Below are 114787 nucleotides of genomic sequence, written 5' to 3'. Positions count from 1 at the left end.
GCAACACCACGTGCATCGAAGTGCGCACCGACGACGACAGCTTGATCATTCTCGATGCGGGCAGCGGCATTTTCGCGCTGGCGCAGCAATTGCCGCCCGGCCAGCCCGTCGACGCGCATGTCTTCATCACGCACAGCCACTGGGACCACATCCACGGCCTGCCCATGTTCTCGCCCCTGTTCGTGGCCGGCAACCGCATGCGCCTGCATGGCGCCCTGGACGGCGTCAGCGGATGCGGCATCGAACACGTGATGGCGGTGCAGTTGCAAAACAGCTATTTCCCCGTAAGCGAAGCGGCCATGGCGGCCAGCATCGAATACCGCACGCTGGCGCCCGGCGACACCGTCGACGTGGGCGGCGCGCGCGTGCGCGGCGCTGAAATGAACCACCCGGTCGTCAACCTGGGCTACCGCATCGACTGCGGCGGCGCCTCGCTGTTTTTCAGCGGCGACCATGAACCGTTCTACAACCTGCATCCGCCCGGCCACGCCGACCACGCGGCCTGCGCGGCGCGCAATGCGCAGCGCCAGGCCTGCATCGATGCGCTGGTCGCCGGCGTCGACGCGCTGATCATGGATTGCTCGTACACGCGCGAGGAATACCCGGGCAAGCAGGGCTGGGGCCACGGCACCTTCGACGCCGCCTTCGACCTGGCCCTGCGCTGCGGCGCGCGGCGCCTGTACTGCACCCACCACGAACCGACCCGCAGTGACGAGCAGCTCGAAGCCGTGTTTGCCGACGTGATGGGCCGCTATGCGAGCCGCCTGGCCGGCCTGCAGGTGTTCCTCGCCAGCGAGGGGCTGACGGTGGAACTGGCCGGCGCATAAAAAAAGGGAGCCGCAAGGCTCCCTTTTTACTGGCGTTGGCTATCCATCACATGATGTGGTGGCCAATCCACCAGGCGACTGCGGCAACAAACGCGGAAGCGGGAATCGTGAAGATCCAGGCCCAGACGATATTGCCTGCCACGCCCCAGCGCACGGCTGACATTTTTTGCGACGAGCCGACACCGACGATGGCGCCCGTGATCGTATGCGTGGTCGACACGGGAATGCCCAGCGCCGTCGAGACGAACAGGGTGATGGCGCCGCCCGTTTCGGCGCAGAAGCCGCCCACCGGTTTGAGCTTGGTGATCTTCTGGCCCATGGTCTTGACGATGCGCCAGCCGCCGAACAGCGTGCCGAAGCTGATGGCCGTATAGCACGAGATGATGACCCACATCGGCGGCATGGCATCGGCCGCGCTGGAATAGCCGGCGGCGATCAGCAGCATCCAGATGATGCCGATGGTTTTTTGCGCGTCGTTGCCGCCGTGGCCCAGGCTGTAGGCCGCGGCCGATGCCAGTTGCAAGCGGCGGAACCACTTGTCGACCTTGCGCGGCGTCGAGCGCACAAAGATCCACGACACCAGCAGCATCATGATCGAGCCGAACACGAAGCCCAGCACGGGTGCGATGACGATAAAGGCCACGGTTTTCCACAGGCCGGCCGCAACCAGCGCGCCCGTGCCGGACTTGGCGACGGCTGCGCCCACCAGGCCGCCGATCAGCGCGTGCGAGGACGACGAGGGAATGCCGTAGTACCAGGTAAACAGATTCCAGAAGATGGCGCCCATCAGCGCGCCGAAGATCACGTACTGGTCGATCACGGCCGGGTCGATGGTGCCTTTTCCCACCGTGGCGGCCACGGTCAGCTGGTGGAACACGAAGATGGCGACGAAGTTGAACGTGGCGGCCATGGCAACCGCGGTCTGCGGTTTCAATACGCCCGTCGAGACCACCGTGGCAATCGCGTTGGCGGCATCGTGGAAGCCGTTCATGAAGTCAAACAGCAGCGCGAGGACGATCAACAGGCCTAGCACGTAGATGCTGATTTGTATGGTCATTATAGTTTCTTTTCTGATTCTGGTTCAGGACAGGCCCAACGCTTACGCGTTTTCGACGATGATGCCTTCGATAATATTGGACACGTCTTCGCAACGGTCGGTCACGGTTTCCAGAATTTCGTAGATCGCTTTCAGCTTGATCAGGTTGCGCACGTCCGGCTCGTCGCGGAACAGCTTGGACATGGCGGCGCGCATCACGTGGTCGGCATCCGATTCCAGGCGGTCGATCTCTTCGCAGATGGCGACGATCTTGCGCGAGTTGTCCATGTTGTGCAGCATGGCGACGGCGTCGCGCACTTTTTCGGTACAGGCCAGCACCAGTTCGGCCAGGCGCTTGGCTTCCGGCGTGACGGCCTTCAGGTCGTACAGCGAGACGGTTTGCGCCGCATCTTCCAGCAGGTCGAGGATGTCGTCCTGGCGCGTGATCAGCTGATGGATGTCATCGCGGTCGATCGGCGTGATGAAGGTCTTGTGCAGCATTTCCACGGTGGCGTAGGTGACTTTGTCCGCCTGTTTCTCGATGCTTTCGATCGCATGCACGCGGTTTTCCAGGTCGTCGAAATTGGTCATCAGGCCGAGCATCTCTTTGGCGCCCTTGACGCACAATTCCGCGTGCTGGTTAAACAATTCAAAAAACTTGCCCTCAGTGGGCATCAAGCGTCCAAACATGTCATTCTCCGTTAAGCATTGAGTCGTGTTATTTACTACAGAAAGCCGCCCCGTTGTCGGGGGCGGCCGATGGAATTGCCAGTGCTGCTGAGTCTTAGTCGCCTTGGTAAAGCGCCAGGCCACCACTGTAATTGCCAAATTTGGTGTACTGCCCCATGAAGGTGAGGCGGATGCTGCCGATTGGACCGTTACGCTGTTTGCCGATGATGATTTCGGCCGTCCCCTTGTCCGGCGAGTCGGGGTTATACACCTCGTCGCGGTAAATGAACAGGATCACGTCGGCATCCTGCTCGATAGCGCCCGATTCGCGCAAGTCGGACATGACGGGACGTTTGTTCGGGCGTTGTTCCAGCGAGCGGTTCAGCTGGGACAGCGCGATCACGGGGCAACCGAGTTCCTTCGCCAGGCCTTTCAAGCCCCGCGAAATCTCGGAAATCTCCGTGGCGCGGTTGTCGCCCGGGGTATTGGCCGACATCAGTTGCAAGTAATCGACGATGATCAGGCCCAGCTTGCCGCACTGGCGCGACAAACGGCGCGAACGGGCGCGCAATTCGATGGAATTGAGCGCCGGCGTTTCATCGATGTACAACTGCGCGTCGTTCATCTTCTGGATCGCATTCGTCAGGCGCGGCCAGTCTTCGTCGTTCAGGCGGCCCGTGCGCAGGCGGTGCTGGTCGAGCTGTCCGACGGAGCCGAGCATACGCATGGCCAGCTGGGCGCCGCCCATCTCCATCGAGAACACGGCCACGGGCAAGCCGCTGTCGATGGCCACGTTTTCGCCGATGTTGACGGAAAACGCCGTCTTGCCCATCGACGGACGGCCCGCCACGATGACCAGGTCGCCCGGCTGCAGACCGGAGGTCATGCGGTCGAGATCGATGAAACCGGTGGGCACGCCCGTGATTTCACTCTGGTTGTCGCGGCTGTACAGCTCGTCGATGCGCTCGACCACCTGCGTCAGCAGGGGCTGGATGGCGGTCCAGCCCTGGGCGCCGCGCGCGCCTTCTTCGGCGATGGCGAAAATCTTCGACTCGGCCTCGTCAAGCATCTGCTTGACTTCCTTGCCTTGCGGGCTGAAGGCCGTGCCGGAAATATCGTCGGCGACGGTGATGAGTTTGCGCAGCACGCCGCGGTCGCGCACGATCTCGGCATAGCGCCGGATGTTCGCGGCCGATGGCGTGTTTTGCGCCATGGCGTTCAGGTAAGCGAGTCCGCCCACATCATCGGCCTTGCCGAGCTGGGTCAGGGTTTCAAAAACAGTAATGACATCGGCTGGCTTGGAAGCGTTAACCATCTTGACGATTTGCTCGAAGATGATGCGATGGTCATAGCGATAGAAATCCTCCGCATGCATGAAGTCGGCGATGCGGTCATATGCAGCATTGTCGCGCAGCAGACCACCGATGACGGATTGTTCTGCTTCGATCGAATGCGGCGGAATACGGAGGGAATCCAGTTGCGGATCAGAGGGGGCGTTCATGGCGCGAATTATACCCGCTTCGGCGTGCTGGCAAAAATAAAGGGCTGAAAATGAGCGAAAAAAAGGCCACAAAAAAGCCGGGCGAACCCGGCTTTTCATAGTGCGGCAGCGCTTGCGGGCCAGGCCCGCAGACGATTACGCGTTCGCGTCTGGAACGACAGCGATTACCACTTCAACGACCACGTCGGTGTGCAGAGCAACCGAAACGTTGTGCTCGCCAACGATCTTCAGCGGGCCGGTAGGCATGCGGATTTGTGCTTTTTCAACAGCAAAACCTTGCTTGGTCAGCGCTTCAGCGATGTCGAAGTTGGTGACGGAACCGAACAGACGGCCATCGACGCCAGCTTTTTGAGCAACTTGAACGGTCAGGCCGCTCAGTTTTTCGCCTTGGGCTTGCGATGCAGCCAGTTTGGCGGCAGCAGCTTTTTCCAGTTCGGCGCGCTTGACTTCGAATTCAGCCACAGCGGTTGCCGTAGCACGACGTGCCAGGCGTTGTGGAATCAGGAAGTTACGTGCGTAACCGTCCTTGACTTTGACGACTTCGCCGAGGTTACCGACGTTTACAACTTTTTCTAACAGAATGATTTGCATAGTTCTTCTCCAGGAATATCTGACCGATTAAGCGTGGTGCAGATCGGTGTATGGCAGCAGCGCGAGGAAGCGAGCGCGCTTGATTGCGGTGTCGACTTGGCGCTGGTAGTGCGCTTTGGTACCGGTCAGGCGTGCTGGCATGATCTTGCCGTTTTCCTGGACGAAGTCTTTCAGCGTGTCGACGTCTTTGTAGTCGACTTGCTCAACGTGAGCTGCGGTGAAGCGGCAGAACTTCTTACGTTTGAACAAAGGGTTTTGCTGTTTGCGTTTTTCTTTAAGCTTGAGCTTATTTTTGTCGAACTTTTTACCGAATGCCATGTCAGGCTCCTGTATCTAAAATGCGCTAGTCAGAATTGACTGCACTAAAATCAATGATGTGAAACACCAAACTCTTGCTGTTGCGGCTTTTTCTGGCCAGGAAACCCGTGAACTGATACACCCCGCCCAAGCTTGCCTGACTGAACCGGCCTGAGATTTCGCCAGCGGCTAGCGCGGCAACATCAAACTCGGTCAAACGGGCAATCCCTGCTTCCATCTGCTGCGAACTGTGTTGCAATACTGCATTCACAATCGGCAGCCCTGCCGGGGTATAGCGCAATATTTCGCGCTCGGCAATGATGGCGGTTACTTGTAGCTGGTTCAGCGCACGATCCTGGTCAAGAATTAAGCGGCTGCGGCTGGAGCGGCTGCTGGTGCTTCGGTGCGGTGGCTTTTGGCCGCGTCTTCGCGTTGTACCGATTTCATCATCGGCGAAGGAGCTGTTTCAGCTTTCTTCATTTTAACGGTCAGGTGACGCAACACGGCATCATTGAATTTGAATGCTGTTTCCAACTCGACCAGGGTCTCGTTGTCGCACTCGATGTTCAGGCAGATGTAGTGTGCTTTAGGCAGCTTTTGGATCGAGTAAGCCATTTGACGGCGACCCCAATCTTCCACGCGGTGAACCGAACCGCCGCGGGTGGTTACGCTGGCTTTGTAGCGTTCGATCATCGCGGGCACTTGCTCGCTTTGGTCCGGATGGACGATAAAGACTATTTCATAATGACGCATGCAAACTCCTTCAGGTCGGATTGATAATCGCCCACCCCGGCGTCAAGACGGGTGTGGGAAGGTCAGCCGAAGATTATAACCGCCTTTTGCAAACGTTTCAATCATTCCTTGCGCCAGCGCCGGAAAAGCCCGCGCGCCGCCGCGCTTTCCACGCCTGGACAAGTATTTCTTGTGAAATTCGCCGAAAACACGCAAATCCCCTTGCATAGTGGGCGATACTGTACAAAAATACAGACTGTTCATATAGACAGCATTTTAGTATGCACCCACCGCTCATGATCAAGCTGACAGCACGACAAGAACAAATCCTGAACCTGATCAAGGACGCGATTGAAAACACGGGTTTTCCGCCCACCCGTGCCGAAATCGCCAATGAACTGGGTTTCAAATCGGCCAACGCGGCCGAAGAGCATTTGCAGGCCCTGGCCCGCAAGGGCGCGATCGAGATTTCGCCCGGCACCTCGCGCGGCATCCGCCTGATCGGTGCGGCGGCAAGTGCGGCAGCCGAAGCCCTTGCATCGAAAGTGCCGGCAGCCCTGCTGATGTCGCTGCCTCTGATCGGCCGCGTGGCGGCCGGTTCGCCCATCCTGGCGCAGGAAAACCTCGAAGCGAGCTACAACGTCGATCCTGCCCTGTTCTCGGCCAAGCCCGACTTCCTGCTGAAGGTACGCGGCTGGTCCATGCGCGACGCCGGCATCATGGATGGCGATTTATTGGCCGTCAAAAAGGTCGACAGCGCCAAGAACGGCCAGATCGTCGTCGCCCGCATCGGCGACGAAGTCACCGTCAAGCGCTACAAGAAGACGGGTTCCGTCATCGAACTGTTCCCGGAAAATCCCGACTTCAAGGTCATCACCGTGTCGCCGGAAGACGAGTTTGCCCTGGAAGGCCTGGCGGTCGGACTGATGCGCAGCTGGCATTGATTGAGCGCGCCCTCATAAACCTACTGCGCAGCCCACTCTCGGGCATCCGTTGCTCGCTGTACCAATGTACAGCTCCGCTACTCAACCCGATATTGGGCTTGCTCGCTACGGTTTCTGAAGGCACGAAGACATTACCATTGAACGGCGAAAAACAAAGGGCCGCAACAGCATGACTGTTGCGGCCCTTTTCATTTATCCGGCTACCTATACATCGAGTGCCTGGCGGAAATCCTCAAGCAAATCCACCTCATCCTCGATACCGACGGAAACGCGGATCAGCGACTCGGCGATGCCCATGCTGGCGCGCCGCTCGGCGCCCATCTCGTAAAAGATCGTGTGGGCGACGGGAATGACCAGGGTGCGCGTGTCGCCGAGGTTACTCGCTGGAATAGCCAGATTCAAACGATTGAGGAAATCGAAGCAATCGATGCCATCCTTCAATTCAAAGCTGAACAGCGAACCATAGCTGCGGAACAGGTCGCTCGCCAGCGCGTGCTGCGGGTGCGAGGCCAAGCCCGGGTAGTGCACGGCGGCAACGCGCGGGTCGGCGGCCAGCATGGTGGCCAGCGCCAGGGCGTTCGAGCAGGTGCGATCCATGCGCAAGGCCATGGTTTCCGCGCCGACGGCGATATGGTGCGCCGCTTCCGGGCCCAGCGAGGCGCCGAAGTCGCGCAAGGCCTTGGCGCGGATTTGCGCGATGCCCCACTGCGCGGGCGCCGCCTTTTTATAATTTTCAAAGATGTTCGGATAGCGCGTCCAGTCGAACACGCCCGTGTCCGTCAAGCTGCCGCCCAGCGCATTGCCGTGGCCGCCGATGGATTTCGTCAGGGCATTGACCACGAGGCCCGCGCCCACGGCCTTCGGGCGGAACAGGTAGGGCGTCGTCATGGTGTTGTCGACGATGTACAAAATGCCCTTCTCGCGGCACAAGTCACCGATTTTTTTCAGGTCGGCGATCTGCGTGCGTGGATTGGCAATAGTTTCCACAAAAACAATCCGCGTGGCCGGCGTAATGGCAGCCGCCACGTTGGCCACATCTGTCGCATCGACGAACGACACGGCGATGCCCTGCCCCGTCACCGTTTGCCACAGGCTGTTGGTGTTGCCAAACAGAAAGGCCGACGACACCACATGGTCGCCCGCGCGCAGCAAGGATTGCACCACGGCGCCGATGGCGCCCATACCGGTGGCGAAGCATAAGGTCGCCACACCGTCTTCCATCTTGTTGACCTTGTCTTCCAGCGCGGACACGGTGGGATTGCCCTGGCGGCCATAGCGGAAGCCTGGCTCCTTGCCCTGGAATACGGAAGCGAGCTGGCGCGCGTCGCCGTAGCCGAACGCGACGGAGGTGTGCACGGGCTTGTGCAGCGAGCCGTGCTCGATGCCCTTGCGGCGGTCGTTATGCAGGATGGTGGTGGTAAAGCCGTAGTTTTTTTTATCGTTCATGATCGCGGAGCAAAAAAAGCCCGGCGCTAGCCGGGCAAGATAATTACGCTTCTGTCGTTGCCAGGTTCAGGTTCAGCTGGGAACGTGGCGTATCTTCGGGCGCTGCCGCCTTCGGATGGTGGCGCGCATATTCCAGGCGGTCCAGGTATTCCTGCGACACGTCGCCCGTCACGTAGACGCCGTCGAAACACGACGCCTCGAAGTTGACCAGGGCCGGGTTGACGTCGGCGATCGCCTGCTTCAGCGCGCCGATATCCTGGTACACCAGGTAATCGGCCGTGATTTCGCGGCACACTTCTTCCGTCGTGCGGCCGTAGGCGATCAGTTCGTCGCGCGTCGGCATGTCGATGCCGTACACGTTCGGGTAGATCACCGGTGGCGCGGCCGAGGCGAAGATGACCTTCGTCGCGCCCGCTTCGCGCGCCATCTGCACGATTTCACGGCTGGTGGTGCCGCGCACGATGGAATCGTCGACCAGCAACACGACTTTATCCTTGAATTCGGATGGAATCGCGTTGAGCTTCTGGCGCACGGATTTCTTGCGCGCCGCCTGGCCCGGCATAATAAAAGTGCGGCCGATGTAGCGGTTCTTGATGAAGCCTTCGCGGTACTCGATATTCAGCGCCATGGCCAGCTGGATGGCGGCCGGACGCGACGAGTCGGGAATCGGCATAACCACGTCGATATGTACGCCAGGCAACTCGGCGCGGATCTTTTCGGCCAGGTATTCGCCCATTTTCAGGCGCGTGGCATACACGGAGGCGCCGTCGATGACGGAGTCGGGACGGGCCAGGTAGACGAATTCGAAGACGCACGGGTTCAGGCTAGCGTTGTCCGCGCACTGGCGGCTGTGTAATTGCTTGTCGGCATCGATGAAGACGGCTTCACCGGGACCGATGTCGCGCACGAAGCGGAAGCCCATGCCTTCCAGGGCCACGGATTCGGAGGCGATCAGGTATTCGGCGCCCTGCTCCGTTTCGTTGATGCCCAGGCACAGCGGACGGATGCCGTGCGGGTCGCGGAAGGCCAGCAAGCCCACGCCGGCGATTTGCGCCACGGCAGCGTAACCGCCCTTGACGCGGCGGTTCAGCACGGTGACAGCCTTGAAGATGGCGTCCGGGTCCAGGTTCAGGCCCGTCGTCGCTTCCTGGATTTCATGCGCCAGCACGTTGAGCAGCACTTCCGAGTCGGAATCGGTATTGATGTGGCGGCGGTCGTTCTTGAACATTTCCTGCTTCAACTGTTCCCAGTTGGTCAGGTTGCCATTGTGCGCCAGGGTGATGCCGAACGGCGCATTCACATAAAACGGCTGTGCTTCCTCTTCGCTCGAGGAACCGGCCGTCGGATAGCGGCAGTGACCGATGCCCGAGTTGCCCTGCAGCGAACGCATATTGCGCGTACGGAAGACGTCACGCACAAGGCCGTTGGCCTTGTGCATGGAAAACATACTGCTGTGATTGGTCGCAATCCCTGCCGCGTCCTGACCGCGATGTTGCAAGAGCAACAATGCATCATAGAGCAATTGATTGACGGGTTGATGGGAAACGACGCCGACGATGCCACACATGGTGTGCTCCTAAACTGTGCTACTGATTTTAAAAAAAATTCAAAATTTCACATGCTGCGCGTAAGCGGCAGGCAGATAAGGCTTGATGGCGCGCGCGCCCTGCTCCGCGTAAGGGCTGAGCAGCGCGTTTTTCCAGAATGGCTGCTGCGGTATGGAAGTCATGCCGCACAAGATGACGGCGGTCAGCACGATCACAAGACCCCGCGCCAGGCCGAACAGGCTGCCCAGGGTGCGGTCGGCCAGGCTCAGGCCCGTCACCTTGACGAGCGCGTCGACCGTCATGGACAGCAATCCCATCAAAATGCGCACGCCGATGAACAGCACGACGAAAGCCAGCAACAAACGGATGGCTTCGCCCGGCACGGCTTCCGGCAAGAATTTTGCCAGGGTCGCGCCATAGGCGTTGGCAATGACGAAAGCCACGATCCAGCTGACCAGGGACAGTATTTCCTTGACCAGGCCACGCATCATGCTGATCAGTACGGAGGTCACCAGCACGAACAGCACCAGGTAATCGAAAATCGTCACGCGCGTTCAGCCTTGCAACATCACGCCGGCACCAGCGAGCCGCCCAGGCCCAGCTTTTGCAGCTTGGCGCGCGTCTTTTCCGCGTCTTCGCGGCTGCCGAACGGGCCCACGCGCACGCGGATGCGTTCGCCTGCCGGGCTGGAGACTTTCTGCGTGTACGACTTGATGCCCGCTTCGCGCAGCTTGTCCTGCAATTCGTCGACCTTGTCCTGCGTCGCCAGCGCCGCCACCTGCACCACGAACTTGCCGCTGCCGGCATCGTGGGGCTTGTCTTGCGCTTTCTCTGGCGGCTTGCCTTCCAGAATCGCCAGCGCGCGCGCGGCATCGTCGGCCGATTGCGCCGGCTTGGCAGGCTTGGTCTCGGGCTTGGCTTCCGGTTTTACCTCATGCTTGGGTTCCGGCTTCGCTTCAGGCTTGGGTTCGTGCTTCGGTTCCGGCTTGGGTTCGTGTTTCGGTTCCGGCTTCGGCTCCACCTTGACCGGTTTCGGTTCGGGCTTTGGTTCCACGTAGGCCGGCTTGACGGTAGCTGGCTGGACGGCGGCAAGCACGGGGGCCGGGGCTGGCGCGGGTTTGGCCGCAGGCGGCAGCGGTGCGTCGACGATTTCCTCGGACTGGTCCAGGCCATTCGCGGCAGCCTGGGCTGGCACGGGCGCAGGCGCCGGTGCCGGCGCAGCCTTTTCCTTCGAAGGAATGTCGATGGCGATATCGTTGAACGGCGCTTTCGGCTCGGAATCGAGCAGCATCGGCAAGCCGACGGCCACGCCCAGGGCCAGGGCAATGGCCCCGACCAGGCGGCGGCGTGCGCGCTTTTTTTCAGGCAAGACCGGATCCGGCGCTTCCTTGCCGCCACGGCGCGATCCGCCGCCACCGGAGGTGTTGGCGGCGCGCTTGCGGGTCGGCGACTGCGCTTCGCCAGGGACATAAAAGCCGCTGTCTTCGCCAGAGGATTCTTGCTTGTTTTTAAACAGTTTCGAGAACAAGCCCATGCGTGATTTTCAGTCGAGTGCGTTTCAGTGAAGTGAGGATTTTCGGGCCTTCATCACGCCGGCAACGGTGAGGAAAGAACCAAAGACCACAATTCTATCATTCTCACCGGCCCGGCTCATTGCATTTGCAAAAGCTTGTGCCGGATCATCGAAAATAGACACAGTATGCTCGCTGCTGTCGGGTTTATCTTCCAACATGATCTGCACCTTGGCGGCCAGTTCGGAAGCCGTGGCCGCGCGCGGCGAAGGCAGGCCCGTCAGGCACCAGTGGTCGACGTGCTCGCTCATCGCGGCCAGCACGCCATCGATATCCTTGTCCTGCATGGAACCGAACACGGCGTAGGTGTACGGGTGGAAACCCATATTGCCCAGGTTCTGGTTCAGGGCCGAGGCCGCGTGGGGATTATGCGCTACATCAAGGATCACGCTGGGGCGGCCAGGCAAGACCTGGAAACGGCCCGGCAATTCCACCGTCACCAGGCCCGTGCGCACTTCCTGCGCGCCCACGGGCAGTTTCAGCTTCAGCACTTCCAGCGCAGCCAGCACGGCCGTCGCATTGAGGATCTGGTTGGCGCCGCGCAAGCTCGGGTAGGCCAGCGAATTGCGGCGCTGCTCGCGCCCGCCGTAGTTCCACTGCTGCTTGTCGCCCGAATAATTGAAATCGCGGCCCATCAGCCACAGGTCGGCGCCGATGGCCTCGGCATGGTCGATCAAGGATTGCGGCGGCACGGGGTCGCTGCAGATGGCCGCCTTGCCCGGACGGAAGATGCCGGCCTTTTCAAAGCCGATCGCTTCGCGCGTATCGCCCAGGTAATCCGTGTGGTCGATGTCGACGCTGGTGACGATGGCCACGTCCGCGTCGATCACGTTGACGGCATCGAGGCGTCCGCCCAGGCCCACTTCGAGAATGGCCACATCGAGCTTGGCTTGCGACAACAGGTGCAGGATGGCCAGGGTGGTGAATTCGAAATACGTGAGCGGCGTATCGCCGCGCACGGCCTCGACGGCCTGGAAGCTGGCGACGAGCTGCTCGTCGCTGGCCATCTCGCCCAGCACGCGCGCGCGCTCGTTAAAATCGAGGAAATGCGGCTTGATGTACAAACCCACTTTGTAGCCGGCACGCAACAGCACGGATTCCAGCATGGCGCAGGTGGAACCCTTGCCATTCGTGCCCGCCACCATGATCACGGGGCAAGTAAAAGCGAGCTGCATGCGCGCCTTGACGGCTTGCACGCGATCCAGGCCCATGTTGATCTGGGTTTCCGAATGGCGGGTTTCCAGCAGGGCGAGCCAGTCCGGCAAGGTGGTGGGGAGGTTTTGCATGGGAGACTTCTTGATGAGGAGACAGTGCGCAAGGCGCGCAAACGGTGTGGCGTGGCAACCGGGCGGGTCCGCAGGACACCGCCCGGCCTGTTACTTTGACATTAAGCCAAGACTTCGACAGCCTGGTTTTGCAACAAGGCCAGCAGACGGGCGATTTCTTCGCGCATCTTGCGGCGGTCGACGATCATGTCGACGGCGCCCTTGGTGACGAGGAACTCGGCGCGCTGGAAGCCTTCCGGCAGTTTTTCGCGCACGGTGTTTTCAATCACGCGCGGGCCGGCAAAGCCGATCAGCGCTTTCGGCTCGGCGATGACGACGTCGCCCATGAAGGCGAACGAAGCGGACACGCCGCCCATGGTCGGGTCGGTCAGCACGCTGATGAATGGCAATTTCTTTTCCGACAACTTGGTCAGCATGGCCGTGGTCTTGGCCATCTGCATCAGCGACAGCAAGCCTTCCTGCATGCGCGCGCCACCGGTGGCGGTGATGCAAATGAACGGCACTTTCTGTTCCAGCGCGATCTGCGCGCCGCGCACGAAGCGCTCGCCGACCACGGAACCCATGGAGCCGCCCATGAATTCGAATTCGAAACACGCCACGACCACCGGCAAGCTCATGATGGCGCCGCCCATGACGACCATCGCATCCGTCTCGCCCGTCGCTTCCATGGCCGATTTCAGGCGGTCCGGGTATTTCTTGCTGTCCTTGAATTTCAAGGTATCGACGGGCAGGATTTCCTGGCCGATTTCATAGCGGCCGCCTGCGTCGAGCAGGCTGTCGAGGCGTTCACGGGCGCGGATGCGCATGTGGTGGTCGCATTTCGGGCACACGTGCAAATTCGATTCCAGGTCCGTACGGTACAGCACGGCTTCGCACGACGGGCACTTGACCCACAGGCCTTCCGGCATGGTCTTGCGCGCGGCGGCGTCCGAACGCTGTATGCGCGGTGGCAGCAGTTTTTCCAACCAACTCATATTTTCTCCTTGGGCCCTTGTTGGGGTAGCGTCGGTGGACGCCCCCGGCAGACGGTCAACGGCGGCGCCCCGCAGGACGCCGCCAAAAATTTTATCTATTGCACAATAACAGGCAAATCAGTGGCCGAAGTGTAGCCGTTTATCGCCGGGCTGTCGAACTTTGCCGCCAACGCATCTTGCGTAAACGGCAAGCTTGCTCAGGCGTCCAGTGCGGCGCGGATGCCTGCCGTAAAGCTGCGCACGGCGTCCACGGCGCCCCCTGCCGGGGCATTTTCAATTTCCTGGATGATGCGGCTGCCGATGACGACGGCATCGGCCACATTGGCAACGGCCTTGGCCGTAGCGCCATCGCGGATGCCGAAACCCACGCCGATGGGTAATTTTACATGCTGGCGGATGGCCGCGAGGCGCTCTGCCACCTGTTCCGTATCAATGTTACCGGCGCCCGTGACGCCTTTCAGCGACACATAATAGCTGAAGCCGCCGCCAACCTTGGCCACTTGCGCGATGCGCTCTTCCGTCGAGGTGGGCGCCAGCAGGAAAATCAGGTCGAGGCCCGCCGCCCGCATGGCGCTGGCGAATTCCTCGCACTCTTCGGGCGGATAGTCGACGACGATGGCGCCATCGGCGCCGGCAGCTTGTGCTGCATCAATAAACGCGGCGCTGCCGATGCGCTCGATGGGGTTCGCATAGCCCATCAGCACGACGGGCGTCGTCTGGTTCGTTTCACGGAACTGGCGCACATAGCCGAATACGTCGTGGATGCCGACGTTGAATGCCAGGGCCCGCTCGCAGGCGCGCTGGATCACGGGGCCTTCGGCCATGGGGTCGGAAAACGGCACGCCCAGCTCCAGGATGTCGGCGCCGCCCTCGACAAGCGCGTGCATCAGCGGCACGGTGGCGTCGGGGCCGGGGTCGCCGGCGGTGATGAAGGTGACCAGGGCGGTCTTGTTGTTGGATTTTAAGTTGGCAAAGGTGGTGGCGATACGGGACATGGGGAGCTTTCTTTATCGGTGGAGGATGTCGGATTACGCGCTTGCGCGCTAATCCGACCTACGCGTTATTGAGAATTGACAGTTGTTTAACTGAAATTCAATCCCATGCGCTCCGCCACCGTATGCATGTCCTTGTCGCCACGGCCCGACAGGTTGGCCAGCACGATCTGGTCTTTCGGCAAGGTAGCCGCCAGCTTGGCCGCGTAGGCCAGCGCGTGCGACGACTCCAGGGCCGGAATGATGCCTTCGATATGGCAGCAGTCGTGGAAAGCCTGCAGCGCCTCGTCATCCGTGATCGACACGTATTGCGCGCGGCCCGAATCTTTCAGCCAGGCATGTTCCGGACCGACGCCCGGGTAGTCGAGGCCGGCCGAGACAGAATGCGTCTCGATGATCTGGCCGTTTTCATCCTGCAGCAGATAGGTGCGGTTGCCGTGCAGCACGCCCGGAAAACCGGCCGTCAGCGACGCCGAATGCTTGCCCGTATCGAGTCCTTCGCCGGCCGCTTCCACGCCGATCAGTTTGACGTCTTTCTGGTCGATGTACGGGTAAAAGATGCCCATGGCGTTCGAGCCGCCGCCGATGCAGGCCAGCACGTAGTCGGGCTGGCGGCCCGTCATTTCCGGCATCTGCACCAGGCATTCCTCGCCGATCACGGACTGGAAGTCGCGCACCATCATCGGGTAAGGATGGGGGCCGGCCACGGTGCCGATGATATAAAAGGTGTTTTCGATGTTGGTGACCCAGTCGCGCATGGCTTCGTTCAGCGCGTCCTTGAGGGTCTTCGAGCCCGATTCGACGGGCACGACGGTCGCGCCCAGCAATTTCATGCGGTACACGTTCTGCGCCTGGCGCTTGACGTCTTCGCTGCCCATGTAGACCACGCATTCGAGGCCGAAGCGGGCACAGATGGTGGCCGTGGCCACGCCGTGCTGGCCGGCGCCCGTCTCGGCGATGATGCGCGGCTTGCCCATGCGCTTGGCCAGCAGGGCCTGGCCGATCACGTTGTTGATCTTGTGCGCGCCCGTGTGGTTCAGGTCTTCGCGCTTGAAGTAGATTTGCGCGCCGCCGGCCATCTGGGACCAGCGCTTGGCGTGGTAAATGGGCGACGGGCGGCCGACGAAGTGTTTCAGCTCGTAGCGGAATTCTTCGAGGAATTCCGGATCGACGCTGTAGCGCGCGTAGGCGTCCTTCAGCTCGGCCAGCGCGTGCGTGAGCGTTTCGGCAACGAAAGAGCCGCCGTAGGGGCCAAAGTGGCCGCGCAGGTCGGGAAACGGGTAATCGGTGGCGTGGAACAATGCGGCGGCTGCGCCGGGCGAGTTGGTGTGGTCATTCATGGTGGTTTCCTCTGGCAATGATGGCATCGGCATCCCCCACCGCGGCGATGAACGCGCGGACTCGGGATGCGTCCTTGATGCCCTTGGACGCTTCGACACCACTGCTGATGTCGACGGCGTAAGGGCGCACGCGCACCACTGCGTCAGTCGCGTTTTGTACGCTCAAGCCACCACTTAAAACGACCCGAGGCGCGAGTTCTTCTGGAATGAGGGACCAATCGAATACCTTTCCTGCACCGCCATACGCATCCACATAGGTATCGAGCAAGAGGCTCGAGAACAAGGGACTGGCGGCGCGATAGCGCTGTTCGTATTCTAGCAAATCTTCAAAGCTGGTGTCGGGTTTGACGCGGAACACTTGCGTAAACGGCGTCTGCACGGCGCCAGCCAGCGCGGCGCTGTGTTCGGGCGTCTCGTCGCCGTGAAATTGCAGCAGAGATAAAGGCGCCACGGCCCTGGTGGCCCGCACCTCGTCCACCGTGGCGTTGACGAACAGGCCGACCGCCGTCACGTACGGGGGCATGGCGGCGATCAGGCTGGCGGCCTGCCCAGGCGTGACGTAACGGGGGCTTTTCGGATAAAACACGAAGCCGATGGCGTCGGCGCCCGCCGCCACGACAGCCTGGATGTCTTCGGCGCGGGTCAGACCGCAGATCTTGATGCGTGTGCGTGGCATGCGATTCCTTTATTGATGCAGATCAAAACCAGGGCAAGGCGCTGCTACTGTCTTGCGGCAACTCCCATTTCGGATCGTAATCGATCTGCGCCAGGTACAAGCCGTCCGGCATGAAGGTGGGCGCCGCCGCGTGGCGATCCTTACTTTCCAGCAAATGCCCGAGCCAGTCCGGCTTTTCGCGCCCCGTGCCGATATACACGAGCGAGCCAACCAGGTTGCGCACCATATGATGCAGGAAGGCATTGGCCGTAATCGTAAAAATGACGCAATCGCCGCGCCGCTCGATGCGGATGTCGTGCATCAGCTTGACGGGCGACTTGGCCTGGCATTGCGCGGCGCGGAAGGCCGTGAAATCGTGCCAGCCCAGCAGCGGCTGCACGGCCTGGCGCATCAGTTCCACGTCCAGCGGGCGGAAAAAGAAGCCGGCGCGCCCTTCCACCAGCGGCGAACGGGTAGCGTTGTTATACAACACATAATGATAAGTGCGCGCGCGGGCGCTGAAACGGGCGTGGAAGAAGTCATTGACCGTCGGATCGCCTTCGAGTTCCTTGGCCCAGCGCACGGCGATCGATTTCGGCAGGAAGGCGTTGACGCCGCGCACCCACGCGTGCACATCGCGGTTCAAATCCGTATCGAAATGCACGACTTGCTCGAGCGCATGCACGCCCGTATCCGTGCGGCCGGCGCAGGTGGTGGCCAGGCGCACGCGGGCAAACTGCTCCAGCGCGTTTTCCAGCTGGTCCTGCACCGTTTGCCCGTCTTCCTGCTTCTGGTATCCATGCCAGGCCGTGCCGTCGTACTGCAGGCCCAGGACGATACGCTTGAATGGCGTTACTGTCGTAATATTTTGCATCGAAGCATTATACCGGCGCGCAGGCGGCCCTGCCCTCCGACCTCACAAGCGCCTGAGACGGCGTTCAGGGCAAGGCGCGCGGTCGAAGACAGTACGAATAGTACGGCGAGACCGTGCAACGCTGCCATGGACGTCGTATCAGGTGCTTAGCTCAGCAAAGCTCGCATCGTATTCGCCTTGGCGACCTGCTCTTCGCTGCCACCCTTGATGACCTCATCGATCAGCTCGCGCGCGCCTTCCTTGTCGCCGATTTCCTGGTAAGCGATCGCCAAGTCCAGCTTGGTATCCATTTCCATGTGGATGGCCGACAGCGGGTCGTCCACGCCCACGCTGGCCGCCTTGCCATCGTTGAGGTCCAAGTCGATGCCGGACAGGTCGAATTCCTGTGCTGGCGGTATGGCTTCCGGCAAGGTGGCTGGTGTTTGCGCATCGTCAAACAGGCTGTCGATCGACGGCTCGGCCACCGCGACGGGCGCGGCAGCGGGCGCCACGGGCTCGTCGAGGTCGAAATGGGCCAGGTCCACGTCTTTCAACGGATCAGGCAAAGGCGTCAAACCGGCGCCCACGCCATTGACGGGACCGGCTGGCGGCTCCAGGTCCAGGCCGAAATCCATGCTGGCGTCATACTGCGCATCGTGCGCGGCAGCAACCGGCTTGCTGTCCGGTCCGGGCATGACGATCGGGTCGCTGGTGGAAACGGGCTCGAAATCGAGGCTATCGAGGTCAAAATCGAGGGGATCGCGCACATCGCGGGCCGTCACGGAAGATACCGGCTCGGCCGGCGCCAGGTCTGCCAGCGGCGCAGGCGTCGACAGATCGTCGGGCAAGTCCATGCTCTGGCCATGCACGTCGTCGCCCGCACCCTTGCTCAGGCTGACGACGGCGTCGTCTTCCGTATCGCCATACAGGGGGTTGGCAGGATCGAGCGCCAGGCCCAGGGCGGCCGCCTGCGGCCACTCTTCGCCCTGGCCGCGCGTCAGGCTGTACAGCTCGCTGGCCTGGTCTTCGAACGCGCGCACATCATTGCGGGCCGAATAGATTTCCAGCAGCTTCAAACGGGCCGCATGGCGTTCCGGGTGGATGCGCAAGGCTTCCTTGAGGATATCTTCCGCCTGGCCATCGCGGCCGTAGGCGATATACACGTCGGCTTCGGCAACGGGATCCGTTTCATTGCCTTCAAGCATGCTGGCGCCCGCTGCGGCGGCCACGCCGGCAGCGGCGGCGCCCGTGCCGAACAGGTGGTTGCTCGCCTCGGACTGCTGGTCTTCCGGCGCCAGGCCGGATGGCGGCGTTACCGGCGCTTCCGGCTCGAACACGGGGGCGATATCGTCCTGGGCCGGCGGCGTCTCCTTGCGGCGGCGCGCAATCACCAGCGCGGCCACGGCGGCCAGCAGCGCGGCCAGGCCGATGCCGATGGCGCCCAGGTGGTCGTTGATCTTGTCGGCAAAGGTCGGTTCCAGCGGCGACGGTTTTTTCACCAGCGGCACCGGTTTCGCTTTCGGAACAGGCGGCTGGGCTTCGGCGGGCGCGCTGGCGATGGCGCTGGCCGCTGCACTGGCCGCTGCACTGGCCGACGCGCTGGCAGCGGCCTCGGCCGGTTTGACGGGCGCGGGCGCGCTCTTGTCGGCCATGGCCTTGCTCTTGACCGCCATCAACTTTTCCAGGTCGCTGACGTTCTTTTCCAGCTCCTTGACGCGCGCGGCCGCTTCATCGACCTGTTTCGCCTTGGCGATCTTGTCTTCCTCGCTGGCGACGGCGCTCTTGCCGGCCGACTTGGCCGCCGGCTCCGCCTTCGACAGTTTCAATTTATCTTGCGACTCGCTCACGGCCGTCGGTTTTTCCTGGACCTTGGTCGCGCCGATCTTGCCGGCCGTGCTTTGCGCTGCCTGCGCGGCCTTGGCCGGCTTGCTTTGCGACACCTGGCCCGCCAGCTTGTTGCGGTAGGCTTCGAAATCGATGGCATGCGCCGTCACGATGCCCTTCGCTTCGGCCGCACTGGTGGCGCGCACGGCGTCCGCGCCCGGCACGGCCAGGATGCGCCCGGCCTGCATGCGGTTCATGTTCTCGCCCTTGAAGGCATCGGGATTGGCGCGGTACAGGGCGACGAGCATCATGTCGAGCGAGACGCCCGAAGGCTTCAGTTCGCTGGCGATGCGGCTCAGGGTGTCGCCCGTCTTGACCTTGTATTCGCCCGCCGCCTTTTTCGCCGGCGCGGTCTCCGCCGCAGCGGCGGCCGGCTTGGCCTTGCCTGGTTCGACTGGCGCCGTCACTTGCGCGCCGCGCGTCTGGCGCGCTTCGGGCGTGTCGAGCACGAATGCGTATTCGCGCACCTGGCGCCCGCTCTTGCTGCTCAGTTCCAGCAGCAGGTCGACCATGGGCTCGGCCACGGCTTGCGCCGAGCTGATGCGGATGAAGGACTTGCCGTTGCGGTTTTCCACGGCAAACGTCAGCGCGTTCAGCGCGGGATTGAATTCCACGTTGGCCTGGCGGTAGGCGTCCGGCGGCGCCAGCTTGGCCAGCAGGCTGGCTGCCTCGCCCGGCTTGACGGCCGATAATTCGACCTCGGCGCGCAGCGGCTGGCCGGCGGCGGACAGCACCGTGATCTTGCCCAGCTCGGCTGCGGATACCGCCGGTGACAATAACACCGCACAGGCGACAGCGCTGCTGAGTGTTTTAATGGCAAGGGAGGCGACCCGGGGACGAGTGTGTACAGGCATAGTTGGCGGCATCTTAGTTGACATGGGAAAACTGTTACTTTTCCAGAGGTATCAACATATCATCATGCCCAGAGCTATGCAAGCTCCGCATGGTTGAGCCTTGACGGGCTCGGGACGAAAAAAAAGCCGGGAAAACAGCCCCGGCTTGATCTGCATCAGCAAATTATTGCTGATTTATGGCTGTTACGCGTCGAGCAAAATGCGCAGCATGCGGCGCAGCGGCTCGGCCGCGCCCCACAGCAACTGGTCGCCCACGGTGAAGGCGGACAGGTATTCGCCGCCCATGCTCATCTTGCGCACGCGGCCGACTGGAATCGTCAGGCTGCCCGTGACGGCCGCCGGCGACAGGTCGCGCACGGACGCTTCGCGCGTGTTCGGCACGAATTTCACCCATTGATTGTTGCTGGCGATGATGTCGTTGATTTCATCGAGCGGCACGTCTTTCTTCAGCTTGATGGTCAGCGCCTGCGAATGGCAGCGCATGGCGCCGATGCGCACGCACAGGCCGTCCACAGGAATTTCCTTGGTACCGAAGTCGATGCCGCGGCCGAGGATCTTGTTCGTTTCCGCGCCCGCCTTCCACTCTTCCTTCGACTGGCCATTGCCCAGGTCCTTGTCGATCCACGGGATCAGGTTGCCGGCCAGCGGCGCGCCGAACTGCTTGATTTCATCCGGGGAATAGCCGTGCTGGGTGGCCAGCACCTGGCGGTCGATTTCCAGGATGGCGGACGCCGGGTTTTCCAGCAAGGCCTTGACGGAGCTGTTGATGGTGCCAAATTGCGTCAGCAGTTCGCGCATGTGCTGCGCGCCGCCGCCCGAGGCCGCCTGGTAGGTCATCGACGTCATCCAGTCGATCAGGTCGTGCTGGAACAGGCCGCCCAGGCCCATCATCATGCACGACACGGTGCAATTGCCGCCGATATAGTTCTTGACGCCCTTGCCCAGCGCATCCTTGATGACGTGCAGGTTGACGGGGTCGAGCACGATGACGGCATCCTTTTCCATGCGCAAGGTCGAGGCCGCATCGATCCAGTAACCGTTCCAGCCCGCTGCGCGCAGCTGCGGGAAGACGGCGCTCGTGTAGTCGCCGCCCTGGCAGGAAATGATGATGTCGCACTTGGACAGTTCGGCGATGTTGTTGGCATCCTTGAGGATGGTTTCATTCTTCGCCATGGCCGGCGCCGCGCCGCCCGTGTTCGACGTCGTGAAAAACACCGGTTCGATGTGGGCGAAATCGCCCTCTTCCTGCATGCGCTGCATCAGGACCGAACCGACCATACCGCGCCAACCTACCAAGCCAACTAATTTCATTACCATTCCTCAAGATGAGACGGCGACTGCCGTCATTGAAATATTTTATCCTAATGCCTTGACCACCGCATCGCCCATCGCCTCGGTACCGACCAAAGTGGTGCCCGCTTCGTGGATGTCGGCCGTGCGCAGACCCTGCGCCAGCACTTGCTTGACGGCGCCTTCGATACGGTTTGCCTGCTCTTCGCGGTTCAGCGAATAGCGCAGCATCATGGCGGCCGACAAGATCGTCGCCAGCGGATTGGCGATGCCCTTGCCCGCGATATCGGGCGCCGAACCGTGCGATGGCTCGTACAAGCCCTTGTTGTTGGCGTCCAGCGAAGCGGACGGCAGCATGCCGATCGAACCCGTCAGCATGGCGGCCGCGTCGGACAGAATGTCGCCGAACATGTTGCCGGTCACCATGACATCGAATTTCTTCGGCGCCCGCACCAGTTGCATGGCCGCGTTATCGACGTACATATGATCTAGCGCAACATCGGGGTATTCCTTGTGCACGTCGATGACGATGTCTTTCCAGAACTGGAAGGTTTCCAGCACGTTCGCCTTGTCCACGCTGGTCAGTCTCTTGTCGCGCTTTTGCGCGGCCTGGAACGCCACGTGAGCGATGCGGCGGATTTCGCCTTCCGCATAGCGCATGGTGTCAAAACCTTCGCGCTGGCCCTTGAACGGACCGTCCGGGCACTCGCGCACGCCGCGGGGCTGGCCGAAATAAATGTCGCCCGTCAATTCGCGGATGATCAGAATGTCCAGGCCGGACACCACTTCCGGCTTCAGGGTCGAGGCGCCCGCCAGTTCCGGATACAAGATGGCCGGACGCAGGTTGGCAAACAGGCCCAGGTTCTTGCGCAAGCCCAGAATCGCCTGCTCCGGGCGGAACTGGCGCTCCAGGTTGTCGTACTGGTAGTCGCCCACGGCGCCGAACAGCACGGCATCGGCCGCTTTCGCCAGCGCCAGCGTGCCTTCCGGCAGCGGGTGGCCATGGGCCGCATAGCCGGCGCCGCCCACGGGCGCCGTTTCCAGCTCGAACGATTCGCCCAGCACATTCAAGACCTTGACGGCTTGCGCGACGATTTCAGGACCGATGCCGTCGCCGGGTAAGATTGCAATTTTCATATTTTTATCGATTAGATGACGTTGGCGAGCCACGGTTGAGTGGCGAGGTGGCGCTCTTCGAAGGCGCGGATATCGTCGGCATGGCGCAGGGTCAGGCCGATATCGTCGAGGCCATTCATCAGGCAATATTTGCGGAAGGCGTCGATCTCGAATGGATACGAGACGGAACCATTGCTGGTGCGCACACACTGCTGTTCCAGGTCCACCACCAGCTTGTAGCCGGGGAAGGCCTTGACTTCATTGAACAGGTGCTCGACCTGGCTTTCCGACAGCACGATGGGCAGCAAGCCGTTCTTGTAGCAGTTATTGAAGAAGATATCGGCAAACGAGGGCGCGATGATGGCGCGGAAGCCATACTGGTCCAGCGCCCACGGCGCGTGTTCGCGCGAGGAGCCGCAGCCGAAATTCTTGCGCGTGAGCAAGATCGAGGCGCCCTGGTAGCGCGGCTCGTTGAGCACGAACTCCGGGTTCAGCGGACGGCGGCTGTTGTCCTGGCCCGGTTCGCCATGGTCGAGGTAGCGCCATTCGTCGAACAGGTTGGGGCCGAAGCCGCTGCGGTGGATCGATTTCAGGAATTGCTTCGGGATAATCGCGTCGGTGTCGACGTTGGCGCGGTCCAGCGGGGCCACCAGGCCTTCGTAAATCGTAAATTTATCCATGCTGTTTCTACTCGGTAAGACGCGCGGCGCGAGGCACCGGCACGTCGCGGTTTATTTTCCGCCGGCGCCAGTGACGACCTGGCCGACTTTCTGCACATCGCGGCCGATGCCGGAGACGGTGTTGCAGCCGGACAAGATGACGGTGGCGATGAGGAGGGCGAAGAGTTTTTTCATGATGAGTTCTCGATAAGAAATAAGGGACTGAGACCGCTAGTGTAAACCAGCGGCGCCAGTCCCTGCCGTCATCGCAAAGCCCGCACGTCGACAAAGTGGCCGGCGATGCCCGCCGCCGCCGCCATCGCGGGCGACACCAGGTGCGTGCGTCCGCCCTGCCCTTGCCGGCCCTCAAAGTTGCGGTTCGAGGTCGAGGCGCAGCGTTCGCCCGGTTCCAGGCGGTCCGCATTCATGGCCAGGCACATGGAACAGCCCGGCTCGCGCCACTCGAAGCCGGCATCCTTGAAGATGCGGTCCAGTCCCTCGCGCTCGGCCTGGTCTTTCACCAGGCCGGAACCGGGCACGACCAGCGCCAGGGTGACGTTCGAGGCGCGGTACTTGCCGCGCACCACGGCGGCTGCAGCCCGTAAATCCTCGATGCGCGAATTGGTGCAGGAACCGATGAAGACCTTGTCGATGCGGATGTCTTCGATGGCGGTATTCGGTTTCAGGGCCATGTAGACCAGCGCCTTTTCCATCGCATCGCGCTTGACGCTGTCTTTTTCCTGATCTGGATCAGGCACGCGGCCATCGACGCCTACTACCATTTCAGGCGACGTGCCCCAGGTCACTTGCGGCACGATGTCTTGCGCATTGAGCGTGACGACGAGGTCGAAGCGGGCGCCCGGGTCCGAATGCAGGGTGCGCCAATAGGCCACGGCGCGTTCCCAGTGCGGGCCGGCCGGCGAAAACGGGCGGCCCTTGACGTAATTGATGGTGGTGTCGTCCACGCCGATGATGCCGGCGCGCGCGCCCGCCTCGATGGCCATGTTGCACACCGTCATGCGGCCTTCCATCGACAGGGCGCGGATGGCCGAGCCGCCGAACTCGATACAGTAACCGGTGCCGCCGGCCGTGCCGATCTTGCCGATGATGGCCAGCACGATATCCTTGGCCGTCACGCCGGGCGGCAAGGCGCCGTCGACCTGCACCAGCATGGATTTCGATTTCTTTTGCAGCAAGGTTTGCGTGGCCAGCACGTGTTCCACTTCGGACGTGCCGATGCCGTGCGCCAGCGCGCCGAACGCGCCGTGCGTCGACGTGTGCGAATCGCCGCAGACGACCGTCATGCCGGGCAGGGTCGCGCCCTGCTCAGGCCCGATCACATGCACGATACCCTGACGCTTGTCGTTCATATTGAAGTAGGTCAAGCCATAGTGCCTGGCGTTCTTGTCCAGGGTTTCCACCTGCAGGCGCGAGACCGGATCGGCAATGCCGTCGACGCGGCTGGTGGTGGGCACGTTATGGTCGGCCACGGCCAGATTGGCGGAAATGCGCCACGGCTGGCGGCCCGCCACGCTGAGGCCATCGAAGGCTTGCGGGCTGGTGACTTCGTGCAGCAGGTGCCGGTCGATGTACAGAATTGTCGTGCCATCATCTTCGGCCCGAACAACGTGGGATTCCCAAAGTTTGTCGTAAAGCGTCTTCATCATGATTTATGCAGCGTTGCCACAGCCTGTAGTAAGTGATCAAGTGATACCAGGTCATACGGTGATCCACAAGGATTATGCCATATATTGGGCAACACAGAACCGAAATAGGCAAAAGCGTGGGATTGGCGATACAAAGTTCGGCGACTTTGTTGGATATGAGCTGGAAATTGCCGATATCGGCATATCGGCGACACGGCGGCCCCATCTGCGGACAGGCTGCCGAACGAGCCACGGCGCGACCAGAAAACGATACTTTTTCTTCAATCTTTCGTGTATTGTATTTCGACAATAATGACCGGCGCACCCGCGCCGCCACACCTGGGGACCTCGATGAAACTGCATTTATTGGCGCTGGCCGCGCTGCCCTTGGCCGGCGCCCATGCGGCGGCCGCCACGCCGGGAGAAACCTGCGCGCAGGACTTGCGCGCCATTGCGCCTTTCTTGTTGGAAAACGATACGGGCGCACGCGCCCACCTGGCGCAAAAGGGCCAGGCCTACTTCGACCTGGCGCTGGCCACAGCCGCAACGGCGGCGGCCGGCGCGGCCGACGGCAAGGCGTGCGACGCGATCCTGGAAAACTATGCGGGCATGTGGCGCAAGGGCCATTTGCACGTGAAGCCGGGCAGCGCGCTCGACATCGCCAAACCGGCGCCGGCCCAGCCCGCCGCGGCGGGACAGGCGGCGCCCTCGAAGGAACCGGCGCTGCAGATCTTGTCGGACTCGACCGTGCTCCTGGTCCTGCCCAGCTTCCACGGCCGCTACCGCGCCGCCGTGGCCAGCCTGCTCGAGACCCACCGCGACGCGCTGGCGACACGTCCCAACTGGATCCTCGACGTGCGCCGCAACGGCGGCGGCAGCGACAGCACGTATGCGCCGCTGTTGTCCTGGATCAGTTCCGGCGAAATCGTCAGCATGGGCGCCGAATGGCTGTCCACGCCGGCCAATATCGCGGGCCAGGAGAAAGTCTGCGCGCTGCTGGCGCCCGGCGACCAGGCATGCGCGGCCTTTGCGGCCCAGGCCGTGGCGCAGATGCGTACCGTCCAGGCGGGCCAATACGCGCCGCAGCAAAGCGGCGGCACCATCAGCTATGCGCGCGCGGAGACGCCCGAGCCGCGCCGGCCGGCGCGCGTGGCCGTGCTGGTCGACCGCGACTGCGCCAGTTCCTGCGAAGAATTCCTGCTGGCGGCGCGGCAAAGCTTTCACGTCAAATTGATCGGCCGCAACAGTTACGGCGCGCTCGACTATTCGAATCTGCGCCTGCACATTCTGCCTTCGGGCTTGCGCCACCTGCAATACGCCACCTCGCGCTCGGCCCGGCTGCCGCAGCTGCAGGTGGACCTGGGCGGCATCATGCCCGACATCTACCTGCCGCCGCCAAAGGACGAGGCGGGCCGCGACGATGAGATCGTGCGCGTGCGGCGCTGGCTCGAAGGCGGCACGCTGCGACCGGACGGCGCATAAAAAAAGCCCGCTGCGCAATCTGCGCAGCGGGCTTGATTTTTCAAAGAAAAGCTTATGCCGCCATGCGTACCGTGCCGCGGCAGCCGTCCATCAGGAAGGACAGCCCCACCACCAGCACCAGCTCGCCTTCTGCCGAACGGGCCGTGCCCGTGATGCCTTCCACGGTGATGGCCGTCATCGGCTTGATCACCAGGTCGGCCGTGCCATCGACGGCTGCGACGGCCAGGATATACGGCTGTGGCGCGGCGACAACAATGCCCACGCGCTCGCTGCACGATTCGTAACCCAGCGAGCCGGCCAGCGACCGCACGGGCAATGGACGGCCCTGGTCTTTCAGCACGGGCGCGCCGCCCACTTCCATGAAGGTTTCCGGCAATTCGACGACGCGCTGCACCACGGCCATCGGCAGCGCCAGCGCGGCACCCGAGGTCGATACCAGCATGGTCGGCACGATCGACAGTTCGATCGGCAGGCGGATGGCGAACTTGGTGCCCTTGCCCAGCGTCGACTCGATGTGGATGGCGCCGCGGTTTTTCTCCACGGCAGTTTTCACCACGTCCATGCCCACGCCGCGTCCCGAGACGCTGGATGCCACTTCCTTGGTCGAGAAGCCCGGCAGGAACACCAGCTGGAAACATTCGTCGTTGCTCAATTGCGCGTTTTCGCTGATCAAGCCCTTTTGCTGGGCCTTGCTGCGCAGGAAGACCGGGTCCATGCCCTTGCCGTCATCCTGCAGCACGATCATGACACTGTTGGCTTCCTGCCAGGCTTTCAGCGAAATATACGACTTGGCGGGCTTGCCGGCAGCCAGGCGCGCTTCCGGCGATTCGACGCCATGGTCGAGCGAGTTGCGCAGCATGTGCACGAGCGGATCGTACAGGCTGTCGACCACCACGCGGTCGACTTCCGTCTCCGCGCCTTCGATGGTCAGTTCGACATCCTTGCCCAGATCCTTGGCCAGTTCGCGCACCAGGCGCGGGAATTTCTGGAACAGACGGCCCACGGGCTGCATGCGCGTGGCCAAAGTCGCCCGCTGCAGTTCCGTCGAGTAGCGCGAAGCGCGTTCCAGGGTTTCCGCCAAGGTCGCCATCAGGGTGGCGGCCTGGCCTTCGAATTTGAATTGAAGCAAGCGTTCGAGCAGCACGGCAGCCTGGTTGGCAGCCTGCACGGATTCGCCGGCCACTTCCAGCAGCGCGTCGAGCTTGACGGCGTCGACGCGGATGCTGTCTTCCTTGACGGGCGCGGCATGGCGCACTTCCGGACGCTCTTCGCGCCGTTCCGCGCCATCCCAGGCCTTGGCGGCCGGCTTGGCGGCAGCGGCAGCAGCGGCGGGCGCAGCCGCGGCCACGACGGCAGGGGCAGCGGCGACGGCGGACACCGGCGCGGCAGCGACCCGGCTGCCCTCGGGCACGACGGCGTTATACATGCCTTCCCAGTCCAGGCCATCGGCGCCGGCGGTGGAAACGGCAGCGGCAGCGGCAGGCGCCGCCACCACGGCTTCGGCAACGGGCGCGGCCACTTCCGCCACCACGGCGGCGGCTGGCGCAGGCGCATCCATGCCCTTGCCTTCGATGGCATTCGTCAGGATGTGTTCCAGCTCTTCCGGCATGGCCGGCAAGCTTTCCGGCGCAGAACCATTGGCCAGTTCCGTCAGCTGGTCGGCGACGAAACCGGACGCCTGCAGCGCCGCCTCGATGGCGATCGGCGTCACGGGCGCGGCGCCCGTGCGCAAGGCGTCGAACAGGTTTTCCGTCAGGTGGCAGGCCGCCACCAGCGCGGGCAAGCCCATGAAACCGGCGCCACCCTTGATGGTGTGGAAGGAACGAAACACGGCATTCAGTGTTTCCTTGTTGTCAGGATCACGCTCGAGGCGCAATAAGTGCTCTTCTACATTAACCGCAAGATCCATCGCCTCAACGACGAAATCCTTGAGCATATCGTCCATTAGAATCCCAAATCCGCAAGAAGGTCGTCTACATTATCCTGGTCCAGCGCCACCGACGGCACGGACGGGCCCTGCATCAGCGGCACCGGCTTTTGCGCCAGTTTTTCGCGAACCTCGGCCGGCGCGTTGTCGCGCAACAGCTGGGCCAGCTCGTTTTCCACCGTCTTGGTGATGTTGACCACTTTTTTGATCAGCTGGCCCGTGATGTCCTGGAAGTCCTGCGCCATCATGATTTCCAGCAAGCGGGCTTTTTCCGCTTCCGTCGCCTCGGCAACGGCTTGCGCGAACTGGCGCGAATCGCCGGCCAGGGCCTTGAATTCTTCCAGGCTCAGCTTGCCGTCGAACAGCGCCGTCCAGCGGCCGTCCATGTCCTTGGCCTTCTTCGACAGCACGTCTTGCGCCGGCATGCCTTCGTCGAGCGTGTTCAGGACCTTGTTGGCGGCCTGCTCCGTCAGGGTGGCGACATATTCCAGGCGGTCCTGCGCGTCGACGATCTGCGACGACGCTTCCGTCAACGCCTTGTCGTAGCCCAGTTCGCGCAGCGAATCGTGCAGCAGGCGCACGATGCCGCCCAGGCGCTCGAACATCGGCTTGTCGGACTGGTCGACGGGATCGGCCGCTTCGCCAGGCGCGGCAACTGCCGCGGGCGCCGCTTCCGCGACGGCCGGCTCGGCCGCTGCGGCTGGCGCCGGCACGGCGGCACTGGCCGACACGGAGTCGAACAGGGCGTCAAAATCGTCCTCCGCAATCACGGCGGGAGCGGGCGCGGCGGCAGGTGCGGGCTGAGCCGCTGCCGCACTTTGCGCAGATACTTCATCGAATAATGCATCGAAATCATCAGCGGCGTTGGTCATATCCCTGCTTCTCCATAATTTGTCAAAATTCCGCCTGAACTGTGCGTTTTACAGACTGATACCCACAATGTCTCGATTAAGATGATTTGAGGCAATACCGCTGCGATGGTGCGAGTGTAGCAGGGCGCCGCCCTGTTGGTAAATCTCAAAACGCGCTTCCTGGTGCAAAGCTTGTCCACAAGAGCTTTTCCGTCAGGAAATAAGTGTTCCTGCTGTTGTATTTTGAAATACTACCATTGGCGTGCGTGCAAGACCACGCATGACACAAGAAATCCTGCTCCCGGGCGCCTGCGCAACAGCGCCATACGGACATCGTTGCAGGTAAAACACGATCTTTCTGCCAATGTTGTCTATACTGAAGGTGCAGTTGTATTGATAATTATCAAGTCTTTACATGAATACAATGCTGCCGCCCCGTCTACAATAAGAGGCGTTGCGCGCGCTGAGTCACCGCCAAAGGACCTGCCATGTATAAGAAAATTCTGATCGCCACGGACGGTTCCACCGTCTCCAACTTGACGGCCTGTGCCGGCGTTGCCTTTGCCGAACAGATGCACGCCGATATCCTTGCCGTGTACGTGGCGCCCGAATACCAGTACCCGGTGTACATCGAAATCATTCCACCAAGCTATCCCAGCGAAGAGGAATACCGCATCGCCATGCGCAAGGCGGGCGCCGACCACTGGCAGCCCATCCTCGACGCGGCGGCCAAGCGGGGCCTGCAAGCGACGGGCTTGACGGCCTTTTCCGACAGCCCGGCCCTGAAAATCGTGGAAGTGGCGCAATTGCAGCAATGCGACCTGATCTTCATGGGCTCGCACGGCCGCAGCGGCTGGGGTCAGTTGCTGCTGGGCAGCGTGACCAATAAAGTGCTGTCGCACTCGAAATTGCCGGTGCTCGTGCATCGGCTGATCAAGGAACCCCCGACGAAATAAGGGGTCACATGGCCATGGGGCCGCCGCGGCCTGCACATTAAGAAAAAGGCAAATCCGCGGCCATTTCAGTTAAAATGACAATGTTTCTCGCTTCTCAACAATTGGCCGCCACGAAACGGCCAGAGCAGACTACACGCTTCCAGATTGCCCGCCTATGATACGTATTGTGATTGCCGACGACCACACCATCATGCGTGAAGGATTGAAGCGCATCCTCGACGGCGCACCGGATATCGATATCGTGGGTGAAGCCATCGACGGCTTCGAAGTGCTCAACCACGTGCGCCAGGGCGGCTTCGATCTGTTGCTGCTCGACCTGTCGATGCCGGGCCGCAGCGGTGTCGACCTGATCCGGCAAATCCGCAGCGAAGCACCCAAGCTGGCCATCCTGATCCTCACCATGCACGAGGAAGAACAATATGCGGTGCGCGCCATCCGCGCCGGCGCGCAAGGCTATCTGACCAAGGAAAGCGCGGGCACCCAGCTGGTGGGCGCCATCCACAAGGTGGCGTCGGGCCGTCCCTACATCAGCGCCGAGGTGGCGGAGCAACTCGTGCTCAACATCATGATGCCGAATGAAAGCTTGCTGCATAAACAGTTGTCGGACCGCGAATTCGAAGTCTTTTCCCTGCTGGTGGCAGGCAAGTCAATCACGGAAATCGCCAACAATCTGCACCTGAGCGTCAAGACCGTGAGTACGCACAAGACGCGCATCATGCAAAAGATGGGCATGAGCTCGCTGTCTGAAATGGTCCAGTATGCCGTCGCGCACCGCCTGCTCTCCCCCTTCAAGACCTAAGTCCAACGGCGCGCGCCCGCGCGTCGACTGTAGGAACAATCCTACTTCATCTACCACAGCTCCTACTGCCATATTCAGCCACTGCTGATATTAATTGCATACGGTTGTTGGCATACTGAAACCAGTAATCAAGTTGCTGGGAAGTTATTTCATCACACAGCAAGTCTTCAGCGAATTGAGCATTACCTGCCTGGACGCGCGCCGCCGGCCCTTGCCCGCCCGCCGCCCTGTGCACCCCGTCATTCAACTCTGAACTACCTGTCACCAGGAGATGAACATGCTGTCCACGCAAACGCCTGACACCCGCGCTGCCGCTCCATCGCTGCCCCCTGCCACTCCGATGGAAGCGGGGCGCCAGCGCCAGGGCCGGCTATGGTCGAACCTGAAGGAGGTGTGCGACCTGCTGCATATCTCCAGCGCCTGTACCATCGCCGCCGACGAACTGCTGTTCCAGCACGTGCAATTCAAGACGGGCCAGCGCGTGCACACCATCGGGCAACCATTCGACACCCTGTACATCGTCAACTCAGGCTTCCTGAAAACCGTGCTCATCGACGAATTCGGCAATGAGCAGGTACTCAGCTTCCCCATGAAAGGCGACATGCTGGGCGTCGACGGCATCCACTCGCGCCATTACTCCTCGGAAGCGGTGGCCCTGTCCGACTGCGACCTGATCCTGCTGCCGTTCAAGAAACTCACGGCCCTGGGCAGAGTCCACCTGGAACTGGAAAACGTCATGTATGGCGTGATGAGCCGCGAACTGGTGCGCGAGCAAGCCATGATCGGCATGCTGGGCGCCCTCAGCGCCGAAGCCCGCGTGGCGCGCTTCCTCGTCTCGCTGGCCGACCGCTTCGCGCAGATGGGCTACTCGAGCAAGCTGTTCAACCTGCGCATGACGCGCCACGAAATCGGCAGCTACCTGGGGCTGACCCTGGAAACAGTGAGCCGCACCTTGTCCGCCTTCAATGAAATCGGCCTGATCTCGGTCGATCAGCGCACCATCGGCATCAAGGATCCGGAGGCCCTGAAAACCCTGCGCCGCCTGCCGCCCTCGCGCTCGCGCGCCAAGCAGCTGGCCGCCGCCAAGCTGAAAGCCGATACGGCAGCGGCCGCCGACGCTTCGGCGCAACTGCTGGCCACGATTTAGCGCCACCCGATTCACGCCAACCGATTCCTTCCAGCTTGGCACAGGCTTGACCCGGCCAAGGCGCACCGCCTTGCCGGGTCTTTTTTGCTGTCCGCCCCTTCTGCAGCCCGCTGGCGCCACCGCGCGCCCCGCACACGGCACGCCCCTCCCCGGCAGTCAAAAAAAAGCCAGCATCCGGCACAAATAAGCCTTGCTTTTCGGGCCACATTCAACAATAATGCAAATACGAATCATTCTCAACTGAGATAAAGAAAGCCCAACATGCAAAGCTCAAAACCAGCCTTGATCCAGGATGCCGCTACCGCCCACGTCCGTCCGCCCGTCAGCATGGCCCAGCCGGCACGCCGCATCACCAGCGAAGCGCTGCTGCAGCAGGGCCGCGAAGTGGAGATTGAGCACAGCGGCAAGATCTATCGCCTGCGCGTCACCCAATTGAACAAGCTGATCCTGACTGCCTGAAGCAGCACGGCAGCCAGTCACCACACTCGCCAGCCAGTCGCGCTCCTTGCGCGCAGCCAGCCAAACCACCGTACAGGAGTGTTTGATGGCGCACGACCGACCTTCCCCGATGTTTCCCTCCCCGCAAGGCCAGCAGCCTGAATTGCTGTTGTCGGCCGTGCTGCACCTGATGTCGCACTACCATGCGGGCAGTCCCTGCGAGAAACTGGCCGGTGTCATCGAACGCCATCTGCAAGTGCTGTCCAGCTCGCCCGGCCTGGGCCCCGTGCTGCAAGCAACCTGCCAGCAATTGTCGCAGCAATGGGCCGCCCTGGTGGCGCTGCACCGCCCCGCGCCACCGAAGGCCACCCTGCTCGAGCGGCTGGCACGCCTGCTGCGCGCCAGGCCCCCTGCCTCGCCCCTGCCGCAATAATTTCTCATCAACACTCCCACCGCCCAACAGGATATCGCCATGTGTGACAAAGACCAGTCCCTGCCCGTCATCAGCAATTGCGCCCACGCCGGCACGGAAACGGCCGCGCTCGCTTCGCGCCGCCGCCGGCTGTGGGAACTGTCGCACACCTGCCATTGCCCGCTGGTGGGCGTGGGCTTGCCATTGGGCTACCTGCGCAAGCTGGTGGGCAAGATGACGGGCGGGCGCGTGCTGGCCGACGACTACGAAGTGCACGTGGGCGCCGTGACGGAATGCGGCGCGCGCAACCGCCTGTCCGAAGCGCTGCAAAAGGAACTCGAACGCCGCTACGCCCCCGTGATCCTGCGCTTTCGCGGCGCCAAGAGCACGCAACAAGTGGCCGAACTGTGGCGCGCGGCCGTCGCCAACGGCGACGTGTCGGGCGCCTTCTGGGCCGGCCTGACGCACCCGCGCTGCGACGCCGAACTGGAAGAGCAGATGTGCCGCGACCTGCACATGATCCAGCACCAGGCCGGCGCCTGCGTGCGCGCCGACATGGGCAAATTTACGGCCTTGCAGGAAGAAAATGCGCGCCTGGCGCACGAACTGGCCAAGCTACAACAGCGCAGCCAGGCCATGCTGATGGAAAAGACGGGCGAACTGGAACGCCAGGAAGCCTTGCTGCTGCGCACGCGTGCCGAATCGATCGGCAAGGATAGCCTGATCGACGGCTTGCGCCTTGAGCTGGCGCAATTGCAGGCCGCCGTCCCCGCGCTGGAATCGCGCACGCGCCTGGTCGAACGCCTGGCGCAGATGGATGAGCGCGAAAAGGAATTGCGCCAGCAAATTGCGGACTTGAAACAAGCCCAGCCGCGCCAGGCCGCCGCCGTGCCGCCACCGGCTGCCAAGCTGGAAGTGCCGACGGGCGGCAAGCTGAAAATGCCGATCCGCCTCGTCGATCAAAGCGTCTTGTGCGTGGGCGGGCGCAGCGGCAATGTCGCCACCTACCGCGCCCTGATCGAGCGCGTGGGCGCGCAGTTCGCCCACCACGACGGCGGCCTGGAAGACAATGCCAACCTGCTCGATTCGAGCCTGGCGGCGGCCGACCTGGTGATTTGCCAGACGGGCTGCATCAGCCACAGCGCCTACTGGCGCGTGAAGGATTATTGCAAGCGCACGGGCAAGCGCTGCGTCTTCATCGACAACCCCAGCATCTCCAGCCTGGCGCGCGGCTTGCAGGAAGTGAGCGGGGAAATGGAGCCGGCCGCGCTGGACGCCATCGAGCCGTAAGCGGGCTTGCCCAATAAAAAAGGACTGGCCCGGCCAGTCCTTTTTTTATGTGCAGCCGGTCAATACACATCGCGCCGGTAGCGCCCTTCGGCCGCCAGCGCATCGAGCGCGGGCCGGCCCAGCATTTCCTGCAGCGCCTGGTCGACGCCGCCCGCCATGCCCGCCAGGCTGCCGCAGATGTAGATGGCGGCGCCCTGCTCCAGCCACAATTTGACTTCATCGGCATTGCCGCGCAGGCGGTCCTGCACGTAGGTGCGCTCTGCCTGGTCGCGCGAAAACGCCAGGTCCAGGCGCGGCAGGTCGCCACTGGCGTGCCAGCCTTCAATTTCTTCGCGGTAATGGAAGTCGTGGGCGGCATTGCGCTCGCCAAAGATCAGCCAGTTGCGCCGCTGCCCTGCCAGCACGCGGCTTTTCAGGTGGCCGCGCAAGCCGGCGATGCCGCTGCCGTTGCCGATCAAAATCAATGGCCGCTGGGCATTGTCTTCCAGGCGAAAGCGTTTGTGCTGGCGCAAGCGCAGCTGCACCACGTCGCCGACAGCCGCCTGCGCCGTCAGCCAGCCCGAGGCCAGGCCCAGGCTGCCATCGGGATGCGCATGCTGGCGCACCAGCAAGTGCACGCCGCCATCGCGCGGGACCGAGGCGATCGAGTATTCGCGCGGTTGCGCAGGGTCAAGCGGCGCCGCCACCTGCACCAGGTCGCCCGACTGCCAGTCCGGCAAAGCCCCCGCCACGGGCGCCAGTTCCACGTGATAGATGGCGCCGCCCGCGCTGCCCGGGTTGAGCAAGCGCCGCTGCATCAATTTCCAGTCGCCAAAGGCGGGCGCGCTCCAGTCGGGCGCATCGCTGGTGCCGGCCAGGTGGCTCAGGTGCTGAAACCATTGCTCGATGGCCGCACTGGCGCTGCGGTCGACTTCGATACGCTCGAACAGGCGCGAGGCGCCCTGTGCCGCCAGCCAGGCGTCGAGCGCGCGGCCGAAGCCGCAGAACTGGCCATAGCTGCGGTCGCCCAGGGCCAGCACGGCATAGTGCAATTGCGGCAGCGCCAGCTCGCCCGTCATCAGGCGGCCCATGAAGGCGGCCGCATTGTCGGGCGCGTCGCCTTCGCCATAGGTGCTGACCAAAAACAGGGCCCGTTCCGCTTGTTGCAGATCAAGGGCCGTGAGTTCGGCCAGCGCGCACAGGCGCACGGGGATGCCGGCCAGTTGCAGGCTCTGCGCCGTTTGCGTGGCCAGCTCTTCCGCATTGCCCGTCTGGCTCGCATACGCCACCAGCCAGGCGGGACTGTTCGCCAGCGCCGCCCTGGCGGCGTCCGACGCGCGACGTTTGGCGCGCGCGCGCAGCCAGGGCGCCAGGCACACGCCCGCATAACTGAGGGACAGGGCGGCCAGCAAGGCCAGCCGTGTCGTATCGTGCGTAAAAATCATGGAATTAATCGTTCATTCGTCAAGCATGGCCAGCATGTGGCTGCTCAGCGTTTCGTGAAAGCCAGCGCCGTCGCGTTGCAGGAAGCGCGCGGCCAGACCCTGCTCTTCGGCGAGCGCCATGCCGGCCTCGACACCGAGCACGGTCAAGGCCGTCGACCAGGCGTCGGCCGCCATGCATTGCTCGTGCACGACGGTGACGGAAGCGAGTTGATTGGCGATCGGCATGCCGCTGCGCGGATCGATGGTATGCGAGAAACGCGCCGTGCCATCCTGAAAGAAACGCCGGTAATCGCCCGACGTCGCCACGGACAAGCCGTGCAGCGCCAGCAGCATTTCCGCCGGATGCTGCGCATTCTCGGCACGATCGGCGGCGCCATCGACCTGTTCCAGCATGACCCACCACGGCTGGCCGTCGGGTTTGCTGCCGGCGCCGCGCAGCTCGCCGCCCACTTCGACCAGGTAATGATGGATGCCCTGGCCGTCCAGGTAGCGGGCCAGGCGATCCACGCCATAGCCCTTGGCGATGGCGGACAGATCGAGCTGCAAGCCGCCCGGCTGGCGGACGCGGCGGGCCGGCAAGTCCAGCTCCAGGCGGCGCCGCTGGCGCTGCGCCAGCAGCAAGGCCACCGTTTCGTTGGTCGGCGGCAGGAAACCCGGTTCATCGTAGCGCTGGCGGGGGCCGAAGCCCCACAGGTTGACGAGGGCGCCCGCGCACGGGTCGTACGCGCCGCCCGACGCCTGCGAGACGTGCATGGCAAAGCCCAGCACTTCGCAAAACGCGGCGGGCAGGCTGTGCCAGCTGCCGGGCTCGGCACGGTTGAAGCGGCCCAGGTCGGACTCGTCGCTCCAGTGACTCATTTGCGCTACAACAAGGTCCAGCTGCTGCTGCAAGCCCTGCTGCAGGTCGGCGCTGCCGGCGCGTCCCGGCATGGCGGATTCAACCAGGCGCACCGACCAGCTGGTGCCCATGGTCAAGCCGCGCAAGTCCCGGATCGCGGCGCCGGGCGGCGCGACCTGATCGGAAATATGCTGCGGCAGCAGGACCCGGCGCATCGGCGCTCTCGTGACGATGCCGCCGCTTACTGCGGCAGCACTTCCACGGTGGCCGCGTAGGTCATGCGGCGCTCGGGCATGGCTGGCGGCTGGCCGGCCACGGCAGGGGCTGCCGCAGGCCAGGTGCTGCTCAGGTAATACATGCCGGCGGCCGGCACGGTGAACGTGATTTCGCCCTTGGCATCCGTGCTCTGGCGGATTTCACCGAGCACGCCACGGTAGCGCACGCCGCCTGGCACCAGGCTGAAGGCCTGATTCGCTGCCGGCTTGCCATCGACCAGGAAACGCCACGTGGCTTTTTCGCCCGCGCGCAAGTCGTTCGGGTGCGTCACCGGCACGAATTCCAGGCCCACGCCCGTCGGCTTGAATACTTCCGTGCTGGTTTCGCCATTGCTGAAGAAGGTTTCCAGACGGCTTGCCGTGCGCGTGATTTTCACGTCTTGCGCATCGGCCGGCATATCCTTCTTGAAAGTTTCCTCGTTACCACGGAAACGCTTCTGCTCGCCATTTTGCTTGTAGCTGGCCATGACGTTCTGCGACACGATGGCAGCCTTATACGTGCCCGGTTTTTCCATCTTCACATCGAAGACGCTGCGCAAGCGGCCCGTCACCGTGTTCGCCGGCGTCACTTTCGCGCCATCGGGACCGATAACTTGCAATGCGTCCAGGCGCAGCGGCTGGTGGTCGATCTCGAACAGGCCGTCGGAGACGGCGGCGTCCACCGTGACCCAGGCGTCCTTGCTTTCCACCATCGTGCTCGACGGCACCATCCAGCCGCGGTGGGCGTGGGCGTTCATGGCCAGGCCGGCCAGGGCCAGGGCGATCAGCGGTTTATTCAGTTGCTTCAACATGGTAGAGGCGCCTTAAGGTTTGAGTTGGACGACGACATTGCCGAGTTCTTCCTTGCCCTTGGCCGGCACGGACTGGGCCGATTTCAGCGGCCACTGGAACGGCACGCGCACCAGTTCGCGTCCGCCCGCTTCGCGCGCCGCTTCCACCACCACCTGGTATTCGCCGGCCGGCAGCTTGTCGAGCAAGGCCTTGGCACCGGGGAAAGTCAAGGTATGTTCGCCGGGGGCGCGCGTGGCGCCGCTGACGCCGTCGACGGGCATGGCCAGGTCGCGGCCGCTCTTGCGCCACCATTGGCGCATGTCCTTCAGCCATTTCTCGCCCGCCTTGTCCTTCTTTTTCACGTCATACAGCACCGTCAGGTTGCCGACGACCTTTTGATCGGCCGTTTCCAGCCATGCCGCCACGTAAGGACGATGGTATTCCGCCACGTTCAGTTGCGGGATTTCAATCTTGAGGGCCAGGTCGGCCGCCATCGCCGACGTACCGATCAGGGGAAGGCCAAGCGCCAGGGAGTAGCGTAATTTCATGGTGTGCCTGTAAAAAGGAAAAATAAAAACGATCAGTGGATAAACAGCAAGGCGATCGCGCAGGGTATCAAGATACCGAGGCCAACCATCGGCCAGGTAAAAGGCCGGTTGGCCGCGTGAAACTTCAAAATCAATAGTCCCGTCAGGCAAAACACGATGCAGGCGCCGGCAAAGATGTCGATGAACCAGCTCCAGGCCACGCCCGTGTTGCGGCCCTTGTGGACGTCATTGAGCCAGGATACCCAGCCCCTGTCCGTCAATTCGTATTCGGCGGCCCCGTCTTCCAGGCCGATGCGCACCCAGGCGTCGCCACCCGCCCTGGGCAACGGCAGGTAGACTTCGTCGACGCTCCATTCGGCAGGACGGCCGCCCGCATTAAGCGACCATTGCTTTTTCAACCATGTTTCGGCAGCGGCCGGCATGGGCGCGTTGGCGCCATCGTGCTGCGCGGCATACGCGGCCAGTTGCGTGACCAACGGGGCCGGCAAGGTCGCCTGCTGGCGCGTGACCGACGGCTTGGCTTCGATCTGGCCAGCGTGGTTCAGGGTGATGCCGGTAATGGCGAACAGAAACATGCCCAGCAGGCAAAGCGCCGAACTGATCCAATGCCATTGATGCAAGTTCTTCAACCAGACGGCGCGGCTGGCGTTGTTCCTGGCCTTGTCGGCGGCGCCCGCATTACCCATCGAGGGCTCCCGGCAAGGAGCGGGCCAGGTGGCGCGACAAGTCAGTGTGCTTCATTCCCATCCTTCAATCAAAGTGCATGCCGATATTTTCAAACAAATGATAATGATTATCATTTATTAAGTCAATACATGGGGCACGCCGCCGGGCCAGCGTTTTGTAACAGCTTTGAAACAAAGCACCGCTGCTACGTAAGCTGCCGTACAGAGCCGCATGCAGCATCCGCCTATGCTGTTGTTCAGGACAACCAACAAGGGAGCACCCATGCAAGCGTATTCCAGCGAACAGCTGGCCAGCATCGCGGCCAGGATCAAGGACGTCAAATTCGGCATGCTGACCACCAGCGACGACATGCGCACCCTCACCAGCCGGCCGTTGACGCAGCAGCAGGTCGACAGCGACGGGCACATCTGGTTCTTTGTCTCGGACGAGGCAGCCTATACGCGCGACTTGCCGAACAATCCGCAAGTCAACGTCAGCTTCGTCGACACGGGCGACAGCCTGTACGTGTCCGTCTGCGGCCACGCGCAGCTGCTGAAGGACCGTGCCAAGGCGGAGGAATTGTGGAATCCGCTGGTAAAAGCCTGGTTCCCGGGCGGGCTCGACGATCCGAAGCTGTCGCTGATCAAGGTGACGATCCAGTCGGCAGAATACTGGGATAGCAGCGCCAGCAAGATGATGCAATTCTATGAGATGGCCAAGGCCGCCATCACGGGAGAGCCGCCGAAAGACCTGGGCGAACACGGCCGCATTGACCTGTAGCAAGGCCGAGCCAGGTAGACGCGCCAACAAGCCGCCGACGTGCGCGAACACGTCTGGCGGCTGACCCTGCGGGGATTATCAGATAATCAAGAATAAAAACTCAGACGCCCGTACTGCCCGTCGTGTCGGGGGCATCGTCGGCGCTCTGCCGGCTTTGCCCGGTGGAAGCGGACTGGTGATGGGGCAAGCGGTCGGCGCGCCGCACTTCGCCGATGGAGAACAGATCGTCGCCGATATCGAGGCCTTGCTCGCTATCGACCAGCACGAAGTTTTCGGCCGAGTCGGCCGTGCTTTGCTTGTTGCCCGCCGTGGACGGCGTGCCGCCCTGGCGATTGCCCGGTTGCGGCGTATTCGAATTGCCCATCATGTTCTCCCTGATCATCGATGCGAATTGACTGCGAGATCATTGCCAGCGCAGCTATTTCATCATAGTCCATGGCTGCTGCAATGCATCAAAATTTTGCCGCCGACAAGCGCGGCAACTGGCCGGCGGAAATACGGGGATTCCCGCCGGCCAGACCGGCCTTGCTGGCGCTTACTTGTTGCGCGAGCCGGACGAGCCCGAGCCCGAGCCTGACCCTGAACCTGCACCGCCGCTTTGCTTGTTACCACTGTCGCGGTTGCCTTCCTGGTTCACGCTGGCATTGTCGCGCGAGCCGCTGGAGCTGGCGGCGCTTTGCCGGTTGGCATCGTTCTTGTGGCTTTGGCTGCCCGCACGGCGTGCCTCTTCCGACGTAAATTCATGGGCCGTGCCTTTTTCATGCGCGGCGCGCCCCCCTTCGCTGGCGATTTCGCGCTGCTGGGCCGGGTCCATGGAAGCGAAGCCCCGTTTGCTGGTATCGCTTTGCTTGCTGCCGCCGCTGCCGCCACTGCTGCTACTGGTTTTACTACCTTGACTACCTTGACTACCTTGCTGTTTATTGTCGCTCGATGTGGCCATGATGATCTCCTTGATCGATGGAATCAGAAAACAGTGCAAACCATGCAATTCTTCCCCCTCGCATGGCAAGGGAACCGTCATCTTAGTGCGCGCATGGGGCGCTAGAAATAGGAGGATGGCAAGAGCGCATGTAGGATGAGTCCCGCCCGTGGTGGCGCAGTTACTTTCAGTTTTCCACCAAAAGTACCAGACACTCAGCAGTTAGCGGGCAGCGGGAAAATCGCCGCGTCGGCCGTCACGTAGACGCGCTCGCCGGCGCTTGGCCGCACCGCATGGCCGCCCGTAAAGGTGCCAAACGATGGCAAAATGGCACGCTCGCGGCCCAGCAGGAAACACGGCAGGCGCAGGCCGCCCCGCTCTGCGCGCAAGTGAAACACGGGATGCACGTGGCCGGCCAGCACATAGCCGGGCGCCACGGTGTCCGGGTGATGGCAGAATGACAGCTTGCCCACGCTGTGCGGTTCATCGACCATGCGGATGCCCAGCGCGGCGGCCGGATCGCCCGCATGCGCGTCGTGGTTGCCGCGCACCACCGTCAGGCGCACGTCGGGATGGCGCGCGCGCCAGGCCTGCATGGCCGCCACGGTGGCGGCCGCATGGGCGGCGCGCGCGTGCAGAAAGTCGCCGAGGAAGACGATTTCCTCGCAAACGTAGCTGGCCAGCAAGGCATCGAGCGCCAGCAGGTTTTGCGTGGTGGTGCCGCGCGGCACGGGCACGCCCAGCGCGCGAAACGCGGCCGCCTTGCCGAAATGGATGTCGGCAATGATCAGCATCCTGCGCGCCTGCCAGTAGACGGCCTTGTGCGCCAGCAGCCAGACGCTTTCGCCGGCCAGCTCCACCACGCAGTGCGCTTGCTGCGGGCCGTTCATGCGGCCGCCTTTTCCAGCGCGCTGACCAGCCGCGCCACCCGGTCCGACAGCTTTTCCGTCGTCAGCTGTTCGCGGAAGCGCTCGACCATCAGGCCGAAGGCAAACGGCGAGGCGCGCTCCAACGGCTGCAGGGAAATATTGCGTTCATGCAACTCGCGCAAAGTGGCGCGCAGCCGGGTCAGTTCCAGTTCCTGCTCCAGCACTTCGCGCTGCGCCTGCGTGAGCAGCAAATTGGCCGCATCGTGCTTGCGGAACACCTCGAAAAACAGCGAAGACGACGCCTGCAGCTGGCGCGCGCTTTTCGGCTGGCCCGGATAGCCCTGGAAGACGAGGCCCGCGATGCGGGCGATTTCGCGGAAGCGCCGCTGCGACAGTTCCGTCGCGTTCAGGCTGGCCAGCACGTCTTCCAGCAAATTGTCCGTGCCGAACAGGGCCACCCCCGCGCCCGTCGCAGCGCCGAACAGCGGCGCAAACGCGATATCGTCCGCGCCCAGCAATTCAAAGCCGTAGTCGTTGACGGCAATCGACAAGGTGGCCGGCTGCACGCGGGCGATGCGGTAGGCCAGCAGGGACGCCAGGCCCAGATGCACGGAGCGGCCCGCGAATGGATACACGAACAGGTGCCGGCCTTCGCGGCTGGACAAGGTTTCCACCAGCAAGCCGGTGCGCGTGGGCAGGCTGGACCATGCCTGCTGGATGGCCAGCAGCGGCGCCAGCGCACGCATTTCCGGCCCGCTGGCTTTCCCCTCCTGCGCCAGCTGCAGCTGGTCCAGCACGGCGTGCGCCAGTTCCGACGACAGCGGCATCTTGCCGCCCTGCCAGCGCGGCACGGCGCCGCGGCTGCCCGTGGCGCGCCGCACATAGGCCGTCATCTCGTGCACGCGCACGAATTCCAGGATGCGCCCGCCAAACAGAAAATGATCGCCCTGCTTCAGGCGCGCGATAAACGATTCCTCGATGCTGCCGATGCGTCCCCCGCCGAGGAACTTGACCTGGATCGCCGCTTCCGAGACGATGGTGCCGATGCTCATGCGGTGGCGCCGCGCCAGCGCCACGTCCGGCACGCGGTAGATGCCGGCATCGTCGGGCAGCACTCTGCGGTATTCCGGGTACACCGTGAGGCTTTGCCCGCCGCGCGCGACGAAATCGAGCGCCCATTGCCACTCGTCCGGCGTCAGCTGGCGATACGACCAGGCCGCGCGCACCTCCTGGTACAGCGCGGGCGACTCGAAGCCGCCGCCCAGGGCGATCGTCACCAGGTGCTGCACCAGCACGTCGAGCGGCTTGTCCGGCACGGGGCGTGCTTCCAGATGGCCCTGCGCCAGGGCGGCGCGGGCGGCGGCCGCTTCCAGCAATTCCAGGCTGTTGGTGGGCACCAGGGTGACGCGCGAAATGCGCCCCGGCGCGTGGCCGCTGCGCCCGGCCCGCTGCACCAGACGCGCGATGCCTTTCGCGCTGCCCACCTGCAGCACCCGTTCGACGGGCAGGAAATCGACGCCCAGGTCCAGGCTGGACGTGCACACGACGGCTTTCAGTTCGCCCGTCTTCAGGTGCTGCTCGACCCACTCGCGCACTTCACGGTCCAGCGAACCGTGGTGCAGGGCGATCAGGCCGGCCCAGTCGGGCCGCGCATCGAGCAAGTGCTGATACCACAGCTCGGCCTGCGACCGCGTATTCGTAAACACCAGGGTGGTGGCGCTGCCTTCGATTTCGGCGATCAGCGCTTGCAGCATCTGGATGCCCAAATGCCCGCCCCAGGGAAAGCGCGTGGGGTTGACGGGGATCAAACTGTCGACGAGGATGCGCTTCCTGACTTTACCTTCCACCAGCACGCCATCGTTTGGTTCTCCCAGCAAGACATCCTGCGCCTGCCGCAGATTGCCCAGGGTGGCCGACAGGCCCCACGTCATCAGGTTTTCCTGCCAGCGGCGCAAACGGGCCAGCGCCAGCTGCACCTGCACGCCGCGCTTGCTGCCCATCAATTCGTGCCACTCGTCGACGATCACCGTTTCCAGCAGAGCGAAGCGTTCCTGCGCATCCGCCTGGCTCAGCATCAGGGACAGGCTTTCCGGCGTCGTGACGAGCACCTCGGGCCAGGACTTCGCCTGCCGCGCCCGCTGGGCGGCGCTGGTGTCTCCCGTGCGCGCCTCGATGCGCCAGCCGGGCGCCAGCGTTTCGCCGGACGCCTGCAGCGCGCGCACGGTGTCGGCCGCCAGCGCCCGCATGGGCGTGATCCACAGCACGCGCAAGCCCTGCTTGCGGCTCTTGCGCGCCAGGCGCTCGGCGCGCAGCAAGGCGCCGAACCAGACGGCATACGTCTTGCCGGAACCCGTACTCGCATGCAGCAGGCCCGATTGTCCCTGTGCGGCGCTGCGCCAGACGGCGCGCTGGAAGGGAAACACCGTCCAGCCGCGTTCCGTGAACCAGGCGCCGATGCGCTGCGCCAGCGCGCTCTTGCTCATCGCTTGCTCATGTAGTCTGGGCCAGCATGGCCTTCAGGGTGGCCAGCGTATCCGCGTCGGCGACTGTCTTGTCTGCACGCCGGCGCAGGATGCGGGGAAAGCGCACGGCGATGCCCGCCTTGTGGCGGCTGGAAGCGGCGATGCCTTCGAAACCGATCTCGAACACCATCGTGGGCTTGACGCTGCGCACGGGGCCGAATTTTTCTATCGTCGTCTTGCGGATGGCCGCGTCGACTTGCGCGATCTCCGCATCCGTCAAGCCCGAATACGCCTTGGCGAACGGCACCAGCTTGCGCTCCTCGCCACCTTCCTCATCCCACACGGCGAACGTGTAATCCGTGTACAGCGAGGCGCGCCGGCCATGGCCCGTCTGGGCGTAGATCAGCACGGCGTCGACGGCATACGGGGCGATCTTCCATTTCCACCAGGTGCCCATGTCTTTCGTGCGGCCCACGCCATATGCGGCCGACACGGCTTTCAGCATCAAGCCTTCCACGCCGCGCGCCCGCGATTCGTCGCGGATGGCGGCCAGGGCGTCCCAGCTATCGGCGGCGATGGACGGCGACAGCCGCAGCGCGGGCGCATCCACCTGCGCCACCACGCTTTCGAGCAGCGCGCGGCGCTCCAGCTGGGGCAACTGGCGCACGTCCACGCCATCGAGTTCCAGCACGTCGTAAGCCACCAGCACGGCGGGCAGCTCGGCCAGCAGTTTGGACGAGACCGTTTTGCGGCCCATCCGTTGTTGCAAATCGGCAAATGGCGCCGGCACGCCACCCGGATGCCAGACGAGGATTTCGCCATCGAGCACGGTGCCCTCGGGCAAGGCCAGCTGCGCCAGTTCGGGAAAGCGCTCTGTGATCAATTCCTCGCCCCGCGACCACAGCCAGTTCACGCCGTCGCGGCGCAGCAGCTGGGCGCGCATGCCGTCGTATTTCCATTCGACCAGCCAGCCGGCGAGCTCGCCCAGGGTTTCCGGCGCCGCCTGCAGGGGATGCGCGAGGAAGAAGGGATACGGCTGGCCGCCGCGCAGCGCATGTTCGCCCTCCGACTGCGCGGCGATCAGTTTCAAAAATCCCGCGCCCGTGGGGCTGACCTTGCCATCGGTCCAGCCCATCAGGCGCTGGGCGATCAGCTTGCTGTCGACGGCGGCGATGGATGCCAGCGCCCGCGTCACCAGCAGTTTTGAGACGCCCACGCGAAAGCCGCCGCCGATCAGCTTGATCAACAGAAACCGTTCGCGCGTTTCCAATTCGTCCCAGTACGCCAGCAAGGCCGTGCGGATGGCGTCCGGCGCCGCGCCGCGCAACGGTGCGATGCGCTGCTCGACCCATTCGGCCAGGCCGATGTCGCTGCGCTTGCCCGGCGCGGGCAGGATCAGGGCGATGGTTTCCGCCAGGTCGCCCACGGCGTGATAAGCCTCGTCGAACAGCCAGGCGTCGAGGCCCGCCCGTTCCGTCGCATATTCGCGCAGCAATCTGGTGGGCACGGCCTGGCGCGGCTTGCCGCCGGCCAGGAAATACACGGCCCAGGCCGCATTCTCGGGCGAAGCGCCGCGAAAATAGGCTTGCAGCGCCGCCAGCTTGCGGCTGGTGGAGGTCGTCTCGTCGAGCTCCCCGTACAGCCGGGCAAATTCACGCATGGCTGACGTCCTCCGCCGCCGCGGATGCACCGGGCGCACCGTCATCGGCCTCGTCGTCGCCATATTCCGTCTCGAAACCGCCCGCCTGCCAGCCGTTCTGCCGCAGCCAGCGCACCATCACGGGGATCGAACCGTGGGTGACGATGATGCGTCCGGCCTGCGTGGCCTTGATCGCCTGCATCAGGCCGGGCCAGTCGGCGTGGTCGGACAGGACAAAACCCCGGTCCACGCCGCGCCGACGTCGCGCGCCGCGCAGCAGCATCCAGCCGCTGGCGAACGCATCGCTGTAGTCGCCGAAACGCTTCATCCACGGCGAGCCGGCAGCCGACGGGGGCGCGATCACCAGTGCCGTCCTCAGGGCGGCCTTGTCCGTCACCTGGTCCACCATAACGGTGGCGGGCAAGGCCACGCCCGACTCGCGGTAGACCTGCGTCAATGCCTGCGCCGCGCCATGGCAGATAATGGAACCGATGCTGGCGTCCAGGCCCGCCAGGATGCGTTGCGCCTTGCCGAAGGCATAGCAGAACAGCACGCTGGTGCGCCCCTCGGCCGCATTGCCGCGCCACCACTGGTTGATGTCGTCGTATATTTCCTGCGGCGCCTGCCAGCGGTAGATGGGCAAGCCGAAGGTCGATTCCGTGATGAAGGTATCGCAGCGCACGGGGTCGAATGGCGCGCAGGTGGGGTCGGGCTGCAGCTTGTAGTCGCCGGACGCCACCCATACTTGCCCGCCGTGCGCCATGCGCACCTGGGCCGAACCGAGCACGTGGCCGGCCGGATGCAGCGACACTTGCACGCCGTGGTGTTCGATGGTGTCGCCATACGCGAGGCCCTGGATGGACACGGCGCCCAGGCGCGCGCGCAGCACTTGCTCGCCGGGCGCGGCGCACAGGTAATGCCGGTGCCCGACCCGCGCATGGTCGGCGTGCGCATGCGTGATGATGGCGCGCTCGACGGGGCGCCACGGGTCGATGTAGAACTGACCCGGCACACAGTACAAGCCCTCCTTGCGCACCACCACCATGTCCGCCATGCCCAGCTCCCTACGAAAAAACCGCCTTGGAATGGGCTGATTCTAGCGCTCTTGCGCCAGATCATCTGTCAGACAGCGCACACTGGATTCACGCCGGTGCGACAAACTCGGCCATGAAGGTGCGCGTGGTGTTTTCCGGAAAGGCAATCGTGACCTGGTCGCCCGCCACCGACAGCACGGTGCCGATCTGGTAGCGTGGCACGCGCACGCGGCTGCCGACGGCGATCTGCGGCGCCGGCGGCTCGGCGGGTGATGGCGGCAGCTCGTCCAGGGTGATGGGCATGGCCAGCGCGGGCGGCGACTGGCAATTGTCGCAGGTGCAGCAGCGCTCGAAAGCGCCGGCATCGCCAAAGTAATCGAGCAGCAGCTTCCAGCGGCACAGACCGCTTTGCGCATACGCCACCATCTGTTCGAGCGCCTGCTTGTCGCGCTCCTGCTTGTCGACGTAGATCTGCGCCAGCTGCGCATACGCGGGCGAGCTGGCCGAGGGCGTTCTCAGGCTGTAGCCCAGCTTGCGGTCCTGGCGCAGCAGCTTGCCGTCTTTCAACAGTTTCAGGCATACCTTCAAATGGCCGTCGGAAAACTCGGGCAGGCTGGACGCCAGCGCAGCGAAAGCAAACGTGGCCGGCAAGTCTTGCGCTGCCGCAATGATGGCGGCCAGTTCTTCCGCCGTCGGGTAATGCTTGGCCAGAAAGAATTGCTGGACCCGCTTGTCTTCCTGGAAGTACAGCAAGGTGCAGTCGGCGGGCAAGCCGTCGCGCCCCGCCCGGCCCGATTCCTGGTAGTACGCTTCCAGGTTGGCCGGCACCTGCAAATGGATGACGAAACGCGTGTCGGATTTGTCGATGCCCATGCCAAAGGCGTTGGTGGCCACCATGATGCGGCGCTCGCCGCCCATGAACAAGTCCTGGTTGTGCTTGCGCTCGCGTGCCGCCAGCTGGCCGTGGTAGCGGGTGACGCTCTCGCCCAGTTCCTCCAGCCGCGCCGCCAGCTCCTCGACGGCTTTTACCGTGGCCGCATACACGATGCCCGTGCCTGGCGTCTCGCGCAGCAGGCGCAGGACTGCATCCTGTTTTTCTGCGGCATTCGTGACCTGGATCACGCGGTAGCGCAAATTGGCGCGGTAGATGCCTGTATTGATGACGTTCAGCTTGCGCGCTTCCAGCTGCGCATCGATATCGGCCACCACTTCCCCGGTGGCCGTGGCCGTCAGCGCCAGCACGGGCGGGCGGCCCAGCGCGCGCAGGGCGGCCGCGATGTCCAGGTAGGCAGGACGGAAGTCGTGGCCCCACTGGGAAATGCAATGGGCTTCATCGATGACGGCCAGGCTGGGCGGCGCGCCGGCCAGCAGGGACAGGAAGGCGGCATTGGTGAGGCGTTCCGGCGTGCAAAAGATGATGAGCCGGCCGCCCTGGGCGATGCGGGCGATGGCGTCGTCTTCCTCGGCGCGCGACAGGCTGCTGTTGAGCTGCACGGCCGTGATGCCCAGTGCGTGCAGCTTTTCCAGCTGGTCTTTCATCAGCGAAATGAGCGGCGATACGACCAAAGTCGCACAGGGCAACAGGGCGGCGGGCAGTTGGTAGCACAGCGACTTGCCGCTGCCGGTGGGCATGATGGCCAGGGTGTCGCGCCCGGCCAGCACGCTGTCGATGACGTCCTGCTGGCCCGCGCGCAGGCGCGCGATGCCGAATACCGAGCGCAGCAGGCGCTGGATCTTGCGCTGGCGGGCGCGGCCCGGAGCTTGCACTGCAGAAATAGTAGTCGCCATCGTGGTCCGGTCCCTGACATGCCGGCGCCAGTTGCCAGCTTGCCGCCACTTTACGGCCGGGCCTGGCGCACCGCCATAGGACGGGCGCCACAGCTGGCGTAGGAATTCAAGAAGCGAACAGGATGGCCCAGAACAGCATCAGCAGACCGGCGATCGACACGCACCAGACGAGCGTGCGCACGACGGGCACGCCGAACGCGTACAGGGGCAGATACAGCACGCGCGCGGCCAGGTACAGGGCCGCGCCATAGAGCGTGAGCGCGCTTTCCTGCGCCGTCACGTGGGCGATCAGCACGGCGGCGGCGAACAGGGGCAGGGTTTCGAACAGGTTCGCCTGGGCCCGCTGCAAACGGCCCGTGATCTTGCCCACGGGCGGGCCTTCGCCGTCGCGCGCGCTCACGTTATACGCCGTGCCCGTTTCGCGCGTGCGGAACAGCGCGGGCAGCAGGATTTGCACCAGCGCCAGCACGAGGCTGCAGGCGAGCATGGTCAGTTCAGGAGTCATCTTTACCTCTGCGGGTGGTGGGTGGGACGGGCAGGCCGCCGAGGCGGCGCGTGCCCGTCAGGGTTGGTCGAGTGCCGCTTGCAACTCCGTCAAGTCATAGGGCTTGCGCAAGACACTGGCGGAAAAGCCCAGCTCGTCCATCGATTCCTTGCCATAGCCGGTGGAAAAGATGATGCGCATGTCCGGTTTTTCGCGCAGCACCATGCGTGCCAGCGCGATGCCGGACATGCCGGGCAGGCTGACATCGGTAAACAGGATATCGAAGTCTTGCTCATTAAGCAATTCCCACGCCGCCTCGCCATCGGACACGCCGCTGACCGTGTGGCCCAGCATGCCCACCAGTTCGCACACCATCAGCTGGGAATCGAGATTGTCTTCCACCACGAGTATCTTCATCGATGTCGGCATGTCCCCCTGCGGTTCCGGCGCATGGCCCGTCAAGTCCAGTCCCGGCGTGCCGCTTCCCCGCACGCTGGCCGCCGCGCTGCCGGTCGCCAGCGTGCCAGCCACGGGCGCACCGGACCGTTCAAACTGGCGCGCACGCATTTGCTGCTGGCGGTTGGCCAGCACATGGCGCAGCTTGCGCGCCAGCTCTTCGCGCCGGTATGGCTTGCTGAGCAATTCCACGCCCGCGTCCAGCCGTCCTTCGTGCACGATGACATCCTGCGCATAGCCGGACGTAAACAGCACGGCGATATCGGGCTGCAACTCGCGCGCCTGGCGCGCCATCTCCGTGCTGCTGACGGGGCCGGGCATGATCACGTCCGTAAACAGCAAGTCGATCTGCGCGCCGCTGTGCAGCACGGCCAGCGCGCTTTCGCCATCCTCGGCCTTGAGCACCGTATAGCCGAGCGCCCCCAGCATGTCGACCACGGTGGTGCGCACGCCCACATCGTCTTCCACCACCAGCACGGTTTCCGTGCCGCCCGTGACGACGCCGCTCAATTCCAGTTCCTCGTCCGCTTCGGCCATCAGGGAACGGGGCAGATAGATTTTGACTCCCGTGCCCACGCCAGGTTCACTGTAAATGCGGATATGGCCGCGGCTTTGCGTGACAAAGCCATACGCCATCGACAAGCCCAGGCCCGTGCCCGCGCCTTCCGGCTTGGTGGTAAAGAAAGGCTCGAACGCGCGCTGCAGCACGGGGCCGCTCATGCCGCGGCCCGTGTCCGTCACCGACAGCATCACGTACTGGCCCGCCGGCACGTCGACCAGATTGTGCACATACTGTTCGTCGAGCACGACGTTGCCCAGCTCGATGGTCAGCTTGCCCACGCCATCCATGGCGTCGCGCGCATTGATGGCCAGGTTCAGGATGACGTTCTCGATCTGGCTGCGGTCGACCAGGGTATTCCACAGCCCGCCGCCGCCCACCAGCACGATGTCGATCGCTTCGCCCAGGGCGCGCCGCAGCAGCGCATCCATGTTGCGCACCACGCGCGCCAGGTCGGCCACCACGGGTTTGAGCGGTTGACGCCGCGCAAACGCCAGCAGGTGCGACGACAGCTTGGCGCCCCGCTCGACGGCGGCAATCGCCGTGTCCAGGCGCTGGCGCATGAGGCCATCCGTGCCCGCCAAGTGCTGCAGCAAATGCAAATTGCCGGAAATGATTTGCAGCACATTATTAAAATCGTGCGCGATGCCGCCCGTCAGCTGGCCCACGGCTTCCATTTTTTGCGCCTGGCGCAAGGCGTCTTCGGCCTTGGTGCGCTCGCTCACTTCCTGTTCGACCCGGTGCTCGAGCGTTTCGTTCAATTCATGCAGCGCCTTTTCCACGCGGCGCCGCTCCGTGATATCCGTCTTGACGGCGATCAAGGAACGCGTATGACCCTGCTCATCGACGAGGCGACTGACATTGCTCGACACCCACACTTGCGAGCCGTCGGGCTTCAGGTAGCGCTTTTCCAGCGAGAACGACTCGCCCGTTTCCACCAGGCGCCGGAACAGCACGCCGTTGCCGGGCACGTCCGCCGGATGCATGATGTCGTTCATGTTCAGGCTCAGCAACTCTTCGGCGGAACGGCCCAGCATGCAGCACAGGGCCCCGTTGACCCGCTGGAAACGGCCATCGAGGCCCAGCTCCGACAAGCCCACCGAAGCCTGGCCGAAAATGGCCGCCATGCGCTCCTGGCTGGCGTTGAGTTCATCCTCGATCTGGCGCCGTTCCGTCACGTCGAACGACACGCCCACATAGCGGCGCTGTCCCGGCACGCGTCCGGCGAACACCTCGCCCTGGCGCGCGATCCAGCGCAGCGCGCCATCGGCGGGACGGCGGATGCGGTACTCCACGTATTCCAGCGGATTGGGCGCCAGATCAAGCTTGCTGGGGCCAACCTTCGTCAAGTCCCGTTCGTCAACCAGGCTCACCAGCAGGCGCTCCGTGACTTCCACCTCGTCGGCAATGCCCCACAGGCGGCGGAAGGTGGGCGACACCACCATCGCGCCCGTCCCGGGGAACCATTCGAAGGTGCCGATGCCGCCCGCCTGCTGGGCCAGGCGCAAGCGCTCCTCGCTTTCCATGCGTTCGGTGACGTCGATGCCTTCGACGAGGATGCCCGTCACCGTGCCCTCGTCATCCTTGATGGGCTGGTACACGAAATCGATCTGGCGCTGTCCCGTTTGCCCATCCGCCGTCTGCAAATCCACTTTGACCTGGCGTCCTTCGAAGGGCACGCCCGTGCGGTAGACCTGGTCGAGCAGTTCGATGAAGCCCTGTGCCTTGACTTCGGGCAAGGCCTCTTCGACGGACCTGCCCAGCAGATCGCGGTGGCCCACCAGGCGCAGATAATGTTCATTCGCCAATTCAAACACGTGCCGCGGCCCGCGCAGCAGGGCCATGAAGCTCGGTGCCTGCTGGAACAGGGCGCGCAGCAGCGCCCGCTCCTCGCCCAGGCGGCGGTTGGCCGCGCGCACGGCCTCGCTCTCCATCTGCAAGTTGGCGTTGAGTTGGCCCAGTTCGGCCGTGGCCAGCTTCAGCTGGCGCCCTTCTTCCATGCGCGCCGTCAATTCCAGCGCCGTGCACAGCACGCCGTCCACCTGGCCGTCGGCGCCATGCACGGGCGCGTAAAACAGGTCGAAACAGACGTCCGTGCGCTGTCCGCCGCGCAACAGCGGCAAACAGCATTCGCGGTGCACCTGCGTCTCGCCGCGCAATCCCGCTTCGAGGATGCGCGCGTTCCAGTCCCAGATTTCCGGCCAGACGGCCGGCACCGTGCCGCCCAGCGCCGCCGGATGGCGCTCGCCTGCGATCTGGATGTAGTCGTCGTTGTAAATCATGACGTGCTGCGGCCCCCACATCAGCACCATCGCCATGGGCGAATTGAGCACGATGTCGACGCTGGCGCGCAAATGGGCGGGCCAGCCATCGACGGCGCCCAGGCTGGTGGCGGACCAGTCGCGCTGGCGCACCAGTTCGCCCATGCTGCCGCCGCCGCGCGGCCAGGTTGGCGCGCTCATGTGGGCAGTTCCGCTTGCACGCGCACCTGGCACTGGCGCGGAATGCGCACCGTCGCCAGCGTGCCCTGCGCGGCCGTCGAACTGAGCTCGACCGTGCCGCCGTGGGCCTGGACGAACATGTTCACCGTGTACAGGCCCAGTCCCAGGCCCTGCCCCGTCCGGCGCTTTTCACCCGCCTGCTGGAACGGCTCGAACAGGGTCGGCAGCAAGGCGGCGGGAATCACGCCACGATTGGCGATGCGCAATTCAATACTGCAGGCGTCCCGTCCGTCGAGGGCCAGTTGCACGGGCGTGCCCGGCTCGCCATGCGTGAGGGCATTGCTGAGGAGGTTAGAGATGACTTGCGACAGCAAGCCCGCATCGCATTGCCCGTGCAGCTCGCCCACGCTGCTGAGCTCGATAAGCGGGGCCTGGCCGGCCGTCTCGAATTCCTCGACGATGGCGCGCGCCAGCGCCAGATAGTCGTGCGTACTGCTGCGCAACTCCATCGTGCCGGAACGGATGCGCGCCAGGTCCAGCAACTGGTCGACCATGCGCGCCATGCGCTTGGCGCTGCTTTCGATGCGCTGCGCCGTGACGATCACCTTCGGGTGGTCGCTCATCATCGGCAACAGCATGGCGCCGTTCATGACCACCGACAGGGGCGTGCGCAAGTCGTGGCCCAGCACGGCCGTGAACAGTTCATTCAGGTGCAGCGCATGCTTGAGCTCGTCGAGCTGGGCCGACAATTCACGCTTTTGCTGGTATAGCTGCACCAGCACCGCCACCTTGCTTTGCAAGGCTTTTACGTCGATGGGCTTGTACAGGAAATCGACGGCGCCCGCCTCGTAGCCACGGAAACTGTAGCTCGGTTCGCGCGACGCGGCCGTGAGAAAAATCAAGGGAATGCTGCGCGTGCGCTCGCTGCCGCGTATCAGTTCGGCCAATTCAAAACCATCCATCTGCGGCATTTGCACGTCGATCAGGGCCAGTGCCACTTCATGCGTCAACAGCAATTCCAGCGCTTGCGCGCCCGAGCTGGCTTTCAGGATGACAATGCCGGGCCGCGCCAGCACGGCTTCGGCGGCGACCAGGTTTTGCGCGATGTCGTCAACGACGAGGATATGGATAGGTGCGGTCACGGAGTAGTCTTCAGGCATCGTCACGGCAAGATGCCATAATATTTCGATATGGATATAAATATTGCTTCAGTTTTTGCATATATTACACGCACTGCTCCACTCCCATTCACTTGTCCCCCGCGTTGTCCAGCAAGGCCAGGCTGGCTGCCATTTGCGGCAAATCGAGCACGCGGTCGGCGCCGGCCCGCTTGAGCGCGGCGGCCGGCATGATGCCGCAACTGGCCCGCTGCGGGTCTTGCACCCAGGCACAGCCGCCCAGCTGCCGCACGCGCGCCAGGCCCGCCGCGCCGTCGGCCGAGGCTCCCGTCAGGATGATGGCCAGCATGGCGCGCCGGTAGGCGTACGCTGCCGTTTCCAGCAGGACATCGATGGATGGACGCGAAAAATACACGGGCTCTTCCTGCGACAAGGAAAAACAGCCATCGGGCTCGACTTGCAGGTGGTAATCGGGCGGCGCGAAATACACGGTGCCCGCTTGCAGCGGTTCCTTGTCCTGCGCTTCGCGCAAAGGCAGCTGGCAACGTTCCGCATACAGGTGCGGCAACTGGCTCGAGCGGCCCGGCGCCAGGTGCAGCACCACCACCACGGCCGCGCGGCAGGTGGCGGGCAAGGCGCGCAGCACGATGCCCAGCGCTTCCACGCCGCCGGCCGAAGCGCCGATGGCGATCAGGCGCAGGCCAGGTGGCGGCGGCGCCACATCGCAGGTCGGCAGCATGTCAGGCACGCTGGAAGATGCGCTCAGCCGGGCTCAGCTCGTTGAAGGCGGCAGCGTGGCGGCTGAAATGCAGGCTTTCCTTCATGCCCAGGCCCAGGAAGCCCCGGTTTACCAGCGCTTCGTGGAACAGGCCCAGGCTGCGGTCCTGCAAGTCTTTATTGAAGTAAATCATCACGTTACGGCAGGAAACCATGTGCACCTCCGAAAACACGCTGTCCGTCGCCAGGCTGTGGTCGGCGAAGACGAACTGGCGCCGCAAGCGCCGGTCAAAGATGGCGCCCTTGTAGGCGGCCGTGTAATAGTCGGACAGCGAGCGCTTGCCGCCCGCCAGCTGGTAATTCTCGCTGAACTGGGCGATGCGCTCGACGGGATAGATGCCCGCTTCGGCGGCGGCCAGCGCTTCCACGTTGATATCGGTCGCATAAATCATGCTGCGTTCGAGCAAGCCTTCCTCGTCCAGCAAGATGGCCAGCGACCAGACTTCTTCGCCGCTGCTGCAGCCGGCCACCCAGATCTTGATCGAGGGATAGGTGTGCAGGATGGGCACGACTTTTTCGCGCAAGGCACGGAAATACGCGGGATCGCGGAACATCTCGCTCACTTGCACCGTAAAGAATTGCAGCATCTGCGCGAACATGGCCGGCTCGTGCAAGATGCGGTCCTGCAATTGCGACAGGCTGGCGCAGCCGAAGCGCTCCATGGCCTGGCGCATGCGCCGGCGCAGGGACGCCACCGAATAATCGCGGAAATCGTGCTGATAGCGCAGCAATATTCCCTCAAGCAACAATTTCAGTTCTATATCGAAAATATCGTCATCTAACAACATCCACCTCATCGGATACCTGACCGTTGAATACCGTGCAACCTGCCGAATGCTAGCAGATCGCCGGCGATTATCCCGCAGGGAAAACATCAGTTAGGTACGCTGGCGTACGCTCGCGCGTCTTTTTTCAGGCATCCACGCCCTTCATGCCTTCGTCCGTGTAGCGCGCGCCCGCCGCCATGCCCAAGGGAAAGGCCGCGTTCATCGCCGCCAGTTCCGCGCCGTCCAGCCGCACGGCCAGCGCGCCCAGGTTGTCATGCAGATAGGCAATGCGCTTGGTGCCGGGAATGGGGATGATGTCGTCGCCTTGCGCCAGCAGCCAGGCCAGCGCCAGCTGGGCCGGCGTGCAGCCTTTCGCGCGCGCCAGATCACGGACCAGCGCGACGATGGCCTGGTTGCGCGCCAGGTTGCCGGCGGCGAAACGGGGATTGAAGTGGCGGAAATCTCCCGCGTCGAGACTGGCCGCATCGGCGATGGCGCCCGTCAGGAAACCGCGCCCCAGCGGGCTGTAGGCAAAGAAACTGGCGCCCACGTCGCGGCAGGCGGCCAGCACGCCCTGCTCCGGCTCGCGCGTCCACAGCGAGTATTCGCTCTGCACGGCCGCCACGGGGCAGAGCGCCGCCGCGCGCCGCAAGGTGGCGGCGCTCACTTCGCACAGGCCCACGGCACGAATTTTTCCTTCTTGCATTAGCTGCGCCAGCGCCCCCATCGACTCTTCCAGCGGCGTGTCCAGGTTCAGGCGGTGCAGATAAAACAGGTCGAGGCTCTCCACGCCCAGGCGCGCCAGCGACGCCTCGCACGCCTGGCGGATGTAGGCGGGGGAGTTATCGACGCGGCGCGCATAACTGCCCGGCTCGCGCGCCAGGCCGCACTTGGTGGCGACCAGCGCCTGGCCGCGATGGCCTTGTAAAAAACGTCCCAGCAATTGCTCGTTGTGGCCGAAGCCGTAGGCGTCGGCCGTGTCGAACAGGGTCACGCCCGCCGCCAGGGCCGCTTCCAGCGTGTCCATCGATTGCGCCTCGTCCGTGGCGCCATAGAATTCCGACATGCCCATGCAGCCCAGGCCCAGTGCCGAGCTGTTCAAGCCGCTATGGCCGATGCGTCGTTGTTGCAGTTGCATGTTGATCTCCCTCAAGTGTCAATGCGGCCAGTCTAGGCCGCGCTACCCGGCAAGGGAATGCGCAATTTCGTGATACCTTTCTGGTATGAGAGCCCTCGACACCCATGCATTGACCCTGTTTTGCGCCGTCGCCCGCTGCCTGAACTTCCGCCAGGCGGCCGAGCAATTGCACATGACCCAGCCGCCCCTGTCGCGCGCCATCCGGCTGCTGGAAGACCGGCTGGGCGCGCGCCTGTTCGAGCGCGACACGCAAGGCGTGGCCCTGACGCAGGCGGGCCGCACCCTGCTGCCGCAGGCGCTGCACATCCTCGATTTGCTGGATACGGCGCAAGCGTCGCTGCAGAGCGATGCCGCCCCGGCGCGCCTGCGCCTGGGTCTGACCAGTTCCGTCGAAGCGGGCCTGTTCCGCCCCCTGCTGACGGCGCTGGAAGGGCAGCTGGGCAGTATTCGCCTGGAACTGACGGCGGCGCCATCGCCGCGCCTGGTGGCTGGCGTGCGTAAGGGCCAGCTCGATGCGGCCCTGCTGGCCTTGCCCAGCGCCACCTTCGAACTGGCCGTGCAGCCGCTGGCGCGCCAGCCCATGATGCTGGCCCTGCCCGCCGGGCACCGGCTGGCGAAGAAGCGCAAGCTCAGTCTGACCGACATCGCGGCAGAATCGATTTACTGGTTCGAACGGGCGCGCCAGCCCGCCTTCTTCGACCATTGCCAGCAGGTATTTCGCCGCCATGGCTTCGCGCCCGCCTTCCTGCGCGAAGCCGTGGACCACCATGTGCTGCTCGGCGACGTGGCGGCCGGCAAGGGCATGGCGCTGCTGGCCGACTCGTTCCGCGCGCTGCGCCTGGCTGGCGTGGCTTACCGGCCCTTGCTGGAAGGAGAGGAACTTGCGGCCGGCATCGGCCTGGCCTGGCGGGAAGAACACGGCCATGCGGCCCTGCCCCTGCTGCGCCGGCTGGCGCAGGAACACCTGCAAAAGCGAGGGCCGCACGCGGATGCGCCAGACGCGCTACCATAACGCCTTCCCCATTTTGCGCGCCACCACGACCATGACGTTTACTATCAGCGACGCCGCCTACGGCACCGATACCCCCGCCGCCAAGCAAGCCATGTATGCGGACCTGCGCTCGCAATTGCAAGGCTTGCTGTCGGGCGAAACCGACTTCATCGCCAATACGGCCAACTTCAGTTCGCTGGTCTTCAATACCATGCCGGGCCTGAACTGGGCTGGTTTCTACTTTCTGAAAGGCGAGGAACTGGTGCTGGGGCCGTTCCAGGGCAAGCCGGCCTGCATCCGCATCAAGAAAGGACGCGGCGTGTGCGGCACCACGGTGGTCGAAGGCAAGTCCATCGTCGTGCAGGACGTGCACGCGTTTCCCGGCCACATCGCCTGCGACGTCAATTCGCGTTCGGAACTGGTGGTGCCCGTTTTTGCGCAAAATCAAATCGTCGGCGTGTTCGACCTCGACAGCCCCTTGATCAGCCGCTTCGACGAGGTCGACGCGCAAGGCGTCGAATCGCTGGTGCGCGTGCTGGAAGCGGCTATCGTCGCCGAGTAATCAGTTGCCGGACTTGACGGCGATGAATTCGCCCTTGCCGACAGTCGCCAGGCAGGCCGTGTAGCGGCTGTCGGCGCGGATGGCGTCAAGGAACTGCGCCATGTCCGCGTAGTGCGAACTGGCGTTGTCGACCACCAGCACGCCGCCTGCCGCCAGCGCCCGGTCCAGCTGCGGCCACCATTGTTCATACTGCTGGCGTGCGGAATCGAGGAAGATGAAATCGTAGGCGCCGTCCGCCGCATCGCGCAGCACGTCGCCCGCGTCCGCCAGCAGCTGCCCGATCACGCCTTGCAATTGCGCGCGCGCAAAGTTGGCATGCGCCATGTCGAACTTGTCCTGCGCCTTTTCCACCGTCACCACGCTGCCGCCCAGCGCCTGCACGGCGCGCGCCAGCCACAGGGTCGAGTAACCGTTCGAGGTGCCGATTTCCATCACCCGGCGCGCGCCGCGCGCGTGCACAAGCACGGCCAGCAATTCGCCCGTGTCGCGCGTGATGTTGAGCATGCGGCTGGCGCGTTCCGCGTGCGCCGCATCATTGGTGTTGCCGAAGGCTTCGAGTTCGCTCAACAGGGTATCAATGTCCGGCATGATGGCTCCTTGTTCAAAGCACCAGCATAGCAAAAAAACTAGGCGCTGGCGCGACGGCGCAGGGGGCGCTTCAGATATTGCACCATCACCACGCCCAGCAGGGTCACGCCGCCGCCGATCATGTCATAGCTGTGCAAGGTTTCACCGAGGAACAGCATGGCGATAATCACCGTGAACACGGGCAGCAGATTCATCAGGGTGGTGGCGCGGCTCGGGCCCAGCTTGGCCAGGCCGTGCATCCACAAGAACGGCGCGATGATGGAGGCGGGGATGCCGGCAAACAGCACAAGCGGCAAGCCGGCGCCGGTGACGGGCGGCGCCGACTGGCTCAGGTAATACACGAACAGCACGGGCACGGCGCACCAGACCTGAATCAGCAGCGAGTGCCAGTTATTCAGGGGAATCTTCCAGCGCTTGAGCAGCACGCCATAGCCCGCATACGACAAGCACGCCAGCAGCATCAGCGCGTCACCCACGGCCGCGCCATGGGCGAGCAGCGCGGCCGGGTCGCCATGGCTGAGCAGGTAACCGAGTCCCAGCAGTGACACGATGCCGCCGAACACGCCGCCCACGGTGGGCGCCTCTTTCAACAACAATACAGACAGGCCCACGGCCAGCAGCGGCATCATCGATGCCAGAATGCCCATGTTGGTGGCCGTCGTCGTTTGCGCGGCGATGTAGGCGAGGCATTGGTACATGACCATGCCCAACATGCCCAGCACAAACAGTTTCCCCAGATACGGTTTCACCACGGAGCGCTGCTTCCACACGGGGCGGGCAAACACGAATGCCAGCAGCACGCCGGCCAGCAGCCAGCGGTAAAACGAGATGGCAGCCGGGTCGATCACGCCGACGGCCAGCTTGCTGACGATGGTATTGATGGCCCAGATCAGCACGGCGATCACGGGAAACAGATAATGCTTGGCTTTCATGCAAGTACTCCACGATTCAATGAGCGCCATTTTCGCATGGTCCGATTCCATGGATATAATGAAAACCGGACAAACGATGCGAAGAACAGGACAAAACAGGACACACCATGGCCAGCAACCAGCATTTCCCCGCCGTTTCCGACACCCTGCCCTACCCCGTGTACTTTCGCCTCGACGATTATCACGCGCACCAGCAATTCGATTACCAGAGCCATCCGTGGGGCCAGCTCACGTATTGCTCCACGGGCGTGATGGAAATCATGGTGGCGGGCCAGCGCTACCTGTCGCCGCCCCAGTACGCCGTGTGGATACCGCCGGAAACTTTGCATGACGGCTATATCCGCCAGGATGTCGTGTTTCACTCTGCCTACATCGATGCCAGCCTGTGCGCGCAGTTGCCGGCGCAGCCGTGCGCGCTGGTGCTGAGCCCTCTGCTGAAAGCCATCCTGGCCGACTTCGCCGAAAGAAACGTCACCACGCCCGCCAGCGCAGCCGACCAGCGCCTGGCGCAGGTGCTGGTCGACCAATTGCAACTGGCGCCGTGCAGCCGCAACTATTTGCCCGGCAGCGACGAGCCCGTCATCGCGACCTTGCTGGCGGCCCTGCAGGCGGAGCCGGGAAGTAACCGCTCACTGTCCGAATGGGCCACGCAATTGCACGTTACCGAACGCACCCTGGCGCGCCGCTGCCAGCGCGAACTGGGCATGCCGTTCGGCGAATGGCGCCAGCGCCAGCGCTTCCTGGCCGCCCTGCCGATGCTGGAACGGGGAGAAACCGTGCAGGCGATCGCGCTGGAACTGGGCTACAGCACGGCCTCCGCCTTCATCGCCATGTTCCGCCGCCAGAGCGGCGGCACGCCGGACCAGTTCCGCCGCGGCCTGCGCTGAAAAAGCGGGTCCGCTTTGTCATGCTTTGTCATATTGGGATGCTAAAATTCAAACATCTTTCCAGAGAGCAAAAGGATGCGCATGAACCCCAGCACCGAGACGGCCCATGAAACCCCAGGCAGCGAGGATGCGCCGCAGGTGACAGAGACGGCCGTGACGGCGCCAGCGCCCCTCACGCTCGGGAAGGAGGAAGTCCCCACCGTATTGGGCAAGCTGCGCACGCTGGTGCAGGACAAGACGCGTTTCGAGCCGCATGACATCACGCCGCTGGGCGAGGAAGACGTGCAGCAGGATTTTTCCCTGCAAGCCAATTACGCGCTCGAGGCGCGCTTCGAGCAGCGCGTCATCAATGGCTATTTTGCGCCGACGGGAAATGACTGCCGCTGTGGCTCCCACGAGGTGGGAGCACTCGCTCACGCGCAGGAAAAGGAGCGGCTGCGCCGCGCGGCAAGCAAGCTCGACGCGGCCCTGCGCCAGCCGGGCCAGGCCTACAACGGCGTCGAGGCGGGCGTCTACCTGCCGCACGCCGTCAAGTACTGGCACCTCGATACCTGCAGCCCCTGTTCCGGAAAAGGCCGCATCGGCTGCCACACCTGCCACGGCGCGACGACGGAAACGTGCTGGAACTGCCACGGCGGGCGCACCGTCAGCTGCGACGCCTATGGCTGCTACGGCAGCGGCAAGGTGTCCTGCTCGTATTGCAGCGGCAGCGGCACGGTGTCCGAGCAAGTCACCGACTACATCACGGTGCAAGTGCCCACTACCACCTACAGCAACGGCAGCTCGCACACCAGCTACCACAGCGAAACGCGGCCCCAGTACCGCACCGAATACCGCTCTTGCTACCATTGCAGCTACGGCAAGGTCAGCTGCAACACTTGCCACGGTTCCGGCAACATCAATTGCGGCACCTGCCGCGCCAGCGGCAAGGTCACGTGCCGCACCTGCAGCGGCGTGGGCGACTTGCGCTGCAACCCGTGCGACGGTTCCGGCAAGGTGGGCAAGGCGGCCTGGGTCGACGTGCACGTGGCGCCCGGCTACAGCGTCAGCCTGCCCAAGCAGGCGCCCGACGACGCGCGCCGCATCCGCGACAAGGAGAGCGTGCACTCACTGGCGGCCATCGCCAGCAGCCTGGCCCTGGCGAAAGTGAGCATTTACAATGAAGACCAGCCGCAGGAAGTCGACGCCCTGTATGCGGCCAAGCTGCGCATCGTGCGGCTGGATGCATCGTGCAACGCGGAAAAGCACCACCTGGTGGCGTACGGCACGGACTTGCGCTGGCTGACCCTGGACGACATCGTGGAAAAGCTGCTGCGCGGCGACCTCAAGGCGCTCAGCGACGCGCTGGCCGGCAGCTTGGATGACGGCCTGTTCTCGGCCCACGTCCAGGGTTTATTAACGCCGCTGCGCGACGTGGCCGCGTCGGAACTGAATGCGGACGTGATCGAATCGGTTCTCAGCGGCGACGCGGACCACGCGCACGTCGATGTCGTCTCGGCCGACTATGCGCAGAATGTGCGCACCTGCGTGCTCGGTGCCCTGCGCCAGGTCTACACGCGGCTGGCCAAGCAGTTCTGGTGGAAAAGCGCGCTGGCCGCGCTGGCCGCCGCCATCGCCGCCTGGTTCTTCGCCGGACGCGGCGCGGCCGCCGTCGCCGGGCTGCTCGTCACGGGCGCCGGCTACTGGCTGTTCAACCGCAAGGTAAAAGCCGTGCTGAGCGAAGCCCTGGGTGGCGAGCAGCAAGCCGCACGCGCCATGGGCATCGCCGGCAAGGGCCGCCGCAACCAGCTCGCGCAAGTGCTGATCCTCGCGCCCGCCAGCGTCGCCGTGCTGGCCGCCAGCGTTGGCTTGCCCGTGCGCATGCGTCCCGCTGCGCCGCCGCAGCAGGCGGCCATGGCCTCGGCACCCGTCGCGCCCCATGCGCCGGCCGCCGTGCCGCAGGACGCAAGTGCCGCCAAGGCCGTCAAGCTGTACGAAAATGGCGACAAGGCGCAGGCGCTGGCCATGCTGGAAAACCTGGTCGGCAAGGGCGACGCGGGCGCGTATGGGCTGTATGGCTGGATGCTGCTGATGGGCGAAGGCCAGAGCGGCCCCGCCACGGCGCCGACGGCGCGGCAGCGCGAAGCGCGCCAGGTAGCCGCCAAGCCCCTGGTCGGCAAGGGCCTGGTGAAGAACGACAGTTATGCCTTGACGGCGAAGGGCGTGATGCTGGCCGAAGGCTGGCAGGAGCCGCGCAACATGGCGCGCGGCCTGGATCTGCTGAAACAGGCGGCGAACAAGGGCAATGCGCAAGCCATGCACTTATTGGGCCTGTACCACGTGCGCGGCTACCAGATTCCCGTCAACCACAAGGAAGCGCGCAAATGGTTCACCCTGGCCGCCGACAAAGGCAGCGCGGGCGACATCTACAACCTGGGCCTGATGGACTGGGAAGGCGCTGGATTAAAACGCCCCGACCGCGCCAGCGCCATGCAGCGCTGGAAGATCGCCGCCGCCATGGGCGAGGAGCGCGCGATCAAGGCCGTGGCCCAGGGACAGCCTTAAGCGGCGGCTGCCGCCAGCGCCTGCAAGGCCATCGGATTCGGCGTCGGCTCGCCGATTTTCGTCAGCAGGTTGCGGTCCGTGTGGTGGAACGGTTCGTCCTTGCCGCGAATGAGCATGACCGTGTCTTCGTCGTAGCCCCAGGTGCCGTCCGCATGGATATCGACCTTGATGCGGTATTCGACGGTGGTGAACGCGTGTTCGAGGAAGGGGTTCGAGCAGATGCCGTAGGCCGTCGAATCGCGCTTGGCCACCAGTTCAAAACTGGTGGCGTCCGCCGTCGTCGTGCCCGAGGCCATGGCGATCTGGCCGCGCGGGATGGCCAGGGTCTGGATCACGGCGCCCGTGGCCGGCTCCCACAGCCAGTAGCCCACCTGCTCATGATACGTTTTGACCTGGTCCGGCTTGGTGATGTGGATGTAGTAGCGCAAGCCGTAGAACAGTTGCGGGCCGTTGGTGACGGGGTCGATCGGCTGCAGTTCGATGCGCTCGACGAAGGCCTGCTTGCGCGGGCCATCCGCTTTCGGCTTGACGTCCAGGCCGCGCGTGCCCGTCCAGATGCCAGCCATGCCCGTCAGGGGGCCCAGGTTGTTCAGGGTGTGCACGTCGGCGGACGGCTCGGTGTAGATATCTTCGGGAAAATCGCTCATGCGGAAGTCTTCAAAATGGGGCAACAGTGCTTGCCGCCATTGTAAGACGCGCGCCCGCCGGCGGCAAAGCGCCAGCCGTCAGGGAAACTGCGTAGTGTGGCGCTCGATGAACAGCAGGGCCGCAGCGGCCAGCGCGGGACGCTGCGCTTCAAACACGGCTGCATCGCGCGTTTGCAGCAGGTTGGCAGCCACCTCGGGCAACAGCAATTCACCGGCAATCAGCGCCGCCACCGCGTCGACATTCGCGTACAGGGCGCTGTCGAAGCCTTCCCAGTCCACATAGGCCAGCCACTCGGCCAGTCGCACCACGCCGGCGACGGGCGGCGCCAGGGCCGCGATGCGTTCAGAACGCAGCACGCTGTCGTCGCGGATGCCTTCCTGCTGCAGCACTGCCAGCGCCACATGCTGCAGCGCGTCTTCCGGGTCGTGCCGGTATTTGCTCAGCAGGCGCTGCGTCAGGCTGGCACTGGCCGCATCCATGCTCAGACCAGCGGCTCGGTCGAACCGGTCAGGGTGAAGATTTCAAAACCCGTTTCCGTCACGGCCAGCGAGTGCTCGAACTGCGCCGACAGCGAACGGTCTTTCGTCACCGTCGTCCATTTGTCGGGCAAGACCTTGACCTGGTAGCTGCCCACGTTGAGCATCGGTTCAATCGTGAAAATCATGCCCGGTTCGAGCACGATGCCCGTTCCTGCGCGGCCATAGTGCAGCACTTGCGGCGTGTCGTGGAAGACCTGGCCCACGCCATGGCCGCAGAAGTCGCGCACGGAGGAAAAGCCCTGCGCCTTGGCCACCGCCTCGATGGCGGCGCCCACGTCGCCCAGGGTCGCGCCCGGGCGCACGGTATGGATGCCGGCCATCATGGCCTCATACGCCGTGTTGACGAGGCGGTTGGCCAGGATGGACACGGCGCCCACCTTGAAGGTGCGGCTGGTGTCGCCGAACCAGCCCTGGAACTTCGGCGTCACGTCGATGTTCAGGATGTCGCCCACTTTCAGGATTTTCGTTTCCGACGGGATGCCGTGCGTGACCACGTGGTTGACGGAGATGCAGCTGGCGTGCTTGTAGCCGTGGTAGTCGATGGTGCCGGGAATGGCACCGGCGGCGCGCATGAATTCTTCGCACAGGGCGTCGAGTTTTGCCGTTGACACGCCCGGTTTCACGAAAGGCGCGATGTAGTCGAGCGTATCGGCGGCGATGCGGCCGGCCGCGCGCATGCCGATGAAACCTTCTTCGTCGTGCAGGGGGATTTTCTTGCCGTGTTCAAGCTGGGTGGAATAGCGCATGGGGATTCTTTTCTTTGTCAGTGTGTGATGGTTTGGGTCGCCCAGCCGCGCACGGCGTCGTGCGAGGCGCGCAGCATGGCGTCGACGCTGGCCGGTATCGGCCGCTCCTGGGTCAGGTAAGGCTTGACGACGGCCACGGGCGCGTCGATCAGCACGAATTTGAGCAGCATGTGATCGAGATCAAGCTCGGTGGTGGCGGGCATGGCTTCGGCGCAGCGGGCAAAGCAGGCATCGAGCGCCGCCTGTTCCTCTTCCACGGCGGCCAGCAATTCCTCGCCAAGGCCACTGCAGAAATCGGGGCTGTCCTCGCATTGCAGCAGGAAGCGCGCATACACGGGCTTGCGCCGGCACCAGTCCAGCAGGCCGTGCACGCCAGCCCAGGTGTCGCCGCCGAGCCAGCGGCTGGCTACCTCCTCGCGGAAGTCGCTCTTCACGCGCAGCCAGGCGCGCGCCAGAATCGCGTTGCGCGAATCGAAGCGGTGATACACGGAACCGATAGGCGCGCCGGCCTTGACGGCGATGGCGGCCATCGACACGGCGCCCACGCCGCACTGGGCGGCGACGGCGATCGCGCTGTCGATAAAGTTGTTTTCGTTGAATTTGGCGAGTCTGACCATTCAAATAGAATACAGATTCTATTTGAATCCGTCAAGCGCCCCCGACATGCGCCAACATGAGTTGCCTTGCTGCCTTACAATGGTATGCACGAACCGCCACAAGGAGAATCCGCTTGCTTACGCCCCCCTTCATCGCCTCCTCCCGCTTCGACGATCCACGCCTGGCGTTGGAACAGGTGCAAGCCATTTACCGCAGCAGCATCGAACACTTGCGCGACGCGCTGCAGCGCTTTGTCGCCGGCGAAGACATGCACGAGCGCGTGCGCGCCTGCTACCCCTTCGTGCGCATCCAGACGGACACCGTGGCGCGCGCCGACTCGCCGCTGGCCTACGGTTTTGTCGCCGGCCCCGGCGTGTTTGAAACCACCCTGACGCGCCCCGACCTGTTCGGCGACTATTACCTTGACCAGTTCACCCTGCTGCTGAAAAACCATAACAGCGGCCAGAAAGTGCACCTGGAAGTGGGCGTCAGCGCCCAGCCGATACCCGTGCATTTCTCGTTCGCCGAGCATGACCATATCGAAGGCAATATGGATGCGGGCCGCCGCCTGGCCATGCGCGACCTGTTCGACCTGCCCGACCTGTCGGCCATGGACGACGGCATCGCCAACGGCACGCACGAACCGGCGCATGGCGAAGCGCAGCCGCTGTCGCTGTTTACGGGACCGCGCGTCGATTACTCGCTGCAGCGCCTGCGCCACTACAGCGGCACCTCGCCGCAGCATTTCCAGAACTTCGTCCTGTTTACCAATTACCAGTTCTACATCGACGAATTCATCCGCCTGGGCCACGCCATGATGGACCGCGCGCCCGACGCGCAAGCACCGTCGGACGACGACGGCTATGTCGCCTTCGTCGAACCGGGCAACGTCGTCACGCGCCGGGTTGGCCAGACGGTCGAAAGCGAAGATGCGCTGGGCGCAGCCCCGCCGCGCCTGCCGCAGATGCCCGCCTACCATTTGCTGCGCGCGGACGGCAGCGGCATCACCATGGTCAATATCGGCGTGGGACCGGCCAACGCCAAGACCATCACCGACCATATCGCCGTGCTGCGCCCGCACGCCTGGCTGATGCTGGGCCATTGCGCGGGGCTGCGTACCACGCAAAGCCTGGGCGACTACGTGCTGGCGCATGCGTATGTGCGCGAAGACCATGTGCTCGACGAAGACTTGCCGCTGTGGGTGCCGATTCCGCCGCTGGCGGAAATCCAGCAGGCGCTGCAAACGGCCGTGGCGGAAATCACCCAGCTCACGGGGCATGATCTGAAACACATCATGCGCACGGGGACGGTGGCCAGCACGGACAACCGCAACTGGGAACTGCTGCCGCAGCGCACGCCGGAGCGCCGTTTCAGCCAGAGCCGCGCCATCGCGCTGGACATGGAAAGCGCGACGATCGCCGCCAACGGCTTCCGTTTCCGCGTCCCGTACGGCACCCTGCTGTGCGTGAGCGACAAGCCCCTGCACGGCGAAATCAAGCTGCCCGGCATGGCGAATCACTTCTACCGCGAACGGGTCGACCAGCATCTGCGCATCGGCATCCGCGCCGTGGAACTGCTGCGCCGCCAGGGCGTGGACCGGCTGCATAGCCGCAAATTGCGCAGTTTTGCCGAGGTGGCGTTTCAGTAAATCTCGGGCGGGCAGTTACCGGCGGACCACCGGGTCCGCCGTTCATTTCAAGAACAATACATGAACTTACTCCACAGCATCCCTTTCGCCCTGACATTGGGCTTGTCAGTGCCGGCGCTGGCACAAACCACCGCCACTCCCATCTACATGTTGCTGCAGCCGTTAGTGCAAAACGATGCAAACGGTGTTGACATCTGCGGGGTGGACGCCACCGCTGCAGTAGTCATCGACAAGAAACTTGAAACGTATGAATTCCAGTTCTATGTTTCAGCATCTACATTCAGCGGCCACATCGATGCAGGGCAACTGAGTGATCCAGCCACGCCAAAACCGGCGGGAAAGAAAAAATCATTACCCCGTCCTACGGGATTCTGGATCGCCAGGAAGGACAACGGCGAAGCACTGCATGCGCGGGACATCCAGGCGTCGGGCAAAGCGGGGCATATGGCCGGCACGGCCGATCTCATCCCGGCCAGCAAGCAGTTGATGAATCTGATCGAAGGGGAAGAAATGCAGATTTCCATCGAATACCCGAACCAGCGCAGCCAGACCATCATCGAGTTCTCGCAAAAACTCGCGGATGAAGATCACGATGCCATGCTGTCCTGCGTGAAAGACCAGATGGTCTCGATACGCCGGGAGTATGAGGCGCATAAACAGAAGTAAAAAAACGGCGCCGTGAAGGCGCCGTTTTTGATTGCTGCATCGCTTACAGGAAGCGGTCGAGTATCTTGCGCGTCGTCTTGTCGATATTGAACATGTCGCGTATCAAAAAGTGGATGCCGTGGTTGTCGGCGATCAAGAGCGACGTGGCGCCGATGCGGCGGATGTCTTCCTCGCCTTTCAGCACGAACTGCGTCTCGCCCCGGTCCGTATCGACGTACCAGGTGCACGGCGTGGCGAAACTGCTCACGCTTTTCACGCGCGAGATTTCCGGCATGAATTCGCGCCCTTCCAGTTCTTCCTGCAGCAGGCTGCGCGCCGGCTCCGGCATGGTGTCGATGTGATCGATCCACGCCACTTCCTTGCCATTGCCCAGCACCAGCGAAATGCCTTCGTCGGGCGACTGGATGGGAAAGGCGCGCACGGGCGCCACGCCTTCAAAGACCTGGCCGTCCGCGTCCGTCATCACCAGCTTGCCGAAAGGGTCGCGGTGTAATGTAAAAGTTGTGCTGGCCATGCTTATTCCTTGTCATCCAGGGCGAGTTCGTTATTGCGCGCCTGTGCTTCGTAGAGGCGGAAATAGGCGCCCTCTTTCGCCATCAGTTCATCGTGGCTGCCCACTTCGACGACCTGGCCGCGGTCCAGCACCACCAGGCGGTCGGCCCGGTGCAGGGTCGACAGCCTGTGCGCGATGGCGATCGTCGTGCGGCCCTGCACCAGGTTATCGAGCGCCTTCTGGATTTCTTTTTCCGTTTCCGAGTCCACCGACGACGTGGCTTCATCCATGATCAGGATGCGCGGGTCGATCAAGAGCGCGCGGGCGATCGAGATGCGCTGGCGTTCGCCGCCGGACAAGCCCTGGCCACGCTCGCCCACCATCGAATCGTAGCCCTGCGGCAGGCGCAGGATGAATTCGTGGGCATGCGCGGCGCGCGCGGCGGCGATGATCTCCTGGCGCGTCGCGTGCGGCTTGCCGTAGGCGATATTTTCCGCGATGGTGCCGAAGAACAGGAACGGCTCCTGCAGCACCAGGCCGATGTTGCGGCGGTAGTCGGACACGGCGAACGAGCGGATGTCGACGCCGTCGAGCAAAATCGCGCCTTCCGACACGTCGTAGAAGCGGCAGATCAGGTTGACCAGCGTGCTCTTGCCCGAACCGCTGTGGCCCACCAGGCCGATCATCTCGCCCGCCTTGATGTTCAGGGTGATGCCGCGGTTGACGGCGCGGTTGCCATAGCGGAAACCGACTTCGCGCAAATCGATCCTGCCTTCGATCTTCTCCAGTTTGACCGGTTGCGCCGGTTCCGGCACGCTCGACACGTGGTCGAGGATGTCGAAGATGCGCTTGGCGGCGGACGCCGATTTCTGCGTCACGGAGACGATGCGGCTCATGGAATCGAGACGGCCATAGAAACGCGTGCTGTAGGCGATGAAGGCGGTCAGCACGCCGACGGTGATTTCGCCGCGCGACAGTTGCCAGATGCCGAAGCACCAGATGACCAATAAGCCCATCTCCGTCAGGAAGGAGACGGTCGGGGAGAACAGCGACCAGACCTTGTTCAACTTGTCGTTGACTGCCAGGTTGTGCGCGTTAGCGTCGCGGAAGCGGGCCGCTTCGCGCTTTTCCTGCGCAAACGCCTTGACAACGCGAATGCCGGGGATGGTATCGGCCAGCACGTTGGTCACTTCGCTCCACACGCGGTCGATCTTTTCAAAGCCCGTGCGCAGACGGTCGCGCACCAGGTGGATCATCCAGGCGATGAAGGGCAATGGCGCCAGGGTCATGATGGCCAGCCACGGGTTCATCGACCACAAAATGACGCCCGTCATGATAATCATCAACACGTCGGAGGCGAAATCGAGCAAATGCAGCGACAGGAAGACGCAGATGCGGTCGCTGCCGCTGCCGATGCGCGCCATCAGGTCGCCCGTGCGCTTGCCGCCGAAAAATTCCAGCGACAGTTTCATCAGGTGTTCATACGTGGCCGAGCGCAAATCGGCACCCATGCGTTCGGACACCAGGGCCAGCACATAGGTCTTGCCCCAGCCCAACAGCCAGGCCAGCAGGGCCGAGCCGAGCAAGCCGCTCATGTAGTACACCACCAGCCACGGGTCGATATGCTTGCCGTTTTGATACGGGATCAGCACATTGTCCATCAGCGGCGCCGTCAGGTAGGGCGGAATCATGTGCGCGGCGGTGCTCAGCAGCATCAGCATGAAGCCCAGCGCCAGCTGGCCGCGGTAGGGGTGGGCGAAGCGCCACAGGCGGAACAGGGTCCAGGTCGATGGCGGCGTGTGCAGCACCTTGGCGCAGATCGGGCATTCTTCCTGCTCCGGCTCCAGAGGCGCCTTGCAGCTTGGACACACTTCCTGCTCCGCTTCCAGCACGGGCTGGCCCGTCAGGTGGCTGTCGAGGCGCTCGACGAACTGTTCCAGCACGCGGATCGCATGCAGGTTCTGGCCCAAAGTAAAACGCCACGAGGCCAGGCGGCCGTGGTCGTCGAACAGTTCCAGGTGGCCGACACCGGCGTGGTCATGGTGCGTCAGGCGCAGTCCGTGGCGGAAAGACCAACTTTTCCAGGCGGTATCGCCCGGGGAACGGGCCAGTAAACGCTTCTCGGTGACAACAATTATGCCTTTTGTGAAACGTAATCGCGCATCGAGGTCAACCTCAACGCTACTTAAAACGTTCTCCCCTGGAGAAAGGTTGCTCTCCACTTCCGCCAGCCAGTGTTCCGGCAGCGAAGTGAGGGGAATAGTTGTTGCAGGAACACTCAGTTCAGTTGTCATCGTAAAGCATACTCCGGCTCGAGGCCAAGCCCTTCAGGGCGGGATTTGGGGGATGGGGCAGACGCCCGATCAATGTTTGTGTATTGCGCGGTGGCGAGGTGGATGCACCAGTGGCAATTTCCTGTATTGTATCGAATGGATGCCTGCCGGTAATGAATGATGGCAAAACGGCGCAAAAAAATGCGCGCTCATCGTACGCAGGCAAGTATACAACAGCCCGCTGTTGCGCAAATGCTCCAGCTTAGCCCGGAGTCGGTATCTTTATAACAAGTATGGCAACAATTAGTAACAATTAGAATGACAACACCAGCAGAATACGAGAAGCAAACGCGACAAGAGGCCGCTAAAAGTGGCACACTGCGCATACCCGGGATAAAGAACCAAGCACGAGCCTGAAAAGACTCTGTAGAGCCAACATAAAGTATCTGGCGCCCAGACGCCTGGCTTGTTATCAAGAAACCACTTACATGATCAAGAAGAAGAACATCGAATTTGCCCGCGTCACCCACTTGCGCGGCCCCAACATCTGGACTTACCGCCCGGTGATTGAAGCCTGGGTCGACATCGGCGAACTGGAAGACTATCCATCCAATACCCTGCCCGGCCTGTACGAGCGCCTGGTGGCGTGGCTGCCCGGCATGATCGAGCACCGCTGCGGCGTGGGCGAACGGGGCGGCTTTTTCGAGCGCCTGCGCGAAGGCACGTGGTCGGCCCACATCCTCGAACACGTGGTGCTGGAGCTGCAAAACCTGGCAGGCATGCGCACGGGCTTCGGCCAGACGCGCTCGACCAGCCAGCGCGGCGTCTACAAGATGGCCTTCCGCACGCGCGAAGAGCACGTGGGCCGCGCGGCCCTGGCCGCCGCGCGCGAATTGCTGATGGCCGCCATCAACGATGAAGCCTACGACCTGGAAGCGGCCCTGGCGCCCCTGCGCGACATGGTCGACTCGCGCTGCCTGGGCCCAAGCACGGCCAGCATCGTCGATGCCGCCACCGAGCGCCGCATCCCTTCCCTGCGCCTGAACGACGGCAACCTGGTGCAGCTGGGCCACGGCGCCGCGCAGCGCCGCATCTGGACAGCCGAAACGGACCGCACCAGCGCGATCGCCGAAGGCATCGCCAGCGACAAGGATCTGACCAAATTCCTGCTCAAATCGTGCGGCGTGCGCGTGCCCGAAGGCAGCCTGGTGCGCAGCGCCGAAGCGGCCTGGGAAGAAGCGCAGGACATCGGCGTGCCCGTCGTCGTCAAGCCGTATGACGGCAACCATGGCCGCGGCGTGTCGCTGAACCTGATGACGGAAGCCGACGTCAAGGCGGCCTATGAACTGGCCGCGCGCAAGGGCGACAGTTCGGCCGTGCTGGTGGAAAGCTTCATCACGGGCGACGAACACCGTCTGCTCGTGGTCGGCAACAAGCTGATCGCGGCCGCCAAGGGCGAATCGCTGTGGGTCGACGGCGACGGCGTCTCGTCCGTGCTGGAACTGGTGAACACGCAGATCAATACCGACCCGCGCCGCGGCGAAGGCGAAGATTTCCCGCTGGGCACCGTCAAGCCGCATGAATCGGGCGAAATCGTGCTGGAACTGCAGCGCCAGGGCATGACCGCCCTGTCCGTGCCGCAGGCGGGCCAGAAAGTGCTGATCCAGCCGAACGGCAACGTGGCCATCGACGTCACGGACGACGTGCATCCATCCGTCGTGCATGCGGCCCTGCTGGCCGCGCGCGTGGTGGGCCTGGACATCGCCGGCATCGACCTGGTCACCACCGACATCACGCGTCCGCTGGAAGAGCAGCGCGGCGCCATCATCGAAGTCAATGCCAGCCCCGGCCTGCTGGCGCACATCAAGCCTGGCGTGGGCCAGCCCCGCCCTGTGGGCGCGGCCATCGTCGACCACCTGTTCGCGCCCGAGGAAACGGGCCGCATTCCGCTGATCGGCGTGACGGGCACGCGCGGCGCCAGCCTGATCGTGCGCATGCTGTGCAAACTGCTCAACCTGTCTGGCCTGCACACGGGCGCCGTCTGCAGCGAAGGCATGTATCTGGACCAGCGCCGCGTCGTCAGCAGCGATTGCGTGAACTGGGACGCGGGCCAGCGCCTGCTGCTCAACCGCACCGTGCAGACGGCCCTGTTCGAGAGCAATCCGCGCATGATCCTGGCCGAAGGCCTCGCCTATGACAAATGCCAGGTCGGCATCGTCACGGACATGGGCAGCCTCGATAGCGTCAAGGATTTCGACGTGCTGGACGAAGCGGGCCTGTACAAGGCCGTGCGCAGCCAGGTCGACGTGGTCGTGCCGACGGGCGTGGCCGTGCTCAACGCCGCCAACGCGCACGTGCTGGAACTGGCCGAACTGTGCGACGGCACGGTGACCTTGTATGCGCAGGATGGCAGCTTGCCCGCCATCGCGGCGCAACTGGCCGCCGGCCAGCGCGCCGTGTTCGTGCGCGGCAACCACATCGTGCTGGCCGAAGGCGGCATCGAAACGGTCTTGCTGTGCCTGGACCTGCTGAAACCGGCCACGGCCGGCAATGTCGACAGCGTGCTGGCCGTGGCGGCCGCCGCCTGGGCCATGAACCTGCCCGTCGACCTGATTTGCGCCGGCCTGCGCACCTTTGACGCGGCCCCTGGCTGCATCGGCAACTAAGGCAGCACTCAAGCCCGGCTACGGCCGGGCCCACAAGAACACAACAGGATTACGGTTTAATTATGGAAGTATCTCGCGTACGGGCCTTGCGGGGCCCTAACCTCTGGAGCCACGACACCGCCGTGGAAGCCATTGTTTCCTGCACCACGCAGGAACTCGACATCGCGCAGCTGCCCGGCTTCGAAGCCCGCCTGCGCGCACTCTTTCCGCAACTGAGCCCGCTGCAACCGCTGGGCAACTACAACGCCGCGCCGATGGCGCAGGTGCTGGAACTGGCGGCGCTGGGCCTGCAGGCGCAAGCCGGCTGCCCCGTCACCTTCAGCCGCACCACGCCGACCCTGGAAACGGGCATCTTCCAGGTCGTCGTCGAATACTCGGAAGAAGCCGTCGGCCGTCTGGCCCTGGAACTGGCGCAGCAGCTGTGCCAGGCCGCGCTTGCCGATGCCCCGTTCGACCTGGCCGGTGCCCTGCACCAGCTGCAGGAACTCGATGAAGACGTGCGCCTGGGCCCTTCGACGGGCGCCATCGTCAACGCCGCCGTGGCGCGCAACATCCCGTTCCGCCGCCTGACCGAAGGCAGCCTCGTGACGTTCGGCTGGGGCAGCAAACAGCGCAAGATCCAGGCCGCCGAAATGGACGGCACCAGCGCCATCGCCGAAGCCATCGCGCAGGACAAGGAACTGACGAAAAAACTGCTGGATTCGGCCGGCGTGCCCGTGCCGCAAGGCCGCGTCGTCGTCGATGCGGACGACGCCTGGGCCGCCGCCTGCGAGATCGGCCTGCCCGTCGTCGTGAAACCAAAGGATGGCAACCAGGGCAAGGGCGTCACCGTCAATGTCACCACGCGCGAACAGCTGACGGCCGGCTTCCTCGCGGCGCAGGAATTCCGCGACGACATCCTCGTCGAACGCTACCTGCCGGGCCACGATTTCCGCCTGCTCGTCATCGGCAACAAGATGGTGGCAGCCGCCCGCCGCGACCCGCCGCAAGTGGTGGGCGACGGCCAGCACACGGTGCGCGAACTGGTCGACCAGGTCAACCTGGACCCGCGCCGCGGCAGCGGCCACGCCACCTCGCTGACGAAAATCCGCTTCGACGACATCGCCCTGGCCAGCCTGGCCAAGCAGGGCTATGTGGCCGAATCCGTGCCGCCCGTGGGCCAGCGCGTGATCTTGCGCAATAACGCCAACCTGTCGACGGGCGGCTCGGCCACCGACGTCACCGTCGACGTGCACCCGGAAGTGGCGGCGCGCGCCGTCGCCGCCGCGCACATGGTGGGCCTGGACATCTGCGGCGTGGACGTCGTCTCCGAAAGCATTTTGAAACCGCTGGAAGAGCAGAACGCCGGCATCGTCGAAGTGAACGCCGCTCCGGGCCTGCGCATGCACCTGGCGCCGTCGTTCGGCAAGCCTCGCCCCGTGGGTGAAGCCATCATCGCCGCCATGTTCGCCGAGGGCGACGATGGCCGCATTCCCGTCGTCGCCGTCACCGGCACCAACGGCAAGACCACCACCGTGCGCCTGATCGCCCACCTGCTGACGGCGTCCGGCCTGCGCACCGGCATGACGAACACGGATGGCGTGTACATCGAAGGGCGCCAGATCGACAGCGGCGACTGCAGCGGCCCGCGCAGCGCGCGCAACGTGCTGCTGCACCCGGACGTGGACGCGGCCGTGTTCGAAACGGCGCGCGGCGGCATGCTGCGCGAAGGCCTGGCCTTCGACCGCTGCCAGGTCGCCGTGGTGACGAATATCGGCGCTGGCGACCACCTGGGCCTGAACTACATCACCACCGTGGAAGACCTGGCGGTGCTCAAACGCGTAATCGTGCAGAACGTGGCTGACAGCGGCGTGGCCGTGCTGAACGCCACCGACCCGGCCGTGGCCCGCATGGCCAAGAATTGCAGCGGCACGGTAACCTTCTTCGCCGCCGACAAGACGCATCCCGTGATGGCCACGCACCGTGCGCAAGGCAACCGCGTGGTGTACGTGGAAGACGGCAAGCTGGTCGCGGCGCAAGGCAAGGAACGCCACGAAATCGCCCTGTCGCAGGTGCCGATCACGCGCAACGGCGCCATCGGCTTCCAGGTCGACAACGTCATGGCGTCGCTGGCCGCCGCCTGGGCCGTGGGCCTGGACTGGAAAACCATCGCGCTGGGCCTGAAAACCTTTGCCAATGAAGCCGACAATGCGCCGGGCCGCTTCAACGTCTTCGATTACAAGGGCGCCACGCTGATCGCCGACTACGGCCACAATCCGGACGCCATCCTGGCGCTGGTGCAGGCAGTGGAAAGCATGCCGGCCAAGCGCCGTTCGGTGGTTATCAGCGGCGCCGGCGACCGCCGCGACGAAGACATCCGCCAGCAGACGGAAATCCTCGGCGCCGCCTTCGACGACGTGCTGCTGTACCAGGATCAATGCCAGCGCGGCCGCGCCGACGGCGAAGTGGTGGCCTTGCTGCGCCAGGGCCTGGACGGCGCCAAGCGCACCAGCCATATCGATGAAATCAACGGCGAATTCGTCGCCATCGACAAGGCCCTGGCGCGCCTCGGTGAAGGCGACCTGTGCCTGATCCTGATCGACCAGGTGGAAGAAGCGCTGGCGCACATCGCCAAGCGCGTCGCCGAAGCGTAAGCGCAGCCTGACGGCACACAAGGGCGGCCTGCGGGCCGCCCTTTTTATTGGCCCCGCCGCCTTCCTGCGCGCACCCGCATGGTGCAAAAGCCCCCTTGCAAGCTTGTAAATTCAGGCATGAAAATTGCTCATAAGAAAACATACATGGGCTGACGAGAAGGTGGGGCACGCATGCTGGGCAGAATCTCGCGCATGATCGGAAAATTGACGGTGGGGCGCAAGCTGGCGCTGATCTATTTGCTCGACCTGTCCGCCGTGATCTTCATTTCCGGCATCCTCATCAACGAAAAATACCTCGCCATCGATTTCTCGCGCAAGGAGATGGCGGGCAATGACTACATCGCCGCCATCCGCGCCGCGCTGCTGCCCCAGGCGCGCAGCACGGCACAGGCGGGCGCGCAGGCGGCAGCCGTGGAACAGGCCGAACGCCGCTTCGGCACCGGCATGCACAGCGCGGAACTGAATGCGCAATTTGCCGCCCTGCTGCGCCAGGCCGGCCGCCCTTCCGCTACGCCGGACGACGGCATCGCGCCCTCGCCCGCCTTTGTGGCCGGACGCGCACTGCTCACGCGGGTGGGCAACCAGTCGAACCTGATCCTCGACCCGGACCTGGACAGCTATTACACGATGTCGCTGGTGATCCTGCGCTTTCCCGAGCTGCTGGAAGTGATCAACAGCTCGCGCGCCCTGGCCCTGCAGCTGGCGACAGCCGAAGGCGCGCAGCGCCAGCGCCTGCAAACCCAGTTCCTGATCCTCGAAGGACGCATGGATGCCACCATGGGCGGCATCGGCAGCGACTACACGGAGGCATTCGCGGCCAGCACGCCGCTGCTGCGCCAGCACCTGGATGGCTCGCGCGCGGCCCTGCGGCACGCCGTGGCGCAGTTACGCGCCAGTACCCAGGCGCTGGCCGGCGCGCAAGCCAACCCCGCCGGCGCGCGGGAACTGCTGCGCCGCGACGCGGTGGCCCTCGCCGCGCTGCGCCTGGCATGGCGCGATACGGGCAACGAATTGCAGCGCCTGATCCAGCTGCGCGTGGACGGCTTTTTCACGCGCATGTGGCTGCACCTGGGCACGGCCGTGCTGCTGCTGGCGATGATACTGGGCCTGGTGTTTTTCGTCGCGCGCCAGATCGCCCTGCCCATCCGGCGCCTGGCGCGCGTGGCGCAGGAAGTGCGCGAAACGGGCGACCACAGCCTGCGCGCCGTCTGGGACAGCGAGGATGAAACGGGGCGTCTGGTGCGCGCCTTCAACACCATGCTGCAGCAGCTCGACTTCCAGCGCATGGCGCAGCAGGACCTGGTGGCGCGCGCCAGCGCGGCCGATGCGCAGCGCCAGCTGGTCGACGCCATTCCCATCCCGCTGATGGTCACCTCGATCCCGCACCACCAGGTGCTGCACGCGAACCAGGCCGCGCACGCGTGGCAGGGCGGCCTGGAACTGGACCCGTGGGTGGGCGGCATGCATCCGCAAGCCCGTTCGCGCTTCTTCCAGCGCTTGAGCGACCTGGGCGCCGTCGACGAATTCGAGGTGTGCTGGAGCGGCGGCGGCACGCCCACCTGGGCCCTGATTTCCGCGCGCCTGATCGATTACCAGGGCCAGCGCGCCGTGCTGTCGACCTTCACGCCGATCAACAAGATGAAGCTGATGGAGTCGCGCCTGGAACTATGGGCCAAGGTATTCGAGGCCTCCGCCGAAAGCCTGATCGTGATGGACGCCGGGATGCGCATCATCACCGTCAACCAGGCCTTCCGCCGCCATTCGCTGTACGACATGGTGGAGCTGATCGGCAAGCGCCCCGCCTTCCTGCTGGCGCCCGACAACCCGCCCGAGCAGCTCGACAGTCTGCGCCGGACCCTGGCGCGGCGCGGCTACTGGCAGGGTGAAATCTCGGTGCAGCGCAAGTCGATGGAAAGCTATCCGGCCTGGCTGGTGATGAACGCCGTGCGCGGCCTCGATGGCGTCACCACGCACTTCATCGCCAGTTCGCTCGACATCAGCGAACGCAAGGCCAGCGAGCGGCAGATCGAGCACATGGCCCACCACGACGCGCTCACGGGGCTGGCGAACCGGCACGTGTCGAAACTGCGCCTGGCGGCGGCCATCGCGCAGGCGCGCCGCAGCGGCGAAAAGGTGGGGGTGCTGTTCATCGACCTGGACCGCTTCAAGCACGTCAACGACGCGCTGGGCCACCATGTGGGCGACGCCCTGCTGCAATCGGTCTCAATGCGCCTGCTGCAGCTGGTGCGCGAAGGCGATACCGTCAGCCGGCTGGGCGGCGACGAATTCGTCGTCATCCTCAACGGCGTCGGCGACGCCGCATCCATCGCCGCCCTGCTCGACACGCGGCTGATACCGGCCATGCGCGAGCCGCACCAGGTGGCAGGCAGCGAGCTGTATGTCTCGTGCAGCGTGGGCGTGGCCATCTATCCGGACCACGGCGACGACATGGATACCCTGATGCGCCACGCCGATGCGGCCATGTACCAGGCCAAGAGCGGCGGGCGCGATCACGCGCGCATGTTCACGCCGCAGATGCAGGAGCAGCAGTTGCAGCAGCTGCACCTGGAGAGCGATCTGCGGCACGCCATCGAGCGGCAGGAACTGGTGCTGCACTACCAGCCGCGCATCGATGCTGGAAGCAGCCGCCTGAATGGCGTGGAAAGCCTGATCCGCTGGCAGCATCCGCAGCACGGCCTGATCGCGCCCGACAGCTTCATCCCCGCCGCCGAGGAATCGGGCCTGATCGTTCCCATCGGCGCGTGGGTCATCCGCGAAGCGTGCCGCCAGCAGGTGGCCTGGCGCGAGGCGGGCGCGGGCGACATCGCCGTGTCGATCAACCTGTCGGCCATCCAGCTGAAAAGCGGCACCCTGGCGGCCACCTTGCGCGAGGTGCTGCGCGAGTTTCCCGTCACGCCGGGACAGATCGAATTCGAACTGACCGAATCGATCCTGATGGACAACGTGGACGACACCATCGCCACCCTGCACGCCATCAAGGCGCTGGGTTTTGCGCTGTCGATCGACGATTTCGGCACCGGCTATTCGAGCCTGAACTACCTGTGCCGCTTCCCGCTCGACAAGCTGAAAATCGACATGAGCTTCGTGCAGGACATCCACGGTTCGCCGCAAAACCTGGCCGTGACGAAAACCATCATCGGCCTTGGCCATACCCTGGGCTTGACGGTCACCGCCGAGGGTGTGGAAAGCGCGGCCGATGCCGACGTGCTGCGCCACGCCGGCTGCGATGAATTGCAGGGCTACTTTTTTGCCCGCCCCATGCCGCAGGCGCATTTCATGGCCTGGCTGGCGCAAAGCGCCGCGCCCTGCGCCGCCTGACGCCTCCTGTGGAGCGCCCGCAACGCGCATGCGCCGGACTCGGCAACGCGCGGCGCGCCGCCAGGGCGCATGAATGCAGCAGGGATACCGGAATTGATATGGACATCGCAAAAGAAGTCATTTGTGGGGCAAAGTCATACCCCCTACCATGTTTCTTGAGCAAGTTTCAGCTCCGGCGGCAACTGCCGCAGCGTTCTCAACATAACTAAAATACAGGTGGAGACAAGATGAAGCAATTGATGGCAACGGGCACCCGCACGTCCCGACACAACACACGGCTGACCTTGAAGGCCACGGTGGCCGCGCTGGCCGGCGCAGGGCTGCTGAGCGGAGCTTCCGTCTGGGCGCAACAGGCGCCCGCCGCGGAAGCACCAGTGGAAGAAACGGCACCGGCGGCAGCGCCCGCCGACAATTCGGGCATCGCCGTCGTCGCCGTCACGGGCGTGCGCAAGGCGGCACAGAGCGCGCAGACGATCAAGAAGAACAACGACCAGGTGGTCGATTCCATCGTCGCCGATGAAATCGGCAAATTCCCCGACAAGAACGTGGCCGAAATCCTCGGCCGCGTGACGGGCGTGCAGATCCGCCGCGAAGGCGGCGAAGCCGGTTCCGTCATCATCCGCGGCCTGCCCGGCGTGGTGACCCTGCTCAACGGCCGCGAAATGTTCACCTCCGTGGGCCGCAGCCTGTACCTGGCCGACATCCCGACGGCCATGCTGCAGCGCGTGGACGTGTATAAATCGCAGGGCGCCGACATGGTCGAAGGCGGCACGGCCGGCGTGGTCGACGTGCGCACCAACCGCCCGTTCGATTTCAAGGGCTTTACCGCCTCGGGCAATGTGCGCGCGGAGCACCGCGACAAGTCCGGCTCGACGGATCCGAACGTCAGCGGCATGGTCTCAAACCGCTGGAAGACCCCATACGGCGAATTCGGCGCCCTGCTCGGCCTGTCCTACCAGCGCAGCAAATACTATGACGAGACGATCTGGAACGCCGAACCCGTCAAGCGCCCCGAAGCGGGCAACATCACGGGCCCCGATTCCGTCGGCATGATCCCGACCGTGGGCGACCGCAAGCGCTACGCGGCGAATGCCGCCTTCCAGTGGCGTCCGAACTCGCAGGTGGAAGTGTATGCGGAAGGCATGTCGACCCTGATCAAGCATGCGTTCGACAGCCAGTTCTTCGTCGGTTCCCTGCCCTGGGGGCAAAATCCCGACATCACGCTGATCCCCGGCACCAGCCAGGCGGCCACGGTGGGCAAGATCGACGGCCCATGGTCGCCGTTCACCCTCGGTTCGACCCAGGCGCGGCGCGACCGCTCGATCGGCTCGCAAGGCGCCATCGGCGCGCGCTGGGACATCACGCCGCAGCTGCGCGCCACCACGGAACTGGCGCGCACGGTGAGCAACTTCGAGCGCGAATTCCCCATCCTCGATTTCCTCGCCCACCCGACCAGCATCATCGGCAGCACGAACGTGAACGGCGGCGCGCAGATCAGCTACCCCGGCTACAACATGCTGGACCCGAAGAATTACACGCTGCTCGGCTTCTACGATAACCACAGCCACGACGAAGGCAGCTCCACCGATTGGCGCGGCGACGTCACCTACGACATGGACAGCACGGGCTTCTTCCGCGAATTTTCGGGCGGCGTGCGCCTGGCCAAGCGCAAGGCCGAATCGATACGCGAAAAAAATGGCCAGGGCGGGTTGTCTTCGACCATGTATGCGGACGCGATTCCCGGCCTGGCCTGCGCCTCGCACGAAAACACGGGCAACTTCGGCCTGCAAAGCTGGCTCACGCCCTGCCGCGACTTCATGCTTAACAACACGGCCGTGCTGCGCCAGCTGTTTACGGGCAGCAGCGAACGCAGTCCGGACGATCCGATGACCCACTACAAGGATGTGGAAAAAACCAATGCCGTCTACGGCAAGGCGCGCATCGGCTTTGACCTGGCGCAAGTACCGGTCGATGGCACGCTGGGCGTGCGCGTGGTGCAGACCAAGCAGGACTTGCAAGGCAATTCCTCGCAAAACGGCATCGTCACGCCCGTGCGCGTGAAGACGTCGGATACGGACGTGCTGCCCAGCCTGACCCTGAAAGCCATGCTGCGCCAGGACCTGATCGCCCGCATGACCGCAGGCAAGGCCGTGCAGCGCCCCAACTTCGCCGACTTCAATCCCGGCGTAAGCCTGGGCCAGAGCCTGGAAATGGTGCGCCCGACGGGCGGCGGCGGCAATCCCGACCTGAAACCCGTGGAAGGCAAGAACCTCGACCTGGCGCTGGAATGGTATTTCGCGCAGACGGGCTCCGTCACGGCCACCGTATTCCGCCACAACTTCAAGAATTACATCCTCTCCGGTTCGGCCAAGGAAACGTACAACGGCATCGAGTACGACATCACCCGTCCGCGCAACACCTCGAAGGGCCATCTGCAAGGCATGGAAATGGCCTACCAGCAGTTCTACGACAAGCTGCCCGGCTGGCTTGGCGGCCTGGGCCTGCAGGCCAACGCCACCTACATGACGGGCGAACTGGAAGAATTGAATGGCAGCGCACACCCGTTCACGGGCATGTCGAAGTGGTCGGCCAATATCGTCGGCCTGTACGAACAGGGACCGTGGTCGGCGCGCCTGGCCTACAGCTGGCGCGACAAGTACGTCGACGACTACAACTACCGCGGCAAGGGCATCCACCTGACCGTGGCGCCGACGAAAACCCTGGACGCGTCCGTCTCGTACAAGCTCAACCCGCATACCACGGTGACGCTGGACGCGAACAACCTGCTCGACTCGACCTACCGCGACTACCACGACACGCCGGAGTATGTGCGCGATGTGCGGCGCTATGACAAGGTGGTAGGGCTGTCCGTCCGCTGGAGTTACTAACTCATATCCCCCTCTTTCTTCCTTGCGAGGGTTTTCAGCGCCAGCCGGCAACGGTTGGCGTTTTTTTGCTCTATGGAATCTATCCGACAGTGGAATTGATCTGGCGCAAAGTGGTGGCGCCGCAGCGCTTTTATTCTGATAGCTTGACTAGCGAACCCGGCGGCGGACAGCATGCGCAATGCACGGCCCATCGATACACAGTTATTTCAACCCGACATCCCGGTACGGCTCGACATGCGCACGGCGGCGCTGGTCGAACATGCGCTGGCCTTGCAGGAGATGGCCGGCACGGGCGCCGCCGCCCTGTTTTTGCATTGCCACGACGTGCCGCTGCCCACCGCATTGCGCGTGCTGACGACGGGACCGCGCCGCAAACCGGCCGGGCCGCACCTGTTTGCCCGCCTGCGTCCGCGCACGGCCGCCCGGGCGCAAGGCACGCCGCTACCGGCGCGCTGACGAATCCTGTACCATCGCCGCAACCTATCAAAAGAGGCACGGCGATGCAGGCAGCGACACCCCCCGATAACTATGCGGCACTGATGGACCTGATCAAGGCGCGCCATGCGGAACTGAGCCCGCAATTCCAGGCCGGCGCCCGCTACCTTGCCGACCATCCGGATGAGGTGGCCGTGTCCTCGATGCGCAGCATCGCCACGCGCGCGCAAGTGCAATCGGCCGCCCTGGTGCGCCTGGCGCAGCAACTGGGCTTTGCCGGCTGGCCCGAATTGAAAGCCATCTTCGTCGAGCGCCTGCGCGCGGGGCCAAGCGGCTACGCGGCAAAGGCGGGCGCTCTGGCCGGCAAGGAGGGGAAAGAGCGCGACCTGGTCACCGAAGTGTTCGCGGCGCAGCAGCGCAACCTGGCCGCCACGGAAAGCGCCAACCACGCGGCCCTGGACGCGGCCGCCAGCCTGCTGCAGGCGGCGCCCCGCGTGCACGTGGCGGGCTTTCGCGCCGCCCACCCGATCGCCTACACCCTGCACTACCTGTACCGGCTGCTGCGCCCCAGCGTGCAGCTGCTGAGCGGCCAGGGTGGCACCCTGGAAATGGACTTGCGCGCCCTGCAGGCCGGGGAGGCCGTCGTCGTCGTCAGCTTCGCGCCGTATTCGAGCGAAGCGCTGCTGGTGGCGCAAACGGCGCGCCAGGCCGGCTGCCAGGTGGTCGCCATCAGCGACAGCGCCATGTCGCCGCTGGCCCTGCAGGCCGACGCCAGCATCGTCATCGCCGTCGACAGCCCCTCGTTCTTCCCCTCCATCGTGGCCGGCATCGCGGCCGCGGAAAGCCTGGTGGAACTGCTGGTGGCGCGCGCGGGACACGATGCCGTACACGCCATCGGCGCGGCGGAAAACCAGCTGCGGGCGCTGGGCGCCTATGCAAAAACATCAAATGATGTAAATTAAAAACAAATACATCAAACGTTGCAATGCGGCGCAGCGCATCCTATAATCGGCCATTCCACCTTTGCCGATAAGAAAGCGATGCCATGAGCCATGTCTTCCACCGCAGCCTGACCGCCAACTATCCTGTCGCGATGGGCGGCGACGGCCCTTACCTGATCGATGCGGACGGCAAGCGCTACCTGGATGCCTGCGGCGGCGCCGCCGTCTCTTGCCTCGGCCATTCGGATGCGGCCGTGATTTCCGCCGTGCAGCGGCAGATTGCCACGATGGCATACGCGCACAGCTCGTTTTTCACCAGCGAGCCGATGGAGCAGCTGGCCGATTTCCTCGTCGCCCGCGCGCCAGCCGGCATCGACAGCGTGTATTTCGTCTCGGGCGGCTCGGAAGCGGTGGAAAGCGCGCTCAAGCTGGCGCGCCAGTATTTCGTCGAGCGTGGCCAGCCGCAGCGCCGCCACGTCATCGCGCGCCGCCAGAGCTATCACGGCAACACCCTGGGCGCGCTGGCCACGGGCGGCAACGCCTGGCGCCGCCAGCAGTTCGAGCCGTTGCTCATTGGCGTGACGCACGTGTCGCCCTGCTATGCCTGGCGCGAGCAGCAGGCGCATGAAACGGATGCCGACTACGTGGCGCGCCTGGGACAGGAACTGGAAGACCATATCGCCGAGCTGGGCGCGGAGAACGTCATGGCCTTCATCGCCGAACCCGTCGTCGGCGCCACGGCCGGCGCCCTGCCCGCCGTCGCCGGCTATTTTGCGCGCATGCGCGCCATCTGCCAGCGCCACGGCATCCTGCTGATCCTCGACGAAGTCATGTGCGGCATGGGGCGCACGGGCAGCCTGTTCGCCTGCGAGCAGGAAGCCATCACGGCCGACCTGATCTGCATCGCCAAGGGCCTGGGCGCCGGCTACCAGCCCATCGGCGCCGTGATGGTGTCGAAGGATATCCGCGAAACCATCCGCGCCGGCACGGGCTTCTTCCAGCACGGCCACACGTATATCGGCCACGCCACCGCCTGCGCCGCCGCCCTGGCCGTGCAGCGGCAGATCGAGAAACGCGATCTGCTGGCCAACGTGCGCGCCATGGGCCGCTTGCTGCAGGAGCGGCTGCGCCAGCGCTTCGGCGAGCACCCGCACGTGGGCGACATCCGCGGCCGCGGTCTGTTCCTGGGCCTGGAACTGGTGCAGGATCGCGCCAGCAAGCAGCCGTTCGACCCGGCCCGCCGCCTGCACGCGCGCATCAAGGCGCATGCCATGCAAAATGGGCTGATGTGCTACCCCATGGGCGGCACTATCGACGGCCTGCACGGCGACCACATCCTGCTGGCGCCGCCCTACATCATCGACGCCAGCCACGTCGAGGAAATCGTCAACAAGCTGGGCGCGTCCATCGACGCTTGCATCGGCTAAGGCCGCCCGCTGCTGCCCACGGTAGACATCAGACTGGCGCCGCAGCTGGTCTTGTGCCCCTCGAAGGCCACGGGCACGCCATCGATCAGCACCTGCGGATCGCCCTCGGCGATCACGCAGCGCACGTGGCCCTTGACCGGGCACACGCAAGGGTCGCCCTTGCGCGCCACGGCCACGCCCAGCACCGTGCTGTCCGGCGCCGCGCCCGCCACCTTGCCGCCGTGGCTGGTGGGATCGTTCAAGCGGATCACGCCACGCATAATGACTCCTATCCTTGTCCGGCACACAACGCGGCACCGGTCCATGCGGTGCCTCTCCCGTTGACATTATCAGGCGCTACGAAACATTCGTCATTGCGTTCGCGCACATGGCCGGCATGCCGGGCGCAAAAATAGCAATCGCCATCCGGCAGCAACTTTTGTTCACTCCTTGCCAATATTAATTGACTTATTCTAAACAATCGTTTTAAATCAGGATGTTACTCAAAATCAATCATCTTGGGCATTCAAACATCGCATTGACCCTCTCGATGCTGGACGTCCACGCTGATGCACTCTGAAGCCAAGGTATATGGAACTGCTCGACTCCCTGCGTCAGACCCCGCCGCAAGACGACACGATCAGCGGGCACTACGAAGTGCGCCGCTTGCTGGGCGAAGGCGGTTTCGGCCATGTATTCGAAGCGTGGGATGCCAAGCTGTGTCGTAGCGTGGCGCTCAAGCGCCTGAAGCCGCAAGCCGACGTGCTGCATCCGGAAAAACTCATCAATGAAGCGCGCCTGGCCGCCTCGCTCAAGCATGCGGCCTTCGTGCGCATCTTTGCCATCGAGGGCCAGGGCACGAGCCAGTCCATCGTCATGGAACTGGTCGAAGGCCAGACCCTGGGGCAATTCATGCACAGCGGCAAGGCTGACTTGCAGGCCGCGCTCGACATCGCCTACCAGATCGCCGACGCCATGGACGAGGCGCACGCGATGGACCTCGTGCACGGCGACCTGAAACCGTCGAACCTGATGCTGGAGGCGGATGGCAAGGTGCGCATCCTCGACTTCGGCCTGGCGCGCCACATCGACCCGCAAGCGACGCAAACGACCACCCTGTGCGACTTGCAGGGCACCATCGCCTACATGGCGCCCGAGCGCCTGATGGGCCGCCTGCCCGACACGCGCGGCGACGTGTATGCCTTGGGCGCCATGCTGTACGAAATGCTGGCCGGCCAGCGCCACTTCGCCCACCTGAACGGCCTGGCCCTGGCCGCCGCCCACATGCAGGCGACAGACCCGTGGCCCGACCTGCCCGACTCCGTGCCGCCCGCCATCAACGCCCTGGTGCGCGCGATGACGGCGCACGACCCGGCCGAACGGCCACGCACCATGCGCGATGTGCGCGAGGCGATAGGCGCGCAGCGCGGGGAGCCGCTCACCTTGGCCACGCCCCTTGCCGACGAGACGCCGGCGAAGGAAGAACCGCCCGCCAGCGTCTCCATCCGCCTGCCCCTGCCCCGCAAGCGCACGCTGAAATGGGGCGCGGGCGTGGCCCTGCTGGCCGTGCTGGCGGGATGGCAGCTGCCCAATATCATTCCTGCCGTCAAATCGTTCGTCACGGGCGAAAAGGTGCCCGCGCCGTATTCGGAAATGGCCAGCATGGCGGCGGGGATGGCGGCATTACGTGCGTTCGATCAAGATAACAACCAGAAACAGGCTATTGAACATTTCAGCACCATACTCAAACACAATCCAGAGCATGCGGCGGCAAATGCCGGCCTGTCACTGGTTTTCACATTGCGCTATCTGGGTACCAACCGTGATGAAACATGGTTGCAACGCGCGGATATTGCAGCGAAACAAGCACTGGCAACCGACGATCAACTGGCGCTTGCCCATGTGGCGCAAGCCTGGGCTCTTGAATACCATGGTAAACGTCAGCAAGCGATGCAGGAAATCACCGCGGCACTGAACCTTGAGCCGAACAACCCACTGGGCATGTACGGCAAGGCACGTCTGCTCATCCAAGCACAGAAATTTGACCAAGCCCGGGAAGTGCTTGACAAGGCCGTCACCCTATATCCCCGCGATCTCCCTTTCATTTCGTTGCTGGGAAAAATGCACTACAACCAGGGCGATTACCATGACGCTGAAAAATTCTTCCGTCAATACATACAGATGGCTCCGCACCTGGCCGATGCCTATGCCCAGCTCAGCGCTACACTAGACCGTTTGAATCGCAGTGATGAAGCCCTGCAAGTTCTGCAACAAGGATTGCAGGTGCATCCCGACTGGGAACTGTATACCAACCTGGGCAACGCCCTATTTAACAGGGGCGACTATCTGGGGGCAGTCCAGGCGTTTAAGAATGCCGTCTCGGAAAACAAGGGTAATCCGGGTAACTACCTGCTATGGGCGAACCTAGGAGATGCCCAACGCTGGGTTCCCGGCCAAATTGATTTGTCACACGATTCCTACCATCGTGCCATCAAGCTGATTAAAGTCATGCTGCAACACTCTCCGGACGACCCCAAGGTCAACTCACGGCTGGCATTGTATTCAGCCTACGCGGGCTCGCAAGACGATGCGCTGAAGCATGTAGCGCGAGCGGTTGTACTTGCGCCCACTTTGCCAGACATCCATTTCAGGGCAGCGCTGACCTATGAGCTGATAGGCCGGCGCAACGAAGCGCTGGCGGCTTTAAAACAAGCGATGGAGCACGGCTACCCTCTCAATCTGATCGAATCGGCACCCGACCTGTTGACACTACGGCGAGATGCTCGCTACCAACAATTTATCATCAACCTGGAAAGAGACAATAAAAAATGACGCCTGTAAGCCCCTGGATGAAGTTATCCGTGCATTTTGATGCAGACCAAATCACCAACCAGCTCGACTATGCATTTACTTCCTGCGACGGCAGCGCCGACCCGCGCCACGGCCCTTACATGGGTGGCGTGCACTTCCAGCAAGGCCAACACGTCTATCTGGAAGTCAATTGCTGTGGCAGCAAAGACAGTGGTTTCACATCCTTCCAGATCGTCGATTGCTGCCTCATCAGCGTACCTCAGCTGACCCAGATCGGCCCCGATGTACCCACTCGCTATTCGCTGCCGTCGCCTTTCCTGCAAGCCGCCGGCGCCACGTATCAGGTGCCTCTGGATTTTGAATCCCATGTATTACCGCCTGATCCAGCCCTGCCCGATCTGCGCCGCATCCGCCAGGAATGGAAGCACAATCTTGATGTCGGCCAGAGCAAGGGCCGTTGGGAACTCTCGTTTGTATTGACCGTGCGCATCATTCGCGGCGAACAAGACCTGCCGGAATTGCGCGTCTTCAGTTTTGACCCTGAAGCATCCGTGGGTGGGAAGGTTGATACCTAACCGGCACAGTCGCCGACTAAGGCCGATGCATTCCTCTATTAATCTAGGTTGAACAACTGGATATCTTGCTTAGGAAGCCTGAGGCAGACAACTGCGGCACCTAATAGCCAGTACATTAGGCCTTTCCTTCAAACCTATAAAACAGGTATAACCGAGGCCAAGAAGCAGGCTACCGGCGCAATGATCAACAATATATCCAAGCCGTGCCGACCTCCATCCGCGCGGCTTTTTCACATCCGCACGCAATACGCCGCCCCGTCCGCCGAAAGCGGTAAAATGACGGCCTTGAACCCAAGCTCCGCCCCCTGGCGCGGCCTGGCACGCACACAGCACCACCCACAGCCCGGCAGGCATGCCTTTTCCTGCCGCCGGACCAACGACAAAGAACACATGACCACCGTCCCAAAAGAAATCAACGCCGCCGCGGCAAAGAAGAATTCCGCTGAAAAGCTTACGCCAATGATGCAACAATATCTTGGCATTAAGGAAAACCATCCCACGATGTTGGTGTTTTACCGCATGGGCGATTTCTACGAGCTGTTTTTCGAGGATGCGGAAAAAGCCTCGCGCCTGCTGGGCATTACCCTGACGGCGCGCGGCGTGGCCAGTGGCAACCCGATTAAAATGTGCGGCGTGCCGTTTCATTCGCTCGATGGCTACCTGGCCAAGCTGGTCAAGCTGGGCGAGTCGGTGGCCATCTGCGAGCAGATCGGCGACCCTGCCACCAGCAAGGGGCCGGTCGAGCGCAAGGTCATGCGCGTGGTCACGCCGGGCACCCTGACGGATGCGGACTTGCTGCCGGAAAAGGCCGAGCGCCCGCTGCTGGCCATGTGCAGCATCACGCAACGCAAGACGGTCACGACGGGCCTGGCCTGGCTGTCGCTGGCCAGCGGCGCCTTGAAACTGATGGAGTTTTCCGGCGACAGCAGCACCGTGGCGGCGCGCCTGCAGCAGGAACTGGAACGCATCGTGCCGGCGGAAATTCTCAGCGGCGACAACGGCAACCTGTTCGACGACTACGCGGGCACGCACATCAACCGCGTGCCGGACTGGCATTTCGACGTGGTGGGTGGCCACAAGGCCCTGCTGGATCAATTGGGCGTGGCGACCCTGACGGGCTTTGGCGCCGATGGCCTCGGTGCCGCGTTCGGCGCGGCCGGCGCCCTGCTGCGCTATGCACAATCGACGCAGGGACGGGGCTTGCAGCACGTGCGCTCCTTGACGACGGAAACGGAAAGCGAATTCATCGGCCTGGATGCGGCCACGCGCCGCAACCTGGAATTGACGGAAACCATCCGCGGCCAGGAATCGCCGACATTATTTTCCCTGCTGGATCATTGCCGCACGGCCATGGGCTCGCGCATGCTGCGCCACTGGCTGCACCATGCGCGGCGCGACCAGAACGTGGCGCGCGCGCGCCATGAAGCCATCGCCGCGCTGGCGCAAAGCGAAGCGGCCGGTCCGCTCGCCGCCACCCTGGCGCAAGTGCCCGACATCGAACGCATCACCACGCGCATCGCCCTGCTGTCGGCGCGTCCGCGCGACCTGGCCGCCCTGCGCGACGGTTTATTACAACTGCCGGCCCTGCGCGGCGACGTGGTCCGTTGTTATAGGGGTGACCAATGCGGCCAAGGCGGAGAATCCGGCTTGCTGGCCGCCATCCACGCGGCCCTGGCGACGCCGACGGCCTGCCTGGACTTGCTGGTGCGCGCCGTGGCGCAGGAACCGGCCGCCATGGTGCGCGACGGCGGCGTGTTTGCCACCGGCTTCGACGCGGAACTGGACGAACTGCGCGCCCTGTCGGAAAACGCGGGCCAGTTCCTGCTCGACCTGGAAACGCGCGAACGCGCGCGCACGGGCATCGCCAACCTGCGCGTCGAATACAACAAGGTGCACGGCTTCTATATCGAAGTCACGCACGGCCAGACGGACAAGGTGCCGGACGACTACCGCCGCCGCCAGACCCTGAAAAACGCCGAACGCTACATCACGCCGGAACTCAAGGTGTTCGAAGACAAGGCCCTGTCGGCGCAAGACAAGGCCCTCGTGCGCGAAAAGATGCTGTACGACCTGCTGCTGGCCGAGCTGGCGCCGCACATCGGTACCTTGCAGACGATCTCGCAAGGCCTGGCCCAGCTCGACACCCTGAATGCGCTGACGGAACATGCGCAGCAGCACAACTGGGCCGCGCCGCAACTGGTCGACGAGCCGTGCATCAACATCGTCGAAGGCCGCCACCCCGTGGTGGAAAAGCAGATCGAGCGCTTCATCTCCAACGATTGCCGCCTCGTCAACGAGCGCCGACTGCTCTTGATTACCGGCCCGAACATGGGCGGTAAATCGACCTTCATGCGCCAGGTGGCATTGATCACCCTGCTGGCCTACGTGGGCAGCTACGTGCCGGCCGCGTCCGCCACCATCGGTCCCATCGACCGCATCTTCACGCGCATCGGCGCCACCGACGACCTGGCGGGCGGACGCTCGACCTTCATGGTCGAAATGACGGAATCGGCAGCGATTTTGAACGGCGCCACCGAACATTCGCTGGTGCTCATGGATGAAGTGGGCCGCGGCACCTCGACCTTCGACGGCCTGGCCCTGGCGTGGGCCATCGCGCGCCATCTGATCGACACCAGCCGTAGTTTCACCCTGTTTGCCACGCACTACTTTGAGCTGACGCAATTGCCGGACAGTCATCCGAGCGCCGCCAACGTGCATTTGTCCGCCGTCGAACACAAGGACAGCATCGTCTTCCTGCACGCCGTGCAAGCCGGTCCCGCCTCGCAAAGCTACGGCTTGCAGGTGGCGCAGCTGGCCGGCGTGCCGCAACCGGTGATCAAGGCCGCGCGCAAGCACCTGGCGCGCCTGGAAGCGCAGGCGCTCGACGCCACGCCGCAGCGCGACCTGTTCGCCGCCCCGGCAGCCGATCCATATGCGCAAGAGGAAGAAGAGGCAGCGGCGGCGCCGCTGGCCGCGCTCAATGAAGCGCAGCAAGCCTTGCTCGACGCCATCGCCGACCTCGATCCCGATGCGCTCACGCCGCGCGATGCGCTGGAGCAGCTGTATCAGTTGAAACGGCTGGCCGCCGCATGACGCTCCGGCGCGGCACGATACGCCTGCTGGCCGCCGGCTTGCTGGCTGCCAGCCTGCCATGGCAAGCGGCGCTGGCCGCCCCGGGCGACCAGGCCGGCTTCGAGTTTGCCGTGCTGGGCCATTCCTTCAACGCGGGGCCCGACGATGGCCCCCTGAAAAAAGCCATCGCGGAAACGAGCGCCTTCAATGCCTCTTTCGTGGTGGCCACGGGCATCAAGGCGGCCAGCGAATCGTGCAGCGACAAGCTGTACAGCCAGCGCAAGGACTTGCTCGACGCCAGCGGGCCGCCGCTGATCGTCTCGCTGTCGGCCAGCGACTGGGCCAACTGCCGCAATTCGCGCGGCCGCATCAATGCCATCGAACGCCTGAACCGCCTGCGCGACGTGTATTTCGCCGACGACCAGAGCCTGGGCCAGCGCAAGCTGACCCTGTCGCGGCTGTCATCGACGGCGAAGTTCCGCAGCTATGCGGAAAATGCCCACTGGGAATACGGCGGCGTGCTGTTTGCCACCGTCAACCTGCCCGCAAATAACAACCATTTCCTGCCAGAAGCGGGACGCAACAGCGAGTTCGAAGACCGCCTGGTGGCCAACCGTTCCTGGCTGCAGCGATTGTTCGCCATGGCGCAGCGCAAGAAACTCGACGGTATCGTGCTGTTTTCCGACGGCGACGTGGGTGCGCTGGACGAAGACGACAATTCGCTGCTGCCCAGCTTCAGCTCGAAGCAGGATGGCTTTGCGGGCCCGCGCAAGCAGATCCGCACGCTGGCAAAGAAATTCAGCGGCAAGGTCTTGTTGGTCGATACGCAGCGCAATGGCGACGCGGACGGCAAGGAAGGCAAGAACAAAAAGGCCGTAGCCAAGGCTGGCGGGCCGACAATCCGCTGGAAAGGCAACCTGGGCCACGTCAGCATCGACAACGACTGGTCCGCCATCGCCGTACGGCCCGGCAAGACGCCATTCTTTGAGGTACGTCAACGTGCTACGCGGCCATCGGCGCAAGCGCGGGCCAAGGCGTCGACTGTGCGCCGTTAATAACAGCGGCACAAATGAACAGGCCGGCATATAGCCGGCCTGGAACAAGCGGTATTAATGAATCGGATGCGTGCGGAAGTGATCGCCTTCGTCACCTTCATCTTCATCATCGCCATGGTCATGGCCGTGTGCGCCATGCACGTGGCCATGGGCGATTTCTTCGTCGGTGGCTGCGCGCACGTCAGCGACGGTCAGCGAGAAGCGCAGCGCGATGCCGGCCAGTGGATGGTTGCCGTCCAGCACGACCTTGTCGTCGGCGATATCGGTGACCGTGAAGATCATCGCTTCTTCGTCCGGCGAATCGCTTTCCGGCATGCCTTCGAACTGCATGCCCACTTCCAGCGGCTCAGGCAGGCGATTGCGCGGCTCGACCTTGACCAGGGCTGGGTCGTATTCACCGAAAGCATCATCCGGTTCGATCTGGATCGTGTTGGAATAGCCAACTTCCTTGCCGTCGAGCTCTTCTTCGATCTTCGGCAGGGTGTTTTCATAATCACCGTGCAGGTAGACCATCGGCTGACGGCCGTCTTCGATCAGATTGTCTTGCGCGTCTGACAGTTTGTAGTTGACAGTCACGACCGTATTTTTGGCAATCTTCATTATGCTTCCTTTCATTGTATAAGCTGGCAAATTATACCTTCACGCCGCCAACGGCAGGCGCATTCCTGCATTTCCGGTTGTTATAATGGGCGCATGAAAAAATTAACTCTCCTCGGCGATATTACGCCGGCGCAATTCCTGCGCGACTATTGGCATAAAAAACCCTTGTTGATCCGTCAAGCCGTGCCTGGCTTCAAGGCGCTGTTCGACTTCAAGGCCCTGGCCGAGCTGGCCACCCTCGACCACGTCGAATCGCGCCTGGTCAGCCATGCGGATGGCCACTGGAACATGCAGCAAGGCCCTTTGACCAGCCTGCCTTCGCTGAAACAGAAGGAATGGACCTTGCTGGTGCAGGGCGCCAACCTGCACAGCGCCAAGGCCGACGCCCTGCTGCGCCAGTTCCGTTTCCTGCCGGACGCGCGCCTGGACGACCTGATGGTCAGCTTCGCCACCGATGGCGGCGGCGTGGGCCCGCATTTCGATTCCTACGACGTGTTCCTGCTGCAAGGCCAGGGCAAGCGCCACTGGCGCATCGGCGCGCAGAAGGACCTGAGCCTGATCGACGGCTTGCCGCTGAAAATCCTCAGCAACTTCACGCCTGACGAAGAATTCACGCTGGAACCGGGCGACATGCTGTACCTGCCGCCCCACTATGCGCACGACGGCGTGGCCATCGGCGACTGCCAGACGTATTCGATCGGTTTCCGCTCGCCCACGTTCCAGGAACTGGGCGAAGCCTTCTTGCAATTCATGGCCGACTCGATCGACTTGCCGGGCATTTACAGCGATCCGGACTTGAAAGCCTCGGGCAAGCCGGCGGAAATCCCCCGCGACATGCTCAGCACCATCACGGAAGAAATGAACAAGGTGCGCTTCACGGAAGAAGACGTGACCATTTTTCTCGGCGAACACCTGTCGGAACCGAAGCACAACGTGTTTTTCACGCCGCTGTCCAAGCCGCTGACGGTGGGCCGCTTCGCCGACGCCGCACAGAAGAAGGGTGTCGTGTTGTCGCGCAAGACCCTGATGCTGTATCGTGGCAAGAATGTCTTCATTAATGGCGAATCGTTTGCCATAGGCAAGGCCGATAAAACGGCACTGGAAACCCTGGCCAACGAACGTGCCCTCGATGGCGCGGCCGTGGCGCAAGCTTCCGATGACGTGATGGATGCCTTATATACCTGGTATCAGGATGGCTGGATCGAACTGGCTTGAATGAGGGTGTCGTAGCAAAGTGGTATTACAGTAGGTAAAATAGCAGCATCTGCGCCAGCGCAATGAAACATATTATTTTTATATCGTTTTGTCGCGCTTTCGCAAATCGCTTACACTTGCTTGCAATTTGCTTCGGCAAATATTGCGATATCACAAAATAGTTGCGAATTTGCCTCTTGCTCCTATTGCGACGCACCAAAAATCGCTATAATATTCGGTTAGGAAGTTTCCGTTGTCTGGCAGGCACCACCTGGTACGAAAAGCCTTCGAAGACGACCTAACGAGCGATAATTACCGGTAATTATTCATCGCAACAATATTGATTTATTTTTTGAAATAATTAAGGAAAACAAATGAAAAAATCCCTGCTGATCGCCTCCCTGATGGTTGTTGCTCTGGCTGCTTGCAGCAAAAAAGAAGAAGCTCCTGCACCAGCACCAGTAGTAGAAACCCCAGCACCAGCACCAGTAGTTGAAGCTGCTCCAGCTGCTGCTGCTGACGCTGCTGCTTCGGCCGCTACCGACGCTGCTGCTGCTGCAACCGCTGCCGCTTCGGCCGCTACCGACGCTGCTTCGGCTGCTTCGGCTGCTGCATCGGCTGCTAAGTAATTTAGCACCCCGCAGGAAAGAAAGCCGGCCTTCGGGCCGGCTTTTTTGCGTCCGGTGTTTTATCCGCAGGATAAAATGCGGGACGCGGGCAATTAAAAAGGCTGGACCGGTTTCCCGGGCCAGCCTTTTTATTAAGATGCGGCAGGTTCTGATGCCTGCCGCGTCGATAGCGCTTATTTCAACTGCTCGTTCAGCAAGCCCAGGATCTTCTCGGCCACTGGCGAGGTCGCCGGCTGGCCTTCGTTGCCGAGGATGCTGACCAGGCTGGTCGAACCATTGCCCGCCTTGACCAGGACGCGGTAGCGCTGCGCTTCCTTGTCCTTGTCGGCGGACGACGAACCCCAGCTGAACAGTTTCGAGAAGAAACCATCTTTCTTGACCGCGTCCGGATCCACGTAACGCACGAAATACGTGCCTTGCGTGCGGTCGCGGTCTTCCACGGTGAAGCCGACGCGGTCCAGCGCCAGGCCGACACGGCGCCAGGCGCGGTCGAAACCTTCATCGACTTCGATGGCGCGCGCCGGCGTGGCGGCGTCGCCCACCAGCTTGGCGTGCTGCGGCTGCACGATGGCGGCGTCGACGGCCGTCTTCGCCTGCGCTTCGTCGCTGGCCGCGCCCAGGCGCGTCATCAGCTTGGCCAGGAATTGCGCTTCCAGGCCCGGATCGTTCGGGCGAGCGGTCCAGGTGGTGGTTTCCTTGTCGCGGCCCGTGACGACCTCTTCCACACCACGGTGGCTGATGTAAATCTCGGTCGAACCGTCGGCCAGGCGCTCCACGCGGGTGCGGAACTTGTCTTTCTCGCCCGTCGAGTACAGCGAGTCGAAGGCCTTGCCGATGGTGTTGCGGATAAAGTCTTGCGGCAACTTGGCGCGGTTTTCGTTCCACTCGGTTTCCAGGATGCCAGCCGTGGGCTGGTCGATGGCGATGGTAAAGCCCGAATCTTCCCAGAACTGCTTGAGTTGCGGCCACAGCACTTCAGGCGACTGCTTGACGACCAGCCAGCGCTGGTTGCCCGCGCGCTCGACCTTCACGCTACCCGCCGTGACCGGCACGACACCCACCACGCCGTCGGCGCCCACGATGACGGGGGTACCGGCCGTGGCGTTGCGCTGCGCGTTGTAGCCGGAAGCCGTCGCCACGCCGTTTTTCGAATCCGGCAGGGAGTAACGGTTATCCTGCTGCAATTGCGTCAGGTCAGGCGGCACGTCCAGGGTGCTGGCTTTCTTGACCGACTTGTAGTCGACCTTGTCGCCGCCGACTACCGAACTGATCATGCCGCAGCCCGCGAGGCTGGCTGCGACGGCGCCGATGACGATGCCGCGGACGGCGATGGTGGCAGGCGCCGGTTTGGTTTTCTTGCAATTAGTCATGTCGTAACTGGATAAGAAGCTAAGTAGCAGCTGGAATCAGGGAAGGTCCGGACTGGTCAAGTCCGGGCTTGAAGTTCGGCTTAAGACAGGATGCCGGCGTCGCGCAAGGCATCGCGCACGGTGGCATGGCAGTTTTCAGCCAGCGGCACCAGTGGCAAGCGTATGCCGGCAGGCATCAGGCCCATTTCCGCCATCGCCCATTTGACGGGCACCGGATTGGGCTCGACAAACAATTTCTGGTGCAGAGGGAAAACTTTGTTATTGATGGCAATCGCCGTGGCGCGCTCGCCCGCCATGGCCGCGACGCACAGTTCGTGCATGGCGCGCGGCGCGACGTTGGCCGTCACGGAGATATTGCCGTGGCCGCCGCAGAACATCAGCGCCATGGCCGTCGGATCGTCGCCCGAGTACACGGCGAAGTCGGCTGGCACGAGGCGCAGCAGGTCGATGCCGCGGCCGATATTGCCGGTCGCATCTTTCACACCGACAATATTCGGGATGGCGGACAGGCGCACGATGGTCTCGTTGCTCATGTCGGCAACCGTGCGACCAGGCACGTTGTACAGGATGACGGGAATGTCGACGGCTTCGGCGATGGCCTTGAAGTGCTGGTACATGCCTTCCTGGGTAGGACGGTTGTAGTACGGCACGACTTGCAAGACAGCATCGGCGCCCGCTTCTTTCGCATAGCGCGTCAGTTTGATGGCCTCGGCCGTGGAGTTGCCTCCGGCACCGGCGATGATAGGAATGCGTCCCTTGGCATGTTCGACGGTCAATTGGATCAGTTCGCAGTGTTCTTCCACGCTGACTGTTGCCGATTCGCCCGTCGTGCCAACGATGACGATGCCGTCCGTACCCTCGGCGATATGCCAGTCGATCAGCTTGCGCAGACCTGGAAAGTCCAGACTGCCGTCTGCGTGCATCGGGGTGACGATTGCTACAATGCTGCCCTTGATCATAGTAAGTTTATAGCGCCGATAAATAAAACAACGATTGTAGCGGATAGCCCGCGCCTGTGGTGCATTCTGACATAGTATGGCCGCTCAAAACGTCGGCAGCAAGGCTGCCAACCGTGGAAAATCCGGCCGGACGGCACAAATTCGTTGCACCAGAGCAGCTTTTGGCTGTTCCACGCGCCCATCCTCATACGCTACCACACGCAAGCCGTGCTGCACCGCCCAGGTCAGCATTTCGCCTTCCTTCAACAGGAATTTCGGATTCGACGGCTTGCCGAACTGCTCATTACCCTCGGCAAACGTTTCGTACAGCAACACGCCATCGGGCGCCAGGCTGGCCACCATGGCTTCCAGCAGGGGCCGGTGCAGATAATTGGTGACGACGATGCCGGCAAAGCGGCCGGGAGCGAAGGGCCACACGGCGCCCGGCGCTTCCAGGTCCACCAGCGAGGTGGTGATGCCCGTGCCGGCCGCCTTTTCCAGCATTTCCGGATCATGGTCGAGCGCGATCACGGGGTGGCCCAGGCTCACCAGGTGGCGCGCGTGGCGGCCGGCGCCGCACGCCAGGTCCAGCACTTCGCCGCCCGGGATCAGGGGCGCCCAGCGGCGCAGCCAGCCGGAAATCGCTTCGGTTTCTAATATTGGTTCAGTTACTTGCATCGGTACTTCCATCATTTATGTGCGACCATCCAGTTGCTTGTTTCAAGTCAACAGGGCCGTCAGGGGCGTGACCAGGGTGACAAACATGCCGATGACAAATTCGATCGCCGCCAGCAAGGCGCGGTTCAGGATGCCCGTGTACATCAGCAGCACCAGGGCGCCGAACACGTACAGGCTGTAGCGCTCGATGCTGGCGTACGGGCGCGCCAGCTGCATCGGCAGCAAGCCCGTCATGATGCGTCCGCCATCGAGCGGCGGCACGGGAATCAGATTAAAGACGAACATGGCCGCGTTGACGCTGACGCCCGCGCCCGCCATCTTGCGGAAAAACATGCCCATTTCCGTCGGCGGCAGCACGCTGAGCACGACAAAGGCGATCATCCAGCCGAAGCCCATGACGAAATTGGCGCCGGGACCGGCAAACGCCACCCAGGCCATCTGCTTCTTCGGATTGCGCAGGCGGCTGAAATCGACGGGCACCGGCTTGGCATAGCCGAACGGCACCTGGATCGTGAAATACAGCATCAAGGGCAGCAAGATCGTGCCGAAAGGATCGATATGCCGGATGGGATTGAGGCTCAGCCGGCCCTCGTTCGAGGCCGTGGGATCGCCGAAATAGCGGGCGGCATAGCCGTGCGCCGCCTCATGCAGGGAAATGGCAAACAGCACCGGCACCAGGTACACCGCAACGGTCTGGACTATCGTATTGAAATCGCTCATGACTGCGATTCTACCAGAGGCGTCCTGGACACTTTCTTACGTTGCCATTAAAGACAGGTAAATTTCGGCAGCAGGATGGACGCGCGATACCGCCTACAAGCCCAGCACGGCCGGGTCGCCCCGTCCCACGCGCACCACTTCCGGTTCCGCTCCCGTCAGGTCGATCACGGTGCTGGGGCCATGCGCGCAGACGCCGCCGTCGATGATCAGGTCGACCAGCTTTTCCAGCCGCTCGCGGATGGTGTCGGCGTCCGTCAGGCTGTCTTCGTCGCCGGGCAGGGTCAATGTCGCGCCCAGCAGCGGCTGGCCCAGCTCTTCCAGCAGGCATTGCACGATGCGGTGCTGCGGCACGCGCAGGCCGATGGTCTTGCGCGAAGGATGGCTGAGGCGGCGCGGCACTTCCCGCGTCGCTTCCAGGATGAAGGTATAGGCGCCCGGCGTGGCCGCCTTGAGCAGGCGGAACTGGCGGTTGTCGACCCGGGCGTACACGCCCAGCTCGCTCAAGTCGCGGCACAGCAGGGTCAGATGGTGCTTTTCATCGACGCCGCGGATGCGGCGCAGGCGCTCGACGGCGCCCTTGTCGTCGAGCTGGCACACCAGCGCGTAGCAGGAATCCGTGGGCAAGGCCACGACGCCGCCGGACTGGATGATTTGCGCCGCCTGCTTGATCAAGCGCAATTGCGGATTGTCAGGGTGAATCTGGAAAAATTGACTCATGTGTCAGCGTTCTGGCGAACCAGCTTGTTAAGTTAGCATTATTGTACGCCGCGCAGCGCGGCGATGCGTTGTTCGATCGGCGGATGCGTGGCAAACAGCGCGCCCCAGCCGCCATTGCCGCCGCTGATGCCCAGCGCCTGCATCGATTGCGGCAGCTCGCCCGGCGGCACGCCGCCGAGGCGGGCCAGCGCATGCATCATCGGCGTGGGGCTGCCCAGCAGCTTGGCGGAACCGGCATCGGCGCGGAATTCGCGCTGGCGCGAGAACCAGGCGACGATGATGGAAGCGAGCAAGCCGAAGATCACTTCGCACACCATCACGGTCACAAAGTAACCGATGCCGCGTCCGCCGCCTTCGCGGTTGTTATTTTTCAGCAATACATTATCGACAAAGAAACCCACCACGCGGGCCATGAAGACGACGAAGGTATTCACCACGCCCTGAATCAGGGTCAAGGTGACCATGTCGCCATTGGCCACGTGGGCAATCTCGTGGCCCAGCACGGCTTCGACTTCATCGCGGTTCATGCTTTGCAGCAAGCCGGTGGAGACGGCCACCAGCGCCGAATTTTTAAAAGCGCCCGTGGCAAAGGCATTCGCGTCGCCTTCGTACACGGCCACTTCCGGCATGCCGATGCCGGCCCGCTCGGACAGGGCGCGCACGGTATTGACCAGCCACAACTCCGTCGGCGAGGTCGGGTTGTCGATCACGCGCGCGCCCGTGCTCCACTTGGCCATCGGCTTGCTGATCAACAGGGAAAAAATCGACCCTGTAAAACCCACCACCAGCGAAAACATCAGCAGACTGCCCAGGTTCAAGGTACTGCCCCGCGCCGGATTGCCCACGCCCAACAAGCTGAGGACGAGCGACAGCACCAGCATCACGGCCAGGTTGGTTGCGATAAAAAGGACGATGCGTTTCATGGGCGATGGCTCCAGATGACTATGTATGACAAGAATAACGAAAAGATAAGTACGGACAGGCGCATTTTCAAGCCCGCATGGCAGGCGCAGGCCAGCCGTGCCCTAGAACCAGTCGTGCCAGATGGGCGTGACATTCGATGGTAAAGGCGGCAGCATGGCAAAATCCACGCGCGATTCGCCCGGCGCATGGAAATCCGTGCCGCGCGAGGCGAGGAAGCCGTAGGCATTGGCCAGTTGCGCGTATTCCGGATACTGGTCCGGACTGTGGCTGCCCGTGACGACTTCGATGGCCACGCCGCCGAGTTGCTTGAATTCATCGAACAGCACGCCTTGTGCCATGTCGCTGAAGCGGTAGCGGCCCGGATGGGCGATGACGGCCACGCCGCCCGCGCCGCGTATCCAGCCCACGGCCTCGGCCAGGGTGGCCCAGCGGTGCTCGACGTAGCCTGGCTTGCCTTCGGACAGGTATTTCTTGAACACGTCGGGGATATTCGCGCATTTCCCCATTTCAACAATGTAGCGGGCAAAGTGCGTGCGCGACATCAGGTCCGGGTTGCCGACGAATTTCAAGGCCCCTTCATAGGCGTCGGGGATGCCGGCCAGGTCCAGCTGGCGGGCGATTTCCCGGCCGCGCGCGTCGCGCCCCGAGCGTGTCTGGTGCAAGCCCTGCACGAGGCCCGGATTGTTTTCATCGACTTGCAAGCCGACGATGTGCACGGTTTCGCCGGCCCAGGTGATGGAAATTTCCACGCCGGCCACGAAGCGCATGCCCAGATCCAGCGCGGCCGCGCGCGCGGCGGCGACGCCCGAGACTTCATCGTGGTCCGTCAGCGCCCACACATCGACGCCCGCCTTGCGGGCGTGCGCAGCCACGGCGGCCGGTGACAGCACGCCGTCGGAGATATTCGAATGACAATGCAGGTCAACTTTAAGCATGTGAAAACAATACCCTGCACGGGCTCAGCATGGAAGAAGTTTTCATTGTACGCTGCTTGTCAAATCGCGCTGCAGCGTTCCAGACACACATCAGGCCAAAAAGGCTTCCACCAGCCGCGCCAACTCTGCCGGCTGATCATGATGCAGCATATGGCCCGCGTCCAGCATCATCTCGCAACGCACATCCTTGATGCAGGCCAAACGCCGGTCGATTTCAATGCGCGCTTCTTCCTTTGGCCCCATCCACTGCCACATATTCGTGCCATCGGCCTCCACCCACAGCACGGGCGCCGTGATGCGGCGCCAGCACGCCATCACTTCTTCCACCTGGTACAGGATGGGATTGACGCGCTTGTGCCGCGGGTCGCCCATGATGTCCCACTCGCCCGCCTCGTTCTGCGCCGACCAGTGTTCCGCCAGGAAGGCCGCGCGCTCGTCCGGCAGGCGCGGATTGGTCTTTTGCAGGCGCTCGGCCACGGCCTGTTGACTCGGATAGCTGCGCATGACGGGCGGCTCGCGCAATTCGGCTAGCCACTTGGCGTAGCGGCCAGGCGCCTGCTCCGGCCTGGTTGCCATCATGCCGAAGCCTTCCAGGTTGATGAAACGGCTGATGCGCTCCGGGCGCACGCCCGCGTACAGACCGGCCACGTTGGCGCCCATGCTGTGGCCGAGCAGGTTGACGGGTAGATCCGGTGAATAGTGCAGCAGCATGGCGTCCAGGTCGGCCAGGTAGTCGGGGAACCAGTAGGTGTCCGATTGCGTATAGTCGCTCAGGCCAAAGCCGCGCCAGTCGGGGGCGATCACGTGCCAGTCGCCTTGCAACTCGTCGACGACGAACTGGAACGAGGCGGCCACGTCCATCCAGCCGTGCACCATGAACAGGATGGGCGCGCCTACACGGCCCCAGTGGCGCACGTGCGTGCGGGCGCCGCGGATGTTGATGAATTCGGAACGGAAAAGTTTCATGGGTTTCATCTGATTGCCTGCCTTGAAAGTGGCGCGGATGGCGCCACATGCTGTGTCTGTAGATAGTGCGCACATAAAAGTACGACCGTTCGATAATTATACCGGATTGGCGGTCGGCGGCAGGACTTGTCCTGCAACAGCGTAAAATAGCGTACATTTCCGCGTCCGGCCGTGCCCGGCGCTTCCACCACCGCCACAGGCTGACGATGACACTCTACCAATTGGGCGCCGATGCGCCGCAGATTGATGCTTCCGCTTTTGTTGCCGACACGGCCAACGTGATCGGCAAGGTCACCCTGGGCGCGAACACGTCCGTATGGTTCGGCGCCACGATTCGCGGCGACAATGAACGCATCAGCGTGGGCGCCAACAGCAATGTGCAGGAAGGCGCCGTGCTGCATACGGACCCGGGCTACCCGCTGGACATCGGCGAGAACGTGACCATCGGCCACCAGGCAATGTTGCATGGATGCACGATCGGCGATGGCGCCCTGGTCGGCATCCAGGCCGTGATCCTGAACGGCGCGAAGATCGGCAAAGGCTGCCTGGTCGGCGCGGGCGCGCTGGTCACGGAAGGCAAGGAATTTCCCGACAATATGCTGATCCTCGGCTCACCGGCGAAAGCCGTGCGGGCCCTGACGGCAGACGATATCACCAGGCTACAAGGCAACGCCGTGAACTATGTGCAACGCGGCCAGCTATTTAATACGCAACTCAAGAAGATTGGATAAAAGAATGACGACTGAAACCACGGGCGCCGTCAGCGCAGCCGCCACCGGCCAGGATACCCTGCAAAAGTTTATTTTTGACAACGCCGCCGTGCGCGGCCAGTTCATCGACGTATCGACCACCTGGCAAGAAGTGGTGTCGCGCCACGCCTACCCGACGGCCGTGAAAAAAGTGCTGGGCGAAATGGTGGCCGCCGCCGCCCTGCTGTCGGCCAACCTGAAATTCAACGGTTCCATCATCATGCAAATCCACGGTGACGGCCCCGTGCGCCTGATGGTGGTCGAGTGCGATTCCGACCTGCGCCTGCGCGCCACGGCCAAGCTGGACCCGGACGCCGCCATCCCCGACGGCGCCACCGTGCCGCAATTGCTCAACGCCACGGGCAAGGGCCGCTTCATCATCACCCTGGACCCGGCCGACAAGGTACCGGGCCAGCAACCGTACCAGGGCATCGTGCCGCTGGACGGCGACGACATGGCGACCGTGATCGAAAACTACATGTTGCGTTCGGAACAGCTCGACACGCGCCTGTGGCTGGCCACGGACGACACCGTCTCGCGCGGCCTGCTGCTGCAAAAGCTGCCGCACCACGGCGGCAAGGCGGAAGCGACGCCCGTCTCGGAAGAAGACGCGCTCGACACGTGGAACCGCGCCGTGATGCTGGCCTCGACCCTGAAAGAGGCGGAAATCCTGTCGACGGACATCGATACCCTGATGCAGCGTTTGTTCTGGGAAGAAACGATCCGCGTGTTCGACCCGCTGCACCCGAGCTTCCATTGCAGCTGCACGCGCGAAAAAGTGGGCAATATGCTCAAGATGCTGGGCGAGGAAGAAGTCAACAGCACCCTGGAAGAAGTGGGCCAGGTCGGCGTAAATTGCGATTTCTGCGGCCAGCATTATGAATTCGACAAGGTCGATTGCGCGCAGCTGTTCATCACGGATGCGCCGGCCGAAGTGCTGATCCCTCCCGCAGCAAGCATTAACTAATTGTAATATTCCCCGCGCCGCCCCTCAGGCGGCGCAATTGTTTCCACTGTCATCGTTCCGTCATCAGTTCGTCATCAGCCCGTCACGCGCCGCCGTTACGCTGCGCAGCTTGTATTACTTCCAATATTTTCCACAGGCTGATGATGACCACCCACTTGACGCTGGCCCTGCGCCGCCATTCCTTCCATGTGTTGCTGGGCGCTTGCGCCGCGGGCTTGAGTTTGCCGGCGCTGGCGCAAACGGCCGTCGCGGCCGCCGTGGCGTCCGCCGCCACCGAGATGGCCGCCGCCCCGGCTGCCGACGATAATGCTCCCATGGCCACCGTGGAGATTTCCTCGCGCAAGACGCGTTCTTCGGTGGCCCTGAGCAAGAATGAAATCCAGAAAATCCTGCCCGGCACGAATCCCCTGAAAGCCCTGCAAACCTTGCCGGGCGTCAGCTTCCAGACGGCCGATCCATGGGGCAACAACGAGCAAAACCTGTCGCTGTTCGTGCACGGTTTTTCCGGCCAGCAACTCGGCTACACCATGGATGGCGTGCCGCTCGGTGACCAGCAATACGGCAACTACAACGGTCTGTCGCCGCAGCGCGCCGTCATCAGCGAAAACGTGCGCAGCGTCGTGCTGTCCTCGGGCGCGGGCGACCTGGCAACGGCCTCGACCAGCAACCTGGGCGGCACCATCGAAACGTATTCCAGCGACCCGCTGGCCACGCAGGGCGGCAGCGTGCAGCAGACGGTGGGCAGCCACCGCACCTCGCGCACGTTTGCCCGCTACGACACGGGCGCCTTCGGCGACGGCAGCAGCGCCTATTTTTCCATCCTGCACCACGAAGCGCGGGCCTGGGACTTCGATGCGCGCCAGGGCGGCGACCAGTTCAACGCCAAATACGTCAACCGCAGCGAAGCGGGCAAGCTGACCCTGTTCTTCAATTACTCGGACAAGATCGAGCCGAACGAAGACAGCACCGTGCACGTGGCGGGCGAGACGAGTTCGCCCTACACGCGCCCTTTCCTGTACCCGGACTTCAAGGCGGCCCTGAACTACCTGTCGCCGACGGGCGCCACGCCTGCCGCGGACGGCAACAATTACCGCAATTACTACAGCGATGCGCAGCGCACCGATTACCTGGCCTACGCCAAGTTCGACGCCAACTTGTCCGAAGGCATGACCTGGTCCAACCAGGTGTATTACCACAAGGATGACGGCGCGGGCGTGGTCGCCGGCCCCATCGGCGTGGCTGGCTTGCCGGGCCTGTTCAGCGTGTACTACCCGAAACAGAACCTGAAACAGGTATTCGGCAACTCGGGCTACGCCGTGCGCACGACGGAATACGACATCAAGCGCGGCGGCTTCCTTTCCACCTTGCGCAAGGAAATCGGCAATCACCAGCTGGAAGCGGGCCTGTGGCTGGAACAGAACCGTTCATCCGCCTACCGCCGCTGGTATGCGCTGGACGTCAACAACCCCACTTCGCCGTACGACCGCCCCAGCAATCCTCTGATCACGCAGTACGGCAGCGAGATCGACAACAAGGTGGTGCAGCTGCACTTGCAGGATGAATGGCGCATCCGCCCCGATATCGCCCTGCAGGCCGGCTTCAAGTCCAGCCTGCAGTTTGCCGATGGCCAATTCCCCGTGCAGCCGGCCAAGGGCGCCATTTCCGGCGGCTCGACCGCCCTGCCCGTCGGCACCATCAACACGAAAAAATGGTTTTTGCCGCAAGTGGGCGCGCGCTGGGACTTCACGCCGCAAGACCAGCTGTACTTCAACATCCAGAAAAACATGCGCCAGTTCGTCACCTATGGCGGCGGCGGCGCCTCGCCCTGGAGCTTGTCGAGCCAGGCCGCTTTTGATTTGTTCAAGCGCGACGCCAAGCCGGAAACGGCCCTCACCTATGAAGTGGGCGTGCGCGGCAGCCACCCATTGAACCTGGGCGCCATCACGGCCATCGATGGCCAGGTCAATGTATACCACGTCGATTTCAGCAACCGTTTGCTGCAGATCAGCCCCACGCCCGTGATTTCCTCCATCATTGGTGGCAACCCCGTGCTGGCCAACGTGGGCAGCGTGCGCACGGACGGCATCGATATCGCGGGTACTGTGCACTTCGGCAACAATTTCTCGTTCTACAATGCTCTGTCGTACAACCGCTCGCAGTATGCGGACAATTACAACAATGGCGCCGCGCTGGTATTGACGGCGGGCAAGAACGTGCCGGGCTCGCCGGAGTGGCTGAACAAGTTCGTCGCTTCCGCTACGTTTGGCGATATCGAAGTGCAACTGACGGGAGACTATGTGGGCAAGCGCTACGCGACGTACACCAACGATTTGTCCGTGCCCAGCTATTTCCTGATGGGCCTGGGCGTGTCGGGCAAGCTGCCGGCCATGGCCGGCTGGCTGAAAAACCCGCGCTGGCGCGTGAACGTCAGCAACCTGGCCAACCGCGAAGGTGCGCTGAACGTGGTCGTGGGCGCGGCCGACAAGACGTATAACACCTTCCCCATCGCCCCGCGCCAGGGCTTTTTGACCCTGACGGCGGACTTCTGATGCGCGCGCCCATCCTCCCACGACGGCACTTTTCGCGCCGCAGCTTCGTCCAGGCGGCCGTGGGCGGCCTGGCCCTGGCCGCCGCACCCGGCTTTGCGGCCGGCCTGCTGGCCACGCCCCCGAGCCGTCCGCTCGTGTTCGCCCACCGGGGCGCCAGCGCCCTGCGCCCCGAGCATACCTTGGCCTCGTACGCCAAGGCCATCCTCGACGGCGCCGACTACGTGGAGCCGGACCTGGTGGCCACGCGCGACGGCATCCTCGTGGCGCGCCATGAAAGCAACCTGATAGACACCACCGACGTGGCGCGCCGGCCCGAATTTGCCAGCCGGCGCGGCAAGAAGATGGTCGACGGCGAATGGCACGAAGGCTGGTTCGTCGACGATTTCACGCTGGCCGAACTGAAGACCCTGCGCGCCATCGAACGGCTGCCGAAAGTACGCACCGGCAACACCTTGTACGATGGCCAGTTCCAGATCCCCACGTGGGAAGAAATCATCGATTTTGTTGCAGCGCAATCAGCCGCCAGCGGCCGCATCATCGGCCTCGTGCCGGAGCTGAAAAGTTCCACGTATTTCCGCGATGCGGGCCTGGCGCTGGAAGACCGTTTCCTGTCGACCATGCTGGCGCACGAGTACACGCGCCGCGCGCCGATCGAGATCCAGTCCTTCGAAGTGGCCAATTTGAAGTACCTGCGCGAGAAGCTGGGACGGCGCGCCAACGTGCGCCTGATGCAGCTGGTGGTCGGCGGTGATATCCGCCCGATGGACGTGGTCAAGGCGGGTGGCAAGCTGACGTTTGGACAAATGACCACGCCGGCCGGCTTGCGCGACATTGCCGCCTATGCGGACGTGGTGGCGCCGCCAACGCGAGGCATCATCCCGCTGGGCGCCGACCAGCGCCTGGCCAGGCCCACCGCCATCGTCGACGACGCGCACCAGGCCGGCTTGCTGTTGCACACCTGGACCTTCCGTCCGGAAAACCGTTTCCTGGCGGCCGACTTCCGCGACGGCAATGGAGAAAATGCGCGCAACGAAGCCGGTTCCGTGGCGGAAATGCGGCGCTACATCGAGACGGGACTGGACGGCTTTTTCAGCGACGATCCCGGTTTGGGACGCATCGCCGCCGGATAAACATTTGGTAACAAATTCTTTTTCAGGGCGTGGCCGGCGGCTACGCCCTTATTATTCGTTTCTTGAATTTCTGAAATTGGAATTTGAAATTGGACGCATATCGCAATCTCCATTATTGTGCAATGCAACAACAGACCATTCATGGAGGGCATATGTCCACTTTTACCAACACCTACAGCAACGACAACGACAACTACTTCAGCAACCTGGGCCGCGCCACGCGCGCCTTCCTGGGCGCCCTGCTCGCTTCCAAGCCGTACAGCGAACTGGCACAGAAGGAAGTCATCGCCACCACAGCCACCAGCGCCGATGACGAGCGCTATGTGCGTCCAAGCAAGCGCGATTTCGCCCTGCTGAACTCGGAAGCGAACCGCTACGAGCACCTGATGCCGAACCTGGCAGCTGAGCTGCGCTTCCTGGCCTCGCGCGGCTAAAAAAACGCCCAGGGCGCGTTGCCTGCGCCTCGCCGTGGACGTTTTTTGCGCTAACCAAGCACTAATAATTTAAAGGAAATTTTATGATGTTTCTCGAAACCGCACTGATCGCTGTCGCCGTCGTGGTCACCAGCATCCATTTTTACCTGATCACGACCGGCAAGGCCCGTTTCTGATCAGCAAGCAGCAAGGCAGCAGCACGCCGCGCCATGCGGCCAGTCGTGCGTAGCAGTACAAGGTAACAAGGTAGTAATGTGACATGTCAGCCTGGCAATCGGTCCAGGCTGGCAAGTGGGAAATAGTACTCTCTTAATGTGGCGCAGCAGCGTCCACCGGCGTTTCCAGCAGTGGCGGGGTTTGTCCCTTGCGCACGATCTGCACGAAAATCTCATTCTGTTTGACCATGCCCAGCTCATAGCGGGCACGCTCCTCGACGGCGCCCGTGCCATCTTTCAGGTCGCGCACTTCGGATTCGAGCTTGGCGTTGCGCGCCTTCAATTCCATATTCTTTTTATTCGCCACCGCCACCTGGGCTTCCATGTCGGCAACGCGCAGCCAGCCGCCTTTACCCAGCCAGAGGGGAAATTGGATCAGCAGCAGCAGGGCTGCCAGGGCGAGCGTAATCAGGCGCATGGGGGATTCAGTTAAAAAACCGGCCGGATATCTCCGGCCGGCCAGTGGGTTTTACATCAGCTTACTTCAGATTATAGAACGCATCGCGGCCAGGGTAGCTGGCGATGTCGCCCAGGTCTTCTTCGATACGCAGCAGCTGGTTGTACTTGGCCATGCGGTCCGAACGCGACATCGAGCCGGTCTTGATCTGCAGGGCGTTGGTAGCCACAGCGATATCGGCGATGGTCGAGTCTTCCGTTTCGCCCGAGCGGTGCGAAATGACGGCCGTGTAGCCGGCGCGCTTGGCCATTTCGATGGCGGCGAAGGTTTCCGTCAGGGTGCCGATCTGGTTGATCTTGATCAAGATCGAGTTGGCGATGCCTTTCGAGATGCCTTCTTTCAGGATCTTGGTGTTGGTGACATACAGGTCGTCGCCGACCAGTTGCACTTTCTTGCCCAGTTCCGCCGTCAGGATCGCCCAGCCGTCCCAGTCGCCTTCGTGCATCGCGTCTTCGATCGAGATGATCGGGTACTTGTCGCACCAGGTCGCCAGCAGGTTGGTGAACTCGGTAGCCGTCAGGCTCAGGCCTTCACCTTCCATTTCGTACTTGCCGTTCTTGTAGAACTCGGACGCGGCGCAATCGAGGCCGATGGCGATCTGCGTGCCCGGCTCGTAGCCCGCTTCTTCGATGGCCTGGATGATCAGCTTGATGGCTTCTTCATGGTTGGCCAAGGATGGGGCGAAACCGCCTTCGTCGCCCACGTTGGTGTTCAGGCCCTTCTTGTGCAGGATCTTTTTCAGCGTGTGGAACACTTCCGCGCCGTAGCGGACGGCTTCCTTGAACGACGGGGCGCCCACGGGAATGATCATGAATTCCTGGATGTCCAGGTTGTTGTCGGCGTGTGCGCCGCCGTTGATGACGTTCATCATCGGCACTGGCATCTGCATGGCGCCCGAACCGCCGAAATAGCGGTACAGCGGCAAGCCCGCTTCTTCAGCTGCAGCCTTGGCCACGGCCATGGAGACGGCCAGGATGGCATTGGCGCCCAGGCGCGATTTGTTTTCCGTGCCGTCCAGGTCGATCAGGGTACGGTCCAGGAAAGCCTGTTCATTGGCGTCCAGGCCCATGATGGCTTCGGAGATTTCGGTATTGATGTTTTCGCATGCTTGCAGCACGCCCTTGCCGAAGTAGCGCTTGGCGTCGCCATCGCGCAATTCCACGGCTTCGCGCGAACCGGTCGAGGCACCCGACGGCACGGCCGCGCGGCCCATCACGCCCGATTCCAGCAACACATCGCATTCGACGGTCGGGTTGCCGCGCGAGTCCAGGATTTCGCGACCGATAATATCAACAATAGCACTCATGTCATTCTCCAAAGTTAAGCGTAACAGGGGCTGCACACTGCGTTCTGATGCGCAATTGCACAAAGGGGGCAAAGAAACTCCCGGCGGGAACCATCTGGCCGGGAGCTGTCTTACGGGTAATACTGTCGCACGCGACCCGCGTTATTCCGCGGCGGCGTTGGCTTCCTTGTGCGCCAGCGCTGCCTTGATGAACGAGGTAAACAGCGGATGGCCGGTGCGTGGCGTCGACTTGAACTCGGGATGGTATTGCACGCCCATATACCATGGGTGGGCATTTTCACCCGTGCGCGGCAATTCCATGATTTCGCACAAATCTTCGCTCGGCGTGCGGGCCGAGACGATCAGGCCAGCCGCTTCGACACGGGCCAGGTAGTGATTATTGGCTTCGTAGCGATGGCGGTGACGCTCGGTCACCACGCTGCCGTAGATCTCGGCGGCGAGGGTGCCCGGATTGACGGCGCAGGTCTGCGCGCCCAGGCGCATTGTACCGCCCAGGTCCGAGTTTTCATCGCGCAACTCGACTTTACCATCGTGGTTTTGCCACTCATTGATCAGTGCAACGACAGGTTGATCCGTATCAAGGTCGAACTCGGTCGAATTCGCGTTCGGCATGCCAGCCTTGTTGCGCGCGTATTCGATCAGGGCCACTTGCATGCCCAGGCAGATGCCCAGGTAAGGGATCTTGTTTTCACGGGCGAACTGGGCCGCCTTGATCTTGCCTTCCACGCCGCGCTTGCCGAAACCGCCCGGCACCAGGATGGCGTCGTACTTGGCCAGGTTCTCGCAACCGGTCGTTTCGATTTCTTCCGAATCGATGTACTCGATGTTGACGCGGCTTTCCGTGTGGATGCCGGCGTGGCGCAGCGCTTCGATCAGCGACTTGTACGATTCCGTCAGCTCGACGTACTTGCCGACCATGCCGACGGTCACTTCCGCCTTCGGGTGTTCCATCGTGTAGATCAGCTTGCTCCAGATCGACAGGTCGGCCGGGGCTGGATCGAGGTCCAGCGCGTCGCAGATGATCTTGTCGAGGCCCTGGTCGTGCAGCATTTGCGGCACCTTGTAGATGGTGTCGACGTCCCACACGGAAATGACGGCGTCTTCCTCGATGTTCGAGAACAGCGAGATTTTCGCGCGCTCGTCTTCCGGGATGGCGCGGTCGGCGCGGCACAGCAAGGCGTTCGGCAGGATGCCGATTTCGCGCAGCTTTTGCACCGAGTGCTGGGTCGGCTTGGTCTTCAGTTCACCGGCCGAGGCGATGTAAGGCACCAGGGTCAGGTGGACGAAGGCCGTGTTCTTGCGGCCGGCGCGCAGGCTCAGCTGACGCGCCGCTTCCAGGAATGGCAACGATTCGATATCGCCGACGGTGCCGCCGATTTCGCACAGGGCCACGTCGTAGCCTTCGGCGCCACGGCGGATGTAATCCTGGATTTCATTGGTGATATGCGGAATCACCTGCACGGTCTTGCCCAGATATTCGCCCCGGCGTTCCTTGCGGATCACCGATTCATAGATCTGGCCGGTGGTGAAGTTATTCACCTTTTTCATGCGGGTGGAGATGAAGCGCTCGTAGTGACCGAGGTCGAGGTCGGTTTCGGCCCCGTCGTCGGTGACGAATACTTCACCGTGTTGCATAGGGCTCATCGTGCCAGGATCGACGTTGATATACGGGTCGAGCTTGAGCATGGTGACTTTAAGGCCGCGCGATTCGAGGATCGCGGCGAGGGAGGCGGCGGCAATCCCTTTTCCAAGGGAAGACACAACGCCACCAGTGACGAAGACAAATTTGGTCATTGCAGATGGTGCCGAACGGCACGTGCGGGAAATTGAAATTATACACTAAAGCCCGCCTGCGTCGCCCCCTGCGCGCGGAAATTTGCGCCAAATACCGACTATCCCTCCCCCTCCTGCTGTCTACGCACAACAAAATTACCTGATAGCAATAATTGAAATATTTCCAATTCCATACTTTGTGTGGGCGAGCGAACAGACCCTGCCGGGCCCTGGCCGCAGACTGTGATTTTTCAACAGGAGGTCCACCATGAGCTACGAAGAACGCGACGCCTACGGCATGTATGTCAACCGCGGCCACAAAGGCCCCGGCCCTGAACTGATGGGTGCCGACACCCTGATCGGCGACCATGTGCACAATGCCAAGGATGAACACCTGGGCGAAATCAAGGAAATCATGATCGACATGCGCAGCGGCAAGATTGCCTACGCCGTCATGTCGCACGGCGGCGTCTTCACCATCGGCGAAAAGCTGTTCGCCGTGCCCTGGGAAGCGCTGCTGCTCGACACCGTCAACAAGCGCTTCACCCTGAACGTCGACAAGGAGCGCATCGAAAACGCGCCCGGCTTCGACACGGATAACTGGCCGAACATGGCGGACAGCGCCTGGGCGACGTCGATCCATAGTTACTATGGCACCACGCCGCGCGAGTATTAATCAACCCCAAGCGCAGGGCCGGGGTCGTACCCTCAGGGTACGACCCCAGTATTTGCACTTGGGTTTGACTAGAAGCGGTACTCCAGCCCCGCCACATAGGTTCTGCCCCGCGCCGTGCTCAGCGGCGTATTTTCCTGCGACTGGGACGGCATCGAGTTCAGGCGGTTCAGCGCTTCCGAGAAATCCTTGTTCATGGCGTTCTGCACGGACAGGCGCAGGAACAGATTCTTGCTGACCTGGTAACTCGCATACAAGTCGATCACGGCCGGGATCTTCGGATTCTCGGCCTTCAGCACTTCGCCCGTCGCTTCATCGGCTTCATTGTCCGGCGACAGGCGGCGGTTCGAGCCCGTGTGCTTGAGGATGGCGCCCACTTCCAGCTTGTTCTCGAGCAAGCGCGTGCCCACGTCGAGGTTGTAATACACGCTGGGCAGCTCGCTGATGTCGGCCGCGCCGAACCAGGCGCTGGCGATCGAGGTAGGCTGGCGCGTCGTTTCGCGCGTGTACGACAGGCGCGCATACGCGGGGCCCAGCTGGTACTGCGCTTCCAGTTCCCATCCGCGCGAATACACGGGCGTGGCCGAGTTAATGTAGATATACATGTTCGTCATGTAGTCATCCACATTCTGCCAGTCATTGGCAAGCACTTCCGCGATATTGCACTTGCGGCCGCGATCGCACACGAGGAAGGACTGGCTGGTGATATAGCCATCGATCTTGCTCTTGAAATACAGGGCCTTGAAATTGAGCGCATCGTTGGCGCTCAGCAAACCATGCAGGCTGGAATTGAAGCCCAGCTGGTAGGTGGTCGCCCGCTCGCCCTTCAGGAACGGGTTCATCGAGGCCCCGCCGTCATTCGAGAAAAATACTTCCTGCGGATTCGGCCCGCGCATGGTGCGCTCGGCGCTGGCAAACGGCTGGAACCACGGCGTCACCTGCGCGGAAACGAGCAGCGAAGGATTGATGCCATGTTCCTTCAGCGCAATATTGCTCGCCCCTTGCGGGAAACACTGCACGCGCGGATCGCAGGCCGGCTTGTGGCCGCTCAAATCAAAGTGCGTGTAGTTGAGACCCGCATTGACCTGAACAATGCCACGGTTGTATTGCAGGCCCGCATACAGGCTGCTGATCTTTTGCACGCCTTCGGGGCCAAACGTATTGTTTTCAATCGATTGCTGGTTCGCATCCGGGTTGTCCGGATCGTCGACGAGGCTTTCCACGTGCTTGCTGTATTTATTACGCATCAGCTTGCCGCCGATGGTCACCAGCGCATCGCCGCCTGCCAGCCTGAAGCTGCTGGTATTGTTGATGTCGACCGCGTCGGCGCGGTTCGCCGCATTCGTGTTGATGAAATTGGTCAGCGCCTCGGGCATGTATTTCTGGTTGCCACGGCTGCTGCTGGCCACCACATTGAGGTCGATCAATTCGGAAAACGGCGTGTAGTGATATTTTACGTAGTAGTCATCGCTGCGAATGTCGCGGCGCGTAAACGTGCTGCGGTAATCGCGTGCCGACAGTTCCAGCGAGTGGAAATCACTCAATGTGAGGTCCAGCTTGAGCAATTGCGACTTGGGTTTCTGCTTGTAATAGCGGTTGTAGCCGAAACCAAATTCCTCGCTGTTGACGCCCTTCGCATTCTTGTAGTTGTTGCCGATTACACTGGCGCTGGTGGCGGCCATGAAGCCGACGCTGCCGCCATCGAAGGCCGGGTTTTTCATTGCCACGGCCAGCATGGCACTGCGCCCCACGCCATTATTTCCGGCCGACATCTTCGTGCGCGCCCCCGTTTTTTCGCCGGCGAAGACGACGTCATCGACGCCGATGGTGCGGAAATTGGCGCTGCCAGCCAGCGCATTGACACCGTCGCCACCGACGACATTGCCGCGCGACACGTCCACGCCGATGATGAAATTCGGGTCGATCAGGGCGCCGAACTGGCTGCTGGGCACGCCGCCGTGCGACACGGACGACGGCGCGCTGCCATAGTAATTCTGGCTCACGCCATCGACCATCATGTTCACGCGGCCCAAGCCCGACAGGCCGCGGATGTTGACGCTGACGGCGCCCTGCGCCGGATCGATCTGGGTAAACGTGCCCGGCATGCTGCGCACGATCTGGTCCACGGGCTGCAAGCGCGTGTCCGCGCCGCGCGCGCTGACGGCGCCCGGTTTTTCCAGCGCCTGCTGTTCCACCGGAATAGTTTCACCCGATACGTTCAGCGGCGAAAACGCGACCTTGCCGCGCTCTTGCGGTTCCTGTGCTTGTTGCGCCCATGCCTGCTGCGCCAGCAACGCCATGCAGACGCCCACGGCTCGTGCCATTATCTTGATATGCATACACCCTCGATTTGTTATGTTAGATTTTTAATGAATACAATCGGCATCCTCATGCCTTGTCCTGTCCTGGCTCCAGCTTGAACGAGACGGGCAAGGTGACGGTCACCGTGCCCTGGTGCAAGACGTTGTCGGGCGGGGCCGGCAGCGGCTGCGCCCGCTGCAGCACTTGCAAGGCTTCGCGGTCGAGCAGCACCGTGCCCGACGAGGTGACCAGCTCGCTGGCCAGCAGCTTGCCGTCGCGGTCCACCTGGAAGCGCACCCAGGCGGCGCCAGCCCGCTTGCGCTGGCGCGCGTCGCCCGGATAGCGCTTGAAATGGGCCAGGTGACCGAGCACCCGGCTTTGCCAGCTGGCCGGTGCCGCGCTGTTCGATGGCGTGTCGCTGTCGAACGGCGCCGCCTGCGGACCGCGCACCGAACTTGGCGCCGGCGTGGCGCTGCTGCTGGCCTGCGCGGGCACGGCAGCTTCCTTCGCGGCATCCTTGCCGGGATCAGGCGACGGACTGGCCGCTGCCTTCGCCTCTTTTTCCGCGGCAACGATGTCCGGCGCGGCGGCGCGTGCCAGCACGGGCAGCGCCTCTTGCCGGATGGCGCTCTTGGGCGGCCGGGCGGCGCTGGACGCGGCCGACTGGCGCGCCCCGACCGCTGCCGCCTGTTGTGTCTCCGGCGACATCGCCTGTGCCGCAAACACGACCATCACGCTGGCGGGCGATTGCGCGGATGCGAGGGGCGCAGGCCGCCAGGCCGCCCACAGCAGCAGCGCCAGCGCGGCGGCCGCCACCAGCGACGTGGCGATGCCCCAGCTCAATACCGGACGGGGATTCACC

General features: G+C 63.2%; 101 protein-coding genes (1 of these 101 cut by a window edge). 35 read left to right on the top strand and 66 right to left on the bottom strand.

Going from position 1 to position 114787, the window contains the following annotated elements; all coding sequences use genetic code 11:
- Positions 1-827 carry the 3' portion of an MBL fold metallo-hydrolase gene (locus AC07X6_RS16130; RefSeq protein WP_494791617.1) on the top strand. The gene continues 70 nt to the left of window position 1, outside the view, so the window shows 827 of its 897 coding nt (coding positions 71-897); its start codon lies off the left edge, out of view; it ends in the stop codon at positions 825-827.
- A gap of 46 nt (positions 828-873) precedes the next feature.
- Here AC07X6_RS16130 and AC07X6_RS16125 read toward each other — a convergent pair whose 3' ends face one another.
- From AC07X6_RS16125 to rpsF, 7 genes are all read right to left on the bottom strand, one after another.
- Positions 874-1887 carry an inorganic phosphate transporter gene (locus AC07X6_RS16125; protein WP_230541237.1) on the bottom strand — a complete coding sequence of 338 codons (1014 nt, stop codon included), beginning with the start codon at positions 1885-1887 and terminating at the stop codon, positions 874-876.
- Between the two features lie 39 nt (positions 1888-1926).
- The gene (locus AC07X6_RS16120; RefSeq protein WP_010400015.1) at positions 1927-2553 is read right to left on the bottom strand and encodes a DUF47 domain-containing protein; all 627 of its coding nucleotides are present in this window, start codon (positions 2551-2553) and stop codon (positions 1927-1929) included.
- 94 nt (positions 2554-2647) lie between these two features.
- The gene (locus AC07X6_RS16115) at positions 2648-4033 is read right to left on the bottom strand and encodes a replicative DNA helicase (RefSeq protein WP_034750488.1); all 1386 of its coding nucleotides are present in this window, start codon (positions 4031-4033) and stop codon (positions 2648-2650) included.
- A gap of 135 nt (positions 4034-4168) precedes the next feature.
- The gene (rplI, locus tag AC07X6_RS16110; protein ID WP_034783456.1) at positions 4169-4624 is read right to left on the bottom strand and encodes a 50S ribosomal protein L9; all 456 of its coding nucleotides are present in this window, start codon (positions 4622-4624) and stop codon (positions 4169-4171) included.
- 27 nt (positions 4625-4651) lie between these two features.
- On the bottom strand, positions 4652-4942 hold the full coding sequence (gene rpsR, locus AC07X6_RS16105; protein ID WP_010400024.1) for a 30S ribosomal protein S18: 291 nt from the start codon (positions 4940-4942) through the stop codon (positions 4652-4654).
- Between the two features lie 25 nt (positions 4943-4967).
- Complete coding sequence (priB, locus tag AC07X6_RS16100; protein WP_034783455.1) at positions 4968-5267, bottom strand: primosomal replication protein N; 300 nt, start codon at positions 5265-5267, stop codon at positions 4968-4970.
- Positions 5268-5287: 20 nt separating this feature from the next.
- Complete coding sequence (gene rpsF / locus AC07X6_RS16095) at positions 5288-5674, bottom strand: 30S ribosomal protein S6 (protein ID WP_010400028.1); 387 nt, start codon at positions 5672-5674, stop codon at positions 5288-5290.
- A gap of 275 nt (positions 5675-5949) precedes the next feature.
- Here rpsF and lexA point away from each other — a divergent pair, with 275 nt between their 5' ends.
- Positions 5950-6597, top strand: coding sequence for a transcriptional repressor LexA (gene lexA, locus AC07X6_RS16090; RefSeq protein ID WP_494791654.1), 648 nt, complete (start codon positions 5950-5952; stop codon positions 6595-6597).
- Positions 6598-6801: 204 nt separating this feature from the next.
- Here lexA and AC07X6_RS16085 read toward each other — a convergent pair whose 3' ends face one another.
- From AC07X6_RS16085 to leuC, 16 genes are all read right to left on the bottom strand, one after another.
- The gene (locus AC07X6_RS16085; RefSeq protein WP_494791616.1) at positions 6802-8043 is read right to left on the bottom strand and encodes a cystathionine gamma-synthase family protein; all 1242 of its coding nucleotides are present in this window, start codon (positions 8041-8043) and stop codon (positions 6802-6804) included.
- Between the two features lie 43 nt (positions 8044-8086).
- On the bottom strand, positions 8087-9610 hold the full coding sequence (gene purF / locus AC07X6_RS16080; protein ID WP_230541096.1) for an amidophosphoribosyltransferase: 1524 nt from the start codon (positions 9608-9610) through the stop codon (positions 8087-8089).
- A gap of 39 nt (positions 9611-9649) precedes the next feature.
- On the bottom strand, positions 9650-10138 hold the full coding sequence (locus tag AC07X6_RS16075) for a CvpA family protein (protein WP_474292228.1): 489 nt from the start codon (positions 10136-10138) through the stop codon (positions 9650-9652).
- A 20-nt stretch (positions 10139-10158) separates the two neighbouring features.
- On the bottom strand, positions 10159-11124 hold the full coding sequence (locus AC07X6_RS16070) for an SPOR domain-containing protein (protein WP_494791615.1): 966 nt from the start codon (positions 11122-11124) through the stop codon (positions 10159-10161).
- A gap of 24 nt (positions 11125-11148) precedes the next feature.
- Positions 11149-12447: a bifunctional tetrahydrofolate synthase/dihydrofolate synthase gene (gene folC, locus AC07X6_RS16065; protein WP_230541099.1), complete on the bottom strand. Its 1299-nt coding sequence runs from the start codon at positions 12445-12447 to the stop codon at positions 11149-11151.
- Between the two features lie 101 nt (positions 12448-12548).
- Entirely contained in the window at positions 12549-13421 is an 873-nt protein-coding gene (gene accD, locus AC07X6_RS16060) for an acetyl-CoA carboxylase, carboxyltransferase subunit beta (RefSeq protein ID WP_010400390.1), read from the bottom strand.
- A 197-nt stretch (positions 13422-13618) separates the two neighbouring features.
- Positions 13619-14416 carry a tryptophan synthase subunit alpha gene (trpA, locus tag AC07X6_RS16055; RefSeq protein ID WP_494791614.1) on the bottom strand — a complete coding sequence of 266 codons (798 nt, stop codon included), beginning with the start codon at positions 14414-14416 and terminating at the stop codon, positions 13619-13621.
- A gap of 86 nt (positions 14417-14502) precedes the next feature.
- Complete coding sequence (gene trpB, locus AC07X6_RS16050; protein WP_230541101.1) at positions 14503-15753, bottom strand: tryptophan synthase subunit beta; 1251 nt, start codon at positions 15751-15753, stop codon at positions 14503-14505.
- On the bottom strand, positions 15746-16429 hold the full coding sequence (locus tag AC07X6_RS16045; protein WP_494791613.1) for a phosphoribosylanthranilate isomerase: 684 nt from the start codon (positions 16427-16429) through the stop codon (positions 15746-15748). The genes trpB and AC07X6_RS16045 overlap by 8 nt, the downstream gene beginning before the upstream one ends.
- A 22-nt stretch (positions 16430-16451) precedes the next feature.
- Positions 16452-17282 (bottom strand): tRNA pseudouridine(38-40) synthase TruA, encoded by an 831-nt coding sequence (gene truA, locus AC07X6_RS16040; RefSeq protein ID WP_494791612.1) that lies wholly within the window; start codon positions 17280-17282, stop codon positions 16452-16454.
- A 146-nt stretch (positions 17283-17428) separates the two neighbouring features.
- Entirely contained in the window at positions 17429-19921 is a 2493-nt protein-coding gene (locus tag AC07X6_RS16035) for a motility hub landmark protein FimV (protein ID WP_494791611.1), read from the bottom strand.
- 261 nt (positions 19922-20182) lie between these two features.
- Positions 20183-21310, bottom strand: coding sequence for an aspartate-semialdehyde dehydrogenase (gene asd / locus AC07X6_RS16030; RefSeq protein WP_071650193.1), 1128 nt, complete (start codon positions 21308-21310; stop codon positions 20183-20185).
- A 45-nt stretch (positions 21311-21355) separates the two neighbouring features.
- Positions 21356-22426, bottom strand: a complete 1071-nt coding sequence (leuB, locus tag AC07X6_RS16025) for a 3-isopropylmalate dehydrogenase (RefSeq protein WP_230541106.1) — start codon at positions 22424-22426, stop codon at positions 21356-21358.
- An 11-nt stretch (positions 22427-22437) separates the two neighbouring features.
- A complete protein-coding gene (leuD, locus tag AC07X6_RS16020; RefSeq protein WP_230541107.1) occupies positions 22438-23085 on the bottom strand; it encodes a 3-isopropylmalate dehydratase small subunit in 648 nt (215 codons plus the stop codon).
- A 51-nt stretch (positions 23086-23136) separates the two neighbouring features.
- Positions 23137-23259 carry an entericidin A/B family lipoprotein gene (locus AC07X6_RS16015; protein ID WP_010400408.1) on the bottom strand — a complete coding sequence of 41 codons (123 nt, stop codon included), beginning with the start codon at positions 23257-23259 and terminating at the stop codon, positions 23137-23139.
- A 68-nt stretch (positions 23260-23327) separates the two neighbouring features.
- Complete coding sequence (gene leuC, locus AC07X6_RS16010; RefSeq protein ID WP_230541108.1) at positions 23328-24731, bottom strand: 3-isopropylmalate dehydratase large subunit; 1404 nt, start codon at positions 24729-24731, stop codon at positions 23328-23330.
- 330 nt (positions 24732-25061) lie between these two features.
- Between leuC and AC07X6_RS16005 the strand changes: the two genes are divergently transcribed.
- A complete protein-coding gene (locus AC07X6_RS16005) occupies positions 25062-26192 on the top strand; it encodes a S41 family peptidase (RefSeq protein WP_494791610.1) in 1131 nt (376 codons plus the stop codon).
- A gap of 52 nt (positions 26193-26244) precedes the next feature.
- Here the strand turns inward: AC07X6_RS16005 and AC07X6_RS16000 are convergent, their stop codons facing one another.
- Positions 26245-28137, bottom strand: coding sequence for a chemotaxis protein CheA (locus AC07X6_RS16000; RefSeq protein ID WP_494791609.1), 1893 nt, complete (start codon positions 28135-28137; stop codon positions 26245-26247).
- Positions 28137-28991 carry a protein phosphatase CheZ gene (locus tag AC07X6_RS15995; RefSeq protein ID WP_230541111.1) on the bottom strand — a complete coding sequence of 285 codons (855 nt, stop codon included), beginning with the start codon at positions 28989-28991 and terminating at the stop codon, positions 28137-28139. Before AC07X6_RS15995 ends, AC07X6_RS16000 begins: the two co-directional genes overlap by 1 nt.
- Positions 28992-29458: 467 nt before the next feature.
- On the opposite strand from AC07X6_RS15995, the gene AC07X6_RS15990 reads away from it, so the two are divergent.
- The 6 genes from AC07X6_RS15990 to AC07X6_RS15965 all read left to right on the top strand — a co-directional run bounded on the left by AC07X6_RS15990 (position 29459) and on the right by AC07X6_RS15965 (position 34012).
- Positions 29459-29926 carry a universal stress protein gene (locus AC07X6_RS15990; RefSeq protein WP_230541112.1) on the top strand — a complete coding sequence of 156 codons (468 nt, stop codon included), beginning with the start codon at positions 29459-29461 and terminating at the stop codon, positions 29924-29926.
- A gap of 154 nt (positions 29927-30080) precedes the next feature.
- Positions 30081-30725, top strand: a complete 645-nt coding sequence (locus AC07X6_RS15985; RefSeq protein WP_034750556.1) for a response regulator — start codon at positions 30081-30083, stop codon at positions 30723-30725.
- Between the two features lie 340 nt (positions 30726-31065).
- Positions 31066-31872, top strand: a complete 807-nt coding sequence (locus AC07X6_RS15980; protein ID WP_230541239.1) for a Crp/Fnr family transcriptional regulator — start codon at positions 31066-31068, stop codon at positions 31870-31872.
- 261 nt (positions 31873-32133) lie between these two features.
- Positions 32134-32331 carry a hemin uptake protein HemP gene (hemP, locus tag AC07X6_RS15975; protein WP_034750559.1) on the top strand — a complete coding sequence of 66 codons (198 nt, stop codon included), beginning with the start codon at positions 32134-32136 and terminating at the stop codon, positions 32329-32331.
- Between the two features lie 85 nt (positions 32332-32416).
- The gene (locus tag AC07X6_RS15970; protein WP_230541113.1) at positions 32417-32743 is read left to right on the top strand and encodes a hypothetical protein; all 327 of its coding nucleotides are present in this window, start codon (positions 32417-32419) and stop codon (positions 32741-32743) included.
- A gap of 39 nt (positions 32744-32782) precedes the next feature.
- Positions 32783-34012, top strand: a complete 1230-nt coding sequence (locus AC07X6_RS15965) for a DUF2325 domain-containing protein (protein ID WP_494791608.1) — start codon at positions 32783-32785, stop codon at positions 34010-34012.
- 59 nt (positions 34013-34071) lie between these two features.
- Here the strand turns inward: AC07X6_RS15965 and AC07X6_RS15960 are convergent, their stop codons facing one another.
- Genes AC07X6_RS15960 through AC07X6_RS15940 form a run of 5 tightly spaced genes read right to left on the bottom strand, consistent with a single transcriptional unit; the run spans position 34072 to position 38554 of the window.
- On the bottom strand, positions 34072-35436 hold the full coding sequence (locus AC07X6_RS15960) for a sulfite reductase subunit alpha (RefSeq protein ID WP_494791607.1): 1365 nt from the start codon (positions 35434-35436) through the stop codon (positions 34072-34074).
- 12 nt (positions 35437-35448) lie between these two features.
- A complete protein-coding gene (locus AC07X6_RS15955; RefSeq protein ID WP_494791606.1) occupies positions 35449-36489 on the bottom strand; it encodes an FAD:protein FMN transferase in 1041 nt (346 codons plus the stop codon).
- Between the two features lie 26 nt (positions 36490-36515).
- Positions 36516-37340, bottom strand: a complete 825-nt coding sequence (locus tag AC07X6_RS15950; protein WP_494791605.1) for a DUF4198 domain-containing protein — start codon at positions 37338-37340, stop codon at positions 36516-36518.
- Between the two features lie 12 nt (positions 37341-37352).
- Complete coding sequence (locus AC07X6_RS15945) at positions 37353-37868, bottom strand: DUF2271 domain-containing protein (RefSeq protein ID WP_034783417.1); 516 nt, start codon at positions 37866-37868, stop codon at positions 37353-37355.
- A gap of 32 nt (positions 37869-37900) precedes the next feature.
- Positions 37901-38554 carry a PepSY-associated TM helix domain-containing protein gene (locus AC07X6_RS15940; protein WP_230541118.1) on the bottom strand — a complete coding sequence of 218 codons (654 nt, stop codon included), beginning with the start codon at positions 38552-38554 and terminating at the stop codon, positions 37901-37903.
- 262 nt (positions 38555-38816) lie between these two features.
- Here AC07X6_RS15940 and AC07X6_RS15935 point away from each other — a divergent pair, with 262 nt between their 5' ends.
- Positions 38817-39314: a pyridoxamine 5'-phosphate oxidase family protein gene (locus AC07X6_RS15935; RefSeq protein WP_494791604.1), complete on the top strand. Its 498-nt coding sequence runs from the start codon at positions 38817-38819 to the stop codon at positions 39312-39314.
- Positions 39315-39414: 100 nt separating this feature from the next.
- Here AC07X6_RS15935 and AC07X6_RS15930 read toward each other — a convergent pair whose 3' ends face one another.
- From AC07X6_RS15930 to AC07X6_RS15870, 13 genes are all read right to left on the bottom strand, one after another.
- The gene (locus AC07X6_RS15930) at positions 39415-39681 is read right to left on the bottom strand and encodes a hypothetical protein (RefSeq protein ID WP_230541120.1); all 267 of its coding nucleotides are present in this window, start codon (positions 39679-39681) and stop codon (positions 39415-39417) included.
- Positions 39682-39849: 168 nt separating this feature from the next.
- Entirely contained in the window at positions 39850-40254 is a 405-nt protein-coding gene (locus tag AC07X6_RS15925) for a KGG domain-containing protein (RefSeq protein ID WP_494791603.1), read from the bottom strand.
- A 194-nt stretch (positions 40255-40448) separates the two neighbouring features.
- Positions 40449-41123: a ligase-associated DNA damage response endonuclease PdeM gene (gene pdeM, locus AC07X6_RS15920; RefSeq protein ID WP_494791602.1), complete on the bottom strand. Its 675-nt coding sequence runs from the start codon at positions 41121-41123 to the stop codon at positions 40449-40451.
- Positions 41120-43585 (bottom strand): ligase-associated DNA damage response DEXH box helicase, encoded by a 2466-nt coding sequence (locus tag AC07X6_RS15915; RefSeq protein ID WP_494791601.1) that lies wholly within the window; start codon positions 43583-43585, stop codon positions 41120-41122. Before AC07X6_RS15915 ends, pdeM begins: the two co-directional genes overlap by 4 nt.
- 7 nt (positions 43586-43592) lie before the next feature.
- Positions 43593-45224 (bottom strand): ATP-dependent DNA ligase, encoded by a 1632-nt coding sequence (locus AC07X6_RS15910; protein ID WP_494791600.1) that lies wholly within the window; start codon positions 45222-45224, stop codon positions 43593-43595.
- Positions 45217-46257, bottom strand: coding sequence for a ligase-associated DNA damage response exonuclease (locus AC07X6_RS15905; RefSeq protein ID WP_494791599.1), 1041 nt, complete (start codon positions 46255-46257; stop codon positions 45217-45219). Before AC07X6_RS15905 ends, AC07X6_RS15910 begins: the two co-directional genes overlap by 8 nt.
- 88 nt (positions 46258-46345) lie before the next feature.
- Entirely contained in the window at positions 46346-48025 is a 1680-nt protein-coding gene (locus tag AC07X6_RS15900; RefSeq protein WP_494791598.1) for a RecQ family ATP-dependent DNA helicase, read from the bottom strand.
- A 106-nt stretch (positions 48026-48131) separates the two neighbouring features.
- The gene (locus AC07X6_RS15895; protein ID WP_494791597.1) at positions 48132-48530 is read right to left on the bottom strand and encodes an MAPEG family protein; all 399 of its coding nucleotides are present in this window, start codon (positions 48528-48530) and stop codon (positions 48132-48134) included.
- A 57-nt stretch (positions 48531-48587) separates the two neighbouring features.
- Positions 48588-51986: a hybrid sensor histidine kinase/response regulator gene (locus AC07X6_RS15890; protein ID WP_494791596.1), complete on the bottom strand. Its 3399-nt coding sequence runs from the start codon at positions 51984-51986 to the stop codon at positions 48588-48590.
- A complete protein-coding gene (locus AC07X6_RS15885; protein WP_494791595.1) occupies positions 51983-53107 on the bottom strand; it encodes a hybrid sensor histidine kinase/response regulator in 1125 nt (374 codons plus the stop codon). Before AC07X6_RS15885 ends, AC07X6_RS15890 begins: the two co-directional genes overlap by 4 nt.
- A 106-nt stretch (positions 53108-53213) precedes the next feature.
- The gene (locus AC07X6_RS15880; RefSeq protein WP_494791594.1) at positions 53214-53822 is read right to left on the bottom strand and encodes a chemotaxis protein CheB; all 609 of its coding nucleotides are present in this window, start codon (positions 53820-53822) and stop codon (positions 53214-53216) included.
- A gap of 1 nt (position 53823) precedes the next feature.
- Complete coding sequence (locus AC07X6_RS15875; protein ID WP_494791593.1) at positions 53824-54648, bottom strand: CheR family methyltransferase; 825 nt, start codon at positions 54646-54648, stop codon at positions 53824-53826.
- A gap of 124 nt (positions 54649-54772) precedes the next feature.
- Positions 54773-55765 carry an aldo/keto reductase gene (locus AC07X6_RS15870; protein ID WP_494791592.1) on the bottom strand — a complete coding sequence of 331 codons (993 nt, stop codon included), beginning with the start codon at positions 55763-55765 and terminating at the stop codon, positions 54773-54775.
- Positions 55766-55850: 85 nt separating this feature from the next.
- Here AC07X6_RS15870 and AC07X6_RS15865 point away from each other — a divergent pair, with 85 nt between their 5' ends.
- Both AC07X6_RS15865 and AC07X6_RS15860 read left to right on the top strand, forming a co-directional pair.
- Positions 55851-56777, top strand: coding sequence for a LysR family transcriptional regulator (locus AC07X6_RS15865; protein ID WP_494791591.1), 927 nt, complete (start codon positions 55851-55853; stop codon positions 56775-56777).
- A 31-nt stretch (positions 56778-56808) separates the two neighbouring features.
- Complete coding sequence (locus AC07X6_RS15860) at positions 56809-57318, top strand: GAF domain-containing protein (protein ID WP_494791590.1); 510 nt, start codon at positions 56809-56811, stop codon at positions 57316-57318.
- Here AC07X6_RS15860 and AC07X6_RS15855 read toward each other — a convergent pair whose 3' ends face one another.
- Both AC07X6_RS15855 and AC07X6_RS15850 read right to left on the bottom strand, forming a co-directional pair.
- Positions 57319-57906: an O-methyltransferase gene (locus AC07X6_RS15855; protein ID WP_494791589.1), complete on the bottom strand. Its 588-nt coding sequence runs from the start codon at positions 57904-57906 to the stop codon at positions 57319-57321.
- Positions 57907-57944: 38 nt separating this feature from the next.
- A complete protein-coding gene (locus AC07X6_RS15850) occupies positions 57945-58838 on the bottom strand; it encodes a DMT family transporter (protein WP_494791588.1) in 894 nt (297 codons plus the stop codon).
- A 107-nt stretch (positions 58839-58945) separates the two neighbouring features.
- Between AC07X6_RS15850 and AC07X6_RS15845 the strand changes: the two genes are divergently transcribed.
- Together AC07X6_RS15845 and AC07X6_RS15840 are read left to right on the top strand one after the other, a co-directional pair.
- A complete protein-coding gene (locus tag AC07X6_RS15845; protein ID WP_494791587.1) occupies positions 58946-59725 on the top strand; it encodes an AraC family transcriptional regulator in 780 nt (259 codons plus the stop codon).
- A gap of 81 nt (positions 59726-59806) precedes the next feature.
- Positions 59807-62269 carry a tetratricopeptide repeat protein gene (locus tag AC07X6_RS15840; protein WP_494791586.1) on the top strand — a complete coding sequence of 821 codons (2463 nt, stop codon included), beginning with the start codon at positions 59807-59809 and terminating at the stop codon, positions 62267-62269.
- Here AC07X6_RS15840 and AC07X6_RS15835 read toward each other — a convergent pair.
- From AC07X6_RS15835 to AC07X6_RS15820, 4 genes are all read right to left on the bottom strand, one after another.
- Positions 62266-62916 (bottom strand): FABP family protein, encoded by a 651-nt coding sequence (locus AC07X6_RS15835; RefSeq protein ID WP_230541138.1) that lies wholly within the window; start codon positions 62914-62916, stop codon positions 62266-62268. The genes AC07X6_RS15840 and AC07X6_RS15835 overlap by 4 nt on opposite strands.
- Before the next feature lie 78 nt (positions 62917-62994).
- The gene (locus tag AC07X6_RS15830) at positions 62995-63396 is read right to left on the bottom strand and encodes a hypothetical protein (protein ID WP_494791585.1); all 402 of its coding nucleotides are present in this window, start codon (positions 63394-63396) and stop codon (positions 62995-62997) included.
- Between the two features lie 2 nt (positions 63397-63398).
- The gene (map, locus tag AC07X6_RS15825) at positions 63399-64202 is read right to left on the bottom strand and encodes a type I methionyl aminopeptidase (protein ID WP_494791584.1); all 804 of its coding nucleotides are present in this window, start codon (positions 64200-64202) and stop codon (positions 63399-63401) included.
- A gap of 17 nt (positions 64203-64219) precedes the next feature.
- Positions 64220-64819 (bottom strand): TetR/AcrR family transcriptional regulator, encoded by a 600-nt coding sequence (locus AC07X6_RS15820; protein ID WP_494791583.1) that lies wholly within the window; start codon positions 64817-64819, stop codon positions 64220-64222.
- A 113-nt stretch (positions 64820-64932) separates the two neighbouring features.
- Between AC07X6_RS15820 and AC07X6_RS15815 the strand changes: the two genes are divergently transcribed.
- Positions 64933-66447, top strand: coding sequence for an AMP nucleosidase (locus AC07X6_RS15815; protein WP_152281250.1), 1515 nt, complete (start codon positions 64933-64935; stop codon positions 66445-66447).
- Between the two features lie 60 nt (positions 66448-66507).
- Positions 66508-67113, top strand: coding sequence for a hypothetical protein (locus AC07X6_RS15810; protein ID WP_494791582.1), 606 nt, complete (start codon positions 66508-66510; stop codon positions 67111-67113).
- A gap of 43 nt (positions 67114-67156) precedes the next feature.
- On the opposite strand, the gene AC07X6_RS15805 is transcribed toward AC07X6_RS15810, so the two are convergent.
- A complete protein-coding gene (locus AC07X6_RS15805; protein WP_494791581.1) occupies positions 67157-67627 on the bottom strand; it encodes a cyanophycin metabolism-associated DUF1854 family protein in 471 nt (156 codons plus the stop codon).
- A 2-nt stretch (positions 67628-67629) separates the two neighbouring features.
- A complete protein-coding gene (locus AC07X6_RS15800) occupies positions 67630-69900 on the bottom strand; it encodes a cyanophycin metabolism-associated ABC transporter (RefSeq protein ID WP_494791580.1) in 2271 nt (756 codons plus the stop codon).
- Positions 69901-70367: 467 nt separating this feature from the next.
- Between AC07X6_RS15800 and AC07X6_RS15795 the strand changes: the two genes are divergently transcribed.
- From AC07X6_RS15795 to AC07X6_RS15765, 7 genes are all read left to right on the top strand, one after another.
- Positions 70368-72545 carry a cyanophycin synthetase gene (locus AC07X6_RS15795; RefSeq protein WP_474292297.1) on the top strand — a complete coding sequence of 726 codons (2178 nt, stop codon included), beginning with the start codon at positions 70368-70370 and terminating at the stop codon, positions 72543-72545.
- Between the two features lie 62 nt (positions 72546-72607).
- Positions 72608-75178, top strand: coding sequence for a cyanophycin synthetase (gene cphA, locus AC07X6_RS15790; RefSeq protein ID WP_230541147.1), 2571 nt, complete (start codon positions 72608-72610; stop codon positions 75176-75178).
- A 171-nt stretch (positions 75179-75349) separates the two neighbouring features.
- The gene (locus tag AC07X6_RS15785) at positions 75350-78517 is read left to right on the top strand and encodes an EAL domain-containing protein (RefSeq protein WP_494791579.1); all 3168 of its coding nucleotides are present in this window, start codon (positions 75350-75352) and stop codon (positions 78515-78517) included.
- 227 nt (positions 78518-78744) lie between these two features.
- Positions 78745-81405 carry a TonB-dependent receptor gene (locus AC07X6_RS15780; protein ID WP_494791578.1) on the top strand — a complete coding sequence of 887 codons (2661 nt, stop codon included), beginning with the start codon at positions 78745-78747 and terminating at the stop codon, positions 81403-81405.
- A gap of 171 nt (positions 81406-81576) precedes the next feature.
- Entirely contained in the window at positions 81577-81861 is a 285-nt protein-coding gene (locus AC07X6_RS15775) for a hypothetical protein (protein ID WP_494791577.1), read from the top strand.
- Positions 81862-81905: 44 nt separating this feature from the next.
- Positions 81906-82802, top strand: coding sequence for a MurR/RpiR family transcriptional regulator (locus AC07X6_RS15770; RefSeq protein ID WP_494791576.1), 897 nt, complete (start codon positions 81906-81908; stop codon positions 82800-82802).
- 83 nt (positions 82803-82885) lie between these two features.
- Positions 82886-84208, top strand: coding sequence for an aspartate aminotransferase family protein (locus AC07X6_RS15765; protein ID WP_494791575.1), 1323 nt, complete (start codon positions 82886-82888; stop codon positions 84206-84208).
- Here AC07X6_RS15765 and AC07X6_RS15760 read toward each other — a convergent pair.
- Entirely contained in the window at positions 84205-84468 is a 264-nt protein-coding gene (locus AC07X6_RS15760) for a PAAR domain-containing protein (protein ID WP_494791574.1), read from the bottom strand. The genes AC07X6_RS15765 and AC07X6_RS15760 overlap by 4 nt on opposite strands.
- A 310-nt stretch (positions 84469-84778) precedes the next feature.
- Here AC07X6_RS15760 and AC07X6_RS15755 point away from each other — a divergent pair, with 310 nt between their 5' ends.
- The 4 genes from AC07X6_RS15755 (at position 84779) to AC07X6_RS15740 (ending at position 91700) form a co-directional block, all read left to right on the top strand.
- Entirely contained in the window at positions 84779-87019 is a 2241-nt protein-coding gene (locus AC07X6_RS15755) for a protein kinase domain-containing protein (protein ID WP_494791573.1), read from the top strand.
- Complete coding sequence (locus AC07X6_RS15750) at positions 87016-87573, top strand: hypothetical protein (protein ID WP_230541155.1); 558 nt, start codon at positions 87016-87018, stop codon at positions 87571-87573. The genes AC07X6_RS15755 and AC07X6_RS15750 overlap by 4 nt, the downstream gene beginning before the upstream one ends.
- A 390-nt stretch (positions 87574-87963) precedes the next feature.
- Positions 87964-90666, top strand: a complete 2703-nt coding sequence (mutS, locus tag AC07X6_RS15745) for a DNA mismatch repair protein MutS (RefSeq protein ID WP_494791572.1) — start codon at positions 87964-87966, stop codon at positions 90664-90666.
- Positions 90663-91700 (top strand): hypothetical protein, encoded by a 1038-nt coding sequence (locus AC07X6_RS15740; RefSeq protein ID WP_494791571.1) that lies wholly within the window; start codon positions 90663-90665, stop codon positions 91698-91700. Before mutS ends, AC07X6_RS15740 begins: the two co-directional genes overlap by 4 nt.
- Positions 91701-91754: 54 nt before the next feature.
- On the opposite strand, the gene AC07X6_RS15735 is transcribed toward AC07X6_RS15740, so the two are convergent.
- The gene (locus tag AC07X6_RS15735; protein WP_092606541.1) at positions 91755-92300 is read right to left on the bottom strand and encodes an FKBP-type peptidyl-prolyl cis-trans isomerase; all 546 of its coding nucleotides are present in this window, start codon (positions 92298-92300) and stop codon (positions 91755-91757) included.
- Positions 92301-92393: 93 nt separating this feature from the next.
- On the opposite strand from AC07X6_RS15735, the gene AC07X6_RS15730 reads away from it, so the two are divergent.
- Both AC07X6_RS15730 and AC07X6_RS15725 read left to right on the top strand, forming a co-directional pair.
- The gene (locus AC07X6_RS15730) at positions 92394-93515 is read left to right on the top strand and encodes a JmjC domain-containing protein (RefSeq protein ID WP_474292321.1); all 1122 of its coding nucleotides are present in this window, start codon (positions 92394-92396) and stop codon (positions 93513-93515) included.
- 353 nt (positions 93516-93868) lie between these two features.
- On the top strand, positions 93869-94123 hold the full coding sequence (locus tag AC07X6_RS15725; protein ID WP_131687525.1) for a flagellar basal body L-ring protein FlgH: 255 nt from the start codon (positions 93869-93871) through the stop codon (positions 94121-94123).
- 173 nt (positions 94124-94296) lie between these two features.
- On the opposite strand, the gene bamC is transcribed toward AC07X6_RS15725, so the two are convergent.
- From bamC to AC07X6_RS15685, 8 genes are all read right to left on the bottom strand, one after another.
- Complete coding sequence (gene bamC, locus AC07X6_RS15720; RefSeq protein ID WP_230541160.1) at positions 94297-95493, bottom strand: NlpB/DapX family lipoprotein; 1197 nt, start codon at positions 95491-95493, stop codon at positions 94297-94299.
- Between the two features lie 80 nt (positions 95494-95573).
- Positions 95574-96452: a 4-hydroxy-tetrahydrodipicolinate synthase gene (gene dapA / locus AC07X6_RS15715; protein ID WP_034750679.1), complete on the bottom strand. Its 879-nt coding sequence runs from the start codon at positions 96450-96452 to the stop codon at positions 95574-95576.
- A gap of 84 nt (positions 96453-96536) precedes the next feature.
- Positions 96537-97109: a class I SAM-dependent methyltransferase gene (locus AC07X6_RS15710; protein ID WP_099666949.1), complete on the bottom strand. Its 573-nt coding sequence runs from the start codon at positions 97107-97109 to the stop codon at positions 96537-96539.
- Positions 97110-97151: 42 nt separating this feature from the next.
- Positions 97152-97829: a site-2 protease family protein gene (locus AC07X6_RS15705; protein ID WP_494791570.1), complete on the bottom strand. Its 678-nt coding sequence runs from the start codon at positions 97827-97829 to the stop codon at positions 97152-97154.
- Positions 97830-97922: 93 nt separating this feature from the next.
- On the bottom strand, positions 97923-98546 hold the full coding sequence (locus tag AC07X6_RS15700; protein WP_474292323.1) for an L-threonylcarbamoyladenylate synthase: 624 nt from the start codon (positions 98544-98546) through the stop codon (positions 97923-97925).
- Positions 98547-98584: 38 nt separating this feature from the next.
- Positions 98585-99469, bottom strand: a complete 885-nt coding sequence (gene htpX, locus AC07X6_RS15695; protein WP_494791569.1) for a protease HtpX — start codon at positions 99467-99469, stop codon at positions 98585-98587.
- 102 nt (positions 99470-99571) lie between these two features.
- Positions 99572-100405 carry a 3',5'-nucleoside bisphosphate phosphatase gene (locus tag AC07X6_RS15690; RefSeq protein WP_230541162.1) on the bottom strand — a complete coding sequence of 278 codons (834 nt, stop codon included), beginning with the start codon at positions 100403-100405 and terminating at the stop codon, positions 99572-99574.
- 90 nt (positions 100406-100495) lie between these two features.
- Entirely contained in the window at positions 100496-101371 is an 876-nt protein-coding gene (locus AC07X6_RS15685; protein WP_494791568.1) for an alpha/beta fold hydrolase, read from the bottom strand.
- Positions 101372-101577: 206 nt separating this feature from the next.
- Here AC07X6_RS15685 and AC07X6_RS15680 point away from each other — a divergent pair, with 206 nt between their 5' ends.
- The 5 genes from AC07X6_RS15680 to AC07X6_RS15660 all read left to right on the top strand — a co-directional run bounded on the left by AC07X6_RS15680 (position 101578) and on the right by AC07X6_RS15660 (position 107200).
- Positions 101578-102102 carry a gamma carbonic anhydrase family protein gene (locus tag AC07X6_RS15680; protein ID WP_474292326.1) on the top strand — a complete coding sequence of 175 codons (525 nt, stop codon included), beginning with the start codon at positions 101578-101580 and terminating at the stop codon, positions 102100-102102.
- A 4-nt stretch (positions 102103-102106) separates the two neighbouring features.
- The gene (gene hslO, locus AC07X6_RS15675) at positions 102107-103087 is read left to right on the top strand and encodes an Hsp33 family molecular chaperone HslO (protein WP_474292327.1); all 981 of its coding nucleotides are present in this window, start codon (positions 102107-102109) and stop codon (positions 103085-103087) included.
- Positions 103088-103227: 140 nt separating this feature from the next.
- On the top strand, positions 103228-105636 hold the full coding sequence (locus AC07X6_RS15670) for a TonB-dependent receptor (RefSeq protein ID WP_494791567.1): 2409 nt from the start codon (positions 103228-103230) through the stop codon (positions 105634-105636).
- A complete protein-coding gene (locus tag AC07X6_RS15665; protein ID WP_494791566.1) occupies positions 105636-106766 on the top strand; it encodes a glycerophosphodiester phosphodiesterase in 1131 nt (376 codons plus the stop codon). The genes AC07X6_RS15670 and AC07X6_RS15665 overlap by 1 nt, the downstream gene beginning before the upstream one ends.
- 152 nt (positions 106767-106918) lie before the next feature.
- Positions 106919-107200, top strand: a complete 282-nt coding sequence (locus tag AC07X6_RS15660) for a hypothetical protein (protein ID WP_494791565.1) — start codon at positions 106919-106921, stop codon at positions 107198-107200.
- Positions 107201-107509: 309 nt separating this feature from the next.
- Here the strand turns inward: AC07X6_RS15660 and ftsB are convergent, their stop codons facing one another.
- The 3 genes from ftsB to pyrG all read right to left on the bottom strand — a co-directional run bounded on the left by ftsB (position 107510) and on the right by pyrG (position 110972).
- Positions 107510-107833, bottom strand: a complete 324-nt coding sequence (gene ftsB, locus AC07X6_RS15655) for a cell division protein FtsB (RefSeq protein WP_035821182.1) — start codon at positions 107831-107833, stop codon at positions 107510-107512.
- A 61-nt stretch (positions 107834-107894) separates the two neighbouring features.
- Positions 107895-109178 (bottom strand): phosphopyruvate hydratase, encoded by a 1284-nt coding sequence (gene eno, locus AC07X6_RS15650; RefSeq protein ID WP_034750709.1) that lies wholly within the window; start codon positions 109176-109178, stop codon positions 107895-107897.
- Between the two features lie 141 nt (positions 109179-109319).
- The gene (gene pyrG, locus AC07X6_RS15645; protein WP_230541168.1) at positions 109320-110972 is read right to left on the bottom strand and encodes a CTP synthase; all 1653 of its coding nucleotides are present in this window, start codon (positions 110970-110972) and stop codon (positions 109320-109322) included.
- Positions 110973-111219: 247 nt separating this feature from the next.
- On the opposite strand from pyrG, the gene AC07X6_RS15640 reads away from it, so the two are divergent.
- Complete coding sequence (locus tag AC07X6_RS15640; RefSeq protein ID WP_070291784.1) at positions 111220-111627, top strand: PRC-barrel domain-containing protein; 408 nt, start codon at positions 111220-111222, stop codon at positions 111625-111627.
- Positions 111628-111695: 68 nt separating this feature from the next.
- Here the strand turns inward: AC07X6_RS15640 and AC07X6_RS15635 are convergent, their stop codons facing one another.
- Both AC07X6_RS15635 and AC07X6_RS15630 read right to left on the bottom strand, forming a co-directional pair.
- Positions 111696-113963 carry a TonB-dependent receptor domain-containing protein gene (locus AC07X6_RS15635; protein ID WP_494791564.1) on the bottom strand — a complete coding sequence of 756 codons (2268 nt, stop codon included), beginning with the start codon at positions 113961-113963 and terminating at the stop codon, positions 111696-111698.
- Between the two features lie 49 nt (positions 113964-114012).
- Positions 114013-114787: energy transducer TonB family protein (locus AC07X6_RS15630; protein ID WP_494791563.1), on the bottom strand; the 775-nt coding region annotated here is incomplete at its 5' end.

The sequence above is a fragment of the Janthinobacterium sp. GW460-12-1-14-LB5 genome, assembly GCF_059423585.1.
This window is presented reverse-complemented; position numbering and strand designations above follow the sequence as displayed.

Excerpts from the sequence above, each read along its gene's own strand:
- AC07X6_RS16120 (WP_010400015.1), bottom strand. The coding sequence starts at position 2,553 with ATGTTTGGACGCTTGATGCCCACTGAGGGCAAGTTTTTTGAATTGTTT.
- AC07X6_RS16115 (WP_034750488.1), bottom strand. The coding sequence starts at position 4,033 with ATGAACGCCCCCTCTGATCCGCAACTGGATTCCCTCCGTATTCCGCCG.
- rplI (WP_034783456.1), bottom strand. The coding sequence starts at position 4,624 with ATGCAAATCATTCTGTTAGAAAAAGTTGTAAACGTCGGTAACCTCGGC.
- rpsR (WP_010400024.1), bottom strand. The coding sequence starts at position 4,942 with ATGGCATTCGGTAAAAAGTTCGACAAAAATAAGCTCAAGCTTAAAGAA.
- rpsF (WP_010400028.1), bottom strand. The coding sequence starts at position 5,674 with ATGCGTCATTATGAAATAGTCTTTATCGTCCATCCGGACCAAAGCGAG.
- lexA (WP_494791654.1), top strand. The coding sequence starts at position 5,950 with ATGATCAAGCTGACAGCACGACAAGAACAAATCCTGAACCTGATCAAG.
- AC07X6_RS16085 (WP_494791616.1), bottom strand. The coding sequence starts at position 8,043 with ATGAACGATAAAAAAAACTACGGCTTTACCACCACCATCCTGCATAAC.
- purF (WP_230541096.1), bottom strand. The coding sequence starts at position 9,610 with ATGTGTGGCATCGTCGGCGTCGTTTCCCATCAACCCGTCAATCAATTG.
- AC07X6_RS16070 (WP_494791615.1), bottom strand. The coding sequence starts at position 11,124 with ATGGGCTTGTTCTCGAAACTGTTTAAAAACAAGCAAGAATCCTCTGGC.
- folC (WP_230541099.1), bottom strand. The coding sequence starts at position 12,447 with ATGCAAAACCTCCCCACCACCTTGCCGGACTGGCTCGCCCTGCTGGAA.
- accD (WP_010400390.1), bottom strand. The coding sequence starts at position 13,421 with ATGAGTTGGTTGGAAAAACTGCTGCCACCGCGCATACAGCGTTCGGAC.
- trpA (WP_494791614.1), bottom strand. The coding sequence starts at position 14,416 with ATGTCCCGTATCGCCACCACCTTTGCCAACTTAAAATCCAACAACAAG.
- trpB (WP_230541101.1), bottom strand. The coding sequence starts at position 15,753 with ATGAATGACCACACCAACTCGCCCGGCGCAGCCGCCGCATTGTTCCAC.
- AC07X6_RS16045 (WP_494791613.1), bottom strand. The coding sequence starts at position 16,429 with ATGCCACGCACACGCATCAAGATCTGCGGTCTGACCCGCGCCGAAGAC.
- truA (WP_494791612.1), bottom strand. The coding sequence starts at position 17,282 with ATGCAAAATATTACGACAGTAACGCCATTCAAGCGTATCGTCCTGGGC.
- asd (WP_071650193.1), bottom strand. The coding sequence starts at position 21,310 with ATGAAATTAGTTGGCTTGGTAGGTTGGCGCGGTATGGTCGGTTCGGTC.
- leuB (WP_230541106.1), bottom strand. The coding sequence starts at position 22,426 with ATGAAAATTGCAATCTTACCCGGCGACGGCATCGGTCCTGAAATCGTC.
- leuD (WP_230541107.1), bottom strand. The coding sequence starts at position 23,085 with ATGGATAAATTTACGATTTACGAAGGCCTGGTGGCCCCGCTGGACCGC.
- AC07X6_RS16015 (WP_010400408.1), bottom strand. The coding sequence starts at position 23,259 with ATGAAAAAACTCTTCGCCCTCCTCATCGCCACCGTCATCTTGTCCGGC.
- leuC (WP_230541108.1), bottom strand. The coding sequence starts at position 24,731 with ATGATGAAGACGCTTTACGACAAACTTTGGGAATCCCACGTTGTTCGG.
- AC07X6_RS16005 (WP_494791610.1), top strand. The coding sequence starts at position 25,062 with ATGAAACTGCATTTATTGGCGCTGGCCGCGCTGCCCTTGGCCGGCGCC.
- AC07X6_RS16000 (WP_494791609.1), bottom strand. The coding sequence starts at position 28,137 with ATGGACGATATGCTCAAGGATTTCGTCGTTGAGGCGATGGATCTTGCG.
- AC07X6_RS15995 (WP_230541111.1), bottom strand. The coding sequence starts at position 28,991 with ATGACCAACGCCGCTGATGATTTCGATGCATTATTCGATGAAGTATCT.
- AC07X6_RS15990 (WP_230541112.1), top strand. The coding sequence starts at position 29,459 with ATGTATAAGAAAATTCTGATCGCCACGGACGGTTCCACCGTCTCCAAC.
- AC07X6_RS15985 (WP_034750556.1), top strand. The coding sequence starts at position 30,081 with ATGATACGTATTGTGATTGCCGACGACCACACCATCATGCGTGAAGGA.
- AC07X6_RS15980 (WP_230541239.1), top strand. The coding sequence starts at position 31,066 with ATGGAAGCGGGGCGCCAGCGCCAGGGCCGGCTATGGTCGAACCTGAAG.
- hemP (WP_034750559.1), top strand. The coding sequence starts at position 32,134 with ATGCAAAGCTCAAAACCAGCCTTGATCCAGGATGCCGCTACCGCCCAC.
- AC07X6_RS15970 (WP_230541113.1), top strand. The coding sequence starts at position 32,417 with ATGGCGCACGACCGACCTTCCCCGATGTTTCCCTCCCCGCAAGGCCAG.
- AC07X6_RS15965 (WP_494791608.1), top strand. The coding sequence starts at position 32,783 with ATGTGTGACAAAGACCAGTCCCTGCCCGTCATCAGCAATTGCGCCCAC.
- AC07X6_RS15960 (WP_494791607.1), bottom strand. The coding sequence starts at position 35,436 with ATGATTTTTACGCACGATACGACACGGCTGGCCTTGCTGGCCGCCCTG.
- AC07X6_RS15955 (WP_494791606.1), bottom strand. The coding sequence starts at position 36,489 with ATGCGCCGGGTCCTGCTGCCGCAGCATATTTCCGATCAGGTCGCGCCG.
- AC07X6_RS15950 (WP_494791605.1), bottom strand. The coding sequence starts at position 37,340 with ATGTTGAAGCAACTGAATAAACCGCTGATCGCCCTGGCCCTGGCCGGC.
- AC07X6_RS15945 (WP_034783417.1), bottom strand. The coding sequence starts at position 37,868 with ATGAAATTACGCTACTCCCTGGCGCTTGGCCTTCCCCTGATCGGTACG.
- AC07X6_RS15940 (WP_230541118.1), bottom strand. The coding sequence starts at position 38,554 with ATGGGTAATGCGGGCGCCGCCGACAAGGCCAGGAACAACGCCAGCCGC.
- AC07X6_RS15935 (WP_494791604.1), top strand. The coding sequence starts at position 38,817 with ATGCAAGCGTATTCCAGCGAACAGCTGGCCAGCATCGCGGCCAGGATC.
- AC07X6_RS15930 (WP_230541120.1), bottom strand. The coding sequence starts at position 39,681 with ATGATGGGCAATTCGAATACGCCGCAACCGGGCAATCGCCAGGGCGGC.
- AC07X6_RS15925 (WP_494791603.1), bottom strand. The coding sequence starts at position 40,254 with ATGGCCACATCGAGCGACAATAAACAGCAAGGTAGTCAAGGTAGTCAA.
- pdeM (WP_494791602.1), bottom strand. The coding sequence starts at position 41,123 with ATGAACGGCCCGCAGCAAGCGCACTGCGTGGTGGAGCTGGCCGGCGAA.
- AC07X6_RS15915 (WP_494791601.1), bottom strand. The coding sequence starts at position 43,585 with ATGAGCAAGAGCGCGCTGGCGCAGCGCATCGGCGCCTGGTTCACGGAA.
- AC07X6_RS15910 (WP_494791600.1), bottom strand. The coding sequence starts at position 45,224 with ATGCGTGAATTTGCCCGGCTGTACGGGGAGCTCGACGAGACGACCTCC.
- AC07X6_RS15905 (WP_494791599.1), bottom strand. The coding sequence starts at position 46,257 with ATGGCGGACATGGTGGTGGTGCGCAAGGAGGGCTTGTACTGTGTGCCG.
- AC07X6_RS15900 (WP_494791598.1), bottom strand. The coding sequence starts at position 48,025 with ATGGCGACTACTATTTCTGCAGTGCAAGCTCCGGGCCGCGCCCGCCAG.
- AC07X6_RS15895 (WP_494791597.1), bottom strand. The coding sequence starts at position 48,530 with ATGACTCCTGAACTGACCATGCTCGCCTGCAGCCTCGTGCTGGCGCTG.
- AC07X6_RS15890 (WP_494791596.1), bottom strand. The coding sequence starts at position 51,986 with ATGAGCGCGCCAACCTGGCCGCGCGGCGGCGGCAGCATGGGCGAACTG.
- AC07X6_RS15880 (WP_494791594.1), bottom strand. The coding sequence starts at position 53,822 with ATGCTGCCGACCTGCGATGTGGCGCCGCCGCCACCTGGCCTGCGCCTG.
- AC07X6_RS15875 (WP_494791593.1), bottom strand. The coding sequence starts at position 54,648 with ATGTTGTTAGATGACGATATTTTCGATATAGAACTGAAATTGTTGCTT.
- AC07X6_RS15870 (WP_494791592.1), bottom strand. The coding sequence starts at position 55,765 with ATGCAACTGCAACAACGACGCATCGGCCATAGCGGCTTGAACAGCTCG.
- AC07X6_RS15865 (WP_494791591.1), top strand. The coding sequence starts at position 55,851 with ATGAGAGCCCTCGACACCCATGCATTGACCCTGTTTTGCGCCGTCGCC.
- AC07X6_RS15860 (WP_494791590.1), top strand. The coding sequence starts at position 56,809 with ATGACGTTTACTATCAGCGACGCCGCCTACGGCACCGATACCCCCGCC.
- AC07X6_RS15855 (WP_494791589.1), bottom strand. The coding sequence starts at position 57,906 with ATGCCGGACATTGATACCCTGTTGAGCGAACTCGAAGCCTTCGGCAAC.
- AC07X6_RS15850 (WP_494791588.1), bottom strand. The coding sequence starts at position 58,838 with ATGAAAGCCAAGCATTATCTGTTTCCCGTGATCGCCGTGCTGATCTGG.
- AC07X6_RS15845 (WP_494791587.1), top strand. The coding sequence starts at position 58,946 with ATGGCCAGCAACCAGCATTTCCCCGCCGTTTCCGACACCCTGCCCTAC.
- AC07X6_RS15840 (WP_494791586.1), top strand. The coding sequence starts at position 59,807 with ATGAACCCCAGCACCGAGACGGCCCATGAAACCCCAGGCAGCGAGGAT.
- AC07X6_RS15835 (WP_230541138.1), bottom strand. The coding sequence starts at position 62,916 with ATGAGCGATTTTCCCGAAGATATCTACACCGAGCCGTCCGCCGACGTG.
- AC07X6_RS15830 (WP_494791585.1), bottom strand. The coding sequence starts at position 63,396 with ATGGATGCGGCCAGTGCCAGCCTGACGCAGCGCCTGCTGAGCAAATAC.
- map (WP_494791584.1), bottom strand. The coding sequence starts at position 64,202 with ATGCGCTATTCCACCCAGCTTGAACACGGCAAGAAAATCCCCCTGCAC.
- AC07X6_RS15820 (WP_494791583.1), bottom strand. The coding sequence starts at position 64,819 with ATGGTCAGACTCGCCAAATTCAACGAAAACAACTTTATCGACAGCGCG.
- AC07X6_RS15810 (WP_494791582.1), top strand. The coding sequence starts at position 66,508 with ATGAACTTACTCCACAGCATCCCTTTCGCCCTGACATTGGGCTTGTCA.
- AC07X6_RS15805 (WP_494791581.1), bottom strand. The coding sequence starts at position 67,627 with ATGGCCAGCACAACTTTTACATTACACCGCGACCCTTTCGGCAAGCTG.
- AC07X6_RS15800 (WP_494791580.1), bottom strand. The coding sequence starts at position 69,900 with ATGACAACTGAACTGAGTGTTCCTGCAACAACTATTCCCCTCACTTCG.
- AC07X6_RS15795 (WP_474292297.1), top strand. The coding sequence starts at position 70,368 with ATGATCAAGAAGAAGAACATCGAATTTGCCCGCGTCACCCACTTGCGC.
- cphA (WP_230541147.1), top strand. The coding sequence starts at position 72,608 with ATGGAAGTATCTCGCGTACGGGCCTTGCGGGGCCCTAACCTCTGGAGC.
- AC07X6_RS15785 (WP_494791579.1), top strand. The coding sequence starts at position 75,350 with ATGCTGGGCAGAATCTCGCGCATGATCGGAAAATTGACGGTGGGGCGC.
- AC07X6_RS15780 (WP_494791578.1), top strand. The coding sequence starts at position 78,745 with ATGAAGCAATTGATGGCAACGGGCACCCGCACGTCCCGACACAACACA.
- AC07X6_RS15775 (WP_494791577.1), top strand. The coding sequence starts at position 81,577 with ATGCGCAATGCACGGCCCATCGATACACAGTTATTTCAACCCGACATC.
- AC07X6_RS15770 (WP_494791576.1), top strand. The coding sequence starts at position 81,906 with ATGCAGGCAGCGACACCCCCCGATAACTATGCGGCACTGATGGACCTG.
- AC07X6_RS15765 (WP_494791575.1), top strand. The coding sequence starts at position 82,886 with ATGAGCCATGTCTTCCACCGCAGCCTGACCGCCAACTATCCTGTCGCG.
- AC07X6_RS15760 (WP_494791574.1), bottom strand. The coding sequence starts at position 84,468 with ATGCGTGGCGTGATCCGCTTGAACGATCCCACCAGCCACGGCGGCAAG.
- AC07X6_RS15755 (WP_494791573.1), top strand. The coding sequence starts at position 84,779 with ATGGAACTGCTCGACTCCCTGCGTCAGACCCCGCCGCAAGACGACACG.
- AC07X6_RS15750 (WP_230541155.1), top strand. The coding sequence starts at position 87,016 with ATGACGCCTGTAAGCCCCTGGATGAAGTTATCCGTGCATTTTGATGCA.
- mutS (WP_494791572.1), top strand. The coding sequence starts at position 87,964 with ATGACCACCGTCCCAAAAGAAATCAACGCCGCCGCGGCAAAGAAGAAT.
- AC07X6_RS15740 (WP_494791571.1), top strand. The coding sequence starts at position 90,663 with ATGACGCTCCGGCGCGGCACGATACGCCTGCTGGCCGCCGGCTTGCTG.
- AC07X6_RS15735 (WP_092606541.1), bottom strand. The coding sequence starts at position 92,300 with ATGAAGATTGCCAAAAATACGGTCGTGACTGTCAACTACAAACTGTCA.
- AC07X6_RS15730 (WP_474292321.1), top strand. The coding sequence starts at position 92,394 with ATGAAAAAATTAACTCTCCTCGGCGATATTACGCCGGCGCAATTCCTG.
- AC07X6_RS15725 (WP_131687525.1), top strand. The coding sequence starts at position 93,869 with ATGAAAAAATCCCTGCTGATCGCCTCCCTGATGGTTGTTGCTCTGGCT.
- bamC (WP_230541160.1), bottom strand. The coding sequence starts at position 95,493 with ATGACTAATTGCAAGAAAACCAAACCGGCGCCTGCCACCATCGCCGTC.
- dapA (WP_034750679.1), bottom strand. The coding sequence starts at position 96,452 with ATGATCAAGGGCAGCATTGTAGCAATCGTCACCCCGATGCACGCAGAC.
- AC07X6_RS15710 (WP_099666949.1), bottom strand. The coding sequence starts at position 97,109 with ATGCAAGTAACTGAACCAATATTAGAAACCGAAGCGATTTCCGGCTGG.
- AC07X6_RS15705 (WP_494791570.1), bottom strand. The coding sequence starts at position 97,829 with ATGAGCGATTTCAATACGATAGTCCAGACCGTTGCGGTGTACCTGGTG.
- AC07X6_RS15700 (WP_474292323.1), bottom strand. The coding sequence starts at position 98,546 with ATGAGTCAATTTTTCCAGATTCACCCTGACAATCCGCAATTGCGCTTG.
- htpX (WP_494791569.1), bottom strand. The coding sequence starts at position 99,469 with ATGAAACGCATCGTCCTTTTTATCGCAACCAACCTGGCCGTGATGCTG.
- AC07X6_RS15690 (WP_230541162.1), bottom strand. The coding sequence starts at position 100,405 with ATGCTTAAAGTTGACCTGCATTGTCATTCGAATATCTCCGACGGCGTG.
- AC07X6_RS15685 (WP_494791568.1), bottom strand. The coding sequence starts at position 101,371 with ATGAAACTTTTCCGTTCCGAATTCATCAACATCCGCGGCGCCCGCACG.
- AC07X6_RS15680 (WP_474292326.1), top strand. The coding sequence starts at position 101,578 with ATGACACTCTACCAATTGGGCGCCGATGCGCCGCAGATTGATGCTTCC.
- hslO (WP_474292327.1), top strand. The coding sequence starts at position 102,107 with ATGACGACTGAAACCACGGGCGCCGTCAGCGCAGCCGCCACCGGCCAG.
- AC07X6_RS15670 (WP_494791567.1), top strand. The coding sequence starts at position 103,228 with ATGATGACCACCCACTTGACGCTGGCCCTGCGCCGCCATTCCTTCCAT.
- AC07X6_RS15665 (WP_494791566.1), top strand. The coding sequence starts at position 105,636 with ATGCGCGCGCCCATCCTCCCACGACGGCACTTTTCGCGCCGCAGCTTC.
- AC07X6_RS15660 (WP_494791565.1), top strand. The coding sequence starts at position 106,919 with ATGTCCACTTTTACCAACACCTACAGCAACGACAACGACAACTACTTC.
- ftsB (WP_035821182.1), bottom strand. The coding sequence starts at position 107,833 with ATGCGCCTGATTACGCTCGCCCTGGCAGCCCTGCTGCTGCTGATCCAA.
- eno (WP_034750709.1), bottom strand. The coding sequence starts at position 109,178 with ATGAGTGCTATTGTTGATATTATCGGTCGCGAAATCCTGGACTCGCGC.
- pyrG (WP_230541168.1), bottom strand. The coding sequence starts at position 110,972 with ATGACCAAATTTGTCTTCGTCACTGGTGGCGTTGTGTCTTCCCTTGGA.
- AC07X6_RS15640 (WP_070291784.1), top strand. The coding sequence starts at position 111,220 with ATGAGCTACGAAGAACGCGACGCCTACGGCATGTATGTCAACCGCGGC.
- AC07X6_RS15635 (WP_494791564.1), bottom strand. The coding sequence starts at position 113,963 with ATGCATATCAAGATAATGGCACGAGCCGTGGGCGTCTGCATGGCGTTG.